This window comes from Cognataquiflexum nitidum (assembly GCF_022538055.1).
GTDB lineage: Bacteria > Bacteroidota > Bacteroidia > Cytophagales > Cyclobacteriaceae > Cognataquiflexum > Cognataquiflexum nitidum.
In genome coordinates, this window is record NZ_JAKZAM010000012.1 from 1 (window position 1) to 115,343 (window position 115,343).

Here is a 115,343-nt window from a genome sequence, read left to right on the forward strand (position 1 = left end):
TTCAAAAAAAACCTCCAAGTTTTGGTCAAATAACCTTTGAGGTCTACCCTACCGCAGCAAAAGGACCTCGAAGGTTTAATTAAAAAAGAGACCTTCGAGGTTCAAAAAAAACCACAAAGGTCTAGTCCATAAACCTTTGAGGTCTCGACTGCAGCGATTTCAGGACCTCGAAGGTTTTAAACGAATAAATTAAAATTACACTATTTCATGGAAAACCATTTATTCCAAAAGAAGGTCCATTGGTAGGTATTCTTCAACATTTATCTTATGCACTTTTTTGAATTCTTCTAAATCCCCGAACCAGCCTAAAACCTCATCTCTTCTAATTTTTGATGGTTTAGATGACATATAAGAATTATAGGATGAATATTGCCAATCAGAAGGTTCTCTTCTCAAGCCATGTTTAACAGGATTATGATGAATATATATAATCAGCCTAGTATAATATTCATTCGATTCAACTTTTTTCCTCTTAAATTTCCTTTGAAATAAGCCCCCATTCCTTGTGTATAGTTTATTGAAACTTTTTGTGTAAGCGTTCAAAAAATCACCAATTGATTTTACAATTTCTTCATCATTACAATTGTCTTTCACCCTAACCAAAAAATGAAAATGATTAGGAATTAAGCAATATGCCAATGTATCGAAATAAGGATTTAGGTATTTTTCATATTTGGTTAGAAAAAAGAAATAATTATCATTTTCTAGAAATAGCTTTTCTGCTCCGATTGCTCTGCTATAAAAATGATAAATATAGCCTGATTCAAAAGTGTCAACATTCATTTCAAAATTTACTAAAAACTAATGTATATTTCATTTTATGCTAAAAAATATTGTAGAAAGACCTTCGAGCTAGAAAAAAACCTCAAAGGTCTGGTCCAAAAACCTTTGAGGTCTTGACTGCAGCGATTTCAGGACCTCGAAGGTTTAAATAAAAAAAAAGACCTTCGATGTTTAAAAAAACCTCAAAGGTCTGGTCCAAAAACCTTTGAGGTCTCGAAAGCCACGATTTCAGGACCTCGAAGGTTTAATTAAAGAGAGAAACCTTCGAGGTTCAAAAAAAACCTCAAAGGTCTGGTCCAAAAACCTTTGAGGTCTACCCTACCGCAGCAAAAGGACTTCGAAGGTTTTTTTAATTTAATCATTATCTTTTTATTCCAAGAGAGATTTCATTCATAGACCTTCGAGGTTAAAAAAAACTTCAAAGGTCTGGTCCAAAAACCTTTGAGGTCTTGACTGCAGCGATTTCAGGACCTCGAAGGTTTAAATAAAAAAAAAGACCTTCGAGGTTCAAAAAAAACCTCAAATGTCTGGTCCAAAAACCTTTGAGGTCTCGAAAGCCACGATTTCAGGACCTCGAAGGTTTAATTAAGAAAGAGACCTTCGAGGTTCAAAAAACCTCAAAGGTCTTTAGAAAATCACACAATTACCTTGGTTGTTCCGCCGCCTTTGAGGGTGATGTCAACAGGTTTGTTGGTTTTCCAGCTTCCTCCGGTAAAATCCGGAACATCGATGGAGTTGGAACGGTGGGCTACCGACCATTCGCTCAAAGGCGAAACAGCTGACCAAAGCGCTGCATCGTACACGTCCTGATCCAAAGGAAGCCCATTCCTAAGGCAGTCAATCAGCCTCCAATCCATCATAAAGTCCATGCCTCCATGTCCTCCGATCTGCTTGGCCAATTCCCCTACCTTCTTGACGATTTCTGGAGTATATTTTTCTTCCAAAGCTTTCATTTCTTCGGCCTTCATCCAGCTGTGCCCCTGTGCGACTTTTGGCTCAGGATATTTTTGTGCGTAAGCTTTTGTCCCGCTGACTGTATGCAAACGGGAATAAGGTCTCGGTGAAGTCACGTCATGTTGGATCATGATGGAGCGTCCTTTTTGGGTTTTGATAATGGTGGTGTTCATATTTCCCCCAAATTTCTTTTCTGCAAAAGGGGCAAAGAAATCATCTGTTTCAGCCAATTCTTTGGCTTTGGCACCCATATGAAAATCTGCACTTGACAATGAGGTCAGGTAATTCATCTGATCGCCCCTGTTGATATCCATAATCTGACAGACAGGACCAAGACCGTGAGTCGCGTAAAGGTTTCCATCACGGTAATTTTCCTTCAGCCTCCACATATCCTGATAACCGCCATCGCTTGTTTTCATAAAATTCAGCCAAAGCAAATCATGGATATACGCTCCTTCGGTATGGATAATTTCACCAAAAAATCCATCTCTTTTCATATTGAGTGTCATCAATTCAAAAAAGTCATAGCAGCAGTTTTCCAATTGCATGCAATGTTTTTTGGTGCGCTCGGAAGTTTCGACGAGCTGCCAGCATTCCTCCAAAGTCCTTGCTGCAGGAACTTCTACGGCGGCATGCTTGCCCGCTTCCATGGCATAGACGGCCATAGGAGTATGCCATTCCCAAGGCGTAGCAATATAAATCAGGTCCAAATCCTGTCTGTCCACCATTTTCTTCCAGGCATATGCGGATCCGGAGTAACCTTCAGGATTGTGTTTGGTACTTTCAAGCTTCTTCTTCATTTTGTCCACCCTATCAGGCATCAGGTCACAAAGGGCTTTGATTTCTACACCTTCGATTTTGCTCAGACGGTCTACAGCGCCAGGTCCTCTTTGACCTAAACCAACAATCCCTATCCGGACTGTTGGAAGTTTTGGGGCTGCGTATCCCGACATATTGAAATGCTGGGAATGGGTTCGCAGGCTTTGAAAAAGCACTTGCTCGGGGGTTTCGGCTTGCGCAAAATTTGGCAAAGCCGAACCTACTAATCCGAGGCCTGCAAGCCTGAGGAAATCTCTGCGGTTATTGTTCATGCGGAAATGGGTTTTTGGTATTTATCTTTAAAAATTTGAATTTAAGGTTTATTCCTATTTGAAAAAGATCCTCGTGTAAAATTTGAAAAATAAAAAACATGGATATACGCTTCTTTGCCAGTAGCCCTATATTCTTCTTCATGGGGACAGAAGTCGGAAGACCGATGTACCGGATATTTCAGTCTGCAGACAAAAATTTAAATGGATATCCAATCTAATGGCATAATTGTGTACATACATAAAAAAAGCAACCCAAAAAAGGATTGCTTCAATTATGAACAAAACCAAAATATTATTTTTTGGCAGGGCAGGTTCTGAGTCCAAAAAGTGTATATAGCGGACAAAAACTTACAAGGCTGGTCAATAAGAAAACAGCTGCAACAACGACAAGTACAATACCCAAGGTGCCTGTCACAATTCCGCCAAAATATAAATATACCGCAATCAGGGCAATGATGGTACGGATGATTCTATCCGTGGTTCCCATGTTCTTTTTCATGATTTTTGTGTGTTTAGGAGTGAAACAATAAAACCAAACCAAAAATTATTGACAGGCAAATGGCACAAACAGCAATCAATTTTAAAGCGGTTTTCATCGGATTAAATTTAAATCAATCTCCACAATCAATCTTATGACTTTTGTCACAGAAAAAACTAACGTTACTTATTCTTTTCCAAAATCACTGAATTCAGAAAATAAAAAACCATTCCAATAAATAAAAAGGAAAACGGCAGCGCAAAAAGGATAAGCAACTGACTGACTGATTGAAGCAGGCTGTCTTTGCCCATCAAAATCACCACAATGGTAAACATGGCAATGCATACACCCCAAAACATCCTGTACCTTCTCATTGGCTCGGCCTTTCCGTCGTCTGTAAACATGCTCAACACAAAAATGGCGGAGTCCACAGAGGTAATCAGAAATGTGAAAATCAAAATCGTAGAAACAGTATTACTGATTGAGGAATAGGGAAAAAGAGAAAAGAAATTGAACAGGGCACTGTAAATGGAACCGAAGCTTTCGGCTGTGGTTTTGCCGCTTTCGATCAATCCAAAAGCATTGGAACCAAAAACTGTAAACCAAATGAAAGTACCCAAAGCCGGTACCATCAAGGTTCCGGTAATAAATTGACGGATGGTCCTTCCTTTAGAAATCCTCGCTATAAAAACCCCGGTAAAGGGTGCCCAAGCCAACCAGAATGCCCAATAGAAGAAGGTCCAATCTGTCAAAAAGGAATGCGAAACTTTTTGATCTCCGATGTTGAGACTCATGGGGACGAATTCCAACAAATAGATACCGAGTGACTTGAAAAACATCCCCACCACCATCCATTCGCTTCCTACTATCCATGTGAAAAGTAACAAAAGGGAAGCGAGACCAATATTGACATTGGATATAATTTTGATTCCGCGGTTTAGGCCCAATAAAGCGGAGTACGTAGCAACAACACAAATCAAAAGGACCAGCCAAATGGTAAGATTGGAAGGTAAATCTTCCAAGCCCATCCAATAAGCTGCCGCATCCAGCAATTGCCTGCTGCCCAATCCTACCGCAGCCACTACGCCCAAAAGCGTACAGATAATGGTCAGGATATCCATCATGGTGGCCCAAATGGTTTTTTGAAGGCGCTTTTCTAAAACTGAGGAACTGAGGATGGTACCATTTTTTTCATACAGGTTATAGGCAATCACCAATCCGAACAATCCATAAAATGCCCAAGGGGTAAGCCCCCAATGGAAAAAAGTGTATTGCAGCGCAAACTCACCCTGTGAAAGCACTGATTCCCGAGGAGGATGGGTATAATAGAAAACAGGTTCCTGGACCGCCCTCAAAAGCAATCCTGCACCCATTCCTGTGCTGTAAAGCATCGCGATCCAAGAAAACCAGGAATATTCGGGTTTTCCCATTCCCAATTTTCTGTTTCCAAAAGGAGAAAAAGCAATGGCCAACAATATCAAAACCGAACCCAAACCCACCATCAAATTGAACATCCCAAAAACCTCCAGGATTTGAAAAGTCCAAGTCCCAAGCTTTTCCCGGAAAGCATCAGGAAACCAAAAGGCCAAAATCAGGAATACAAACACAAAAATCCCTGACCCATAAAGGGTGTGCTTTTGGTTATTTGTCGGCTGGGTGAAAATATTCACGGCTTTTTCATTATAACCCAGATCTTAAATTGCTTTCGGTTGCATGCCGACCTGATCGGATTGCCCTAAAAAACTGAAACAAAACTATATACATCAAAACCGCAATCGGGGAGGCTATAATTACCCAACCGCCAACTGCCAAAACCAACCTACCCGAATACTGTGAAAAAACCTCCAAAATTCCATCGGCATAGGCATTTTGCAAGCTTTCCATATCCATTCCCAAAGTCTCAAACCCAAACAAAAATTCTCCAACCCTGGCAAAAGGAATAATAAGTAAGATTTGGGCCGGCGTCAAAACATAACTGACGGCAATCATAATGGGCATGTTAAGCCTCAATCTCAAAGCCAAAAATGCCAACACAAAAGTAGTGGTTCCGTAAATCGGGAAAACCCCGATCAGCCCAGCGATGGAAATACTCAAAGCCAGTTCCTTCGGCGTAAGCCCCTGTTTCAGTAGCCCTTTGAATTTTTGACCAAGATTTCTTAACCGCATGCCTATTTGATTTTGCTAGTTCTTGTTCAAAAATTATAGGTCTTATTCTGAAAAATAACTTCTCATCACCAATTGCGCCTTTTTGTTTTGTGGGGTAAAATCCGGGTTCCGTTCACGGGCTTGCGGATACCATTTCCAAAAATAGACGCCTGCCAACCAATCTTTTTTCCAAGCTGTCTGAAAGAAAGCCTCATAACAAAGCGCCTGAACTTCCTCCGAAAGCGGGATTTCCTTTCTTTCATTTGGCCAAACCCATGGCTCAATCGCCGCATCCTCTGTGTTGCAATAGCCGATTTCTGTGAAAATCACAGGCTTGCGATATTGCCTCACGGTCTTTTCTATTTCCTTGCTTTTCTTTTCCCAAGAAGAAATCAATTCATCGAGATCAGGATTCGTCTTGTCACTCAAGGGGAAATAAGCCTGTATGCCGATATAATCCAAGGCATCCCAAAATTCAATCTGTTGGTATTCTGTAAAATTCGCGGCATATACGAGTTCTCCCTTGTACACAGACCTGATTTCTTCAATGACTTTCCTCCAATCCTCCTCCCGTTCACTTGTCATCTCCAATTCTGTTCCGATGCACAAAATCGGAATCTGATCTTCTTCCGCAAATCGGGCAAAATAAAGGATGAAGGCGGTGTATTGCTCAAACCATTTTTCCCAGTTTGCTTCTGTCTTCATGCTGATGGTTCCCGGCCAACTTCCCCTCACCCAAAGGTGCGGCTTCAGGATACTTTCAATGCCCTTTTCCCTGCCAATGGAGGTGGTTGTATTCATCCCTTTGAGAGATTCTCCCCACCACATTTTATCAGAATGCTCCTCCCATTTGATTTCAGGAAGGTTTGGATCTGCCTGCCATCCAAATGGTGTCTGGGAAATATGACTCACACCAAAACTCCCCAATGTATCCAATTCCCATCCTTCGAGCGGATTCCTGCTTCCGACCCAACATACTCCCTTGTGTTTATCGGCGAAAACAATGCCGATATTTTCTTCGGCAGCCTGATTTTGATAAGTCCAGATGGCCAGACTCAGCAAAATCAACACAAGCAAGATCAGAGGTCTTTTCATTTTGCTATTGTTTGGTAAGGGGTAGTTCCACCACCACATTCTCTAAAATGATTTCAGAAAGTAATTCCAATTTACCTTCAATAAACAAGTTTTCCATGTCTTCCACAGGGGTGTTTTTATCCGCCGGTTGGTAATTTTCATAATCCTGAAGGACGATACCTCCAACATTGTGCTGTCTAATCGCCTTCCGGAATCTCACTCCTCCACCATCGGTATGGTAAGAATAAGCGAAGTAATCGATAAAGTTGGTTTCCTGATTGAACCAATAAATAAAGATGTCGTCAAAGTCCTCTCCTCCCCCATCTTCTGAAAAAGTCACTTTGACCTTATGGTATTTTTCCCCTTCCAATTCGCCCTCACCCAAATACGTTTTGAAGACTGCCTCATCGTTCAATCCATAAGGCAAAAACGTGAAGTAAGCCACGGAGTTGACCGAGTTGGTAAATGCTCTGACCCTATCTTCGGGAAGGGAAACTGCTTCGCCATTGACAGTTCGGACAAATCCGGAATTGTTCAAGACATCGCGGATGAGGCCGGTAGAATCTGTGAATTGCCTCAAATATTGAAATTTGGAGGGGTTTTTGGAGATTTCATAATACCGGTCCCTGAAATCAAAACTGATATTGCTTGTTTCAAATAGTTTTCCCCCATGGGCTTCAATGGATCGGTCTACATACTGTTGTGCTTCAGAAACTGGCTTACAGGATTGGAGAAAAGCCCACAAAACAAGTAGGAGCAGTGAGAGGTTTAATTTGATTTTCATAATTGCGTTATTTTCTTTTGTATTCTGAAAAAATTCAAAGCAGACTTATCTCGTGACTTATCCGTTTTTGAAATTTTTGAAATAAATCAGTTGGAGTTCTTTACAGTTCAATTGTTCTTTTTTGAACCAAATGGTGAGCAATCTTTCTGCTATAAAACCCAGGATTCGCTTTTGATATCCAGTATAATTCTCGAGGTCAATTCTTCTCTCAAATTCAAACATCATCCCGAACCACCAAGGCATGAATTTTTGGTATTGTTCACGCTTCAATATAAACATATTGTTGGCATACAGCCTTTTTCCTTTGAGTACGGATGCAAAAGCAGGCAAGTATTCCGGACATTTTTCTTCAATGATAGAACGAAGAATTTCCAGGTCATGGATATCATGGTAGCGCCTATAATGCTCCTCCACGGTATATCGCAACTTCCGCGCCTGCGGCAAAATGGCATCATACCGGCTGAGCAACTCATCCAACTGATCATGATTTAAGATTTTGGATTTGAAAAAGTCTACATCATCGGTGTAAATCAGTCCATATCTTTTGGCAGCCAAACCTATGGGGAAATAAAAAAAACGTTTGATCTTGTAGAAAAGTGGTTCGGGCTCAATAGTATAAAACCTCCGGTAATGACAAGTGCCCGTTACCGCTTGGTCAGTGTTTTTCCACACCCAATAGGCACCCGTCAATTCGCTGAAGAATGGATTTTTATCAGAAATATTCTCCCCGGAATCGTCCCCAAGCATATTTTCGGGTACTTTTTCAGGATTCAATGCATTGCCGCACATAAGCGGCCTGTAAAGGGAATCGTTTTTGAGAACCATCCCTTTTTTGTAATGCATGATGAATATTTTCGAATCAGAAAGTGCTGTCATTGGTTTAGGGCTTCAGAAATATTGAAAACACCAAAGCAAATTAGCTTAGTAAACCGGTTAAATTAAAACCTCACGGAAAAAATATTAACACTTGAGGCCTACAATTCTTTTTTCATCCTTTTCAGTTCCTTGATCAAGCCTTCTAAATCCCAATCCCTGTCACCGTATTTCAACATCATGACATCCCACTTGATCTTTGGTCTAAAAAAACACTTAAAAAACTTAGTATGGAAGATCGCCTTCTTTTTGATGACCGGATAGCCTGCCTTGATCAACCTGAAGTAGTGGGAATGACTTAAATTGGTGTCTTTTTTTATGTTATGCTCCACCGAGAATGACTTGCTGTCAATAAAACTCCCTACAGTTAATCCTTGGCTTTTAAAAAACTGCGTCAAACCAATCTCCCAAGTATTGATAACAGTTTGGCGGAGTTTTTTGAGATCTTTTTCTCTCAGCAGTTTTTCAAGTTCAATGGATTCAAAAAACTTGTTCAGAAGGTCAATGGCTTTTTTATTGAAGACCAAAAAATGGCTCTGAATATGGTGGTTGTCTGAATGCGTCGAAAACCAAGGTTTTTGGTAAGAATCAATCAATCCCCAAAAATCAAGATCCTGTTTTTCACCCCAAGTGAAAACAGGCTCTAAGGATTTGAATAAAATATTGGAATCATTGATACAGGCAATCTGAGTATAATTCTCCAAATTAACTGTCCCTATAGCTTTATGAAACATGCCAAGATCATATCCTTCATTTTGGACAAACATCAGCCTGACATTTGGGAAATTAACATTCTCAGTATCTTTGACCTGCCTTTCGTTAGAAATCAGAATCAGTTCGTCAAAATACCTTGAAAGCTCTTTTACAAATATTTCTACATACTTTGGAAAATGAGGTAGTTGACAGAAATGAATAAAAACACACAGTTTTTTATCGGTCACGGCCATATTATTTCCCGCTTTGAATCGTTAGAATTTGCTTGAATTGATATTTTGGGGGATTGTCACAGCTCTTAAAAAAATCCAATAATCCACATTCAGAAGTAAAGGATTTGGAAAATTTACTTTTCCAATCATCTAACAAAACACAAACGGCAAAACCCATGTCTACACTTTTTTGAATCTGAATTCAATGTTTTACTTCTACCAAGAAATGGTAAATATCACTGAAGTAATCTGAAAGAGTTTATTTTGGGTTATTTGATCAATTGGCCTGAATCATTCGGTGGTGATTGGGACCACAAATTTAAAATGTGGACTCGATTTCAAGATGTTTGATTAATTTTTAACCATAAACATCAAATTCCTCCATTTTTTTATAAAAACAAACCGCACAAATTAGGCCAATTTTTATTTAAAAAACTATTTGTTTTCTAAAAAAAAAGAAACCCAAAAACAGGGGCATCCTTAGGCGTGGTTTCTTTTTCCGGCTTCCCAAAAAAGTAAAAACTTTGAGCAAAAAAAGAGGAAACAGGCAATTCAACCCGTTTCCTCTCCAATATGAAGTCTTGACAGTTACATTCTATTTGACATAAAGCTGGTTAAACAACAATTTGAAGGTATTGTGTGCCTGTGCCCTGAAAGTGATCTCAGGCCCGAAAGCTACCAACTTGCCTTTTCCGATCGGTGCTTCAAAAGCCACCACGCCGTTTCTCAGGTAAGATTGTCCCCAAGCCCAACCAGACACCAAGGGTGATTCTGTTCCAAACCAGGCCAAAGGTTTGATACCTTTGATCAGTGCATCGGGGGCGAGGTTGAATACCGGGCTGTTGTTGAATACCATGTTGGCAGACTCTCCCATTCCCCAGTTTGCTGGAGCAGAGGAATCAAGATTAGCTTTCAGGATACTTCCTGGGATGTAGTATTTTTCACCTGTCAAGGGTCTTTCTCTTCCATCAGGAAGTTTTTCCAATAAGGCATTCGTCACAGGTAGCCCAAGGTCATAAGCAAGTGAAGTGCTCGCTCCTACTGCCACTACATTACCTCCTGCTTCCATGAATTTTTTCAGTTCAGGTACTGACTTGTCTTTGGTCAGGTTGCCAAGGAGTTTGTGGTATTGGATATCGATGTCTTCTGCTTTTGGCATGCCGCCCCAGCTTCTGATGGTACCCGGTGCGCCCGCGCCGATAAATAGGATGACATCATATTTGGCTTTCAGATCACCTTTGTCGATATCCTGAGGATAGATGACTTGGAAAGGAAAATGGTATTGCTCCATCATCCACCTTACCCAACCTGAAGGCATGGAACCACCATAATGGTCAAACAAGGCTATTCTAGCAGGTTTGATTTTGACTGCACCGGCTGGTTTCGAACTTGAGACAAGCTTTACCCCAAATTCTTTTGCGGCTTTTTCTAAAACAGCCTTACCTCCGGAAACATAGAAACTCCCTGCCGGCAATCCTGAAACAGTGGAAGTTGTCCTTGAAACTTCAGCTCCTGATTTCAACAAATCATTGACAGCAATAAAGGCATTATTTGCTCGGGAATCGATCAAGAATCCAGAACCGGAAGGCACTTTCATCGCAGGAAAACTTTGGATCTCACCATAAGCGATTCTCTCAAATGGTCCATCAAAACCCTCCATAATTCTGTCAAACTCCACGCCCATCTGGTAGGCTAGTGTCCATCCTGCGGCATCGTAAGGACGCTTTGGAGGACCTCCCGGAAATTCGAAATCGTTAGGGTGATCCTGGGGCTCAAACATGTCCAAGACGTGCGGACGGAATGCCTGAGCGGATTTCACTACATAAGAACCAGCAGGATATTTTTTGCCGTTCACGGTAAATTCCGCAGTGGCTTTGTGAACCAAAATACCGGATTTGATCAAGGCATTGATAAACCTGACCGCAGTCGGGAAATCTGCCTGATCGGCAGGAAGGATAAATCCTCTTGGATCGCGAAGGTCCATATCCTGAAAAACCGAATCGAAATACTGCTTTGGCAATCCGCTTCTCATGCCATAATAGGCCATTTCAGGATCATCTGCAGCTTTCTTTTCTTTGGCTTTATCATAGGCAGCCTGCACTGCCGCAGACCTCTTGGGATACTTGGTCCAATAATCCATGTTGCCACGGTCGATGCTGTTTTTACCCATCTTGTAGATGTTGTAAAGGATGGCGTCACCATTTCTGCTGGCAAAATCCAAAATTGCAAAGTTGAGCGAAACAGAGTAGTCTATTGATTTTTTGAAGTTCCAAGCTTGAGGCTCGATCGGAAATGGCGTTGCATGCGTCGGAATCAATCTATCCGGCACCAAAGGAATCTCGGAAGGTGTAGGCCCTCCTGTGATTTCTGTCAGGATACCGATCATGTTGTGGAAATAGGGCGTGGTACGTAGGCCACCGTTCCACCAAGAGGAAAACACTGATCCACCAAGACGAGTATAGCCGGGTCTTCCTTCCAGATTGAGCCTGTTGATCATCGCTGCACCTACTCCGTCCAAGCTCGTCATGATCAAAGGATCAAAGACGTGGTTGAATGGATCCCTGTAAGGCGGTCCTGCCACTACAGTTCCTGCAGGCGAGGTCTGATGGTGGTTGTAAATGATTTGGGGAAGCCACTCCACATATTGCTGTAGGGAAGTATTGGTGGTTTCCTTCATATTCATAATGAAAAAATCCCTGTTGTTGTCATGACCCACGTACTTTTGGTACATGTAAGGGCTGTTCATATTTCTCTTTTTGACATCCGTAGGTCCCATATACCAATCGGTAACAATCTCCTGTCCGTCAGGATTGACCTGCACCATCAGGATGATCAGGTCGTCAAGAAAGCGGAGGATTTCAGGATCATTGCTGCTGACCAATTCGTAGTATGTCGGGATCAACTGGTGCGAGCCTACTGTCTCTGTAGAGTGCAGTCCACCATCGATCCAAACCACCGGTTTTCCCTCCACGGATAGCTTTTTGGCTTCTTCCTCGGTGATTTCGGCCCTGGCTAGCAGTTGGGAAATCTCCTTATACCGGTCAAGTTTTTTGTGATTTTCGGGGGAGGTGATGATCATCATCGGCATTTGCCTTCCTTCCTCCGTCGGTCCGATTTCTACAAACTTGACCCGGTCTGAAAGGGCTGCCAGTTTTCTGAAATAAGCATCTGTAGCCGTATAAGTAGCTAACTTGTAGTCTTCCCCTATCTCAAAACCAAAATGTTCCTTCGGGCTGGGGATACTTTGGGAAAAGGCAGTGGTAAAGGTCATCAAACCTACTATTGCCCACAAGAAGTAGTATTTTCTCATAAATCTTTTTGTTAGGTATTTTTTTCAATTTAATACAGACCTTTTTCCCAAGCAAAAGCGGGATTGTAATCGGAAAGAAAAAGGTTTGATTGGTCATATTCCCGATCCAAATTAGTTAAATTTGATCATTCCATTTAATTGAAAATTGTGCGGACACATTTTCTGCCAAGTTGACCGCCAACAATCTCTATTTTGAAGACTGTTAACCAAAAAATAACCCCATGTACAAAATCATCATCTACCTCAACCTGATCCTAATCGGACTCCTTGGCTGGAAAATATCCGAAAAAGAAACTGTAATCGTATCTGACCAAATCACCATGTGCCACACCGGTCCCTCCGAGATGATCGCATTTCTTGACGACAGCAAGTTTGTGGCGTTCCATCCATCCCCTGTTCCTTTTGACTTTAATCCATCGGGTGAAATGGTCACTTTTCCGACTTCTGACGGAAATAAGGCTAACGGGTACCTTATCAAAGCAAAGAATCCGTCCAACAACTGGCTTTTTGTCTATCAGGAATGGTGGGGGCTCAATGACAATATCAAAGCCGAATCAGATAAATTTTACAATGACCTGGGAGGAAATGTCAACGTCATCGCCATCGACATGTATGATGGCAAGGTAACTTCCAATCCACAGGAAGCCGGCGGATTGATGCGGGGAACTGACGAAAAAAGACTGGTGGCTATCGTCCTTGGCGCCAGGGATTTTGCAGGCAAAGATGCTAAAATCGCCAATGTAGGCTGGTGCTTCGGAGGTGGATGGTCATTGAAGTCGGCCCTTTTATTAGGCAAGCAAAACGTGGGTTCTATCATCTACTACGGCATGCCGGTAAGGGATGTGGAGCAATTGAAAACCCTGAATTCTGATGTTTTGGGTCTATTTGCCACTGAAGAATACATCTCCAAAGCAGTCATTGAAGAATTTGCCGGTGCGATGGACAAAGCCGGAAAAGGCCTGGAGTACAAAATATTTGATGCAGTCCATGGCTTTTCCAATCCCTCCAATCCAAAATATGACAGCGAAGCTACCGCAGAAGCTTATGGCATGGCTTTGGGGTATTTGAAGGGGAAGTTTGAGAATTGAAAGATTGGGAGATTGGAAGGTTGGAAGATTGGAAGGTTGGAGGTTTGGAAGGTTGGAGGTTTGGAGGGTTGGAGGTTTGAGAATTGGAAGATTGGAGGTTTGGAGGATTGAGAATTGAAAGATTGGAAGATTGAAAAATTGGAAGGTTGGAAGGTTGGAGGTTTGGAGGATTGGAAGGTTGGAGGATTGGAAGGTTGGAAGGTTGGAAGGTTTGGAAGGCTGGAAGGTTGGAGGATTAGTGAAATAAGCCGAAAGTTGATTCCTTCAGATTTTGTAATTGCAAGCTGAATAAATCGCATAATTATTTGTTTTTCTACCGATTTGCAAAAACCATTTTTTTCCACTTCGGTTCGATGAACGGATATTTTGAGATCAATAAATCCCGGTAGTCGAGCCCGCCGAGGACATGCTGTTGGTAATCCTATACCGGTAAGATGATGGAAATACATAAAAAATTATCCGATTTAGATCACAAAAAAGTTGGTGGAAAAAGCAGCGGTAGGACTGTTTTTTCAGGCAACTCTTTTCCATTTTATTCCTTTTTTAATAGGTTTTTTCAGGGTAAAGCATGATATTTGACCACCTCATTTTTTCGACATTCGATCGCCAAATTCATAATCAGGAAGCAAAATTTAACCTGAAAATTTTTTAGACATACATTTTAAATACATAAAAAAGCATTTAAATACATTTATTTTGTTTTATAAATAATAAAGACCAAGTTTTGACCCATAATATACTCGCAAGTAAATTTTTAAATAACAAATGGGTTCAGATATTTCAAAATACAGCCTCGGGCTAGCAAGCCTGATATTATTGTGGATCGGCAAGTCCAAATCACTCATCGGCCTACTCGCCATACTTCTTATTATCAGTACAGAAAATACTTTTGGACAGGCGGTTTGGGAGAGTTCGGCAACGGCTGTTGGTTCTGGCACAGGCTCAGGATCAGTTACCAGACCAACCGGAACCACAACAGGTGATTTGCTTATAGCAGGATTTATGTTTGAATCTGGAACTGATGCCACCTTAAGCATACCAACTGGATGGACACTTATACGCCGAACCGACCAAAGTAGCAACGTGGGTATGGCAACCTATTTTAGAATAGCCACCTCAGGTGAACCTGCTTCCTATGCCTTTAGAGCGAGTGGCAAATGGGCTGTCGGGATTTCCAGGATTTCAGGTGCTAATCAAACTTCCCCTATCGCGGTTTCAAATGGTAATTCCTCTTCAAGTTCATCCACATCGGTGGTAGCACCAACCGTTACCACGACAGCAGCCAATCAATTGGTCCTTGCATTTTATACAAATAAAAAGAATGGTACTTACATACCGGATTCGGGTACCACTGAACGTTATGATGCCCCAAATACATCAGAAGGAATACCCTCAAATATGTTGGCAACTTATGTACAGGCGGCTGCCGGGACTACGGGAACAAAGACGGCTACCGCATCAGAATCAGAAACCTGGGTAGCTCAGCAGATTGTAGTTAATGAACCAATAATTGAAATATCCGAAACTATAACCACCGTAGGAAACGGAACCTACAATGTTCCTGCAGGTGTAACCTCCCTTAGGATTCAAGCTTGGGGTGGAGGTGGTAGAGGAGGGAGCGCCACCAGCAATGGTGGAATGGGAGGTGGTGGAGGTGGTGCTTATGCGTCATCGGTTTTAACGGTAACCCCTAGCTCATCAATACCTTATTTTGTAGGTTCTGGAGGTAGTGGTACAAATACAAACGGTGGGAGAACTACATTTGGACCGCCATCTGGACAAACAGCTAGTATTAGCAACAACGTACAAGCAGCTGGTGGAATTGGTGTTTTGAATAATACCTCCCAAGGAGGTGCAGGCGGAGGAGCTCAGAATAACCCAAGTGTAGGTCAAATTACCCAATTAGGTGGCTCCGGAGCTACAGGGGTATCAAGTGGTCCTAGTACAAGGGGAGGAGGAGGTGGTTCTTCTGCGGGAATTAATGCTTCTGGTGTGAATGGTAGCGGAGTAACTGGAGGTACAGCTCCAGAAGGTGGAGGAAATGGGGGAAGCGCCGGTGGAAGAGGTAGCAATGGTGGTGGTGGTTCTCCTCCGGGAGGAGGCGGTGCTGGTGCTTCCAGAAACGGTACAAATACTTTAGGTGGCAATGGCGGCAACGGACAAATCCGAATCAGCTACCAAGCCTCTTTGACAGTATCCAGTCCCAATGACATCAACGTAGGCACACGGGCGGAATATACGATCACCCGAAATGGCCCTACGACTGCAGCAGCTACGGTCAACCTTTCCAGCTCAGGAGCTACAGGAGGGCAATTCTTTGCAGCAGCATCAGGTGGAACAGCGATTACAAGTATTTCTATTCCTGTCGGAAGTACAAGTGTCACCGTTTATTTTACCGGAAATGCAGGTACGCATACGGTCAACTTTGCTTCTCCGGGATATCTGCCTGCTTCTGATGTATTGGTAATCAATCAGCCTGCATCAACGGTAACCATAAAGTCTGGAACATCCAACTCATTTACCTATACTGGTTCAGCCCAAGGTCCTGGAGTAAATGACTTTGACTTTACAGGTTCCCAAGGGACTAGGTCTGTTCTATATACTGGAGTGTCACCGACGAGTTACAATTCGGCTACCCCACCAACCAATGCAGGAACCTATCAGGTAGTAGCCTCTGTTGCGGCGGATGCCAATTTCGGCAGTGCCAATTCATCACCGTTTGCATTTGCGATCACCAGAGCAACAGTGACCATTACTCCTGATGCCGGTCAATCAAAATCTCTCGGTGGACCAGATCCGGTACTTACCTTTCAATCTTCAGGTTGGTTAGGCTCTGATAATGCCGCTTTATTACAAGGAGCACTGTCAAGGGCTGCCGGAGAAGCTGCCGGTTTTTATCCCATCACTTTAGGCAATCTAACCGAAACCAGCGGAAATTATCTGCTTGCACTGACTGCAGGAATCCAGTTTGAAATTAAGCCTGGATCTACGGTTACCATTAAATCCGGAACATCAAATTCTTACACCTTTACCGGCACAGCACAAGGCCCCGGAATAAATGATTTTACATTTACAGGATCTTCAGGTGCTCAAACTATCCTTTATTCTGGAACAGGTAGCACTGTTTACAATTCGGCTACCCCACCAACCAATGCAGGTACCTATCAGGTAGTAGCCTCTGTTGCAGCAGATACCAACTTCGGCAGTGCCAATTCATCACCTTTTACATTTACGATCACCAGAGTAACAGTGACCATTACTCCTAATGCCGGTCAATCAAAATTTATTGGCGGATCAGATCCGGTACTTACCTTTCAATCTTCAGGTTGGTTAGGCTCTGATAATGCCGCTTTATTACAAGGAGCACTGTCAAGGGCTGCCGGAGAAGCTGCCGGTTTTTATCCCATCACTTTAGGCAATCTAACCGAAACCAGCGGAAATTATCTGCTTGCACTGACTGCAGGAATCCAGTTTGAAATACGAATCGATCCATCAATGCCTGTCGTGCAAGGAACGGCAACATTTCAAAATAGTTTTGCTTCTAATTCCCATAGTGTCACTTTGCCAAGTAACATTCAAGCAGGAGATCTTTTGGTAATGGTCCTTAGGCCTGGTGCAACCCTTGCCGCAACAACACCAAATGGTTGGACACTATTATCAAGCAGAAGCAGTAATGGAGTATCGTATGTCTTTTTCAGGACCGCATCGGGATCTGAAGGCAGCACCCAGTCCATCTCCTTGAGTAATAATGGAAGTCTTGCAGCCATCACCTACCGCATCTCCAATTGGGAGGGTACACCTGAGGCAGCGGTTGCAGGATCCAATACCAACAACCCCCCTTCCATCACCACTTCATGGGATGCCAGTCCAACCTTGTTTATAGCGGCTATGACCAACCGAAGGACTGATAACGATGTCACCGGAGCGCCAAGCGGCTTTTCCAACCTTCTAACGATAGCTAATAGCTTGAGCACTAATAATGCCTTTGTGAGGGCTAGCACAGCCGTAAGGGAAGAGAATACCAAAACTATTGATCCGGCAGGATTTTCCACATCAGGAACTATAGACAACCCTCATTCCTTCACCATAGCCATCAAAGGCAAAAGGAAAGTCCTTACCGTTGTGGCCAATCCCCTATCCAAGGTTTACGGACAGCCCGATCCCGAGCTCACCTATACAGTTACTGGTTTCCAAGGCGCTGATAATGAAAGCATCCTGACAGGTTCACTCTCCAGAACATCCGGTCAAAATGTGGGAACCTATACCATTTCACAGGGAAATCTGGCTGCCGCTGATTATATCATTGAGTTTACAGGGGCGAATTTTTCAATTACTCCAAAAACCTTAAGCATTACTCCTGACTCAGGACAGTTTAAAATTGTAGGAGAATCCGATCCGGAATCATTGACATTCCAAACTTCAGGTTTTGAATTCTCAGACAACAATTCCTTACTGACCGGTAGCCTCTTGCGTGCAGCGGGGGAATCCCCGGGTTTTTACCCAATCACACAGGGAACGCTAAACGTGACCAGTGGAAATTATACCCTACAATTTACCAGTGGTATTCAGTTTGAAATCAGGTCAAATCCATCCCGATATATTGTCACAGCAAGTACCACTAATCCACGGGCAGGAACTGCAGTTGCTATCTCTGCCCAGTTGGCAGATGTGAATGGAAGCGCTATCCCCGAGGCGGGAAGAACAGTGACCTGGTCTGAACTAATAGGAACCTCAGGAACCTTCTCTTCAGCCACATCGGTCACCAACGCCCAAGGTATTGCCACGGTGCAATTTACCACTTCTTCTACCATAGGCATCAGCACCAAGATTACAGTCGCCGGTTCCGGTGGGCTATTTGGTACTTCTCCTGAAATCACCACTGTGGATGCCGTACCTACCCAATTGGTATTTGTGCAAGATCCCTCGGGCAGCAGCACTGTCGCGGGGGAGGCATTTGCAACCCAGCCCATCGTGCATATCCTGGATGAAGAAGGCAATTTGGCCTCATCTGCCAACAAGCAAATAACCCTAAGTCTATCCGAGGGTTCGGGTGAACTTCGTGGAAATATCAACCTGAATGCCGTCAATGGGGTAGCAACTTTTGCAGGATTGAATATTGATCTTGTAGGTTCGGATAAGATAATCCTAGCGGAGTCAGAAGGATTAGCCTCTGCTACTACTTCTGCCTTTACCATTACGCCTGCACCTGCATCCCTCTTTACCAAGTATGCCGGTGACCAACAAGCGGCACAGGTGGGTACAGCAGTGGGTATTGCCCCTGCGGTGCGTGTTCAGGATGTTTTTGGGAATCCGATTTCGGGTGTATCAGTCAGCTTTGCAGTGACATCAGGAGGAGGCAGCATTGAGCCGACTACTGCGGTACTTACCAACGAGGAAGGGATTGCATCATTGATATCTTGGACTTTAGGACCTTTGCCAGGTCAAAATACGCTGACAGCAAGCGCATCCGGTTTTTCTACATTGACATTTACGGCTTTGGGAAGTGAGAATCTGCAAATAAGCGATTTTCCAAACAATACCTGGACCGTTCCTCCGGGAGTGACCGAGATTACCGTAGAGGCATGGGGCGCCGGGGGTGGTGGTGGCGGAGTCAGAGAAGGAAGTAATAGAGTCGGTGCCGGTGGTGGTGGAGGTGCATATACCAAAAGTATATTGACAGTAACTCCAGGTCAAATACTAAATATTTCAATTGGGACAGGAGGTACAGCCGGTTCTTCTACTGTCGATGGTGGCAGTGGAGGAGATTCTCGTGTTTCCTTTAATTCTTCAGACCTAGTTAGAGCAAAAGGAGGAATTGGAGGACAAAGCCGGACATCTGGAAATAGTACTCCGAAGGGTGGAGCAGGAGGAAGAATCGATGAATCAATAGGCGATACGATAACCGCAGGAGGAAATGGCTTGAATGGTTCGGGTACTGGAGGTAGTACCGGTGCAGGTGGAAATGGAGCAAATGGAGGCGCGGGAGGTACTGCAAGATCAACCGCGGGTAATGGAAATCCCGGATCTGCTCCCGGTGGGGGCGGAGGAGGCGGTAGAGATAATGATAGTTCCGGTAGCCGTTCAGGCGGATCCGGAGGCTCGGGAAGACTCATCATCACTTATCCCCAACCTGTCAATCAATTCCGCGCAGCGACTTCCGGTAACTGGGAAGATGAAAATACTTGGGAGCAGCAGTTTTCCAATGGGCAGTTTGCAAAGATCAACTCCAAGCCGGCAGCAAATTCCAATGCGGTGATTTCTGCCGAAAACATCAAAGTAACGGTATCAGATGACCTTTCCGTCTCGGGTTCAATCACCGTGGTTTCAGATGGTGAGCTGGTATTGGCCTCTGGCAAAAACCTCACTTTGAATCCAGGTTCCACGCTAAGCATCGGTAATGAAGGCATCCTCACCCTTCCTTCTGACGGTCTGGTCTTGGGTGCAGGCAATTTGGCTATCAACAAAGGTTCCACCCTTGCCATTGCACATCCAGAAGGAATAAAAGCCCTCGGCACCCCCGGCGGAGCGATACAGAATACAGGCACACGTACCTTCAGTGCAGAAGCCGACTACATCTACAACGGCACCGTGCCACAGGTGATAGGAACTGGGCTTCCTGAGGTTGTCAATGACTTGGAGTTGGAAAATCCTACCACGGTCACCTTGGACAGGCCTCTGAGGGTGGCAGTAGATCTGGAGGTAAACACCGGTACCCTGGAACTTGATGAGACCCTTACCGTGGACTTGGATATGGAGCTTAATGGTTCCTCAAGTGTGCTTGTCAAGGAAGGAAAAACCCTACAAGCCGAACTTCTTTCTAATATCAGCACCAATAACAATTCAAAAATCATCCTTCAACCCGGAGCCAAATACTTTAACCTTGGCATCAGCGCACCCCGGCTGGAGGTTCGTCAAAACCTCACGGGCACACGTGGCTGGAGGATGATGGGCGCTCCTGTCAGGGAAACAACCTATCTGGATTTTCTTGGAGAAATAGAAAGCCAGGGATTTCCTGGCTCAATTCGACCAAACCTACAGCCCAATGTACTATGGTGGGATGAAACCGATGCAGGTACCACAGCACAAGGCTGGAGACAGCCGGCCAATATCAGCCAACAGGTAAGCTCGGGCAGAGGACATTATGTATTTGTCTTTGGCGGCGCAAAACTTCCCGGAGGAAGTTCAGAATCCTATTCGGATGTACTGCCATTGACCGTAGCGACCACAGGCCAAGAATTGAACCTGAACTCAGGGGGATTCAACTTTGGCATAACCTATACCCCAAGAATTGACCAACTGACTAATCAAAACAACAATTTCAATGAGGTTTCTACAACAGACGCTGGATTTAACCTTATCTCCAATCCTACTGCCAGCTACATAGATTTCCAAAAAGCTTCAGGTTGGCAAAAAACCAACATCGACCAGACCATCTATATATGGAATCAAAATAGGAACAACGGCAACGGAGGCTTTGAGCTCTTTCAAGGATCTGACCCTGCCAATCTTATTGCCCCCTTCCAGGCATTCTGGATAAAGGCAAATGCCCCAAATCCTATCCTGACCATGAACAACGAGGCCAAGTCTTTTGCGACAAGCTCGTTTTTTGGAAGAGTCATTGAGGAAAGTCCCAAAACCGAAGCCCTAAAAATCAAACTTAATGTTTCGAGTGCCAGGATGGAGGCTGAATCCATCCTGAGATTCAGTCCCGAAGGAAAAGATGAAAAAGACGAATGGGATGCCTACCAATTGGAATCATTGGGCAACAACTGGCTTCTGCTTTATTCCTATGGCTCTCCAAAAGAAAATACCCCATTGGCAATCAATCACCTGAGCCTGCCACAAGAGGCTGAAGAGAAATCAATCCCTCTCAATCTTGCTGCAGCATGGGAAGGAAAACCTTTTGGGGATGATTATTTGCTGACATGGGAACTGCCTGCAGCATGGCCATCCAATCAGAAGGTAGTCCTGATGGACCATATTTCAGAAAAAGCCATCGACATGGGCAAGATATCAGAGTACAGGTTCAATTTCAAAGCACCTACCTCCTCCAATACAAACCTGCGCATTGATGGCCAAGGAATGAAAAGCCCTCAGGCGGTGGTATTCTCCAGTCCTTTTGAATCCGGAAATCCAAATGCCCGGGTCAATCCTGAAAGCCCCAAGCGTCCATTTACGATCGTGATCGGATATCAGGGTACAGGCACAGAACCTGAATACAGGCCTGAAATGCCAAAATTATTTACGCCATATCCTAATCCATTCATAGACAGGACCCGAATCAAATTCTACCTGCCAATGACTGCAACAGCAGAAATCAAAATCTTCGATACCAATGGTATGACAGTGGGACAATTTGATGCTGCCGAGTATCTCGCAGGCGTGCACGAATTGGATTGGGCACCAGCCGGTAACAGATTGCCTGCAGGAATTTATGTCCTTCAGTTGATTACAGGTGAAAATGTACTTACCCAAAAACTCTTAAAGAAATAAGCCATGCGAAAAATAACCCTTTTGATTCTATTTATCCTGGGACCATTTGCCATCCTGCACAGTCAAGCACAATCAACCAATGTGACAATCAGAGCCACCGCCACAGTAATGGACAACCTTGAGATGATTTCGATAAGGAATCTAGACCTGATAAGTCCCCCGATCGTAGAACAAAGAATATCCGTGTCCCCTATTTCCTCAGGCTATGCGGGCTTGTTCAAAATCGTGGGAAGTTCGGGGACAAGGATAAAAATCAACTACCTGAGAACCGAAGTGCTGGAAGAACAAAATGAGGGAATTGGGAAAATCTACGCAGAATATTCCCTGAGTGCCGGTGACGAAGATAATCAGGCAATAAGCTTTTTGCTCACACCCGGGGAAGCGGTGGTCACGCTGAGTTCCAGTGGAGTCATTTTTGTATGGCTTGGAGCTGAGTTGGACGTCAGCGAGGCCACTCCGGGATTATACTTATCCGAATTTGTATTGGAATTCGAATACATCTAAAGTATGGGGATCCGCTTTTTTCGGTATCCGCCCCATAGCAGGTAAGCCAATATTGCACCGGCAGTAACGATCCTGCCACCGGAAGTAAGTCCGAAATACGGGATATTAGTTTGTTTTGCAAGGAATGATACCATATAATCATTTTACCGGTATCATCCTGGACATACAGTTCCGTTTTTTTTTGTAGTTGTCCCACTGGAAAATGCCGATAGGCGATCAGCCCGTTAAGAGGAAAAAACAGGACGGAATGTCCTCCCAGGGCGGGTATCCTCCTTGGAAAATATCTCCTAAAGCCTGGCGCGCAGCATCTCAGATAATCTTAGCTCAGAGAATCAAAAAAAATGACAAAATGGCCCATACGGGTCAATACAGGCTGATTTAATAGTCATTTTTTTGTCAGCATCAGGGAAAACGACAGCCAAAATCTGTTAAAAAATGAAAAAAACATCAAAAAAAGCATTTCATATACAAATAAATGCTGTTTCAAAATATTAATTTGTAGTTCAAATAAATAATAGATACTTTTGCATATCAAATTTTGTATTTCACATCATTTGAAAGCATCTCGCAAGTTAAAGCAGAAAGGAATCCATAAGGGGCTCCCTAAAAATTGAAAAGATGGTTATTGAAGAATGTTTTTGAAATGAAAACAGAAGATCAACAGTCAAAATCCATAAATCCAATGGAAAAGACAAAAAAGAACTTCAAAGAAGCATTTCATATACAAATTAATGCATTTTTAAAATATTAATTTGTAGTTCAAATAAATAAAAAATACTTTTGCATATCAAATTTTGTATTTCACATCATTTGAAAGCATCTCGCAAGTTAAAGCAAAAAGGAATCCATAAGGGGCTCCCTAAAAATTGAAAAGATGGTTATTGAAGAATGTTTTTGAAATGAAAACAGAAGATCAACAGTCAAAATCCATAAATCCAATGGAAAAGATAAAAAAGAACTTCAAAAAAGCATTTCATATACAAATAAATGCAGTTTCAAAATATTAATTTGTAGTTCAAATAAATAAAAAATACTTTTGCATATCAAATTTTGTATTTCACATCATTTTAAAACATCTCGCAAAGTATCAGAATTACCATCAGCTTTTCAAAGCTCTACTGCAAGTAAGCGACCGCAAAAAACCAAAATGCAGCAGCAATCAAAAGAACCGATCTCAAGAAGAGAACAAAAGATTGAAAAACCCATGACCACAGAAAAACAAAATATAGCCTCCATGATGAAAATAATGACACTGTGCATTATGATGGTCTGTGGTGCTATAGATAGGGCTTCTGCACAGAGAATCAGCTTCAGTACCTGGACAGGAAGCGAGGACATCATCCTGACTTCCATGAAAGGTGTCAATCCAAGGCTATCATTCAATGAAAAAAGGAAAGTTATCGTAGCAAGGTCTGAAAAAATTGACATCGGACTTCTCGAGGAGCAAGCCATGGTATTCAGAATCGACGCGCCGCTTGGATATGACCTGACGGTAGAATTGAACTCCCCGACGCATCTGTTCAAAGACGGAGACCCAAACAAAGGAGCAATCCCGGTATCGTTCAGAATGGCTTACAACAATCAGGAGGCTCAAAATGAATTTGTCGGAAAACAGAATGTGGTCGAAATCCCCGAAGGGTTCAACAACGTGACATTCCCTGTCAACAGAAGGCTTGGAAGTACACCTCCGGTTCCGATTACGCCTGACTTTGAAAATTACGTCAAACCAAAGGGTGCTGCTTACCTATACATCTATGGCTCTTTTGGCCCTGTGGGTGATGTGGCTGCAGGAGAATATACCGGGGAGGTTTTATTGAATGTTTATTTCGCAAATTATGACAACTAATATGAAATTATTCATTCTCCTCCTTGGACTGACATTTGGAAGCAGCCTGACATCGCAGGCCCAATTCCTGAACATCAGGATCGACATACCCGCAGGAATGGTATTTTCTAATGATCCCCGAGACAAAGTATTTGGCGGAATGGCAGGAAATACCGATCAAGGATCGATCCCTATCACATGGATAGCGATGGAGTCCATGGAAAACCTCAGTTTTCTGGTTTCGATAGAAAATCAGGATCCCGATCAGGGCTACTCACCCAAAGGATATTACATCAATCAGAGTGGTTGGGATTTGTCGGTAGCAAGGGAGCTTTTTCCCGGACCAAATCAGCTGACAATCGATAACCGGAATCTGCTGATCAGAAATATCAGTCCGAAGGTTTCCTTCCTTCACGCCTGGCTGGGGATTCCCAATCACAGGCCCCTTACAATCAAAATTGAATACCCTTAAAATAAATCACAATAAAAAAAAACAAACAAAACAAAAACAATTTAAAACAAACAAAACAATTTAAACAATTAAAAATTATGAAAAATCTAGTAAAAATCTCGTTCTTGGTTGCATTTTTCGCAGCAATCGGTTTCTCCGCAAATGCACAGACTTCATTCAGTACTATTGACGTTGGTGCTAAAGTTTTTGATCAGATCACTGTAGAAGGATTTAGAAATCTTAATTTTGGACAAGTTATGATTAACACTACAAAGAAGGTTGACATTGACGGAGATATCACAGCTCCTGCAGGTATATCCGAATCAGGTGTACAAGTCGGTGTATTCAAAGTGTTTGCCGGTGCAGGTTCAGATGTTACCCTAGACTTTGCAGGTATCTCTACATTATCTGATGGTACAAATACCATGGCCATCAGATTCAATGATGGGACTAATGATCTGGTAGGTTATGGACTTGACGCTGATGATGCTTCAGCTGCTGTAAGGTTTTCTAATTTTTCAGCTATTGTAGCAAACGGTCAAACTGCAAATTCATTCCCAACACACACAATTGACAACAAAAACGGAATATACGTTTACGTAGGTGCCGAAGTGACTGCAGGTGCAACTCAAGCTTCCGGAACTTATACAGGAACTGTAACCCTTACTGCTACTTATAACTAATTTACATCAACCCACCGGTGGCAGTTTTGCCACCGGTCTTTTTTTTTCAATACTCTCATGAAAAAAATATTCTACTCTCTCCTCCTGTCGTTTATTGCTTTTGGAGCATCAGCACAGGTATCGCTTGCCCCGACTACGGTATTTACGGATGCCAATGGCGTCGGAACTCTCTTTGTCTCTAATGGGTCAGAAACTCCCCAAGAGGTAAACATCAGCTTCATGTTTGGCTATCCTGCCACGGATTCATTGGGAAATGTGTCCATGGTCTATACGGACAGCATCAAAGAAGGTCAATACGGACTCACCGAAAGGGTCAGAACCTTCCCCAGGTCATTTATCCTCGCTCCGGGACAGCAGCAGACCGTAAGGCTGCAGGTAAAACCCGACAGGACCAAGGCAGCCGGGACCTATTTTACCCGTGTCAAAGTCCTTTCCAATGCACAGACAGCAGATGTAGGACAGACGAATAATGCTGAAATCGCCACACAGGTTACTTTCCAGTTTGAACAGGTCATCGCCATGTTTTACAAATCAGGGGCAGTATCGACAGGCTTGGATTTCAGCCAAATAGAAACCAAAACAGATTCTCTTTCTATTGTAGTAGAGTCAGAATTTAAAGTGACCGGCAACTCTCCTTATCTTGGAAGCTTCAATGCCGTGGTCAAAGATGCCTCAGGCAATATCATCAAAGAACAGCAACAGACATTGGCACTGTATTTTGAAGGCAAAAGGTCATTTAGAATTCCTTTGCCCGAGGATACCAAGCCGGGTAAATATACCTTAGAAGTACTATTCAAAACAGAAAGATCAGATATCCCTACCTCAGACCTTATACAGGCTGCCCCTACGAAAAAAACCTTCTCGGTGCAGGTACTTTGATTTTGATCAGAAATTAACCCTTTAAGTTTAATCACCCCCCATTTTAACTTAAATTCATTTTGAAAACCTTCACAACATATTTGTGGAAGATTTCAAAGCCTACCAAGCTTGTGTTATTGCTGGTATTTTTATTGGGTCTATCCAACCCGATCCAAGCCCAGCAAGAACCCGACGGAGAAGCTTTGCTTATTCTTTCCCATCCTTCGACCGGACAAGTATATTTGAACGCACTCTTTTTTGGAGACAAGGCCTATTTGCCTTTAGGTGAAGTATTGAGTTTGTTATATATCCCAAACGAACGTCTCAGCTCCGGCAAAGGGCTCAGCGGCGTTTTTCCAGACAAAAAAAATCCCTGGTCCATAGACCCAATTCAAAATAAAATCTTAATCAACGGTAAGGAAGAAACCTTACCCGCTGACAAATTCTACCTTGGTGATACAGACCTTTACATCCACCCGGAGTATTACCTCAGAATTTTTGGTCTCCAGTTTACGGTGAATATCCTTAATCTCTCGGCCTCCTTTACGGCACAATATCCACTACCTGTGGAGGAAAGGCAGAAAAGAGAGATGCTCAGAAAAAATCTTCAATCCAACAACAAGACGGATGAGTCTGTCCCCATGCTTTATGACAGGGAGAGAAAATTATTAAGTTTGGGAATAATGGACTATGTCCTAAATTTTGACAAGACAGATCAGGGAACAAATACTTCCTTTCAGCTGAGGACCGGTATGGAACTGCTCGGAGGGGATTTTGAAGGAGCGATTGCAGGCAACCAAAACGGAAAAAACATCGATATCGATTATTCAGGCCTGAGATGGCGGTATGTTTTGCCGGGTGCGATGAAGCCTGAAAAAAATGTATGGCTGACCACAATCACCGCAGGTCAGATCAATACCACTAGTCAGGTAAGCGGCATGGCCCTCACAGGAATATCGATCAGCAACAACCCTGTCGTGCCCCGTCAGGAACTTGATGTGTTTATCATTGATGGATACACGGAAGCAGATTCGGAGGTAGAGTTATTGATCGGAGGTCAGTTGGTAGATTTTTCAAGAGCGGATGAGGTAGGTTATTACCGATTCAATGCCCCGATCTCCTTTGGTACCACCCGCCTGACCATCAGGATTTATACTCCCAATGGAGAAGTCATTACTGAAGACCGTCAGTTTCAGATTCCTTTTACATTTCTTCCCAAGGGATTTGTCACCTACAACTTACAGACAGGATATGTAGCAAACGGCCTAGACAGTCTATCCACCTCCATGGCAACCCACGGAGATGTGGCTATAGGCTTATCCAATTCTGTGACTGTACGGGCGGGGATAGATTATGGAAGTCCATTTGGACAAAATAAGATGTACCAAGTATATGGTATATCGACCCGCATATTTCAACAATATTTATTCAATGTAGATGTATTGCCTGACAGGTATTACAGGGCCACGGGAAGCGTGTTTTATGCCAACAATGTCAATATCAGCACACAGGTCACAGAGTACGTCGGCAACAGCGAATTTACAAGAGAGAATCAGATCAGGGATGCCAACCTGAACGTGTTTTTACCATTCAAGCTTTTTGGAAGATTTACGGGAATCAGGGTTTCCGGAGAAAAAATATGGCTTGAAGGCGGCTTCAGATCCAATATTCAGGGAGATTTCAATACCCAGATAGGTCGGGTCAGTGCACGATTCAATTACCGGGGTGACATCGCCGGCACCTTCAATCTGAGCGAAAATGAATCTTGGAATACCAGAGGTCTACTCACCTCCTCACTCACCTATTCATTGCCGAGAAGCCCAAGTCTTCCGGTATTTGTGAGAGGGATGTTTTTTAGAGGGCAGATGAGGTATGATGTCAGTGGAAACAAACCTATCGCCTTGAACACCTTGTTTTCTCAGACTTTATTCAAGCATGGGCGATTTACTTTGGGATATGAAAGAGACTTGATAAACAAGCAGGGTCAGATGCAGGTCGGATTCCTGTATGATTTCAATGCAATCCGTACTTCTTCCCAGTTTAACAAACGGGGCAAATCCTATGCTGCAAGGCAAAGCTTCAGCGGTTCATTGGCTTATGATCCTGCAGCAAATATACCTTTACCTTCAAACAGGGATCAGATTGGAAGGTCAGGGATTTCAGTCAGGATGTTTGTCGACCAAAACAACAATGAAAAATATGATGAAGGGGAAGAAATAGTACCGGCAAAAGCGGTTCAGTTGGACCGGTCCGCAAACATGGTACTGGGTTCTGACGGAATACTGAGGATGTCGCAGATGCAAAGCTATTGGACATACAAGATGACCATTGACATCAGTTCCCTGCCGGACCCATCACTTGCCCCAAAGGTGACGAGCTTTAATCTCGTGGCAGAACCTAACAGATACAAGCAAATAGATGTCCCTTTATACCGCACAGGAACGATAGAGGGTATGGCAATCATAAACAAAAACGGAGAAAAACAGGGCATCGGAGGCTTGAGATTGCTTCTCAAAAAAGTAGGATCGAAAGATTTCCAGGAAACTATCCGGACTTTCTCTGATGGCGGATTTTATACCTTCTCCCTCCTACCGGGAAAATACACCTTGGAAATTGATCCTGCACAGCTGGATTTCTTGCAGGCAAAAATAGTCCAAGAGGTTCTCGAGTTTGAGATCAAGGCCCTTTCTGAGGGAGATTATGTAGAAGGTTTGAATTTTGAACTTAACCCGATATCAGAAGAACAGGAGGCTGATATAGTCGAAATCGTAAATACTGAATCCGAAGAATTGGAAGAAGCTGATATAGTTGAAATCGTAAATACTAAATCCGAAGAATTGGAAAATGTTGAAAATGAAGCTGCCACAGTGGAAGAAACACCAGAGGTTTACAGTGATTCTGAGCTCGGCTACTCCAAAATCAGCATAGTCATTGAAAAGGAAGAGGTACCGTATTATTATGTGATCGTGGCAAGTTCACCGGATAAAACTTTGGCAAGGATAGAGGCTCAAAAATTCATGGACAAAGGAAAAGCCGTATGGATAATCTTCCCAAAAGACGAAACCGAGAATTATAGGATCGCTGTAGGAAAGTATAAAGATTATAAATCTGCTGCCAAAGCCCTTGAAAAAGCCAAAATAGAATCGGAAGAAACCTCTTGGATTTTAAAGTATTAAAATGGTATTATCCAAAAAACCCGGTATAGGTAATCAGATTTGGACCTGATCCATCCTTTGCCTGCAGCCGCTAGAGGCTTTACCTGATCGTTGGGATTAACAGTTGGATAGCAATATAAAAAGATGGAATTACCCATCTTCACGATTGTCCCAATACATTTTTGTAGAAAGGCAATCATTTCAGAAATCAGGAATTATTTCCTGTAGGGGGTCATTGACAGTGGATGAGAGTACGCTGTCTTTGGCCTCTGCTTTTTTTGAAAAAATCAAAATCTTAAAAGATCGTTGTTGGTTTCAATAATTTTTGGTCAATCGGATGAGGCAGAAAAAAATCCGGAGGCATATCCCCGGATTAGAATAGTCTCTGTAAGCTACTTCAACTCCAATTGGTCTACTTTTCCTGTTCCGGGACCTCTCAATTCCTCAAATCTTTGCTTCAATTTCTCAAGCATTTCAGCTTCTGCCGAGGCAAGGTTGTTTTTTTGGCCAGGATCTGTCTTGAGGTTATAGAGTTGATATTGAAGGTCATTTCCCAGTTCTATATTGACGGATTGATTTACTGCAGGTCCTTGGTATGGGGGTATCATGATATAATCTCCACTGCGAAGTGCTGTCTTGGTGCTAGCCTCCAAAATCAAATCCTCTCTTCCTTGATCTGTCTCTCCCATCAATACTGACAGCATGTCCTTGCTGTCATCAGTGACAATGTCACTACCCATAAGATTGGACAGAGAAGCGAACAAGTCCAATTGTGACACCAAGGCTTCGGAAATCCCCGGTTTGATTTTGCCTTTCCAATAGGTCATAAAAGGAACCTTGGTTCCTGCCTCAAATAGACTGTACTTTCCACCTCTCAGGATTCCTGCGGGTCTATGGTTTCCAATTTTCTCGACGGCATCATCATAGTACCCATCATTCAGAACAGGGCCGTTGTCGCTTGAAAAAATCACCAGCGTATTTTCCAAAATCCCGGCTTCTTCCAAAGTCTTCAGCAATTCACCTACTGCCCAGTCTGCTTCCAAAATCACATCACCTCTAGGTCCCATGCCTGATTTCCCCACAAATCTTGGGTGCGGAGTTCTAGGCACATGTGGCTGCTGCATCGCAAAATAGAGGAAAAATGGATTTTCTATATTTTCCTTTTTTCGGATATAGTCCTGTGCTTTGACCAGAAAATGGTCGGCCATGTCTTCATCCACCCATTTGGCTTTTTCGCCTCCTTTCATAAAACCGATTCGGGGAATCTCATTGACAATGCTGTTGTTATGGCCATGGTGCCATTTCATTTTGATCAGTTCAGGATTATCCAAGCCTGTCGGTTCCCCTTCAAAGTTTTTGTCGTAATCCACCAAAATAGGATCATCAGCTTCCAAGCCGACCACAAGGCCATTTTCTATATAAACAGTCGGTACCCGATCCTGTGTCGCCGCCATGATATAAGCATAGTCAAAACCAACTTCATTGGGTCCAGGAGAAACGTGCTGATTCCAATCCACATTTCCCTCACCCAAACCCAAATGCCATTTGCCTACAATACCAGTATGATAACCTTTGGTTTTTAACATCTTGGGAAGGGTCATCTGATCCACTCCAATCAACAAGGGGGCAGTGCCGGGCAAGATCTTGGCATTTTCATTTCTCCAAGGATAGATACCTGTGAGCAAAGCATACCTGCTAGGCGTACAGGTGGCGGAAGTAGCATAGGCATTGGTAAATTTTAGCCCCTCATTGGCCAACCTGTCCATATTGGGAGTCTGCAATTCGGTGGCACCATAAGCACTCATATCCCCATATCCCAAATCATCCATGTAAATGATGACGATGTTGGGTAGCTTATTCTTCTCAGTTTGGCTGGTATTTTCATTTTTGCAGCCAAATAATAAGGCAAAAAGTATTGCTGCAAAAAGGCCACGGATTAGAGGTGATTTTACTTTTATGCTTTGGGTTTTCATTGGATTGTTGTTGGCAAATGGTTTGTTATACTTCGAAAGATGGGGAAATTTACATCATTTCAAAAAAACTCAATTGTTCCACCAACATTAAAACATTCCAAACCATTAAACTTTTTAACCCCTAAAGCCGCCTCTTATTAGGATTAAGATTGGAGTAGCTGATCAGCTCGTCATACCTCGATCCCATGTCCCTAAAGTAAATCAGGATCTCATACTCATTTTCTGTTTCGAAGTAGTTTCCTTCAAAAGGCGTCATATTCCATCCTTCGGCAGTTTTGTAGGCATATTGGTAGTCATACCATCCCTGCTTGAGCAGTAAAGTGGCCTCATAGTTTTTGGTAGATTTATTAAAAACCATTTTTGCACTGGGATCATTTCCCCACTTAGTCATTGATCCTATGATGTAGGGTGCTTCTTTTGCCTCTTCCGTCTGCAAGTTGAAGGTCACCAACATGTACTCACTTTCGAGTTCATAATTTCTCCGCTCGAGGTTCATGATACCGTATTGTCCATTGAGATCCAGGTATTCAGAATAAGCCCCCTGAGGCCTTGGTTTATCGATCCCCGCTTCAGCATAGACCACATCTTCTTCCATTTTGATGGCTTTGACATTCAAGCCCTTGGACCTAACAAATCTGAGATCTACAAACCTGAATTCATTTCCTGCCCAAAACACATTGCTGCCATCAAAAAGCTGGTATTCGATCATTTTGATATCCTCGCGGATCATTGTCGGGGTTTTCAATACTTTGGCATTATCCCAACGCTGATTTTGACGGATCATGACCTTCAGGTTGTTTTTAGGATCAAATAATTCCCTCGATTTATAATTGATATTGACATTGAGCTGTTGGACAGCGCGCCTGTTTTCCGTTTGACTGGGTGGCACAACTTTGGCTGCTACTGTCAAAACCCTCTGGTACACCATAAACCTTTTTGTCAGGACCACTTGCTTTTGGTCCCTTCCCCGATACACCATGATGGCATAATTACCGGATTTGGTGACTCTTGGCAGCTTGAAGTTATAATGCAGATAAGGAATCCGTGTATCAATAGAATAGCTAAAATCAAGAATATTGAACTCATTGAAATCCATCAGATACTCAGGCTCTTTGAGGTCAGAAGGTGTCCAATCAAAATTGCAATGGATGATTTTGGCCGAATACATATCAGGGTCATATGCCAAATCATCGAAAGTGAGGTTCATCGGGATTCCGGAATTGAGTTCTATAACCGGCGAATTCATTTGAGCTGCATAATCTGCAGAAGCAGGAAACAACCTCACTGATTGAATATTCTCCTCAAACACCTTGTCCTCAAATACCTTTTGGGCTAAAAGTAATTGGCTAAAAGTAAAAAAAACAATAAGGGAGGCTATCAGGGTTCGCATATTTTTATTTTTAAATTGGTGGTCTTAATTCAACCATTTGTATATGTTCAATTCATTCATATCAAGAACATGACATGTTCACTACTTCAGACTTCTGTCTTCCGTCCCGATCAAATCAGCATATTTGGCTACAGGCAAAGAACCGTTTATCCATTTAATTTTTGATCAATATAAAAAATTATGCCAAAGATGCCATTTCTTGTAAAGAACCGATTTCTTCCACCAATGTCTCCCAATTTTGATTGAGCTCTGACTCCTGGCTTTTGAGTTTTTGATAGGCCTGGCTGGTTTCCTCCATTTTTTTACTGTCTGAGAAAACGATCGGATCGGACATTTTCTTTTCCAATTCGGCTTTTTTGGTTTCGACCTGAAGGATTTTTTCCTCAATCAAGGCAAGCTCCTGTTCTTTCTTCTTGAGGTTTTTCTTTGCCTCATTTACTTCAGTGATACTCAATTCCATTTTTCGGGTATCCTGTTTTGGTTTGGAATCCTGTTTGGTGTCAGCAGGTAATGTGGCTTGTTGGGATTTCCAATACACATACTCGTCATAGGTTCCCGGATATTCTTTGATCTTGTTTTCTTCTATGTACCAGATTTTGTTGGCCACTCCACGGATAAAATGCCTGTCGTGGGAAACGGTGATGAAGGTTCCTTCATATTGCTCCATTGCCTGGATCAGGATATTGACAGACTGGATATCAAGGTGGTTGGTCGGTTCATCCAAAAGCAGGAAGTTGGCCTCGGAAATCATTGTTTTGGCCAACGCAACCCTGGATTTTTCTCCTCCCGAAAGGACTTTGATTTTTTTGAATACATCTTCATTGGTAAACAAAAAGCAACCCAACACATTCCTAAGTTCGGTTTCGGTCTTTTTGGAACCTGCCTGCACCATTTCCTGAAGGATTTCATTGTCGACATTCAATGCCTCCAACTGGTGCTGCGCATAAAACGACTTGATGACATTGTGTCCCTGTTCTCGCTTACCTTTGATCGGTTCGGTACCATCCACGATTCTCAAAAGCGTGGATTTACCTTTTCCATTGGCTCCGATCAGGGCGATCTTATCCCCTCTTTCGATCCTTGCGGTGGTGTCTTTCAAGATCACCAAGTCCCCATAGGCTTTGGATACATGGTCCAAAACCACCACATCCCTTCCTGACTTCTGCGAAAATTTGAATTTGAAATTCACGGAGATATTGTCATCTACCACTTCATTGACACGGTCTAGCCTGTCCAAGGCTTTGATCCTGGATTGGACCTGATTGGATTTGGTGGCTTTGGCACGGAAGCGTTCGATAAACCGCTCCGTCTGCTTGATCATCTGCTGCTGGTTTTCGTAGGCGTTTTGCTGGATTTCCATCCTTTCTTTCTTTTCCTCTTGGTAGAAAGAATAATTACCGGAATAGGAGGTCAGTGATCCATTTGACACCTCCACAGTGATATCAACACAATTGTCCAAAAAGTCCTGATCGTGGGAAACCACGACGACAGCCCCTTCATAATTTTTGAGGTAATTTTCTACCCATTGGATGGAGGGCAAATCCAAGTGGTTGGTAGGTTCATCGAGCATCAGCAAAGAAGGCTTTTCCAAGAGCAACTTGGCAAGCATCACCCTCATCCTCCATCCTCCGGAAAAAGTCTTCAGCGGTCTGCCAAGGTCTTTGGTATTGAATCCGATTCCTTCCAAGACCTCTTCTGCTTTGGCCTTGATGGTATAGCCTTCGTTGGCTTCAAACTGGTCCTGCAGCCTTGCCAACTTATTGATAATCTCATCAGAATGGTCCGTTTCCATCTGATGGAGCACATTTTCTATTTCTTGTTCGAGTTGGAGTGTCTCCTTAAAAGCCTCCAAGGCCACATCCAAAATACTGTCTTCTGATTGGTAAGAAAGCAAATCCTGGTTCAAAAAACCGATGGTACAATCCTTCGCTTTTTGGACTTCCCCTGAACTCGGCTGGATATCACCGTTGATGATTTTGAGCAAAGTCGACTTGCCGGTTCCATTCAGACCGACCAATCCGATTTTGTCTTTAGGTTTGATATGGAGAGCGGCGTTTTCGTAAAGCGCCCGGCCTCCGATAAAGTAAGAAAGATTATTAATTGATAACATGCTGCAAAAATAACCAAACTCCCGTTTATAAATGATTTCGTTGCAAATATTACTGAGAAAGTGTCTGGACTTTTAATTTTCGATAACTTAGATGTTGTAATCCAAAACCCTCCAAGGGTTTTTTAACCTTTGTCAGTTTTCTTAAGATAAACCAATCAATATAACCACTAGAGGTAAAAAAAGATACTCTAAAAGGTTAGCCTTAGGATTAATATCCATAAATATCCAATATCAATCAATATCAATCATCAATTGAATATCTATTCAATAAAACCAAAACCACCATGCGCCAAATAATTCTTCTCCTTTGCCTCTCCCTTATCAACCTATCCTGCAATGCCCAAAGCAACAAAAAAAGTGATATCCAACTGGAAAAAATAAAGCTTCCTGCCGGATTTAAGATCAGTGTTTGGGCTGAAGATGTCCCTGACGCGCGCTCACTTGCCATGAATGGGGACGGCAGCATCATTTTCGTCGGCAACCGACAGGGCAAAAATGTCTATGCCTTGGTAGACACCAATAAGGACGGAAAGGCCGATAAAAAATATACCCTTGCCGAAGGCTTGCGGATGCCAAATGGTGTTGCTTTCAAAGACGGCGACCTCTATGTGGCGGAAGTGAGTAGAATTTTGAGATTCAGGAATATTGAAAAAACGCTGGACAAGCCGGTTTTTGAAGTGGTCTATGACAAGTTTCCCGACAAAGCGCATCATGGATGGAAATTCATCGCTTTTGGTCCGGATGGTTTGCTTTATGTGCCCGTCGGCGCTCCATGCAATATCTGCGAACCTGAAGAGATCTTCGCCTCGATCACGCGTATTGATGTCAAATCCTCCAATATCCAACCTGAGATTTTTGCCAAAGGCATCAGAAATACCGTTGGTTTCGCTTGGCATCCGAGTTCCAAGGAAATCTGGTTTACCGACAATGGACGTGACATGATGGGGGACGATGTGCCTGACTGCGAACTCAACCACGCCCCCCAAAAGGGAATGCATTTCGGATATCCGTATTGGCATGCAGGTGATGTCAAAGATCCGGAGTTTGGAAGTAAAGGAAAAGACAAATCTGCTTATACAGCTCCCAAAGCGAAATTAGGAGCGCATACGGCTCCTTTGGGAATGAGATTCTATACCGGAAATCAGTTTCCTGAAGCCTACAAAAACAACATCATCCTTGCCAAACACGGATCTTGGAACAGAAGCAAAAAATCCGGGTATAACCTGACCCGGGTAATCCTCGATGCCAACCAAAATGTGGTGAAGCAGGAGGTTTTTGCTGAAGGATGGCTCGATGATGCGTCGCAGGATGTCTGGGGCAGGCCTGTGGATGTCCTTCAGATGCCGGATGGCAGTATGCTTGTTTCGGATGATATGGCAAATTGTATTTATAAGATTACTTATTCCGGGAAATAATCCCATCGATCAAAACAAAAACACCTCCGCGGTCAGTAGAGGTGTTTTTTTTATGATGTGAGTATTTTAATCTTTTAAAAGCTTTTCCAAAGTTATGAACTTTGGAAAAGTTGAAGACTTTAGAAAAGTTGAAGACTTTGGAAAAGTTGAAGACTTTGGAAAAGTTTACCGGATGAGGATAAGCACAAACCTGCAAGAGTTTGTACACCTGATGGTGAAAAAAATCCCAAAGTGCCTGACCGGTTCTATTTTTTTGCAACCTTTTGCCTGATACAAATATCAAATTAGAGAGGCCTCAATACTACTTAATCGAAGTTCCTCTGTTGTATTATAATCCTTCACTTTATTCCTGTAGGCTACCAATGAGAAAATTGATAACAACTTAGATCGGCTTGGGGAACGGAGATGAAAGGTTTTGGAGCGGGGAAATGCAAAAGCAGCTGCACTCCTTTTTCACTTCCCTCCTACTATAAAATTACCCCCGATGGCCGATCGCAATCGTGGACGAAGCTCAAATAGGATTATATCATTTTAATTCCTTTTCTAAATGCATTTTTGAAAATGAGGAAAACTAGGAATAATGAAGAAACAAGCCACATACTGTACTCTAATCAATTATATAATGTTTAAGACTGCCAATGACCTCAATCTCTTGGTCGTCACTCTCCACAGACGCGGCGATGAAGTGTTGTTTTGTTCCGATATCTTTCATCCTTACCAAAGAAAAGGGGCAGGTGGTGCATCGGATTCAAGATGACGCAACACCAACCATCATTACTTTACTGAATATTATAAAATGTTAAGGCTTCATTATGACAGGAGCATTTTTTTAAATCAAATAATTATAACCGCTTTATTGAACATAAGCGAAAAAATAATGGCCGAGGAACGATTAGCTGTAAAGTGAACAATGGACGAGTATCCACATCCGATACAGTCTCTTGAGACCCAAGGTGCAAAATTGAGGATAGGCATAAAAATCTAGTCATAACCTTCCCCTAACAAGATTCTATCAATTTTTGAATACAATAGATAAATAATATTAAGAATCATTCTAAATAATTTTTTTAAAATTAACCTCCACTATATATTTATAAAATAGAATTGATCTAATTAAAAATAAAACTTCAATCAATTAAAATTAAAAAACATTAAGTCCTGGCCTCTGATCATGTTTTTCTACAATATGGGTTTACTTGTAACTGACAGAAATTTTCAGAGGACCAGGCACCAATTCAAAATTTCTATCTATGAACAAATGCAAAACTGACTTATTGGCAGAAATCAGAGATTCAAATTTGGTCCGCTGCCGCAACTCCGGTAAGATAACCTGGTATTTCAAAAACATACTGGTTTCATTCGATCTCTCCGATTTTCGGAAATTCACTTCTTCGTTTTCTAAAATAGATTTTATGGAGACAAGTTGGACTACCGGAGAAGGAAAGAGGTTTGTCATTATTAATACATGCCATCCGGATATCAAAATAGTAATTAAGGAGTATGAATTCGGAATGTTGTTGGAATTATTTGAAAAGGCTTCCCATGAACTTGAAATCCTTCAGATACTTGGGAGGTAAAGCACTTCATTTTTTGGGAAGTTGGTGAATTCCTCTTCCCAAATTCACCAAATAATCATGGAATGTAACCAAAGATTGCTAGTTGAAACAGGAGCTTTTGCTTCAACGATGTGCACCACATGTGAAGTTGTGCATATTCATAATGGCATATATTGTTTTGGGTTCGCTCTCTCTGAAATGAAATCCTGGGGGAAACAGGTTTTGGAGATGGATTTCGAAAAATATTGTGTAGAGGAAAATCAGGTGAAATACCTGGTCATACCCTCATATATCCATAATTATGAATTTCATTTTTTTGAAGATGAGTTTTCCGAATTTCAGGACTTAATAGGACAGACATTATCACTTTTGGAAGTGTATGAAATCGCAGGGATATCCCTTTGATGGAATTCCCTGCGATCGATAAGTCAATGTTGTAGGCTTAAATCTCCTTCCCTTTGGACTAGAAACAGCCTGAAACGACCCTTTTGAAAACCACTTGAAATGATCAAAAAATTGTTTTCATAGAAAAAGATTTCCTGAAGTCTATTTCTTGCACAAAGGAGAGCAAGGCCACAAAAATCTCCAATTATACACTATTGGGAATGAAATGCCTTTTAATACAATCTAATCGGTGTATTTCGGTATTTATTTTATGGTTATCCGCTACTTTGCCAGTAACCCTATATCTTATACAATCCGGACGGATGCCGATAGCTACCGGGACGAAATCGGAAGACCGATGAAGCGTGAATTTAAGTCCAAAGCACAGAATTTAAATAAATATCAAATCTACCGGCATCATTGCGTTCATACATAATTTATTTTTGGGATTCGGAATAAATCGCATCTAAAAGGCTCCCTGAATCTTTGGTATCATTCCCAAGTTCCCAAAACATGATGCCTCCGAGTTTATTTTCTATTGCGAATCGGGTTTTTAGAGTTACAGAGACAGTATCGTCGTAAGAAACCATCAGGCTATCCATATTTTGGTACAGGTAAGGTGCTTTTGCTTTGTCATCCCAAAACCGTTGGAAACTACTATCAGATTCATACCTGTTGCGGATATGATGATATGCCAGCCAGCCTATATGGATGTCCCTGCTTCTTTGGTATAATCCCTGATTTGTAGGAGGAACACCTTTCCACACCCTTCCATAAAAAGCTGCCCCGATGATGATCTGTTCCGGTTTTACCCCTTCCTGAATCAGGAAACTGACTATCTTCTCTACCGAACGAGGGTCTTTGTCCGGACTTTCACCCACATCAAACAAGCTGTCCAAATGTACCTGAAAAGGTGTTCCTGTGATGTCATCATTGGATACATGCCCTAAGGGTGTGTGGTGACCTGTATAAATGGACTCCCCGGAAACTTGGTCATAGGTCATGACATTCATAAAGTCTGCATATTTCATTACTTCATGAACTTCGATAAAATCATAATACCGCTCCCATCCTGCCGAAGCAAAGGTCAAGATCTTAGGTTTATCAAAAGTATCGAGCATTTCCCTAAGTCCTTTCATCAATTGGGTAAAGTTGAGGGTATCTTCAGGCCTTGCTTTGGTTCCTGCGCCGGATATTCCCGGGTATTCCCAGTCGATATCGATCCCGTCGACTTGGTATTCTTCAATAAAATCTCTGGTACTTTGAATAAATTTCTCCCTGCTTTCAGCAGTCAAAGCCATATCCGAAAACCCATCAGCACCCCAACCTCCACAGGCTACCATCACCTTCAGGCTCGGATTCCTTTCTTTTTGCTTAACCAATGCTTCCAATTTTGGGCCAGAAATTTCCGGTTTTCCGAATTTCATTTCCCCGTCAATTACCACTGTAAATGAAAAAATAATATGTGTCAATTTTTCAACAGGAATCAGTTCGGTTTTGTAATCCTTTTCAGGCACATAGTATGCCATCACTGCCGGTTTTTTGTTTTTGGAAGCTTCTTCTTCTTCGATGGAACTGGATTCACATCCCAAAAGCAGTATAAAAACCAAACTGAAAGACAAAATTGAATTCGTTTTGAAAATCATAAGCAAAAATAGGTTGTTCGAATTTTTTAATAAACATTAAATAACTTTATGAAAAAAATCATAAAATTAAAAAAAAGCAAATATTTTTACTTTTAATATTATGTGTATCCGCTTTCTTGCACGTAGCCAAACAATAATTTGTCGGGGGAGCCATAAAACACCCAATGGACAGTGGGCTGTCGTCTGTGGGCGAGTCTCCGCATTCGATACATCTTCCTATAGTGCAACAATGCGGATACTCATAGTTAATATTTCTAATGAATATAAATGGATGCAAAATCTAGGGTTGTTATCTATCATATCTTGGAAAAACTTGAGATAAGATTTGGTTAGTTCTCCTTATGGGACTTATAAACAGGGATTTTACATTTAACTTCTTTGATTGGCTTTTATGGGATATTTAAAAAAAATAATTGTTTTTAATGCTCTTTTGGTCTGTTTTTCCTTTGGTTGTCAAAAACCCGAGCGATCCCCCTTTGATGTTTCTCCTGCGGAATCCATGGATCCAAAGCGCCTGACTGAACCCTATCCCAATATCAGCATTCCGGAAGGGGTAGATCTTGAATCAAGGATTTGGAAAGGGATAGACCTGAGCCCAAAACCACCAATCGTACCCGTCTCCGCCAATGAACAAAAGAATTCTTTTGTCCTAAAGCCGGGATACAAAATGGATCCTGTTTTATCTGAACCACAGATACGCGAACCTGCTGCCATCCAATTTGATGGAAATGGAAGGATGTATGTGCTAGAACTCAGGTCATATATGCAGGATTTGGATGCTACAGGAGAACTTTTGCCTACCTCACGCATCTCCCGTTGGGAAGATTTGGATGATGATGGAGTTTATGAAACCGGGACAGTTTTTTTAGACAGCTTGGTTTTTCCAAGGTATGTTGTGCCCTTTGGTCCAAACAGCATTTTATCCATGGAATCCAATGAAGACCATGTGTATAGATATACAGATACCAACTTAGATGGTATAGCGGATCAAAAAGAACTTTTTGCTTCCGGCTTAGGCAGGTCAGGAAATGTCGAACATCAGACCAGCTTTCTCACATGGGCATTGGACAATTGGATGTACAGTACATACAACAATAAGCGGATCAGATGGACACCCACGGGTGTGATACAGGAAGAAAGTGGAAACCCCTGGGGACAATGGGGAGTAACCCAAGACAATTATGGAAAGCTTTTTTTCCAGGATGGTGCCGGTGGGGTTCCACAAGGATTTCAATTCCCGATTGTCTATGGAAACTTTCAGGTGGAAGGAGCACTTAAAAAAGGATTTCGGGTTCCTTACAGTCTGGTCCGTCTGGAAGATTTTCAGCCCGGTATGCAAGAGGCAAAACCGGATGGTTCATTGTCAAATGTGACCGGGGCTGCCGGTAACGATGTATTTAGAGGAGACCGACTTCCTAAAGACCTTGTGGGGGATTACCTGTATGGTGAACCTGTAGGTAGGATCGTAAGAAGAGTAGAGACAGAAAATGTGGAAGGTCTGTCTTATTTACAAAACAAGTACGAAAAAGAAGGTTCAGAATTTATCCAATCTTCCGATCCTTTGTTTAGACCGGTAGATATGGCGACTGCCCCGGATGGCACGCTTTATATTGTGGACCTCTATCGGGGAATCATTCAGGAAGGTGAGTGGACACAAGAGGGCAGCTATCTCCGGACAAAAATCCAACAATATCAGATGGATGATATTATCGGTAATGGTCGGATTTGGAGACTTTCCTATGATGGAATGCCAAGGAATACCCAAAAACCAAGGATGTATGATGAATCGTCCAAGGAATTGATCCGTCATTTGGAGCATCCGAATGGTTGGTGGCGGGATATGGCCCAACAAACCATTATCCTCAATCAGGACAAATCCATTGTACCCGATCTTATCACTATGGCGGAAAGCTCTTCAAACGAACTGGCAAGAATCCATGCCCTTTGGACTTTGGAAGGACTTGGAGAATTGGAGTCTGATTTGGTCAAAAAATTTACAGAAGACCCAAATCCAAACATCAGGATCCAAGGGTTGAGGGCAGCAGAGACCTTATATAAGTACGGAAAAAAAAGCCTTTCAGAAGTCTACAGAAAATCTGTGATGGATAAAGATACGGATGTGATTATTCAGGCACTCCTTAGTGCCCATGTGCTGAAAATTGACAAAGTTGATATTCTGATCAAAGAAACCTTGAAAAAAAACAGCTCAAATGGTGTTCAGGTAGTCGGAAGTCAACTCTTGGAGAAAATGGAGGAAGCCAAAAAAGCATCGGAAACAAGATTTGAGAAAAATGAGTTGGCGCTTTTTGTCAAAGGAAAATCCATTTATAACAATTACTGTTCGACCTGCCATGGGCCAAAAGGTTTGGGATCGCCAGCCGGAGAAGGACGGTTGATCGCACCATCTTTTTCAGGTTCGCCGAGGATCTTAAACCATCCCGAATATGCCGTAAAGGTACTGTTACATGGTCTTTCCGGTCCAATTGATTCAAAAGAGTATGAGGGGGTGATGATTGCCATGGATTCCAATGATGATGCATACATTGCTTCCGTCCTTTCCTATATCCGCAATGACTTTGGAAACAGCGGGTCTTTCATTTCACCGGAATACGTTGCTAAAGTCAGAAAAGAGACGAAAAACAGAAATGCCGCCTACTCCTTTTATGAATTGATAGGAGAAATTCCAAAGCCCTTGACATTTCAGGATAATTGGATAACAAAGGCGAGTAGCACCGCTTTGTCAGGAGTAGGTTCAACAAAAGATCCATCCTATGCATTTTCATTTAAAGGATGGAAAACGGAAACCTCCCAAGAACCGGGAATGTGGTTTACTGTGCAGCTACCCACTCCACAGGCACTGACTGAAGTTCAATTTGACTCTGGAAAAGATGGATTTCCGATAAGCTATTCAGTATTCATTTCTTCTGATGGGAATTCCTGGACCAAAGTTGGTCAGGAAAAAGGAATCCAAGGCTTAAATACCTTCAACTGGAAACCCCAAGGAAAATCCGGTTATCTAAAAATAGAAGCAAATAGTAAAGGCGACCAACCCTGGTCTATGAAAAAGCTGACGCTATTTTCGAGATAACCGCCTTTACTGAAATTAAAAGAAAACTAATGGACATTACTTCAGCCATTCCGGCTTGGTGGTCACGATATTGGCTTCCAATTGATTGAGTAGGTTATAAATTCCAAAATTGGGGGTTCCTTTAAATTTTTGGTCAGGAAATTCAGTTTTTCATTTTCTACTACAAAAAATTTACTGTTTGTAAAAATTATCGCTTCATCAAAAGCTCATAAGGGATCTTAAAATGGGAATGAAGATTTTCGATTTGGGTTAAGCTGAGTTTCCTTTTTTTATTCATAATTTCCGAAACCCTACTTGCCGGGCCAAGGATTGGAATTAAGCTCTTGTGAGGTAATCCTTGTTCAGACAAATAATAAGTGATCACATCAATGGCATCCACGTTTTCATCATCAAGTTTGTACCCTTTTTCTTCTTCGTATTTCTCAATTATCAAGGATAAAACTTCCAAATAATCTTCATTTTCTTCCGAAACCCCGGAATCCATCAAATCTTTTATAACTTCCAAAGCCTCTTGATATTCCTTATCACTTTCTATGATTTTGAGTCTTGGTCTTTCTTGGATATACATTGTTTCTAGAATTTGAATATTAACTGCATCAATTTTGTCATATTCCATTTCCTTACATTTTCACCGATTCAAAAAAAATATATGAATTGATAGCTAAAAAAAATAATGCCGGCAAAATATCATAAAATCTATCCTTAACCCTCAGTCTGGCGATTACTCCAAAGAACATCAACAAAGCGAGACCTCCTGAGGATAACCACAAAAAAGGGTGAAACATCAATCCCGCAAATAAGCCCAAACCTCCTAAAATCTCTAAAATAGCCGTAAGTGTTCCGAATTTCTCCAAGCCAAAGCGAACAAATTCGCTTTTCATTGTTGGAGAAGAAAAATAAGAAATACCGTAAATTAAAAAAGAGATACTCGAGAAAACCACTAAACCATTTAATAAACTCATCAAGCAAATAAATTGAGGGAAACTGCCGCTATGAAAAGACAAAGAAGCAAAAGGAACAATGAGGGCATGCGTTTTTGCCAAGGATTATTCACTTTGAAGTGAAAATACTGTGCACTCACCATCAGAAAAGCCATCATTAGCGCAGGAATAAGGACCAAAGATGGATACCAAATACCTGCGACTAGTAGGGTTGCCAATGCTATTTTAGCAGAACCCACTGCCGAACGCATCAAAGTATTCAACCCATATTCCTTGAATTCCTTTTCGATGTTCTCGAAACGGAATACCCAAACGATTACTATGGAAATTGCAACTATAAGCTGCGCTGCTATTGATAAATTTGTCATCATCCTATTTTTAATTTCTTTGGTTAATTCTATCCCAGTTTTGAGCTGCTTCTCTTAAAGATAACCTTTTTACCTATTTAAATTCAGGTATGAATTTTCATTCGTTTGAGAGTTCCACCCAAACAGTGGCATTAAGAAAATAAGAGAAAGACAATTCCTACCTACTTTCGGGCTACTTTAACCATTCAGGTTTTGTTGTATTCACTTCCGCCCTTAGCTGATTGAGTAGGTTGTACAGACCAAAGTAGGTTCTATTGATATAAAGTCCGTGACGGGAACCTCGGGCCTGACGGGATTTTCGGAACATTTTGTCATTGGAAATTCTTTCTCCCAACAGGAAGATTTCATTGAAGAAATCATCGTCCGCGAAGTCAAACTTTTCTACATGAAACGGTTTCCCCAAGAGTGAAATCATTTCCGTAAATATTGCTTTGAAGAAGGACTTTTCAGTTTCTGTGTCTTTATCCGAAATAAATTCTAAATCATAGAAGATCTGGTCCAAATCTTTCTGATTGATCAACAGTTCTTTTTTGATCAAAGCGAAATAGCCTTGGTAAAAATCTTCTGGGATCACCTTCACACAGCCAAAATCAATGATGCCGAGTTGGTCACCTTCTTGGATGATAAAATTTCCCGGATGTGGATCCGCATGTACTTGCTTCAGGTTATGGACTTGGTGGTGATAGAAATCCCATAATGCCTGACCAATTTGATTTTTGGATTCTTGGGAAGGATTGGTGTCCATCCACTCTTTTATATGTTTTCCCGAGATCCAGTCCATGGTGATGATCCGCTCTGCACTCAGTTCATCGTAATAAATCGGGAACTTGAGATTTGGAATGTGTCCACATGCCTCGGATATCTCTCTGGACCGCTTTACTTCCAGTAAATAGTCTGTCTCTTCAATCAAACGCTCCTCAACCTCGCCCATATAGTGATCAAGCTCTATTTCATTCATGTTGAGCAGACGCAAGGCGAATGGCCGCACCAATTTCAAGTCAGAGCTTACAGAATCAGCCACTCCCGGATATTGGATTTTGATGGCTAATTTTTTGCCATTTTTGGTGGCCTGATGGACTTGGCCTATGGATGCGGCATTGACAGCAGATCTAGTAAAAGTATCGAACATCTGATCCGGCGATTTTCCAAAACTCTTCTGAAAAGTTTTTACAACCAAAGGAAAAGACAACGGTGGTGCAGAATATTGTGCCATGGTGAATTTGTCCTGATAAGCCCTTGGGAGAAGGTTTTTATCCATGGACATCATCTGTGCTATTTTCAAAGCAGAGCCCTTCATCTGACTCAGAGAATTGTAAATGTCAGTCGCATTGTTGGTATGAAGTTCCTCCTTGGTCATCGAAGGGTTGACGACCTTTTTGGCGTAATGCTTCATGTAATTGCCGCCGACTTTGGCACCTGTACTGATAAACTTCGCCGCACGCTGTACTTTGGATGTTGGGATACTCTGTTGCTCCTTCACTTTGCTTTCCATGGTGTTACTGATTACTTATTTTGGTACAAAAACTTGGCAAAATCGATGAAGGAATCAATGGCGCTTTTTCCCATAAGGTCAAAAGCAAGGTTGACGGATTTCTCGATAGCCGCGTCTGTTTTTTCGAATGAAGGAGAACTGTCTTTGATCCAAAACTGGAACACGAACCAAACCTGAAGCCAAAGCGCCTCATCATATCGGTCCGAAATGATCGGTCTGCTTGCGATTTCTTCCGTTTCTTTTCCTTCCAAAATGATCTCATTGGCAAAGTCCTTGAACTTGTGCCTGAAAGTTTTGACTTCAACAGGAAGTATATTCTTTATGCCTTTGTTGCCTCCGTACAGGGACAGCAGATAAGACCTGTTTTTCTTGAGTTCTTCCACCAAAGTGAATAAAAATCCGAGCAGTTTTTCACGGGCGCTGTATTCTTTGAATACTTCCTGAGATTCCAAGTTTCCGATGGTGTCGTCAAAAAGTTTTGCCCAAACGGCCGATTTGATGGATTCGAATGAAGTGAAGTAGGTATAGAATTCCTCTTCTTTCATCTTCAGTTCCTTGGCAAATTTGAATACCGAAGCGGGTTGCTTACCGTGTTCCAATACGTATTCGACGTATCCGGTTATGATTTTTGTCCTTTGATCTACCTTGGTAGTTTTCTTGGCGGGTGCTTTTTCCATGATTGGTATTGTTTACTGGAGACATAACCCAGAAAAGCGATATGAAGTTTAGAAAAGCAGCACAAATCCAACAGGATTGTAAAAAATTATTTTAGTTTTATGGGGTTGGGTTCAAGAGGAAAGGGGAAAGGGTTTTAAATTAGATGGCTTTCCTTAATTATTTGAGAAAGCAAATTGAAGACAAAGCGCTCATGAAAATCAGTTTTATAACAATTTTTCTAATTCACAGCTTCTTATCGTTCTCTCAAAATGAAGGATTGGATGCAGTTATTAATTGGAAATTCATCGATAAAGTAAAAATCTATGATAATCCGAAAGGCAAATTCATTGAAGCAATCCAAAACGACACTATTTCAGAAAATTTTATATCCCTTAAAATAATTGAAGTAAAAAAGGATTTTTTCAGAGTGCAAATAGGATTAGAAATGAGTGACGAAAAATTAAATGGTTGGATAAAATCTGGCGATTATGTGGGAGCGTACCATAAGAGTGAACGGTTTCCAATGGATTTGTTATTGTATTCTCATCCGAATAAAGAGGAAGAAAATAAAATTCTCCTGAAAAATTGGAATCCAGGATTTATCACAATTTTAGATTTTAAAAAGGAGTGGGTTCTTATAGTTGTTAATTACGAAGGAGTAAGAAAAAAAGGTTGGATTCACAAGGACAGCCTTTGCGCAAATAGCTATTCAACTTGTTCCTGACTAGAAGAATTGGTATCCTTTTTATTCTCTTTCTTTCGATAATAAAAAACAATTTCCTCATCTTTTGACAACGAAACCTGTTGATTTTCCAAGGACATTGTTGAGAAGGCAGAGATTTCCAAAAAACAAAAAAAAGACCTTCTGAATGATCACATTCAAAAGGTCTTTCGAAAATTAAAAGCTGAGAGAAATAATTTTAATTAAGGTTTCTAAATATGGAAACATTATGTATTTTTGTAATGTTTAACAAGTATTTAATGAGGTATTTCGAGACAAAATTTTTAGAAGAAGCAAACGAGTTCATTTCAGGATTGGATCTTAAGGCCATCAAAAAAATCTTCTACAATATTGACCTTGCTGAACAGACCAATGACCCAAAACTTTTAAAGAAACTTCAAAATGACATTTGGGAGTTTCGTACAAAATACGCAGGACTTCAAATTAGGCTTCTTGCCTTTTGGGATAAATCAAATAACAAAAAAACTTTGGTTGTTGCGACCCATGGTTTTATAAAAAAGGTTGACAAAGTGCCAAAAAGCGAAATCGACAGAGCAATTAGATTAAAGGATAATTATTTTCGAAACAAATAGAAAAATTAATCATATGGCAACCAAACAGATCAAGACATACTCGCTTGCCGAAATGAAGGACAAGTATATCGGTAAAGTAGGAACGGTTGACCGTGACGAATACGAATATGAACTTCGTATGGATGTTTTGGGGAAAATGATCAAAGCAGCTAGGCAAGAACGGAATTTAACACAAGAAGAACTTGGGAAGCTTATTGGCGTGCAAAAAGCCCAAATTTCCAAACTTGAAAGCAGTGCCAACAGTGCTACAATTGATACCATTTTGAAAGTGTTTAAAGCTTTGAAAGCAGAGATAAACTTTAACGTAAAACTTGAAGATAACTTTGTTAAACTCGCATGAAAGGATGGTAATCCAATTCGATATGTGCCTTTAGACTTACGACACTTTATAGATATTAAACAAAAATTCAAAAAAATCCCTTCGACTTCGCTCAGGGAACGGATTAAATAAAAAAACAGTGGGGGGAGAAGGGAAAGGGCTCCGCCCTTTCCCTTCTCCCCTTCTTCATTAAATCAATATTGGACCCTGAGCGAAGTCGAAGGATAGGTCCCTGAGCGAAGTCGAAGGATAGGTCCCTGAGCGAAGTCGAAGGATAGATCCCTGAGCGTAGTCGAAGGATAGGTCCCTGAGCGTAGTCGAAGGGCAAAAATCTAAAAGAAATTATTTCACCACTTTTTCCACCACCAGATTATGGTTGGTATAGATACAGACATCAGCAGCGATACCGAGGCTTTCCCTGACCATTTCTTCTGCAGTAAGTTGGGGCGCAAATTTCTTGAGGGCTCTGGCAGCAGATTGGGCATACATGCTTCCTGAACCGATAGAAGCGATCTCCATATCCGGTTCGATGACATCACCTGTTCCTGAGATAATCAAGATATCCACAGCATCCGCTACGATCATCATGGCTTCGAGCTTGCTGAGCATGCGGTCCGTCCTCCATTCTTTGGCGAGTTCGACGGCAGCTCTTTTCATGTTGTTGCCATAGGCACCCATCTTTTCCTCAAATTTCTCTAAGAGCGTAAAGGCATCAGCCGTAGAACCTGCAAATCCGGTCACGATTTTTCCGCCTTGTAATTTCCTGATTTTATTGACTGTGCTTTTGGCAATGGTATTACCCAAAGTGGCCTGACCATCTGCCCCGATGACTACTTCCCCGTTGTGTTTGATGGCGACTACGGTTGTTGATTTTATTTTTTCCATTATAAATTAGACAAGAGATATGAGACGTGAGACATGAGATTGAAGAGCGAAGGTGGCATCCCGACAACTTTTAAACCTTTTAACTTTTAAAACCTTCTAACCTCAACAACCATACAAAAGCAAAAAGTCCTGATAAAACAGGACTTTTTGACAGTATTTATTTTTTCTGTTAGATCAACATCCTGACGGGATCTTCGAGCAATCCTTTCAAGGTAAGCAGGAAGGCAGAACCGACAGCTCCGTCCACTACCCTATGGTCACAGGAAAGCGTCACTTTCATGATATTTCCGATCTGCATTTGACCGTTTTTCACGATCACAGTTTCTTTGATACCTCCGACTGCAAGGATACAGGCATCAGGTGGATTGATGATTGCTGTGAACTCATCGATTCCGAACATACCCAAGTTGGAAATGGTAAATGTGTTTCCTTCCCAATCTTTCGGTTGGAGTTCTTTGTTTTTGGCTTTCCCTCCCAATGTCTTGGCTTCTGTCGAGATCTGCGACAAAGACTTACTATCCGCAAACCTGATCACAGGAACCAAAAGTCCTTCTTCCACGGCCACAGCCATACCGATATGGATATGGTCGTTGTACCTTATTTTATCTCCAAGCCAAGAAGAATTTACTTTTGGATGTTGCTTCAATGCCATTGCTGAAGCCTTGATGACAAAATCATTGAAGGAAATTTTGACGGGTGAAACTTCGTTCATACTCTGTCTTGAGGCGATGGCCTTGTCCATGTTGATTTCCATGGTAAGGTAAAAATGCGGTGCACCAAACTTGCTTTCCGCCAACCTCTTGGCAATGACTTTCCTCATCTGGGAAACCTTCTCTTCCCTGAAAGATTCCTGACCCAATGCAGGGCCTGATGCTGCGGTGCTTTGAGAAGAGGTTGCAGTTGTAGCAACAGGTTTTACAGATGAAGGATCGAAGGATTCCACGTCTCTTTTGATGATTCTTCCACCTTCTCCACTTCCTTTCACCAAAGCGATGTCAATTCCTTTGTCAGATGCCATTTTTTTGGCCAATGGAGAGACGATAACCCTTCCATTTTCTGAAGAAGAACCTGAAACTGCCGGTGCGGCGGATTCAGCGGGTTTAGAGTCCGAAGGTTTTGATTCAGTAGATTTCGCTTCTGAAACAGCAGGTTTATCTTCTTTTATCTCTTCAGAAGCGGCGGTCTCAGTACCTCCTGATTTCGATTTGTGTGCTTTGAGCAATGTCTGGTAGTCAGCACCCTTTTCGCCGACGATGGCGATCACACCATCCACTTCAACCGAATTTCCTGCTTCTACGCCAATGTAAAGTAAAACTCCATCATCATAAGACTCGAGTTCCATGGTAGCTTTGTCTGTCTCCACTTCCCCAATGATATCACCGGACTTGATGGTATCACCTACCTTCTTTAGCCAGGTTGCAATCGTGCCCTCGGTCATGGTATCAGACATCTTAGGCATGGTCAATACAGTCGCATTGATACCTGAGACATCGATGGATTCCTTTGGAGCCTCTGCTTTTTGAGGTGCAGCTGCAGCTTTTTCTTCCTTGGGAGCTTCGGTTTTTTCTTCTTTTTTATCTTCTGATTTTGCAGCAGGAGCTCCGCCACCGGAGATATCCTTGAGCAAGGCATCAATGTTTTCACCTTTTTCTCCAATAATGGCAATTACCCCATTAACAGCCACAGCGTTTTTTTCCTCCACACCGACATACAGCAAAATACCTTCTTCATAAGATTCAAGCTCCATGGTTGCCTTATCGGTTTCCACTTCAGCAAGTATATCTCCGGGTTTTACTGCATCACCTACTTTTTTCAACCACGCTGCGATCACCCCTTCTTCCATGGTATCGCTCATTTTGGGCATTCGTATTATCTCGGCCATAAGTTGATTATATCCTAGTCAAATTTTAAGGAGTCCAAAAATAGTTCTTAAAATGTCTTAATTCAAATTTAATAGTAGTATTTTCAGGTTTGATAAGTTCAAAATTCATGATTTTGTTTCAAAATGCCTGTTGTTAAAAAAACAGATTACGAGTATCCAAAATGGCTTTTCAATGGTCATTTACAGACCATAATCCCAAGTTTGTTTAGGGACACACACGCCTTACCTTTTGAAAGAGAAAGGGTTACTACGGCCGACGGGGACTTCTTGGACCTTGATTGGCTAAGGAATTCATCTCAAAAACTTGTGATCATCAGCCATGGATTAGAAGGCAATAGCCGGCGGCCATACATGACAGGTATGGCCGGACATTTTTTTTCCAATGGCTACGATGTCCTGAATTGGAATTTTCGCGGATGCAGCGAAGAACTCAACAACAAACCGATATTCTACCATTCAGGAGCCACTTATGACTTGGATTATGTGGTGGGCCATGCTTCGCAAAATTATGAATCTGTCTATCTTATAGGATTTAGCCTGGGGGGCAACCTAACTTTGAAATACTTAGGAGAAAAGAGAGACAGAACTCCAAAAATTAAAAAAGCTGTGGCAATTTCTGTACCGCTCCACCTTGAATCCGCCTGCATTAAAATTTCTACGGGAGAAAACATCATGTATGCTAAGCGTTTTTTGAAAACCCTGAAAGAAAAAGTGGTCAGGAAGGCCATGAAATTTCCTGATGAAATTCCAACAGGAATCTTGAGGAAGATCAAAACACTACAGGATTTTGATGACCAATACACAGGCCCTTTACATGGATTCAAAGATGCCCATGATTATTATGAGCAGAATTCCTCCCTATACTTCTTAGAAAATATTCAAATCCCTTCTTTGATCCTGAATGCCCAGAATGATCCGTTTCTAAGTGACCGGTGCTTTCCCATATCTATAGGAAGAAAATTAGACCATGTATGGATGGATTTTCCAAAATATGGCGGCCATGTTGGCTTTAGTCCAAGAAAGAAGGCCGATATTTATTGGTCCGAAAAAAGGGCATTTGAATTTATCACATCAGATCAGTAATTTTCAGCAAAACCATTACCATGTGCGGCAGATATTCCCTCAGCAAAAGTAAAATTGAATTGGAAGAAAGATTTCAGGCAGAGATGTTGGCCGATTTCAAACCACGCTACAATGTAGCGCCTACCCAGCTTGTACCTGTCATCACCTCCGAAAGCCCCAAAGGATTTTCCTTTTTTTATTGGGGTATCACGCCCGATTTTGCCAAAAACAAACCTGTTTCCCAGAAATTTATCAATGCCAAAGCAGAAACCGTAAATGAGAAAATCTCTTTCAAATCGTCTTTTGAAAAGAGGAGATGTCTGATCCCTGCAGACGGTTTTTATGAATGGAAAAAACTGGGAAAGAAAACCAAAGTCCCGTATCGTTTCACCATGGCCAACAATGAAGCCTTCGCTTTTGCCGGTATTTGGGAAGAATATGAAAACGAAAAAGGGGAAATCAACCATACCTTTTTGATATTGACAACTGAACCCAACAGGCTTGTGGCTGAGGTTCATGACAGGATGCCCGTCATTCTGAAAAAAGAAGATGAGAAAAAGTGGCTTGACAAATACAGCACCGAATCAAACCTGATTCAGATGCTGACAACCTACTCAGCCGACGATATGTTGAGCTATACCGTATCTCCGCTTGTAAATCAGGTCCACAACGACAGTCCTGGAATAATCCGCAAAACATCCCCTATGGACCAATTTGGGAATTATACTTTATTTGGATAATGGAAAAAATTAAAATTATCGACCTGCATTTTCAAAACAAGAAAGATGCCATTGCCAGCTTTTTGGTAGAAACCTCTATTGGCCCTATTCTCATTGAAGCCGGTCCGGCTAGTACATTTGACCAACTCAGCCATGGCATCTCCAAGTGTGGTTATTCTCTTGAGGACATCAAGCATGTATTATTAACTCATATTCATTTTGACCATGCAGGGGCAGCATGGAAGCTTGCCGAAGCCGGATCAAAAATATACGTCCATCCCTTTGGGGCCCCACATCTGGCTTCACCGGAAAAGCTGTGGAATTCGGCTTCTCAGATTTATGGAGATGACATGGACAGACTCTGGGGAAAAATGAAACCCATCCCGGTAAGCCAAATAATCGAAGTCGGAGACGGGCAAGAACTTGAATTTGGCAGTACAAAAATAAAATCACTTCATACTCCCGGGCATGCAGTACACCATATCGCGTGGAAGATGGGGGAGATTATTTTCACAGGTGATGTGGCAGGAGTCAAAATAGACGGAGGACCCGTGATGCCTCCCTGCCCTCCACCGGACATCCACCTTGAGGCATGGAAAAAATCACTTGCGATCTTAAAGAGCCAAAAACCAAAGGAATTGTACCTCACTCATTTTGGAATCATTGATACGGTAGATTATCATTTGGATGGTCTTTCATACGTGTTGGACGATTGGGCTGATTGGATAAAACCCTATTTTGAGAAAAGTGTGGACCAAGCTGAAGTTGTTCCTCTTTTTATGGAGTATTCCAAATCGCAATTTTTGAGAGATGGATGTTCAAATGAACTGATCCAAATCTATGAATATGCCAACCCAAGCTGGATGTCAGTAGCAGGTCTTTATCGATATTGGAAGCTTAAAAATCAAGGCAAGTTAAATTAACCCTTTTTTTTAAATCATATACAAATATCGACTTACAGTGCCGTTTCAATTTTTGTTTTTTGGTATTCAAAAAGGAAATGGGATATTTGCAACAACCAATTAGGAACACAACAACAAGACCCAAAATACTTTTACGGCCATGTACAAATCCAAAATCACAGGAGTGGGACATTATGTTCCCGATAGAATCATCACCAATGAATATCTATCCACTATCATGGATACCAATGACGCCTGGATCGTGGAGCGCACCGGAATCCAAGAAAGAAGGTGGTTTACTCCCGGAAAAGATACTTTGGCCAGTATGTCTGTCAACGCCTCCAAGATGGCATTGGAAAGAGCAGGATTATCCAATAAAGATATAGACTTCATCATTTTTGCGACTATAACACCGGATTATTTCCTTCCCGGAGAAGGGGTATTGTTGCAAAGAGAACTTGGCATGCAGGGAATTGGAGCATTGGATATCAGAAATGCCTGTTCAGGATTTATTTATGCACTTTCGATAGCAGATCAGTTCATCAAAACCGGGATGTACAAAAACATCCTTGTGGTGGGCGGAGAAATCCAATCTTCGGCTTTGGATAAAAGTGACGAAGGAAGATCGAGTGCGGTCATATTTGCCGATGGGGCAGGCGCCGTGATTTTGAGTAGGTCTAATTCTGAAAAATCGGCAATCCTTTCTACCCACCTCCATGCTGACGGTGACCATGCCGAAGAGTTGTACTGCTCGTCTCCAAGCAGTTGTCAGGAAGTAAGGATATCCAAGGAAATGATAGAGAGAGGTGACTTTTTTCTTAAGATGAACGGAAACGCCGTATTCAAACATGCAGTGGTGAGGTTTGCAGAGGTAATTCAGGAAGCCTTAGAAGCCAATGGCAAGACCAAAGAAGATATTGACCTTCTTGTCCCCCATCAGGCCAACCTTAGAATCAGCAATTATATCCAACAAAAATTAGGTTTGCCTGACCACAAGGTGTTTAATAATATCATGTATTATGGAAATACGACAGCAGGTACTATTCCTATCGCTTTGAGTGAAGCCTTTGAACAAGGTAAATTGAAAGAGGGCGATTTGATTTGCCTCGCCGCGTTTGGAAGTGGTTTTACCTGGGCATCAGCACTATTGAATTGGTAATCCAATGGACGGTGTGAGCCTTGATTTACAACTCCTTCAGGACAAAGCCCTTTTTCAAAAATTAAAGGAACAATCTGATGTAGTGGAAAATCTTTTTGCTGCCCTCGCGAATGATTTTCCCCAATCAGAACTATCAAAATTCCATCCTGACTCAAAGGGGACTAAAGTCTCCAAAGGGCATAATCTGGAAAATGCACCTTACCAGGTTCTCGACTTGGTAAGGGAATTTGATTCAAAAAAAGGATTCAATATCCGGATTTTGAACTGGTGGGGCCAAGGGCTGTTTATTTTTGTATACATGGGATATCTTACCTATGAAAAAAAGTTTTTTTTTCCAGCAAATCTTTTAGAAAGCTATCAGGATTGTAAGCACTCTTCTCCTTGGGCCTATGGATCCATCATAAATGGCCAAACTGCCATTGAGGTCCAAAACAGCCAAAATCTTCCCAAAAACCAAGATTTTTTTCAGGTCTTCAAACAGATAGTACCTTCCTCGGAAATATCCGAAACCCACCTGATGTTAAAAAAAGAAATTAGGTTTATCCTAGATAATCCTTATTAATTCTTTCCTTATTTCATAAATAGCGCTAATTTAGAACCTCATTTGTAGGGATACCGTTATTCAACAAAAACAAGAAGCCAACCTATATGAAATATATTTTTGGAGTAATTTTCCTGATTATTTCTCTCAGCTTATCTGCCCAAGACAATCAGAATCTAGTTTCTCTTTTCAACTCAGATTCATCTTTGATCGGAACAGGTGTGTTGCGAAATGGTAAAATGGAAGGCCTTTGGAGATTTCAAAATACCAAGACAAAGAATCTTGTACAAACCATTACTTTTAGCCAAGGTATTAGAGAAGGTGTTACGGTCAGTTTTCATCCCAATTCTAACAAACATATAGAAGCTGAATATCGCTCGAACAGGTTGAATGGATTTTATAAAGAATATGATAGGACGGGTACGTTAAAAACTGAAATGGTATTCAGCGACAGCGTCACAGTGGGTCCCTATAGAGAATATTATGCTCGAGAAGGACAGCCTGCCTATGTAAATCCAAAACAAGTGAAAATAGAGGGTCAGTTTGTCAACGGCAAAAGACATGGCAAATGGGTTACATTCTACAATACAGGAGACCTAGCTGTCATCCAAACATATGAAAACGGAAAAGTAGAAGGACCACATATAGAATATACCCCTGAAGGAGACGTCATGCTTCAAGTCAATTATAAAAACGACGTCCCACATGGCCAATTTACGAGGTATTCTTTTGGTAGCATGGTCGAGGAAACAGGTGAATTTGTAAACGGAAGGCGGGTTGGAAAATGGCTGACATATTTTTCAGGCTCCAAAACCGTAGAATCTGAAAGGTTTTATGACGATTTGGGAAATAAGACGGGGGAATGGAAGTTTTATTACGAAAACAAAAGAACAGCAAGAATCGAAAAATATGAAAATGACCTTCCTGTAGGTACATGGGAGGAATTTTTCCCTAGCAGAGCGCTCTCCAAGAGAAAAAACTATGAATTGGGAATGCCGGCAGGCACTTATATAGAAAACCATCCCAATGGCAATGTATCCGTGCAGGGTCAATATTCAAATGGAGGAAAAGATGGACTTTGGAAGAGCTACTTTCCTGAGGGGACAATCTATTCTATAGGAGAATACAAAAACGATTTGAAAACAGGACTCTGGAAGTATTTCAATAAAATCGGAATTTTGATCGCTGAAGGTGAGTATACTTTAGGTTCTGAAAATGGACAATGGTTTTACTATTATGACGGTGGACAGCTAAAATCTGTAGGAAGTTATTTTCTTGGATTCGAAGATGGTACTTGGGGATTGTTTTATGACAATAAAAAATTGACCCAAGAGGAATATTGGAACAATGGCAGGTTGATCAATGTGGGCGATTACTATTCCTATGAGGGGGATAAAACTCTGGAAAAAGGATCACTTACGGACGGGAATGGTACAAGAATAACTTACTATACCACCGGCACAAAAGAATCTGAGGGGGCTTATGTCAATGGAAAACCTGAAGGCCTTTGGATATACTACCATGATACCGGAAAAAAAGCCTCTGAAGGACAAATGATAGACGGCAAAAAAGAAGGATCTTGGAGGTATTACAATATCAGTGGGCGACTCGAACAAGTCATCAACTACAAAGAGGATGAAATAGTAGTTGAAAATCAGGAATCCCTTCAGACCATGTTCAATTTTTGATTTCGGCAAAACACTTTTGAAGTTCTTACTGTTTTAAAAATAAAAACCATGTTTGGACTATTTAAGAAAAAATCAGAGTTGGAAAAACTCCAGGACAGTTATAAGGAAATGCTAGAGAAGGCACACAAAATATCTCATAGCAACAGAACTTTGGCAGACAAGATGTCAGCAGAGGCCGAAGAAATAGCAAAAAAAATTGATTTACTCAAAAAAAAGGGGTAAATCCAAAAGCCCGATAGGAGACTATCGGGCTTTTTTATGAATACCATTTTCAATTGTTTTTTCACTTTATTTTGGCACTTTTCTATAATCAGCAATTAGAATAAAAAATTGCTAAAACGATTTTTCTAAATATATTATTTTAATTTATAATTTAATATAAAACTTAATTCTTTACAATACCGTAAAACACGATAAGTAACTAAACCAAATGAATATGAAAAGGTCAACAATTTATCGGCTAAGTTTCCTGATCCTGTTTGGATTAGGAATGGTTTTCAGTCAAGAATCCAAAGCTTTCCCCAACCATGGCGTTTCCTTTCAGGTGTTTTACAATGAATTAAGCCCTTTTGGAGACTGGATTATGGATCCAGCTTATGGTTATGTCTGGGTTCCTTTTGTAGATCAAGGATTTCACCCTTACGCGACCAATGGATATTGGGAAATGACAAATTTTGGAAACACCTGGGTTTCAAACTACCAATGGGGATGGGCACCTTTCCACTATGGTCGCTGGTTCAGAAGCAATTACTATGGCTGGGCTTGGGTACCGGGATACGAATGGGGACCTGCATGGGTAAATTGGAGAACAGGCGGCGGGTACTACGGATGGGCACCCTTGGGCCCTGGAGTTCATGTCAATGTCTCCTTGCATATTCCATCCAACTATTGGGTATTTGTCCCCCAAAGGAGATTTAGATCAAGAAATTTCTTTAGGTATTGTGCTCCTACATACCATGTGCCGCATATCTACCAAAGAACTACTGTCATCAGCAACACCTATGTTTATAACAACAGCACCTATTATTCAGGACCTTCAAGGAGGGATATTGAACGATCCACAAGGACTGTTGTACCGGTATATCAAGTAAGTGATTCTTCTAAACCCGGAAGATCTGTGGTCCAAAATGACAGGCTGAGTGTTTACAGGCCGGAAGTAAGGCAGGTCAAAGAACGAGATGAAAATCCAAGACCTTCGAGGGTATTTACAGCAGAGGAGTATAGGGAAAAATCCATCATGGGCAGCAGGTCAGGAGCATCTTCCTCCCGAAGTATACAAAACCCAACCTCCCCTGAGTCAAATAGAGAGGTAACTCAGAATCGGGTAATCCAAAGAAATGACCAAAGAAACCCAAATGCTGACCGATATGGCAACTCAGCTCCATCAAGAAATAATCAGAGCGCCGGCAGAAGTAACTCGTATGAACAACCTCAGCCAAGAACTCAAAGTAGGCCCGAACAAGCTCCAAATTCTGTGACAAGATCAAGGAGTGCTGCCTCATCAAGTGTAAATGGAAATTCCAGGTCCTCTCAGGTTCCGCAATCTCAAAAACCTGATGTGTCAAGAACTATTGAGAATTCAAAAAGACAAGCAGAGTCAACAAGACAAGAGGTAAATCAAAGAAGTCAGGAAGTCATCAAAAGACAACCTACTCCAAGTCGACAAAGCCCACCTGCAGTAAATTCGAGACAGGAAACCAAGCCGGCCCGAAGTTCAGAACCCAATTCCAGTTCGGGAAATAGAGCAGCTTCATCATCACGGGGTGGTGGCAGAGGAGGAAACTAAACCCAGATAAAAAGAGGCCCTTAGGCCTCTTTTTATTTTCTTGAATAATCATCCTGCAATCGGACGATATCGTCTTCGTCCGAAGGATTATCAGGATCTGTATGCATCCAGATTTCTGCTACCAGACCCCAATTATTTTTTCCTATAAGTCTGTGTCTTTCTCCTTTATCCAACACTACCAATTCTCCGATTTTCATATCTGATGCTTCTACCTGTTCGTCAGTATTGCTCCTGACAATCCCTGAAGCTCCGGCAATCAGTTTCCATACTTCTTCTCTCCTAAAGTGATACTGCCAGGAAAGTCTTTTGTGGGGAGCTACGATGAGAAATTTTGGGCTTAGCTTTTGATCCATTTGCCTTGAGGTCAATTCAAGCTCAGGAAAAAACATATTTTTGAATTCAGCAATTTGACCTTCTGAAACAACAAAAAAACCTCCCCAAGGTCTGTTTAAGTCCTTTTGAATGATATTGAAACCCATTTCCTGTACCTTCCTTTCAAGCATTTCAAAAATTTCTTTCGGGCTTGAAGATGAACTAAAATTCAATTCTCTCATTTTTTTATCGCATTATACAGTAAAGTTGGAAGATTTGATTGTATTACAAAAATTTAATTTTTGAAAAGGACCTCCAATAAAGAAGGTTATAAAATAAAAAGTTCTATAACCTGCCATTATCATCTTACAATTTTGAATATAAATTACAGTAAAAGACCTATGATAATTGATTTTTTTTAGTAAGCCCTTTTGATATGCTTTAAAAAATCATTTAATTGGCTTTTCTTAACGCCAGATAATGAACCTAATAAACCCCAAAAAAAACCTTGAGAAAATTCAGGGAGTGGTAGAAACGAAAAGTTATACCAACAAGTTGAAGTTGATAAAAAACCTGTATACCAAAGGAAGCAACACTGCCGGTGAAATATGTATTGAAGTGGGTATTTCTCTTCCAACGGTCAATTCTTTACTGGGAGATCTGATGTCTTCAGGGGAAGTAATTAAAAATGGCAGGGCGGAATCGCAGGGAGGAAGAAAACCTGATCTTTACCAATTGGCAGGCGATGCATTTTACGTTCTTTCTGTTGACATCAATAAATTCAGAGTGAGGGTTGCTATATATAACAGTGCAAATGAAGCTGTCACTGAAGATGAAACCATAAAAATCACACTTAACAATGAAAAGGAAACTTTCGATCAGATTTGTGATTTCATTTTAACCCATAAAAACAAATCAGGAATTCCTGATGAGAAAATTATTGCGATAGGGATTTCTATGCCTGGACTGATAGATTCCATTCACGGCATCAACCATACCTACCTGAAGTTCGGAAAGAAAAGTCTTGTAGAAAATTTTGAAGCAAAGCTTGAAAGAAGGGTTTTTTTGGAAAATGATGCCCGGTCCATGACCTTAGCCGAATTTAAATTCGGTCAGAAAGACAATTACAGAAATGTACTTGGCATATTTATCGGTTGGGGAATTGGTCTTGGAATAATCATTGACGGAAAAATCTACCAAGGAGCCTCGGGATTTGCAGGGGAATTTAGCCACTCTCCTATTTTTGATTCAAGTGACATCACCTGTACATGTGGTAAAAAAGGTTGCCTAGAATCAGTGGCCTCGGGGACTGCGATTGTCAGGATGGCCAAAGAGGCCATTGCCACCGACAGTGATTCGATCCTGTCACGAATGGTTAGAGAAAACAACCATGAGATAGAACCCTTCCTGGTAGTGGATGCGGCCTTGGCAGGGGACCAAAGGGCGATTACCATACTTTCGGAAGTCGGTCTGGATTTAGGAAGAGGAATTTCAATTCTTATTCAGCTTCTCAATCCTGAAATGATCATCATTGGAGGATCTGTAGCAGAGGCAAAACAATATCTTATAACCCCTATCCAACAGGCTTTGAATATATACAGCATGGCCAAGGCAAGGGAAAATACCGAATTGGCATTATACAAGCTTGGCAAGGAAGTGGGCTTGCTTGGAGGTGTGGCTGTGGTCAATGAAAAGATCTTTGACGATGTACTTCAGTAAGGCCAAGTTGATTCAGGTTTCAATTTAAGTTGGACGAAGTATGGATTACCTGAAAAGTAATATGATAAAGGAGCGTTCAAATTCCGTTATACTTTTGTTGGTTGTGATTACCGGGGCAGGGCTGTTTTTTTTGTCAGGAACAGAAAAAAACAAAACCGGTGCTTTTGAACTCCTTCCTTCCAAAAAAACCGGAGTGACTTTTTCAAATACACTGAAAGAAGACCAGAAAAATAATATTCTCACCTACGAATATTTTTACAATGGTGGCGGGGTTGCTGTAGGAGACATCAACAATGACGGGCTTGAAGATATATTTTTCACCGGAAACATGACAGATAATGTCCTTTATCTCAATCAAGGTGATTTCAAATTCAAAGACATTTCCAAAACGGCAGGAGTAAAAGGTAAAAAATCCTGGACGACCGGCGTAACTATGGCTGATGTGAATGCCGACGGTTTGCTTGATATTTATGTCTGTTATTCAGGCAATGGAAATATTGATAGCCGGAGAAATGAATTGTACATCAACCAAGGAAATCAGATCTTCAAAGAGGAAGCAGCTTCATATGGACTTGACGATCCCTCAAATAGCACCCAAGCCGTATTTTTTGATTTTGACAAAGATGGAGATTTAGATATGTTCCTTTTGAATCATCACATTGAAGTCATCAATGAAATTGAATTTGACCAGGCAAGAGCTGTAAGACATCCATTTGCAGGGGATAAGTTGTACAGAAATGACGGTGGAAAGTTCACTGATATCAGCGAAGCGGCCGGGATCAAAGGCACAGCTTTGGGATTTGGGCTCGGGGTAGCGGCCTCTGATATCAATGGGGACGGATGGATCGATTTGTATATCAGCAACGATTATATCGAACCGGATTACCTTTATATCAATAATGGAGACGGCACATTTTCTGACCTGATGCCGGACATGCTGCAGCATATTTCTCACTTTTCTATGGGATCTGATATTTCCGATGTGAATAATGATGGGCTCATGGACATTTTTACCTTGGATATGCTTCCTGAGGACAACAAACGACAGAAACTGCTCTACGGTCCCGAAAATTATGAGCAATATGCCTTGATGGTCAACCGCGGATTCTACCATCAGCAGATGCGCAATATGCTGCATCTCAATCAAGGAAACGGATTATTCAGCGAAATCGGCCAACTTGCAGGTATTTCCAATACAGATTGGAGCTGGTCGGCTTTATTTTTTGATGCTACTAACTCGGGACATAAAGACCTCTTTATCAGCAATGGCTACTACAGAGATTATACAAACCGGGATTTTTTGAAATACAAGGGAGATTATTATTTCAAATCAGCAGTTGCCAAAGAAAAAGCGGATACACTCCACCTTGTTACAAGCATGAGTTCAACACCTGTTTCCAATTATATTTTTGAAAATAGAGGAAACCTGATTTTTGAGGACAAATCCAAAGATTGGGGAATGTACATTCCCAATTTCTCCAGTGGCTCAGCTTATGCCGATCTCAATAACGACGGTCAACTGGATCTTGTAGTAAACAATCAAAATCATGCTGCCTTTGTCTATGAAAACAAATACCGGGAATATAGTGGGAAAACGCAAAACTGGATTCAGGTCAATCTCAAAGGGCAAGCTCCAAACACTTTGGGAATCGGGGCCAAAGTAGCAGTTTACATTTCTGGGCAAGCTCAATATCTCGAACAAATGCCAACGCGAGGATTCCAATCTTCAGTTTCCCCAAGGTTACATTTTGGTTTGGGCCAAAGATCAAAAGTAGATTCTGTAATGGTAATATGGCCAAAAGGAAACATTCAGGTGGTAAAGAATATAGAAATCAACAGAATATTCGAAATACAAGAGACCAATTTATCAGAAACGCGCATTCCCAAAACAAAACAAAAAACTATTTTTCTACAGACCGAATCTCAGGTTCCTTTCATTCATTCAGAATATGGATTCAATGACTTCAAGAGACAGCCCTTGTTACTTGAGATGCCCTCATACGTGGGGCCAATCACGGCGGCAGCTGACCTCAATGGAGATGGAAAAGAGGAGATTTTTGTAGGTGGCACAAAAGGCTCTCCGGGAAAAGTATTTCAATTTTTAAACGACACCTGGCAACCCATGGATTCATTTAAATCAGAAAGTGAATTTACTGACGCAGATGCTGCCTTTTTTGATGCCAATGGGGATGGGTTTTTGGATTTGTATATCTGTAGTGGAGGATATCATGATTACTTATCTAATGAGGAATCCCTTCAGGACAGGCTATATATCAATGATGGACAGGGAAACCTGAATATAAGCACCATATCGCTTCCAAAAATGCTAACGAGTACTTCCACAGTATCAGTAACTGATTTTAATAATGATGGCAACTTAGATCTTTTTGTAGGTGGAAGAATTATTCCGGGCAAATACCCCCAAACTCCCCAAAGTTATGTTTTGATAAATGACGGAAAAGGTAAGTTTTTAAATCTTTCTAGCCAGTTTCTTCCTCAAGAGGGAAAAATCGGCATGGTTACCGATGCGGTGACCTTGGACCTGAATAAAGATGGATTTCAGGATCTAGTCATTGTGGGAGAATATATGCCTATCACAGTTTATATCAATGAAGGCGGAATTTATTTTACTGAAGTCACGAAGGAGTGGTTTGGGGAAGAAACTAAAGGCTGGTGGTCAAGTATAGCCACAGGAGACTTTGACAATGACGGAGACTTGGATTTGGTGGCAGGAAACTTCGGATTGAACTCGCAGGTAAAAACCAACATTTCCGAACCTCTAAAACTCTACTTTGGGGATTTTGACGACAACAGCTCCATCGATCCTATTTTGGTCAATTATGTTCAGGGAAATCCATTTCCTTTTCCTAGCAGGGACGAATTGTTGGATCAGGTTTATGGTTTCAGAAGTAAGTTTACCGATTATGCAAGCTATGCCAATGCGGGCATAGAGCAGGTATTGACCCGAGAGCAGTTAGAAAATGCTTCAAAATTGGAAGCTACTGAGTTGAGGAGTATGTACTTTGAAAACAGTGCCGGAAGATTCATTTCACACCAATTACCTATTGAAGCGCAGTTTGCCCCGGTACATGCCATCCACATTTTTGATTATGATCAGGATGGAAATCTTGATATGTTGCTTGCGGGAAATCAAACTTACACAAGATTGAGATTAGGTATGATGGATGCTAATTTGGGACAACTTTTCAGAGGAGATGGAAAAGGGAATTTCCGATTTATACCGCAGCAAGTTTCAGGTTTGTCGGTTTTGGGTGATGTCAAGTCTATTCTTCAACTTCCCAGCCAACCAAATCTCTTATATTTCGGTATAAATAACCGAGGGATTGTCACCTACCAAATGCAGGATTGAAATGAACAACGTGAAAAATAGATGGAAGGCAAATCAAATCGCTGTATTTATTTTGATTTTATGCGGAACTGCTTGGCCAGTGTATTCACAAAAAACTCACTCTCCCCCCACTGAGCTTTTTGCCGAAAATCTATTTCACATTACAGAGGTTATGGTCACAGATGTGGCCTCTCCACCTGCCGCTGCCAGATTTTATGCCTATTCCACTTTGGCGGCACACCTAGCTTGGGACCAGGCTAATGGACTTACCGGAATTGAAAATCTATTGACCAAAACAAACATTGAAAAATTTGAATTCATCAAAGAAACAGAAAGAAACCTTTCTCCGGAATTTGTGTCGGTATATGCGATGTTGGAAACAGGAAAAAACATCATGCCATCCGGGAAACTTTTAGAAGAAAAACAGAAAGCCCTGACAAGCCAATTCTTCAAGTCAAGATGGGTTTCCAAGAAAGAAATAGAAGGCAATATTGAATTTGCAAAAAAAGTATCTGCACAAGTCTTAAAATTGGCAAATAATGACGGTTACAAACAATTGAGCGCACTGACGAGATACAGTCCCAAGAAAAGTGAAGGACATTGGTATCCGACTCCCCCCGCCTATATGGCTGCAGTAGAACCCGAATGGAGAACAATCAGGACGTTTTTTCTTAAGGATCTGAAGTCCTTTAAGCCTTTGCCACCGGCAAAATTTGACCTCTCGGAAGGAAGTCCTTTTAAAAAGCAGCTGGATGAAGTTTATCAGGTAACCTCTTCACTTTCCGAAGAACAGCAATTGATCGCAAATTTTTGGGATTGCAATCCCTTTAAGGTAAGTTTTTCAGGGCATATGGCTATAGGATTAAAGAAGATTTCGCCCGGAGGACATTGGATTGGAATCACAGGAATTGCTGCCGAAAAAGCAAAACTTCCTTGGAGGGAAACAATCTTCATCCATACACTCGTGGCGCTTGGATTGCATGATGCATTTGTAAGTTGCTGGGAAGAAAAGTATGACTCAGACAGAATCAGACCGGAATCCGCCATCCAAAAACACATAAAATCCTCCTGGAGGCCTTTGTTGCAAACACCTCCCTTTCCCGAATACACCAGTGGCCACAGCGTCATTTCAAAAACCAGCGCAGTCATCCTGACAAGCTATTTCGGTGAAAACTTTGATTTTGTCGATACCTCGGAAGTCTATTTTGGATTGCCGGAAAGACCATTCCAATCCTTTTATCAGGCGGCTGATGAGGCTGCTATTTCAAGGCTTTACGGAGGAATCCATTTCCGAGACGCCATAGAGGAAGGTGTCAAGCAGGGTGATAAAATCGGACATTACATCGTAAAAAAAACCGATTTAAAACAAGTGGCAGGACGCTGAGAATTTTATTTGAAAGGTATTCCATCGAAGTCAACAGGAATGGAAAATGGATCTAATATGCTGTCCAATAGGACTGCTACTGCTAACCTGTCGAGTTGTATTGCGACCGAAGGCGTACCGGTAAGATTTTGATCTTTCCAAATCAGCATGAGGTCATTTTCATTTAATTCTGGCCTGACAAGCTTCAAAATCTCCATAAATCTTCCAAGTGTCAAAGGTTCTCCGGAAGCATCCCAATATTGAGCGTATTGGGAGTATAAAGGCCTGAGACCATTAACCAACTCGAATTCTGAAATTTCCCTGTGAGGATAAAACCATGTTTGGTTTGCCCATTTGAATGGAACACCAAATCCTTCAATTATACCTGTTGCACCTATTTTTTGGATTGACAAGAAGTGCGGATGCTCAGCATTAACATCTCTGAAAGGCATCAGGTATGCCTTTTTATCCAACAGGTTTTGTTGTATCTGCCTGATTTTTACCTCTTGCAAATTTTGCCCATTTAGGATGGCCGTTCCTGCTAAAGTCCCGGCGGCTTGTCCGATACCCAATACCACAGGTTGCAGCCTACTTGCTCCGTTGACGATATTGGATACACCGATACTTTTTTCAGCAACGATAAAATGGGTAGACCCTTTTGGGATAAGGCTTCCCATAGGGATATTGTAAGAAGGCACCCTGATTTTGATAAAATCAATTTCCGGAGCACTTGGATTCATCTTGTGGTGATGGTCGATGGTATAATCCCCTACTGCGATTCCTGTCCGAAAAATAGCTTTTTCCTGGCCATATGGATTTAGGACATAGGGTAATGTAAACATGGTTTCGGCTGAGATACGTCGTGATTCTCTATGATATGGGACAAAAGGAAGATGGTCTTTAGTCGGAAACTCATCATCGGCAATGCCCAGGTGCTTGTATCCAAGTTCGTTTTGGATGTAATAGATAAATCTCAAAGAATGTAATTTGGCTTCTTCAAGCGCCTTGTTTCTATCCTCTCTTGACATCTCAATGATGTTCATATACAGGTCATTGCCACAGTTGGGCCAGTTGATCATGTATTTTCCATTGGGAAGTTTGCCATAGTTGAGCATCTTTTGACAATCATTTTGGGGACTGTCATAGGATATGGGATCTGCATGGTTGCAGGCGCAGGCAAAAATCGCAGGGTCATACCCTTTTGGTTTGGGAATTGTCTTGTTCTTACCAATTCCATAATCCTTTAGTACCACCACATAGGTCAAGTCCTGTACGATGTCATTTGCTTTTTCCGGGGCAAAGACTTCTCCGAACCTATCCTGACTATCCATACCTACATAATAGCTATACCCAAGTGAGGCCATGACGTCACCTAATTCTGTAGCATCAATAAGCATTTTGGCCTTTAAGGTTTTAATTTTACCCTTTTCGAGGTAGTTTACTGTCCAATTTCCTGATTCAAAAACGGCACTCTGCCATTGCACTTCAAAAAAGACATTGAGATTTTCTTCTTCCTTTACCCATTCCTGAAAAATTTTATTTCCAACAGAAGGCTCAAAAAGGGTGTTGCTGACCCAGCCTGTACCTACGGCATTTGGTCCTCCATAATGCGCATATAACTTTTCTCTGAATTCTCCCCAAATTCCCGAAGGCAGATTATGGTTTCCATCAATGGCAGAAACACCGGCCGCGGTAATCATACCACCGAGCCAGGGAGTTTCTTCCAAAATAACAGTCTTGACACCCATTCTGGCAGCCTGAATACCAGCGGCGGTTCCACTTGCCCCTCCACCAATAATCAGCAACTGGGTATCTGCCTGTCCAAAAACCACATTATGAAAAAGAAAGAAGGTTGACAAAAGGAAGTTTGTAAGAATGGATTTCATGGTATTCTTGTTAAAATTGATTAAGTCTCAAGTTACAACACTTGATCCAAACCTAATAACACTTTTTGACCAAAAAACTGAGATGCCGCTCCAAAAAGAGCACTTTTATCTCCAAAATCACTGATAAAAACAGGTGTATATATTTGATTTTCTCTCAAAAGCAAAAGTACACCTTCCAAAAAATACCCATATGCCCTTGCTATACTTCCACCTATAACCATAGCATCCAACGGAACTTCTGCAGATCGCAAGATGATAAAGTCTGCCAGATTTCTAGAAAATTCATCAAAGGCAGGGAGGGCTTTTTGAAGCAAGTCCTGATTTTCAACAATTTCTTTTACTCCTTTGACCTGAATAGATAAATTGTCCCTACACCAATTGACAAACCAACCTGTACCCAAATAATCTTCGGCGATTCCATCTTTAAACCGGGAAGACCATAAGGCTGCATCATAAATCTGTCCGTTAAATCTCATTGATGATCCCAGTCCTGTGCCCAAGGTCATTCCCAAAATGTTTCCAAAACCTGATACTTTCCCGAATTTAGATTCACCCATCAAAAATGCTTTTGCATCATTCACAAAATGGATTTGTGAAGGGGAAATACCCATCCTTTTTGAAAGTTCTGTTTTCAAATCAACACCAAATAAATGGATGAATTTCCCCTGATCTTTTATTTGACAGATACCATTGATATAATCAAATGGTGCCGGCATAGCCAAAATAATGCAAGCAGCTGAGAAGTCTGTGGTCAATCCTTTGAAAACAGAAACCCACTCACTTAGAATAAAATCCTCTTGTTGGCTGGAATCCACAGTTTTCATTTGGATAGCTCCCACGGCAAATCCCTCTACCATCTCTGTAAAGACAGCAGCAGAAATATGTGAACCTCCTATGTCCGCAGAAATAATCAATCTGTTTGCCATCTTTATATCACACCAATTATATCAAATCAGTTTAGGAAATGTATCCTTTCTAAGTTGGGTAATTATCAAAAGAATAATGCTAAAAGGATTTACCAAAAATATCGAAATACTTTCATATTTCTATGGTAGAAAAAAGGTTTACTTTTTGGCATCCGAAGACTCCCTCACATGAAGTGTATTGGGCAAAATAATTCTAAAACCCTGCTTATCGGCAATCTGATCATCAAGCATCATCAGCATTCCCTCCATCAGTTTTTGAGAGATGACTTCAAGAGGCTGCTCAATTGCGGAAATATTAGGCTGAAAGAGTTTGAAAAAATAATGGTCATCAAAAGAGACAACCAACATGTCATTTGGTATCCGCTTTTTCAATGTATTTAGAGCTTGCAAACCTTCAAAGGCAAGGTAATTGGTAGCAAAAAAAAGTCCGTCAAGTTCTGAATTTTTCTGAAGGAAAAGCTGGATTTTATAACTTAAACCTTGGTCTACCGGGTTTTGGAATGGCAGCATCAAAATGTCCTTTGGAAATCCATGGACTTCCATTGCTTTAGTGTATCCTTTAAGTCTGTCATTCATTTGGATTTGATCAGATTCCACGGTAATAAATCCGATTTTATTGCAGCCATTATTTATCAAATGAGTGGTGGCCTCGAATGCACTCTTTTCATTTTCCACTATCACATAATTGCAATCAATAGAAGGAATCCACCTGTCAAACAACAGGACAGCAAAATCTTCATCGACGAGGTCCGTAATGGTGCTCTCCAGATTTGGAGTTGGGGTGATAATAAAACCGTCTACACTTCGGACTTTAAATGTTTCTATCAGCGCTTTGGCTTTTTCAGGATCGTTATTGGTACTACAATAGATAATTTTATAGCCATTCTTGTATGCTTTTTCTTCAATTTTTCTGGCAATGGAGGCAAAAAACTGGTTGGAGATATCCTCCACCATAAAGACTATCACCTTTGATTTACCTAGTCGGAGGCTTTGTGCCAAATGACTTGGCTTATACCCTACCTCTTTGATATATTCTTCAACTTTCTTAGTGAGATCCTCGCTGATTCTTTTTTCTTTAGCCTTACCGTTAAGAATAAAGGAAACAGTGGTAATGGATATTCCTAAGGACTTCGCAATATCTTTAATGGATATCTTTTTCTTTGCCATTTATATTTAATCCAAAAATTTTGATCAGGGTGACAATATGCCTCTTTTTGTTTATTTATCTCATCGTATTGAAGATTTTAAGGTAATTTAAGATTTTCAAAGACGGCATTTAACAAAGTATGTTCTTCAGTGTCTTCGCTGTATTCACAAAACATTGCCCCGGCCATTTTATGCTTTTTGATAAACATTGCTTTTTCAGCTATTGATTGGGCATCTTCAAATGTCACAAAAATCCTTTCTTTTTCATTCCAGAGATAAGGCGCTTTGGCATTTTCATCCCAGTGCCTTACATAAGAGGAATCCTTGATTAGATCCGAAATGGCGCTATAAGAATAGCTTTTTGCACCTTTGCCAAACTGAAAAAGTCCATTGTTTTCAGAATTGACATCCATCCAGCTTCTCCCATAGAAAGCCATTCCCATTACCAATTTTTCAAAGGGAACTCCCGCCGCTATATGTTCGATGACTGCATTTTCTGATGACCTTCCATTTGGGTCTGCCGTATGTAAATTGGCGTGGTGACCGGTAGTATCCTTGCTAGATTGGACGATATAATCATATGTCATGATATTGATAAAATCTAGGTACTTCTGTGCCTGACCCAAATCATTGACATCAAGGTATTCCTTAAATCCCCCAGAAGCGATGGTACTAAGGTAATGAGTATTGTCCAAGTTGCCGAGGCTGTCTAAAGCCTCCCTGACTGATTTTAACATCAGTACAAAGTTTTCTTTGTCCTCTGGCCTATATGGGTTATTGTCTCCCGGCAAAGCCGGATATTCCCAATCAAAATCCAATCCGTCAAGATCGTGGCGAATAAGGTAATCAATTGCCGAAGCGGTAAACAATTTTCGGGATTTTTGGGTAGGGACTGCATCCGAAAATCCTTTTGACCAAGTCCAACCTCCGATTGAAATCAATATTTTCAAATCAGGATTACGGCTTTTTAGTGAATTCAATTTAACGAGATTCTCTTTGTCTTCTTTTTCTCTACCTTCCCCTTCCACTACTTTACCGCCAATGACATTGGCAAAAGCATAATTGATATGAGTGAGTTTTATGGCATCAATTTTTGAAGTATCTACCCCATTCCATCCTGCGATATATCCAATGATTTTATACCGTGGGTTTAAGGTTTCTGTCAAAGAGACTGTCTGATTCTTTGAATCACAGGAAAAAACCCCAATAAAAAGAAAGAAAAAAATTGATCTTTTTATGTTGTCCATGACTTAATTGGTTTAAAGAAAAAAAGGTGCCCGGAGGCACCTTTTTAAAGTTTATTTTTACTGGAAAATCAATTTCCACCGTCCCACCAAGTCCTAGTAATCCAATTATCGCCACCCATGCGGGAAATTGCAGAGTTCATAGATTCTAGATTAGTTGTAGATTCTCCGGCAGGGTAAGGCTGTCTTCTTGGAATTTGTCCTGAACCAAAATTCCCCGGAAAGTTGACTGGTGTCAACACAGGGAAACCTGTTCGCTTCCAATTGTTCCAAGCTTCCAAGAAATTCACAAAAAGACTTGTTGTAGCCCAAATCTGTTCATTGATCATTTTAAGAGAAGCATTTGTAGCACTCAGATCTAGCGGATTAGCATTTAGATATGAAACTGCATCTGCATTAGATACTGTTTCACCACCAAATTTTCCAATAGAGGTAAAGGCAGCTGCTACACCGTTTCTATAGAAATCAGCAGGTGATCCTGAAGTGAATCCTCGGACAGCCGCATCAGCCAATAACAACTGAACCTCTGAATAAGTCAAAATGAAAACAGGTGCATTCCTTCTTCTATAAATTGCAGTTGGTCTTGAGTAGGCTCCAATGATAGCTACGTCAGCGCCAGAACCTGTTCCACCGGGGAAATCAGGATGGCCTGTAATGTCAAACTGACCACCCCTTAGGTCAAACCCATTTGGCAAACCAATTTGAACAGCAGGGTCATTGTTTCCTACTACTAAACCGTTCCTGTTTGCCGCTAGCCCAGGAGGGGGTACTTCAGCAACTATACTCAAACGTGGATCATTGGTAGCTTTCAAGTAATCGATCATAACTTTAGACCAACGCACCTCATAAATATCGTCAGGGACATTCAAAGCATTAGCACTAGTATTAGAATACCCATTCGCTTCATCAGAGGGTACTAGCGCATCGTCATCGGGTGAAGTAAAGACTCCACCTGCAACCGCTTTATTAATCCAAGACTGGCCTGCTGATGGGTTTGCATTGGTTAAACGCAAACCTAATTTTAGCATGAGTGAATATCCAAATCTTCTCCATTTGGCAATATCCCCCCTATACATGACATCATTTCTTATCGGATCACCTGAAGGACTTATTGAAATCAATGCTGCTTCAAGGTCAGTAAGCATTTTATTATAAACCTCTGCCTGATTATCATACTTAGGTTGAGAAATACCCTCCTGAGCCTTAAGTGCCTCTGAATAAGGAATATCACCATAAGTATCCGAAACAACCGACAAAGCACTAACTTTCATGATCTCACCAACAGCATTAAGATTAGTTAACCCTTTTTCTTGTGCCAATACTTGCAACTGATTCACTCTTGAACCAAGTTGAAATCCATTGTTCCAGTTACCTTCAATGTAACTAGGGGTACTTGAAGAAATCACATACTTATCTGCATTGGAATAGTAGTTGGCTCCTCCTGTTGAAGTAGAGGCTAGTGCCTGAATCCACATACTTTGAAATAAGATAGGACCCGAATAACCCGTAAGCAAATTACCATGCTGATAACTAATGGTAGGTAGAAGCAGATTTGGATCAAAAACCGAAGCACCAGGCCTGTTAGGATCCGTATTTAGCTCTTCAAATCTGTCATCACAGGATGTAACTATTAAAAAGCTACTGAGTAGAAATAAACTGATATATTTTTTCATAATTAATGCAATTTGAAGTTTAGGTTGAACCCAATAGAACGTGTCGATGGCAAAGCAGTACCTTCAATACCTAAGAAATTAATGTTAGATCCGAACTGAGACTCAGGATCTATATTTTCAGCTTTCCTCCACAAGATGGCTAAATTTCTTGCTACAATCGAAGCAGTCAAGCCTTTCAAAATTGGAACGGAACGGAAAATAGATTCTGAGAAGGTGTATCCTAGAGTAAGCTGACGAAGCTTAATAAAATCACCATCGACCACACTTGTACGAGTCACATTCTGAACTAGTGCTTGATAGTAATTCTCAGCAGGGGCAGTAAATTCACCTGTCGTCACGCCTCCTTCTCTTCCAACCAATGTATTTTTATGTAATCCACGGAAATGTGAATTAAACTCAGTCGCTGACAACACTTTATTTCCAAAGCTACCATCAATCAAGAAGGAGAAAGAGACTTTTTTATAAATGAATTCGTTGTTCCATCCTCCATAATGAGTAGGGAGTACTGAACCCCAATTTCTAAGTTCTCCTCGAACTGGAAGACCAGCTTGATTCACGACGATATTTCCTTGGGCATCATATTGGTAATCAAATGCTCTAATCTGAGGACCCGGAAGACCCGGCACATATGCTGTTACCGCATTACCAAGCGTAGACCTATTTTGACCTAGATTTATTGGAGTATTGTCTAAGTTTGTATTCAAAATTTCATTTGTCACGTTTGTGAAATTGAGCATAGATTTCCAAGTAAAGTTCTGTGTTTGGATAGGAGTTCCTGAAATCATCAACTCCAATCCTCTATTATTAACAGATCCCGTAGCTACAACAGCACTTGAGAAACCTGATGCAATACTTGTATTAGCAGGTAGAATCTCATTATTAGTTGTTTTGGTAAAATAAGCAACATCAAGGGTTAAACGGTTCTTGAAAAAAACAAGATCAAAACCAATTTCAAATTCATCTGTTGTAAATGGTTTTAAGAAAAGGTTTGGCAATGAAAGGGGTGATGCTCCTGCTGCAGTTCCATTGAAAGTATTTGCCGAACTGAAATAAAACTGAGTTTGATATGCATCAAATGGTTCACCACTTGTCACTGCGTAACTTGTCCTTAATTTACCGAATTCCAAAGCCGGAAGGTTCAAGAATTTATGAAACAAGAAAGCCCCAGTAATCGATGGCGAGAAAATGCTATTGTTATTAGTAGGCAAGGTACTGTACACATCATATCGCCCGGTCGTCGTCAAAGTCAAGAAGTCTTTATAGCCAAAACCCAATGAATAAAAAGCTGAAACAACTTCTCTTTCATTGAAAGCATACCCCCTGTTAAATACATCAACGTTAAAAGGAGAGTATAATCCGGGGATTACAAATCGAGAACCCCCGACATTGACCTGTTCAAATCTATTGTTACGGAAAGTCCCCCCTGCTAATCCATCAAAAACTATGTCGTTGGTTAAATTAATTTCCGTTCCAAAAATTGCATCAACATTTGTCTCTGATCTTGTTGATAATCCTCTTGAATTAAGGTTACCTCTTTGTTCTTGTGTATAAGCTAATCCGGTGGGATCAACGGAAAAGAAGTCATCATTTGAGACGTCATGTCCAACTCTAAACAAAGCGTAAGTTTTGGGAGCGAAGCTATAACGAGCTGATAATGCTGAAATAGATCTTTTTCTTCCCCTATCATTGATTCCTCTTGAAGTGATAAAGTAAGGATTAGTTACAAATATATCGTCACTAAAGACAACTTCTCTTCCAATATCGTTAAATCCTGGTGCAAAAATACTTGGATTAATATTTGGTGCCAGTAATAAAAAGTTGTTTGGATTTTTAGGTCCATCACTTAGAAATGGAATGTTGGTACTTTGTTGATCAATATAATTGACCATTGCCGAAATATTAAGCTTCTCAGTAATGTTTTGATCCACATTTAAATTGATACTTAATCTGTCCACACCACTGTTTGGAACAATTGCTTTTGACCTAACATCAGAAATAGACATTCTAAAAGCGCCATCCTTTCCAAGTCCTTTAGTAACTGCAAGTGTATTGGTCAAGTTAGTCCCTGTCCTGTAAAAATCCAGCCAATTTTCACTTGCTGGTTGATAAGGATATTGATTACCGTCAAAACCAATTACATTTCCACCCATTCTCTCTCCCCATGCAAAACGCCCGGTTGTTTGTGCGTCTGTGGCAGTTTGTGGTCGTCTACCACCGGTACCTTGACCATATTCATTTTGGAAGTTTGTGAAATCCATGGCCTGTTCCGTCATCACGTTTACATTATAGGTAAGTGACCAGTCAGATCCTTTTTTTGCTCCTTTGGTAGTAATCAAAATCACACCATTGGAAGCTCGTGCTCCGTATAATGCAGAAGCTGCCTGTCCCTTTAGAACAGTCATCGATTCAATATCATCCGGACTTAAATTACCAATTCCATCTCCATTATCACCTCCACCCCATTGGCCCGAAGAACCAAGCTGTGTATTATCCATAGGTATTCCATTGATTACAAACAATGGTGATCCCGTACCAGAGATACTTGGAAGACCTCGAAGAACGATATTTGCGGTACCCTGGGGACCACTATTTGTTCCTCTTACCACCAAACCTGCTACCTGACCTGTAAGTGAGTTGGCAATATTCGGTTCCCTGGCTAGATCCATTTGATCACCACCGACGGTGGTAATGGAATAACCAAGTCTTTCCTTTTCTTTAGGTAATCCAAGGGCAGTAACCACGACTTCACTTAATGCCGTCGCATCTTCGATTAAAGTTATATTTAACTCAGACCTGTTACCAATTACGATTTCTTGGGAATCGAAACCGATAAAAGAAAAAACCAATGTGGTAGTATTGGTCACCGAAATAGAAAACCTACCGTCCAAATCGGAGGTAGTACCTGTGCTTACTTGTTTGTCCAGGATATTCACTCCTGGAATTGGTTCTCCGGTAGAATCAACTACCCTACCGGTAAGAACTCGGCTTTGGCCATATGCCTCAATACCTGAGGCAAAAATCATGACCGTCGCTAACATTAATAGTACAACTCTGTTCATAGGGATTTTTTAAAGGTTACATTTTAATTGGTTTATGGAATTTGGATAATTGTCTGATTTCTTAAAGAAAATTTTTATTTCAATTAATTTTTACTCCTCATTAGAATGATTCTATATTTTTTAAGCAAATGGTAAAATATTATATGCTAAAATGGATTTAATTAAATATATGCTATTTGTAAATGTATCTAAAAAAAATTATTGTAAAAAACATTTAAATATTTTTTTTAATTAAGTCTCCTGACTTTTACGATTTATTATATTTAATAAATCGGTTTAGCAAATAAATTTATATATGCTTTACATAACAAAGCAGTTCAAACTCGTATTTTCTCTTTACGTTTTCTCTGTTTATATTATTTATTCCCCATTCAAATTCAAATGATTGCGTCTGAATATATTCATCACCTCCAATTTTTGATTTCTGCAAAAAGTTTGTTTTCCATACTTTATAAAAAAAAACTATAATTACCCGCTACTTTGCCATTTTCTCAAAAATTAGGGTTAAAGGTTCGAATAATCAGTCCACGGTCGACAGTTCACCACTACAATGTAACTTCAATCGGAGTTTTAAAATGGTTTGTGGCATTGAAGCGTACATAAAAAAATATGAGTATCAGCAATGTCGCACGTTGGGCTGTAGGAGATTGTATCGAATGCGGATACTCGTCCACAGACGACAGTCCACTGTCCACCGGGTATTTGATTGTTACTCCAACAAATTATTGTTTGGCTACGTGCAAGAAAACGGACACACTTATAAAAATAAAAGGCTTTTACTTTTAAAATATTTTAAAGATATCCGATTCACCAAAATAAAAAAAACCGCCAAAAGGCGGTTTCATTATTTGATTATTTGATAAATAACATCTCTCTGTATTTGACCAAAGGCCACAATTCATCATCGACAACCAATTCGAGTTTATCAACTGCATACCTGATTTTATCAAAATAAGCTTCTTTGACATCGTTACAATATCCTTTGGCTCTTTTGACGATATCATCCTCTTTGTTCAGTTGCTTTCTAGCTTCTGTCATAGCATGAACATACTTATTGATCGACTCAAGGTGTTTACTGATTTCTTTGATGGTTTCGATGGCAGCAGTATTGTCCAAGCCAAGTCCTGCCAATCCGTTTGCGTTTTCGATCAGTTTGTTTTGATACAGGATAGAAGTCGGGATTACATGGTTCAAAGCGAGATCACCCATAACCCTGGATTCGATCTGAACTTTCTTGATGTAATTTTCCAGCATGATTTCATGTCTTGCATGAAGTTCCTTTGGATTCAAGACATTGTGTTTTGCGAATAACTCAGCTACTTTCTTGTCATGGTAAATGTCCAATGCAGCAGGAGTGCTTTTTAAGTTGGACAATCCTCTTTTTTCAGCTTCCTTGGCCCACTCATCAGAATAACCGTCACCTTCAAATCTGATTTTTTTGCTGTCTTTGATGTATTTTCTCAATACATTGACAATTGCGATTTTCTTTTCTTTACCTGCATTGACTTCTTTGTCGATGTCTTTAAGAAGGTTTCTCAATGTCTCAGCAACGATCACGTTCAAGACTGTCATAGGTCCGGCGGAATTGGCACCTGAACCAACAGCCCTAAACTCAAATTTATTTCCCGTAAAGGCAAAAGGCGAAGTTCTGTTTCGGTCTGTGTTGTCCAATATGATTTCCGGAATCTTGGAGATACCGAGTTTCATGTACATGTTATCTCCTTTTTCGATTTTCACATTTCCGTTTTTCTCCAATTCATCCAATACAGATGATAAAGTCGAGCCAAGGAATACTGACATGATAGCAGGAGGTGCTTCATTTGCTCCCAATCTAAAATCATTGCTCGCAGAAGCGATACTGGATCTCAACAGATCTGCATGGTCATATACAGCCTTTACTGTGGCAACCACAAAAGTCAGGAATTGAAGGTTTTCTCTCGCAGAACTGCTTGGCTGGAAAAGGTTGACCCCAGTGTCAGTGATCAAAGACCAGTTATTGTGCTTTCCGCTACCATTTACACCAGCAAAAGGTTTTTCATGGAACAAAACTTTCAGGTTGTGCTTTTCAGCCACTTTGTCCATCAGATCCATCAAAAGCTGATTGTGATCGATAGCTTTGTTGATTTCTTCGAAAAGAGGAGCCACTTCAAATTGACCCGGAGCTACTTCATTGTGACGGGTAGATACAGGAATGCCTAATTTGTGGGCTTCAATCTCAAAATCCATCATGAAATCCTTCACTCTGGTAGGGATAGATCCGAAATAATGGTCTTCCAACTGTTGGCCTCTGGCAGGGTTATGTCCAAATACGGTACGTCCAGACATCACCAAATCAGGTCTTGTAGCAAATAGGGCTTTATCAATCACAAAATATTCCTGCTCCACACCCAAGGAAGGGCTCACTTTTCGGACGTTTCTGTCAAATAGTTGACATACCTCTATAGCTGCGGAATTGATAGCCTCCATGGATTTCAACAATGGTGTCTTATAATCCAACGCTTCTCCTGTAAAGGAGACAAATATGGTAGGAATACACAATGTCTTATCAAAAATAAAAATCGGTGAGGAAGGATCCCAAGCTGTATAACCCCTAGCCTCGAAAGTAGAACGGATTCCGCCATGTGGGAATGAGGACGCATCAGGTTCTTGTTGAACCAAAGCAGAACCTTTAAATTTTTCTAATCCTGCATGCGCATCAAAGAAAGAATCATGTTTTTCCGCAGTCGAACCAGTGAGAGGCTGAAACCAGTGGGTGTAGTGGGTAACTCCTTTGGATAGCGCCCATACTTTCACTGCAGATGCTATTTCTTCCGCAGTTGAGGGATCAATCTTGCTTCCCTTGTCTATTGCCTCCATTACCTTTTTGAATACGGATGGGGCCAAAGACTCTTTCATTTGTTTGGTACCGAAAACATTGCTTCCATAGTAGTCGGAAATCTTGCTCGAAGGCGGTGTTACAGTAACTTTTGACCTACCTTGGGCCATTAGTAGCGCTTTTTGTCTTAAAGTTGCCATTTTCTACAATAAGTGGTTTGATTATATACCCACAAAAATATGAAAATATATCAATTTCAAAGCAAAAGGGTCTCAAATGAGGTAGTATTTGTGAAAAATTACATTTTTTTTAATTAAATGGCTTAAATTATCGTTAATGTAGTTCAAAAAATCGCATTTTTATCTCAAAAAATAGAAAATTGAAAACTGAATGATAATAATTAAATTTGCAGCGGTTAAACAAAGAAGGTTGGCGTGAAAAAAGTTGCATTTTACACTTTAGGTTGTAAGTTAAATTATTCAGAAACTTCCACCATCAGCAGGATGTTTGAAGCAAAAGGCTATGAAAAGGTCGATTTCGACAATACGCCTGATATTTTTATCATCAATACCTGTTCTGTGACCGAAAACGCAGACAAGAAGTGTAAAAAAATCGTCCGTGAGGCGAAAAAGATCTCTCCCAATTCCTATGTGACCATTATTGGCTGCTATGCGCAGTTGAAACCACAGGAAATCTCGGAAATAGAAGGTGTAGATGCTGTTTTGGGCGCTGCAGAAAAATTCAGGTTGATTGATCTTTTGGATGGTTTTGCCAAAGAACAAGAAACCAAAGTCTTGGCTTCTGAAATCCAAGAGGCGAATATTTTTAACAATGCCTACTCCATGCATGACAGGACAAGGACATTTCTGAAAGTGCAGGATGGCTGTAATTATGGATGTGCTTTTTGCACTATCCCTTTGGCAAGGGGAAAAAGCCGGAGCGATACCATCGATAACATCCTGACTTCAGTAAGGGAAATTGCCGCCACAGAAGTAAAAGAAGTGGTTTTGACGGGAGTCAATATCGGGGATTTTGGTATTCAGGAAGGGAAAAGAAAAGAAAGGTTTGCAGACCTTGTGATGGCGATTGACGAGATTGAAGGAATAGAAAGGTTCCGGATTTCTTCCATTGAACCCAATTTGCTGACCAATGAGGTCATAGAATTTGTGTCGACTTCCAAAAGATTTGTCCCTCATTTTCATATTCCCCTGCAATCCGGCACCAATACTATTCTCCGAAGCATGGGAAGAAGGTACCTGAGGGAATTATATGAAGACAGGATTTCCAAAATCAAATCCCTGATGCCGCATTGCTGCATCGGCGTGGATGTGATTGTGGGATTTCCGGGTGAGACAGACGAACTGTTTCTAGAAACATATAATTTCCTGAACGAACTCGATATTTCTTATCTCCATGTTTTCACGTATTCCGAAAGGGCAAATACCCGTGCAGTAGAATTGGATGGGGTCGTCCCAATCAAAAAGAGAAATGAGCGTTCCAAAATGCTCAGGATTCTTTCAGAAAAGAAAAGGAGGAAGTTTTATCAGGAGAATCTAGGAAGAACCTTCACCGTCTTATTTGAAGAAGATGTGGAAGATGGTAAAATGCACGGCTTTACCGAAAATTATATCAGGGTAGCAGCCAAGTACGATCCGATTTTAATCAACGAACTGAAGACTGTCACCCTCAGCGAAATCAATGAAAAGGGGAATGTAGAAGCCGTCGAACCGGAGATGATGTACGAGAGGCATTGAAAGTTTTTTCCTAAATCTGGTAAAACACCACTTTAACCTATTTAATTTTTTAACCTTAAGTGTTGTAAGAAGCACCAAACACTACTAAATATCCCCACCTGGGTGTAGTCAAACGTCCGATGCTAGAACTGGGTGTAATTTGCAATTACACCTTTTTATCTTTTCCAATTTGTAATTGGATTCAACCATACACAAGAACAAAAGGTAATTCTTGGCAAAATGAATTACAAATCCATACAATAGAAAAGCGAGGTTAAAAACTACGCTTAGTACCTACGCTTCTTATACCAAGAACGGGTACTGAAATAAAAAATCCCCACCTGCTTCGACTGATTAAAGTGAACCTTCCTTTAGACTTTTGACAGCATAATCTACTGCGCGGGCCGTCAAAGCCATGTAGGTTATGGAGGGATTTTGGGTCCCGGTGGATGTCATACAGGCCCCGTCAGTGACAAATACGTTTTTACAGAGGTGCATTTGATTCCATCCATTAAGCAGGGAAGTCTCGGGATCTTTGCCCATCCTTACCCCTCCCATTTCATGGATATCGAGGCCCGGTGCCTGCATGGAATCTGAAGTTCTGATATTTTTACAACCTGCTTTTTCAAGCATTCCTGTTCCCTGTTCAAAAAAGTCCCTCAGTATTTTTTCATCATTCTCATCATACTCCACCTTGATCCTTAAAAGTGGAATTCCCCATTCATCTTTTTCTGTTTCACTAAGGCTGACGAAATTGGTTTCTTTGGGGATGGTTTCACCCTGCATCATCATAAAAACACCCCAGGGACCTGGAACTGAATTCTTCTCTTTGAATTCCTCACCAAATGGTACATTTCCTGCTCCGCCCCAACCGCCTCTTCCGGCGGTATAAAAAGTCATATACCCACGCAAAAAGTCCATTTCCTGTGACTTCACATTCCTAAAATTAGGCATCATTACTGCCGTAGGTCTTCTTCCAAAATAATAAGAATCCTCATGTCCTTCGTAGGAAGCAGATATGTTGCCCCTATAATTATGAAAAGCAACGTATTTGCCAAGTAAACCATTGTCATTACCCAACCCATTAGGAAATCTTGCCGATTTGCTATTGAGAAGGATCAGGTTGGAATTGAGAGCTGCGGCGTTCAAAAAGATGACTTTGGCAAAATACTCACTCACTTCTTTGGTATGCCTGTCCACAATCCTTACGCCAGTGACTTTTCCTTTCTGATCATCATAAATGATGGAATGCACCACAGAATCCGGCCTTAAAGTAAGATTTCCGGTGGCAGCAGCGGCGGGTAAAGTGGCTGAGTTGGAACTGAAATAGGCACCAAATGGGCATCCCCTGTAGCATTGATTACGGGCCATACACTGACCCCTCCCCTGATTGAGATGTTGCTCTTGGGGTTTGGTCAAATGGGCACATCGCCCGATCATGACATGTCGGTCCTTGAATTCGGCAACAATCCTATCCTTGATTTCCTTTTCTACACAGTTCATTTCCCAAGGGGGCAAAAATTCCCCATCAGGCAAAGTATCCACTCCGTCCTTATTGCCACTGATGCCGACAAATCGCTCCACATAGCTATACCAAGGATCAATATCATCGTACCTGATAGGCCAATCTACTGCAAAACCATCCCTGCCCGGACCTTCAAAATCATACTTGCTCCACCGCTGTGTCTGTCGTGCCCAAATCAGGGATTTGCCTCCAACCTGATAACCTCTGACCCAATCAAATGGCTTCTCTTGGATGTAGGGATGCTCGGTATCTTTTACAAAAAAATGTGCGGTGTCTTCTTTGTACGCGTAACATTTATTGACAACAGGATTTTCCAATTTATCAGCCAAAGGAATCTGATTGCGGTGAGGCATGTCCCAAGGTGCAGAAGTCATGGTAGGATAATCTTTCTTGTGCTCCACATTCCTTCCTCTTTCGAGCACAAGTGTTTTCAAGCCTTTCTCACAGAGTTCTTTTGCAGCCCATCCGCCACTAATCCCTGAGCCTATGACAATTGCATCAAACGTATTTTCCATACCAAATCAAAAATTATTCGTAACGGAGTGATTCTATGGGATCAAGTTTACTTGCTTTTCTGGCCGGAAAATAACCTGATGCCAATCCAACAAAAATACAAATTGCAAATGAAACAAAGATCCAAAGCCAAGGGATTAGAAATCCTCCCGGCCCGATAGCATTAGCGACGATATTTCCAATGCCAATACCGATAATTACTCCCAATATTCCTCCCAAAATACAGATTACAATAGCTTCTATCAGAAATTGTTGTCTGATTCTCAAAGGCGTAGCACCAAGCGCCTTTCTGATTCCAATTTCCCTTGTCCTCTCTGTGACAGATACCAACATGATATTCATCAATCCAATAGAGGCTCCAAGCAGGGTAATAAAACCTATCCCAAAGCCCCCAATCCGTAAATATCCCGCAACTTCCTCCAAACTCTCCCCTACCGATTGGCTTTTGACCAATTCGAATGAATCTTCTTGCCCTACTTTATCCTGACGGATCTTTCTCATCATCCCTGTTGCCTGACCCATTTCGTATTCAAGTTTTAGAGGATCTGAGCCACTTGCAGTAATTGAATACCTAAATCCACCTCTTGCATCAAGTTTACTGGCATTCTCCACAGGGATAAAAATAGCCCTATCTGCCCCAGAACCACCACCGACACTTCCCTGCTTCTCCAGAATCCCAACAACTGTATACCTTCTTCCAAAGACCGTTATGTAATCGTTTAGCGGATCTTCATTTTTTTCAAAGAGGGTTTCGACGATATCCAGTCCGATGACGCAGACGTTGTTACCATAGCGCACCTCGGTATTACTGAAGTTTCTCCCTTTCTCAATTTTCAAACCTTTGATGTTAAAATACATGTCATCACCACCTGTGACCCTGACATTAGGATTTGTTTTCTTAGATCCTCTTTTTACCTCGGCAGCGCCTGTAACAGATGTAAAAACTGTCGAAGGTCCTGTAGAATTGAATTCTTCCTGAAATTTCAGTGCTTCTTTGTACCTGACTATGGGATAATTTTTTTCTGCCACTCCCTGCTGAACACCTCTTCCACCAGAAAAACCTTTTGACCTGACATCAAAATTATTGGCTCCCAAACCCGAAAAACTATCCTCAATCTGGGCCTTTATTCCATCAATTGCAGTAAGCATTCCCACCAAGGACATAATCCCTATCGCAATGATAGTTCCTGTCAACACCGTCCTCAAAAGATTTACTTTGACAGACCTTAGGGCTTCTTTAATATTTTCGACCAGATTCATGATTTGTACGAATTAGAACAATTTCAATAATTATTTTTGAATTGCAGTTTTAATAATAAGCATATTGGTGAAAAAAACAGACGTAAACTGAAAATAATTTCTGTAAAAAATGTTTTCCTGAGCATGCTCACACACTAATGCATCCTATCACCCCTGATTTCGAGGTTCTTGATCACTTCAGCTTCATACTCCAACCATTCCTTCCAACGTATATTAACTTTTTCGGGATCCTGGTATTTTCTAGCCAATTCGATAAAATTGACATAATGTCCTGCCTCCGAAACCATCAATTCATAGTAAAATTTCTTAAGCTCTTCGTCTTTGATTTCTTTGGATAAAATCTTGAACCTCTCACAGCTTCTTGCTTCAATCAATGCGTTCATCAACAAATATTCCGTCAGCTGCATCACTTTACTTCCGCCTTTTCTTACAAACTGGCTGAGCTTGATTACGTATTCATCTTTTCTGGGTTTGTCAAAAGGAATTCCACGCTTCCGGAGTTGTTCCATCACCCTCTCAAAATGCCCCCATTCTTCGGCTACGACCGGAGTCAAAGTATCTACCAGATCACTAAATGCATGAAAATTTACAATTAGAGAAATACATGAAGAAGCTGCCTTTTGTTCACAATAAGCATGGTCTACCAGGATGTCCCCAATGTTCATCTCAGCAATATTTACCCACCTCGGGTCGGTGGGTAGCTGCAAGTGCAGCATTTTTTTTCTAGTATTTTCTTCCCAACTCATGGTCAATCAAATAAAGGCCAACTGATACCGATGTCCAATGTTCTTCTCAATCCCGTAAAATACGGTGTGACAAAATATCCCGGCTGGCTCATCATATTCATATTGATATGGTTCATTCTGAGCAATACTCTCGTCCGGTTGATTCTTGCATTTAGGAAAAAATCAACAACAGGATAGGCAAATACATTAAACACATTTTGTATATGGAACTGCTGCAAGGCGGGATTGTAGAAGTCAGCCAAATTATCGCTTCTATACCTTCCTTCCAACCCAATCTGAACGAATATATTCTCGTCAAACATGGGGCTTTCATAGAAAAGCCTAGAATTCACCAAGACTTCAGGAATCCTGAAGTTGTCCTTGCCATCACCGGTGATGAGGGTGTAATAACCTTCTCCTTCAAAAAATAACTTTTTGTTGAGATTGACTGAAAATTTCAAGCCAGGAATCACCATAAACGCCTCCCCTGTAGCCTGTGCCGCTTTTTGATCCTTATCAATAAAAACGTAATTATTGACCCTATTGAGTGTAACATTGGGCCTGAAAGTCAGACTTTTGAAATCTGCCTTCAACACACCTTGTATCTGATCCACTCCGATATTGTCAAAGTCGTTTTCCCATTTATGGTGGTTTCCACTATAAAACTGCTGCATAGCAGTAGGTTTGTAAAGCGCTTTGGTATAAGTCGCCTCCAAATATGGTGATACAAATGTGCCTTTAATTCTAAATGCTTCCGGCAACAAATACTCACCCTCAGCTTCAAACCTCCATTTTTCACTGATGTCTCCTCGGAGGGCACCCCCAATAAAAAACTCATTAAAAGCCTTAGGACCTTCAAAATTTGGGGAAACAACACGGCCGTTCCTGAATTTGACAAATGCATTATAGTATAAGGGACCGATATCCCCTTTGAAACCTACCTCATTTCTCCAATCTGTAAATTGATTCCTATTGTAGGTACTGTCCCTATTGATCAGTCTTTCAGGACTGAAAATATTGAAGAAAGCGGAATCGGAAGTAGTCAGGTCAGATTGAAAACTCACATCCTGTTTTCTCCTGTCAAATACATGATAAAGCTGCCAACCTTTGACCAGTTCATATTCATGGTAGAGGTGGTAATCTTGCCTTAAGTCTATTGCTTGGGATTCTCTTAACCATACTTTGGCATCTTCATAAGCGAAAAGCAAAGAAGTCGAGTCAATATCAGGAGAAATTATGCCTCCTTGTTCATTTACCAAATGCCGCATTCGGGAAAAACTTCCTAAAAGGAAATACTTTCCATTTTCAGATTTGTAGTTTGTGTGAAGGGCGTAGGCATTTTGCTCAGCCATATTATCATCCCTTGCATTGGGATTAAGGGTTTTTCTTGCCCGGATAGTCTTAAAATTAAAACCTATATTCCATCTTGGATTGACATTCCTTGCAAAAACAAGATCGAGCATGTTCCTATTGCCCCCTCCAAAAAAAGCATTCATTTGCGTATACGGCGATTTGGTATCAAAATACCTCATACTGTCCGGACCGTAGTAATATTGGTCATATGCCTCAAAACCTGAAGTAGTCCCGATTACGGACGGCAATTGATAAAATATTGGCTTTGCTGCACTTCCTACATTACCAAGGTCCTGATACATCCAACGAGACTTTGCCACAGGTTCAAAGTAATGGAAATTATAAAGAGAGGTATCTCCTTCTATCTTTCTGATCCTATTTCTTTTGACGTCCTTTTCTAAAAAATACAGACTTGTCTTGGGACCAAAAACCATCTTGGTACTGTCGTCTATCAACTTTTTTCGGCCTTGGGATTCATCTTTCTGCTCTTGGTTTCCTTCTTGGTTTTGTTGTGGTGGAAAACCTGTGGGATTTCCGGTCTGGGGAATCGTGGGTCTAATCTGTGCCTGGAGACTCAGATTCCAAAAACCGGAAAATAAAAAAAGAAACAGAATAAATTTAAATCTCACGGATATAGGCTTTGTCCTTGACAGTTTTGGTGATGCGCTCAATCAGGTATTGACCATCGGATTCCGCCAGATCAACTTTGATAGGCATGGCAAAAATCGGAATTTCCACCAAATATTCATGAAAAGCCCGATCTTTAAGTTTTACTGCATCTTTTTCTGTGGTTAAAACCATGGCTTTATCATGTTTTTTGACAGTTTCAAGAATTCTCCGGACATCAGCTATTGTATACCGATGATGGTCTGCAAAGGTTATGGTTTCCACTACTTCAAATCTTTGCCCCACTTCCTCTTTGAATAAACTGTCATTTGCAATCCCGGAAACAATGATGGCTTTCTTTTTGATTTTGGAATCTGAAGAAAGCAATGGCTCAGGATTTCCATATTTTATCCCCGCAAAAAGAACGGGGGCATCTGCATATTTTCTGATTTCATTTTCAAAAAGGGTTTTTTCATGCCCGGAAAGACTCTTTGGACATTTGGTCACGATAATAAGGTCAGCCCTATTTGCGCCTTTAGCACTTTCTCTTAAGGTGCCCATTGGCAAGACCTTATCATCGAAAAACGGGTTTTGAAAAGTGGTCAAAAGAACATTAAAATCGGCTTTGACATACCGATGCTGGTAAGCATCGTCGAGGATAATCAATTCTGTTTCAGGTCTGTGGTAAATTATCTGGGGAATCGCCATGATCCTTTCTTCTCCCACTGCTACAGTCACTTCATTTCCGAATTTGGAATAAATCTGAAATGGCTCATCCCCTAAATCCGCGGGGCCCAGATATGGTTCCGCCACCAAAAAACCTTTGGTTTTTCTCCCATATCCCCGACTCAATGTTGCGATGCGATAGTTGTTTTTCAAGGATTCTACCAAGAATTCCACCATAGGGGTTTTGCCCGAACCGCCGAGGTTAAGGTTGCCGACCACTACAGTAGGTATCAAAAATTGAGTACTTCTTTTTTTTCCACTGTCAAACATGCTGTTGCGGTACCGAGTAATGCCGTCGTACAACAGAGAGAAGGGATAAAGAAAAGGGTCATACCAGCGCATTGGCTATTTTTCCTTAATTTTGGACAAAGTAAAACAAAAAATATGGTTTACAAGATCAAGGATATCGTTTCTTACCTAGAGAAAATAGCTCCACCTCCCTATCAAGAATCCTACGACAACGCCCAACTGATCACCGGAAATCCCATGGATTCATTAAAAGGAGTCCTGTGTACACTCGATGCTACTGAGGAAGTGGTGGATGAGGCAATTTCGCTTGGTTGCAACCTGATAGTGGCTCATCATCCTATTGTATTTAGGGGACTCAAAAGCCTTACCGGCAAAAACTATGTTGAAAGGACAGTCATCAAAGCCGTAAAAAACGATATTGCCATCTATGCCATCCACACCAATCTTGACCATGTCTCTAACGGAGTAAACAAAAAAATCTGTGATGTCATTGGGCTGGCCAATCCACGTATCCTTCAACCCAAAAGTGACACACTATCTAAATTGGTGACTTTTGCTCCTCATGAAGCCTCAGAGAAGGTTTTGAAGGCCTTATTCGATGCAGGTGCGGGTAAAATCGGTGAATATTCAGGCTGTAGTTTTTTGTCAGAAGGTACAGGTACCTTTACTCCTTCTTCTCAAGCCAATCCACATAAAGGTATTCCTGAATCCCCTCACCGTGAACCTGAAATTAGGATTGAAGTCCTTTTGCAAAGCCATTTGGAAAAAAAAGTACTTCATGCCCTCAGGGAGTCACACCCCTACGAGGAAGTGGCTTATTATTTCCAAAAACTGGAGAATGAAAACCAAGAGATCGGTGCGGGCATGATAGCTGACCTAGAAGATGTCATGGAAGAAAAAGCATTCCTCGAAATGCTGAAGGAGAAGATGAATCTCGGGATGATGAAGCATACAGCGCTTACAGGAAAAAAAATCAGGAAGGTTGCAGTCTGTGGAGGGGCAGGGATATTTTTGCTCCCGGATGCCAAAAGGTCGGGTGCCGACATATTTATTACCTCAGACATCAAATACCACGAATTCTTTGATGCTGAAAATCAATTGATTATTTGTGACATCGGTCATTACGAAAGTGAAATTTATACAAAAGAATTACTCAGGGATGTATTGTCGCAAAAATTTACTAATATTGCACTCTATTTGACAAAAGTCATCACAAATCCCATAACTTATCTGTAGTAAATGGAAAGTACAGTTGCACAGAAGCTTGAAGCCTTACTAAACCTTCAGAAAATAGATTCCAGACTTGATTCGATTTTTAAAGTAAGAGGAGCACTCCCCGAAGAAGTCCAAGACCTTGAAGATGAAATAGCAGGATACGAAACCAGATTACAAAAATTCCACACGGATACTGTAGCCCTGGAGGATGATATCAAAAGATTCAAAGAGAATATCAAAGAATCTGAGAAACTCATCAAAAAGTATCAGGAACAACAAATGAACGTCAGAAACAACCGTGAGTATGACGCCATTACCAAGGAACTTGAATTGCAGGATTTGGAAATCCAGGTATCCAAAAAGAAAATTGGAGAGGCGCAAGCCAAAATTGAATTCAAAAACAATGAAGTGAATGAACTCCAGGAAATTTTGAAAGAGCGACAAAAAGACCTCAATAACAAAAAAGACGAATTGGGCACCATTGTTTCTGAAAGCGAAAACGATGAGACCAAATTAAAAAGTGAAAGAGAGAAAGCCCTCAAGAAGATTGAAGAGAGGCTTGTCAAATCTTACACCAAAATCCGCACCAATGCAAAGAATGGTCTAGCAGTGGTGATGGTAAAAAGAGGTGCATGTGGCGGTTGCTTTAACGTAGTGCCCCCACAAAGACAAGCTGATATCAGAGAGAAGAAAAAGATCATCGTTTGCGAACATTGCGGTAGAGTTTTTGCCGGTGTCGAAGATGAGATCGAAGAAGAAGGCTTGAAGAAAAAAAGAAGTAGAGTGTAAAATCATAAAAAAAGCCCGATTCATTCGGGCTTTTTTGTTTATACAAAATATTCGACTAAAGTATTTTTTTAGGTTGCAAAGAAGTCTAATTTTTTTTAGTTTGCGCTTATGAAAAAAGGATTTCTCATGGTCTTTCTTTGCTTTTTAACCTTTTCAGGTTTTTCAAAAAACCCTGAAGGAAAGACTTTTCTGCTGATTTTTGACAAAGCGGAATTGAAGGCCAATAGAACTTCTACAGATTTTATCGAGCTTAGCCTGATGCATCTTTTCTCTACTAAGGCTTACCGTGGCAATTCAGATGCCGCCATACTTGTAAAGATTCCTTACAATGGCATTGATAAAAAACAGCTAGGGGATTTATTTATAAGGGTCAATGACAAAAAAGTATCTCCATTGAGTGAAATTGCCTTACAAATCATTGATCTTGATGAAAGCAAAACAACTTATTCTACGCTGCTTTCATCCTATGAGGACAGAATGCTAAAAACCAAAAAAGCAAACAAGGCACTTAAAGCATCTCCGGCACCATAAGGTGTTCGGAGGAGTTGTATTTTTCGATTCTGAACAATCCCATTTCATTTTGATGCAAGAGATATAAGCCTAGGTTTTGATGTAGGAACACATCCATATACCTCAAATCATACCTCAAAAGCAAACTCAACAAAACCCGCATTGCCCTGCCGTGCATACAGACTAGAATCGTTTTTTCAGGCTGTGCAAGGATATGTTTGATCCCTTTTTCCAATCTCTTTGCCACGAGGTTGGGGCTTTCGCCTCCCTCAATGGCAAAATCCAAATTGCCTGCGGCCCATTTTTGGAGCATATCTGTATAATAGTGATTTTCCTCATGGGTCATCGGCACGCCCTCATACCTACCCCAAGAGATTTCATTGAGATATGGTACAGCCTCATGAGGCAAACCGAGATCAATAAAACCCTGTACAGATTGCTTGGTCCGCTGTAGACCGGTATAAAAAACTTTTTCAAAAGGAACGTTCTTGTAATATTCAAAAAAAGCACGGGCCTGCTTGTGCCCATTCCAATTCAAAGGAGCATCTATTCCACTCCCCTGAACTACTCCTTTGAGATTATAATCAGTTTGTCCGTGGCGGACAAGGTAGATTTTTTTAGTTAGCAAGATTACTTATTTTTGTTTCAGAGTCCAAAGAAAAAACTTTTATCCCGGATTACATGATATTTGAGCCAAACATTAGCCTTGAAATTCTCAACAGTTGGGGAGAAAATACAATGACAGATTTTTTAGAGATCAAATTCACCGAAATTGGGGAGGATCACCTTGAGGCCACGATGCCTGTATGCGCCAAAACCAAACAGCCACTTGGACTGTTACATGGAGGGGCTAATGTAGTATTGGCCGAAACCTTGGGAAGCGTGGCTGCCACACTAACCCTAGATCGTGGCAAACAATATTGCGTGGGGTTGGAAATCAATGCAAATCACCTCAAATCTGTAAAAGAAGGGATAGTAAGGGGTATAACCAAACCTATTCACCTCGGTAAAAAAACCCAGGTTTGGGAGGTGAAAATCTACACCGAGCAAGGCGAACTCAGCTGTATCAGTAGGATTACCATGGCCGTCATTGACAAAAGATAATATGGATATAATTTTCGATACCCATCTTAAAAATCTGGAGCAATACCTAGTCAGTCTCCTTTCCAAAAACATGGAAGAAGGCAACCAAATTGCAATTTGGAGAAAGCCAAAATCCTCATTTATTCAAATTCTTATTGATAAATCAGGGGCCGTAAAAAGGGTGTCCCCCAACCTTGAGGATTTACCTGCAGGATTTATTATACATCCTTTTGAAGATCAGGCTGACCAAAAAGCTTATTTTTTGGAAGCAGATTCTTACTTCAAAATTGACATTTCCCTTTCATTTGATGCACAAAAAGATAATTTGGAAGAGGTGGAATTTTCAAATCCTATTCCTGATTTAAAAAACAACATCAGAAAAATACTACACAGAATTGGTCCCTCAAATGAAAATTTCACAGAAACGTCAAAGGAAAGTTTCATGGCCCTTGTAGAAAAGGGTATTCAATCTGTCGAAATCGGTATACTTCACAAAATTGTACCTGCCAGAATCAAGAAAATAAAGTTAGGCTCTGAATTTGACCTTATCAAGTCATTTAACCAACTTGTACGTTCTTATCCAAATGCTTTTGTTAATTTTTTTCATATCCCTGAAGTGGGAACTTGGATAGGCGCATCCCCTGAAATTCTCATTCAGACCAAAGGGGATGAGTTTTATACCATGTCGCTTGCCGGGACTCAAAAAGCACAGGGAGAAAACCCTTTAAAATCTGCGGCATGGACTCAGAAAGAGATTGAAGAACAAGCATTAGTCAGCCGATACATAGTAGACTGCTTTAAAAAAATCAGGCTCAGAGAATATGATGAGCATGGCCCCAAAACCGTACTGGCAGGAAACCTGCTGCACCTACGATCGGATTTTAAAGTCAATATGAAATCCACAAATTTCCCCCAACTCGGCACGGTGATGCTCCAGCTACTGCACCCTACTTCGGCGGTATGCGGAATGCCAAGGACAGCTGCTTTGGATTTTTTACAGAAAAATGAGTCCTTTAAAAGGTCGTTTTATGCGGGATTTATCGGTCCTGTAAACGTGGAAGATGAAACCTCCATCTATGTCAATCTGCGGACAGCTAGGCTTGTGGATGGTTATGCGGTTTTATATGCTGGCGCAGGTATCACCGAAGATTCTGTTCCTGAAAAAGAATGGGAAGAAACAGAGATGAAATGCGACATTATAGCAAGACATTTGACTTGATAACTGTATTTCCTTGCCTTAGGTATAATTTCGAACATGTAATAAAATCTGCAGCTAAGCAGAAAATCCTATAAACAAATACATACATTGGTCCTTCAGCCCATTCTTGATTTAGCTTCCATCTGCTCACATAAGGGTGTCAAAAATGCCATTCTTTCCCCGGGTTCGAGATGTGCTCCGATTACATTGGCATTTGCAAGGCATCCTGATATAAAGACGAGGACGATCTCTGATGAAAGATCAGCAGCTTTCATCGCCCTTGGCATGGCACAACAGTTGGAGCAACCTGTCGTGCTGGTATGTACTTCCGGTTCGGCGGCTTATAATTACGCCCCCGCGATCGCTGAGGCTTACTTCCAACAGATTCCGCTTATTGTCATTACTGCGGACAGGCCACCGGAATGGATCGATCAGTGGGATGGTCAGACCATCAGGCAAACAGAAATTTATGGTAAGCATGTCAAAGGTTTTTTTCAATTCCCTGATGATTTTGGACATCCTGATAAGGTCTGGCATGCCAACAGAATTTTAAATGAAGCCATCAATCTCTCTATTCAATTTCCTGTAGGACCTGTGCATATCAATATTCCCTTACGGGAGCCTTTTTATCCGGAAAAAGAGGAATCTTTCGATTATTCGAAACCTGTCAGGATAATTGAGGCCCTAGATGCTGAACCGAAATTATCGGAAGAAAGTAAAGAGCGCTTGGCGGAAGCTTTGTCAGGATTCAAAAGGGTCATAATTGTACCGGGTCAGCAAAAACCTAACGCTGCCATTCTAAATGCTTTAGATGAATTGGCTAGAAAAGAAAAAGTCCTAATTGTGGCCGATACGATTTCAAACCTACAGTCGGAGGCTACAATCAACTTCCACGATCATTTTGTCGGAAATGGAAATCTGAATGAGGTTTTAAAACCAGATCTAATCCTGACTTTTGGCAAATCAATTATTTCAAAAAATTTGAAAACTTTTTTAAGAAACTCAAAACTGGAGCATTGGCATATTCAAGCAGGGGGCTACATACCTGACACATTTCAGGGATTGACAAAAACAATCCAATGTCAGGTTTTGGATTTATTGAACTTGATGAATGAAACTCTAAAATGCGATTCCAGCTTTGTTGCTTCCTGGAAAAAATTGGAATTAAAGGTTCGGGAAAATATTGACAATATATTGGGAAATGCGGAATTTGGAGAATATCAAGCCATTTTTACTTGCCTGAAAGCCATTCCTGCAAAATCCAAAATTCACCTAGCCAACAGCATGGCTGTGCGATATGTGAACTTTCTGGGAAAGAGAGAGCAGGAAATCTTTTGCAACAGAGGCACTAGCGGCATAGATGGCAGTAGTAGTACTGCTGTTGGATGTGCATTGACCACAGAGGATTTTGTCACCCTCATAACGGGAGACATGGCATTCTTTTATGACCGAAATGCGTTTTGGCACAATTACCCTATCTCAAATGTTCGGATAATTTTATTAAACAACCATGCAGGGGGTATTTTCAGACTGATCGAAGGGCCTGCAAAACAGCCGGAATTGGAGGAGTATTTTGAAACAAGTCAAAAATTGGATGGAAAAAGTCTTGCCAATGAGTTTGGGTTTGATTATCAGCTTGCTTTAGATGCCGAAAGCTTGAATATTGGTTTGCAGGATTTTTATTCCAAATCGACTGTTCCAAAAATCCTTGAAATACAATCCGAAAGCCCCAAAAATGCAGAAATCCTAAAATGGGTGAAATTCAAAATCAATGAGTTATTTTAAAAAAAAACCGGAAACAATTCCGGTTTTTTTGTTCTATCAAATTTCTAATTTTCTTGAAATACCCTTACATAGTCCACGACCATTTGTTGGGGAAAAACGGTTGTACTATTTGGATTTCCGGGCCAATTCCCTCCAACAGCCACATTTAGTAATAAGAAGAATGGTTTTCTGAATTCATCCAAAGCAGCAGGAGTTATGTCTATTTCATGATAAGGTACATTATCCAGGAGCCAAACAATCTTATCCCTATTCCAAATAATGGAAAATACATGGAAATCATCATTGAAAATGCCGGAATTCTTCCTTTTACTTCCTCCAAATTGCGCGTGGGAGCCATTGTTATCCCAATGAACAGTACCATGGACAGTATTGTCTCTTCCATCCGCATTTCCTCCGATCATTTCCATGATATCTATTTCGCCGCATGCGGGCCAATTGACCGTGGTAATATTTTCGCCAAGCATCCAAATCGCAGGCCAAATCCCCTGACCTTTTGGCAATGCTGCCCTTACATCAATTCTACCATATGTAAATGATTTTTTGCCTTGGGTTTTGAGTCTTGAAGATGTATAATTTCTTCCACCAAAACTTTCTTGCATGGCTTTGATGATAAGGTATCCATCTTTCACTTCGGTATTCTCTCTCCTGTAGAATTCGAGTTCATTGTTACCCCATCCACAGAGATTGGGACATCCATCTCCGATTTCAAATACCCAATCACCAGAGAGACTTGATCCTGAAAATTCATCGTTCCAAACAAGATTATATCCGGGATAAGTCAAAGGACTTTCAAAACCTGTACTTGGTATCCCGACACCCAATTCAGCACCCGTGATTTCGACATTTTGCGTGGCCGAAATAAAATCAATTTCTGTTGAATGCGCTTGCACCCGGATGGTATAAGTCCCTTCTCTATTATAATTATATACCACCGAAGTTCCTGTCACCCTTTCAGGGACTTGGTTTGGAAGGCCAAAACTCACTTTATAAAAGTTAGCATCGACCGCCTCAAAATCAATTTTCACAGTCCCTTTTCCGGTTTTTTCAACAGAAACCTGGAGATTGCTTGGAAGTAAGACCTGTTGGTCTACCTCCTCTTGCGAACAAGAAGCTGAAGCAAAGACTGCTAAAAACAGTAGGTATACTAATTTAACTTTTGCCATAACCAATATCATTTAATTCTCTGCAGGAATAAGAATAAAAGACCAGAATACACCTCCGTTGTTGGTAATATCTATTGTAATGGTCAATTCCTCCGTTTCCCCTTCTTTAACGTAATTTAGAACCTCATAAGTTACGGATTTATTTACAGTAGGCGGTCCTGAAGTATATTCCCCTCCATTGAATGCTTTTGGCAATACCAAGAAAGCTCCCGTTCCTGTTACCGTAATTTTGGACCTTGTGGACTCATTGCCTTCTGTGAATGAAAATGAATGGATTCCGGATTTCCAGGCTTCACCCGGTTTGCCTACCAAATTAGCTTCAGGCTGACATCCCTCTGTTTCGACTCCCATATAAAACTCCCCAAAAAAATCTCCCTTAGCATCATACTCAAAAACACCACCCTCATTGAAGATAAATTCATCATTGAAAAGACAGGCACGGACAGTGGACAGGTCATCTCCATTTGGATAAAACACATCACTTCCAGGGGATGGACCTACACCAAATGCCTTTGCGGCTGGTTTCAATTTCCAAGCTTTTTTACCATTCCCAATCAGGTCCTGCAATGTAAATATACCGTCATTAGGGCCTGGATCGGGATCTCCACCTCCATCACCGCCTTTGCTGTCAAATCCGGCACGGATCAACCTCATATACCAAGACAAGCCTGCATTGGCTTGGTCAATATACCTGAGAAACATTACATTTTCATTTATACTGAGAATTTGATATGTCCTGCTGCCTGCAAAGTACCCTAAAAATCCACCTGCTGAGATAGTAAGTTCAGGGAAACCATTTTCAGGTTCTACGATGGACCACGAAAGTCCTGCAGGACCATTAAAAGGTGCACGTAAATCACCAACTCCTGAATCAACAGCTCCCGGAAAATTAGGTCTTTGAGATGCATTGATATAAACATCACCATTGGTCCTCATATCAAATCCAAATCCGGCCAACTTGAAGGTGTATCTATCATCGTACATGCCACCTCCTCTTTTCTCATTAGCTCCGGCTTGGTACCATTCAGGGAAATAACCTGCCTGCACGGGATCCGGCCCCACTCCAAAATGTCCTGCAACTGCGGAATCCAACACCCATATTTTACCATCTACTGCTGATGCTCCGCCAGTAAGGAAATTATAAAGAGGCTTATCCAATAATACAGGATCAGTCTCTTCTATTACAACAGTTCTTGTGGAAGAAATATTCCCCCCTGCATTGAATATGGTGAGTTTTACGGTATAGGTACCTTTCAAAGGATAGGTGGCGGTGACTGTTTTACCGGTTCCGGTTGACCCATTTCCCAAATCCCAATTCATAATAAAGAACTCTGAATTGGCGGTAAAATTGATAATGTTATCGCTTTCAGCACTTGCTTCAAAAGTAAAGGCCGCATCTTCTTCTGTGGGTGGCAAGGCATCCAAAGAATACTCTTCAATACATGCCCCTAATATGATCAGAGGCAATAATAAAATGAGGTAATTTAAATATTTTTTCATGTTCGGTTAAGTTTTAGTATCCTGGGTTCTGTTTCCATTTGCCACCTGCTAAGTCAATCTCTACTTGTGGAATAGGAAACAATTCATGCTTTCCAACCACAAATCCCTGAATTTCCTGGGCTGCTTTTCCTGTCCTTACCAAGTCAAAAAACCTATACCCTTCTCCGGAAAGTTCCAACCTTCTTTCATTGAGTATATCTTCCAAAAGCTGTGCTCCTGAACTTGTGATCGCCGGCATATTTACCCTAGCCCTTACTTTATTCAGTTCAGCTCTTGCCCTTGCATTGTCTCCTGTTCTTTGAAAAGCCTCAGCAGCCATCAATAAAACATCCGCATACCTTATCACGCGGTAATTTAGAGGACTGGTGAGGTCATCATCCGGAAGACCTCTTTCATCAAGCCGTTTGATGTACTTATTGTTATAATATCCTGTGTGCCCGCCACCACCGATGGCATAGGTAATGTCATCAGAATTTGGCTGGGAGGCAATAAAAGCTTCAATATCCAATAAGGTAGCAGCCCTTCTGGGATCGTTGTCAGCAAAGGCATCGTATAAATCCTGAGTGGGAAGATTATAGCTATTCCCATCTCCATATAGCGGCCCGTTGTATTGCCTGATTCCATTAAATCCCACAGCGGCATTGCCCTCAAGGCAAACAAGACATCCATAGCTCCCACCTTCCAATCCTGTATATTGGATAGTAAAGACATCTTCATTGATGTTTTCATTGACTAAGAGAAACAACCTGCTATAATCGTTGAAAAGTCCGTAACCCGCCTGATTGGTTGTAATCAAATCCCCCAAAACCGTAGCGGCTTGAGTAAACTTTCCTTGATATAACAAAACCTTACCCATCAAGGCCATCGCTGCACCTTTGGTAATCCTTCCGATAGTTGGATTGGTCCATTGAAGGGTATTGATAGATACCTGAAGGTCCTTTTCAATCTGCTCGTAAACCTGTGCTTTTGGAGTACGATCTGTATTTGGAATTTCATTGATAGACAACCTTTTGTCTACAATCAGAGGTACGTCACCAAAAAAGCTCACCAACACTAAGTAGTAATAAGCTCTCAAAAATGAAGCTTCAGCCAAAATCTGATCCTTACCGTCAAAGTCAATTTTGTCCTTGTTTTCAAAAATGTAATTGGTTCTTGCTATGCCTGCATAATTGAAACGCATGATATCCCTTAGTTCAGCATTAACACCACCATGGGTCATCGTTTCGATTTCGTGCAGACCACGCGAGTCATTCACACTTTCCCCACCTGCAATGGAATTATCAGAGGCGATTTCTCCTATCCATTGGATAAGGTAAGAAGATTGCATCAAGTCATAGGCACCTGTCAAAGCCCTGTTGAAGTCCTCAGGAGTATTGAAGAAGTTCTCCGCATCCTGGGTATATTCAGGCGCTATGTCCAAAAGCTGGTCACATGAAAAAAACATGCTTATGCCTACCAAAATCAATATAAATTTCTTTTTCATGTCAATCAAAATTTAATGTTAATACCTCCCATGATTGTTTTGGCCTGAGGATAAATACCACCGTCAACTCCTGCAAAAAGAGGATTGCCAGAACCTACGTCGGGATCGAAACCCATGTAGCGGGTCAATGTCACAAGGTTATTTGCCGCAATATAAAATCTCAATGAGCTGAGGCCTATTTTACCTGTGATGTCAGCAGGAAGAGTATAACCCAACTGTACATTTCTCAGCCTTAAGTAAGACCCATCTTCTACATAAAAATCGGAAAAAACAGTATTCCTAGTAGCACCGGTGGTCAATCTAGGAACTTCATTTGAGGTTCCCGGTCCTGTCCATCTGTTGATATTATATGCCAACTGATTGGCAAAAGGCTGTTGCCTTTCGTAATTCCTGATGATTTCCTGGCCCAAGGCAGCGAATATATTTGCTGAAATATCAAAACCTTTGAAATCCAAACCGAAATTAAAGCCCATGATGACATCAGGAATCGGCGAACCTACAAATGTCCTGTCGGAATCATCCCCGAAGTTGATCTGACCATCACCGTTTTGATCAACAAATCTCAGGTCTCCGGGCTGTGCACCTTGCTGAACTACCGGACTAGAAGCGATTTCTTCTGCTGTCTGGAAGAGCCCATTAGTCTGATATCCGATAAAATATCCGATAGGAAAGCCTTTCTGAAATCTTGTGGCCACGTTGCCTCCTACGCTAAATCCTGCACCCGGAATGAAGTCAAATCCTTCAGGAACTTTGGTCACTTCATTGTGAAGAAATGTGACGTTATAATCCATCCTGAAATTGACTCCAGTCGGACGGCTTGACCCATATGCCATTTCCAATTCCAATCCTCTGTTTAATACGTCACCGGCATTGATGATCGGTGGTGCACCTCCAGGACCATATGATCCTATAAGTGAGGAAACTTCAGGTTGGAAAAGCAGGTCTCTTGTATTTTTGATAAAATAATTGGTCGTAAAATCAAAATTTCTGAGGAATGTAAAATCTAAACCGATGTTGGTCTGATAGGTGGTTTCCCACTTCAAGTCAGGATTGCTTGTCGTGCCGATAGCTGCACCGTTTTGCAATGAATTATTGAATACATAAGTAGCTTCTCCATTGAGTAGACCCCTGTATCTAAATAGTCCGATTTGGTCATTTCCCGAAATACCAAAGCTGGCCCTAAATTTCATAAAATCTATCACCTTTGAACTGAAGAAAGACTCCTCAGAAAGTACCCAAGCACCGGAAAATGAGGGGAAGTAGCCAAACCGGTTGTTTTCACCAAAATTGGTAGACCCATCTCTCCTAATGATAGCTGAGAAGATATACCGCTGCTCGTAGTCATACTCTCCTCTCAAAAAGACTGAAGTAAGCCTCTGCCTTCCTTGAAATGAACCTACATTGTTGAGGTATCCTCCCTGTGCTTGATTTGCCGAAATGTCGGCAAATTCCAAAGAGTTGTTTGGAATATTAAAACCAATACCATTAAGGCCCAGACTTCTGTTTCCAAGATAAGAAACACCTGCAGTGCTCCTAATCCTATGCACATTGTCAAAAGTCCGATTATAGTTTAGGAACGCCTCAAAGTTGTAATCCAAAAATGTATTTCTTGACTCAAACACATTAGCACCCCTTTCGACTGCAATGTTCCCGATGTTTACTATTACAGGATCGAGGTTTGCATTTGCAGCGGAGTTGGCAAACTTCCCTGTACCGTACCAAACTAAGGGATTGAAAGCTTTGAAGTCGACCATGGCAAAATTATATCCTGCCCTACCAACTAAAGTAAAATGGTCATCTATTTCATATGATATTTCTTCCTTGCCAACGAGTTTGTTAACCCAAGAGTCGTTATATGTATTCTGCAATTGTGCCAATGGATTGATGATGTCCGCGACATTGTCAAGGTAGGAAAACCTCCCGTTTGTAAAAACAGGCTCTGTAGGATAGGCATTCACTGTATTGTAAAGTACCGACCCGATTCCTCCCTGAGCAATTCCATTGCTGTATTCATGCGTATAAAGCAATACATTGGTAAGTTTTACCCTTGGAGCCAATTCAGTTATAAAGTTTAGTCTAGCATTATATCTTTGAAAATTGGCTTTTGGACCTCCCACTATACCTTGCTGGGAAAAATATGAACCTCCGATAGAGTAGGAAGATTTGGCAGAACCTCCGGTTACGGTCAGGTTATAATCTTGAATAGGTGCATTTTCAAAAATTTCGTTCTGCCAGTTGGTACCTTCTCCCAAACTAGTGTTGTTGAAAGGTATTGCTTGACCACCTGCTGCAAAAGCTTCATTCTTAAGAATTGCATATTCTCTCGCATTCAGAAGGTCAAGTTTCCTTGCTGTCTGCTGAACTCCATAAAAAGCGGAAAAATCCAATGAGGCTTTGGTGTTGACAGATCCTTTTTTGGTTTCAATCAGAACCACTCCATTGGCTGCCCTTACACCATAAATACCTGCTGTTCCATCTTTCAATACGTTTATGGATTCGATATCATCAGGATTGAGGGCATTAAGACCGGCTGCATCATAGATAACTCCATCCACCAAAATGAGAGGATTGTTGTTACCAAAAGTTCCAATTCCCCTTATCCTGATGTTGGAAGATCCACCCGGCGCGCCAGAGTTGGTAGAAATACTCACACCTGCCAATTGACCCTGCAGTGCCTGATCTACCCGAGGCATGTTCATTTTAGCAATTTCTTCTCCTTTTACAGAAGATACGGCCCCTGTGAGTTCCTTTTTGGTAGCTGTACCATAACCTACTACAATTACCTCATTTAGGGAACTGATTTCAAATGGCATAGTAACTTCGACCTGAAGACTGGAATTTACCTTTACCAATTGTGTTTTGAAGCCTATAAAGCTCAATTTGAGCTCATCGCCTTCTTTACCCTCTAAGGTAAAATTACCATCCATGTCTGATATGGTTCCGAGGAGAGTGCCTACTTTCAAAATATTGACTCCGGGGAGTGTTTCTCCTTTTTCATCAACGACTTTGCCTTTGATCATCCCTGTCTGTCCAATGGCACAAAAATGGATAATCATGGCAAAACTCAACCATAAAATTTTTTTCATAAACATACTTTGGATTTAATTGTCAACTATTCCAAATCACGTCATAATTAAAAGAGCTACAAAAAAATACACTACATCAATACTACATCAACACTACTTCACCTACTTCACAAAAACTCAACGGAATAAGAAAAAATGTAGAATTAAAGCCAATGAATTAAGGTTTGTGGTCTAAAGACCAACTCACCAAAGTAAAAAAAAATATACATCAAAGAGAAAATTCATATCTTGGAATTGACAATACCCAAAATATGAAATACGCTTTTCTAATATCAATCCTGAGCATGATTGCTTTGGATATTCATGGACAGATTCCCGGACTGCCGATTTCAAAATTTTATTCCAGCAAGGAGTATCAGGGAGGGATCCAGAACTTTGCCATTTCTCAAAGTGAATCAGGTTTAATTTATGTTGCCAATAATTTTGGTCTTTTGGAATATGATGGTACCACCTGGAGAAGATTCTCCCTTCCGAACAGTACGAAAATAAGAGATGTTTCCATAAATGAGAATGGGAATATCTATGTGGCCGGTCAGGGAGAATTTGGTTATTTCCAAACAGACGCACTGGGATTTCTGAAGTACCATTCTTTATTGAACTTACTGCCTGACGCCTACAAAAATCTAGAGGAAATTTGGAAAATATTTTTCCTTCACGACAAAATTATTTTCTGCACATTTCAAGAGGTATTTACTTTCTCCGACAGCCATGAGTTGATTTCTATAATCGAAAACAAACCGGAATTTGAGAGTTTTCACCTTTCCAATAACAGGGTTTTTGCCAATAAAATCCAAAACGGACTCCATATTCTCGAAAACGGAAAGTTTTATGCTGAGGACTTCGGCGATACTTTCAAAGAAAAACTGGTCACGGGAATAATTTCTCAGGGAAACAGCCAAAAGCTTGTTTTTACCCGAGACCATGGAATATATTCCTCCAGCCCGGCAGGTGTTGTCAAATGGGAAAATGAAGTTCCTTCAACCTCAAAAATAAACGAGGCTATCAGGCTCAAAAACGGAAACCTTGCAATAGGTACACAAAGCAACGGCCTATTTGTCCTCAATGATTCAGGAAACATTATCCTACATATGGACAAGGAAAATGGACTCCAAAACAATTCAGTCATTTCCCTTTTTGAAGACATTTCGGGAAACCTTTGGATAGGACATAATAATGGAATTACATTATTAGAACTTAGCCTTCCATTTAGGCTGATCGATCAGTATGCAGGACTACCTGGGACAGGATATAATGCCATAAACCATAAAGGATCCATTTATTACGGAACCAACAATGGCCTTTCTGTACAGAAATTTGAAAAGGAAAAACCACTTCCTATTGAAGCTATCTCTGGTTCCTCAGGACAAGTGTACCGTATAAGCGAAATCCAGGACAAATTACTGATGGCACATAATGACGGGGCATTTACAATCAAAGATTATAGAGCAATTCCTGCAGGTGGATTTGGTGGTGTCTGGAATTTCCAATCGTTGAAAGACCGTCCAGATCTCGTTATTGCGGGGAGTTACAATGGCTTGTTACTTTACGGGTTTGAAAGAGAGCAGCTGAAATTTTTGAGAAAGCTAAAAGGATTTGACGAATCCTCGCGGATCTTGGAGCAGGATATGGATGGTACCATATGGATGACTCATGGGTACAAAGGTGTATACCGACTTCGCCCTAATAAGGAATTGGATTCTCTCGATGTGAAGTATTATGGAACGGAATCCGGCTTACCGACAAGTCTCCTGATATCAGTTTGGAAAATCAACAACCGACTGATTTTCTCCACAGAATATGGGATTTATAGCTACAATGCCCAAGAGGATAAATTTGAAAAAGACCAGTTTTTTGCCAAATACTTTGATTACGATTTCTTGGCTACAAGCATGGTAGAAGATCCTTTGGGAAATATATTTTTTATAGGTGACAAAGAAGTCGGAGTTTTAGAGAAGCAGATCAATGGATCTTATGTCAAAAACCACCAAATCTTCAACAAGATCATCCCATTTCTAAACGATGACCTACAAAACATATCATTAATCAGATCCAACGAAGTGCTTTTCGCTGCCAATGACGGTTTCATTTGGTACAAATTGGAAAATAAAACACCCTCGACACCTTCATTTCCTGCTATCATCAGGGCAGTCTACCTTACCGGTCAATCGGATTCCCTGGTTTTTCACGGCAACTACCAGCCATTGGATACCGAATTTGCCGGAAAAGAGGAAAGTACCTACCCTGCCTTTGCCTATGATGCGGCCAATGTCAGGTTTGAATTCAGTAATCCCATCCCAAACAATGAAAACTCCACCCAATTTCAGTTTTGGCTGGAGGGGTTTGAAGAAGAATTTGGAGAATGGACCTATAAAAGAGACAAAGCCTACACCAACCTGCGTGAGGGAAAATACACCTTCCATGTCAGAAGCAAAAACATCTATGGACAAATTAGTGATGCCAACACCTATTCTTTTAAAGTCTCCCCTCCTTGGTATAGATCTGCATTGGCCTTCCTGATTTATTTCATGTTGTCAATGGCCACTGCTTACGCTATTTTCAGACTTGTCGAAAAAAGATACCACAAAAAAACCATAAGAATTACGGATTCCCAGAGGAAAGCCCTCATCCAAAAAGAAACTGCCCTTAAAAATTCACAAGAAGAAATAGAGAAGTTAAGGAATGAAAAACTTGAGTCTGAAATACAGGCCAAAGACAAAGAACTGGCTTCAGCAACAATGCATCTGATCAATAAAAATGGATTTATTGACCAAACAAAAACCCACCTTAACTCCATCATCAAGAAAAGTAAAAATCAGGAAGTCAAAAGCGAGATTGAAAAAGTCATCCTCAGCATTGATAAAAATATAGCCGGAGACAAGGATTGGGAGCAATTTGAAATCCACTTCGATCAGGTCCATGGAGATTTTATGACCCGTTTCAAAAAACAATACCCCGACCTCAGCCCGCAGGAAATCAAACTTAGCGCTTACCTGAGGATGAATCTATCTTCCAAAGAAATCGCCTACCTGATGAACATCTCTACCCGGGGCATTGAAATCGCAAGGTACCGACTCCGCAAAAAAATGCAGCTCGAAAGGACAGCTAACCTGCAGGAGTTTATATTAAAGTTTTGATTTGAGATTTGAGATTTGAGACAAAAAAAACCTGCTCCGGTTTTCAGAGCAGGGTTTTATTAAAGGGAATATTTATTAAGAATTGATCATTCTGAATTCTAAGGCCTGTTCTCCACACTTTAAATTTTGCTGATTTTATCAATATTATGGATGAAAACTAGGAAGAGGTTGCTGTTGACTGTCGTCCGTAGTCTGTTGACAACAATAACCAATAACCCAATAACCTATTCCCCACCTTTCACCCAAAAGCATGGATATCCAGTTTTTTTGGGCTCCGGCTTTTGCCTGTGATGGATTCATACGCTTTGTAAAGCAGGACGAGTTGCAGGATTTCGAAAATGGTGAAAACAAACAATCCGGGAATAGCCAAAATGATGCTCAAGAAAGCGATTCCTGAAATGATGCTTAATATCCCTGTGACCAAGGCAAAAGACCCGAATTCAGTTTGATACCTGATCAATCCCAAGCCAAAAACAATGTAAAGCGCCCCAAAAAGAATGGCTTTGGAGAACTGAATAGATTGCCATACTGAGGCATTATTGAATCCATAAATGTCTGCTGCCACACCAAAGCATGTTGCAATGATCAACAAAATACTTGCAGCTTTAACAATCATATTTGGTTTGATCAGACTCAACCTGTAAAATCCAAAAGTGAAAACCCCAAAAGTAAGCATAATACCGATCTTGATGGCGATATACCAAGGTGCCGCTTCCGGACTGATCTCCTCCCCCGCTTCCCAAAGTCCATAATCAAATACACCTTCCACAAAAGCCAATAGGAAATACACGATTCCTACAAAAAAGGCTGTTTTTAGAAACGCTGCTTTCCCGATTATTTCAGGACTGATGGCAGTATTTTCTTCAGTGGTATGTTGGATTTCTTTGAAATCATATCCCAATACCTCAAGAATACTTTTGATGGTATAAGTCCTCGGGGTCACTTCCCCGGCTTCGATACGCTGAATGGTGCGCACGTTGATATTGCATAGCTCCACAAGTTCTTCCTGTGTCAATCCTTTGGCCTTTCTCAGTTCGAGAATCTTTTGGCCCAATTCCGGTTGTTTCATGATAATAGGGTTTTGTTTTACCATGGCAAGTTGGATTGATTTTGACAAATATAAGCCGAAAAATGGGCGGATTAAACCCGACATTAACACGGCATTTGAGAATTAGACTTAAGATGTGAGATATGAGACGTGAGATGTGAGACGTGAGATTCTCTAAAATTTCGAATCAGATTAAATTCAACACTTTGACTAAAGTGACCTGAATTTCAGAAATTTCATCTTCATTTAAAATCCCGATTTTCTTAATCAGTCTTTGTTCTGATAAACTTTTGATTTTAAAACAATCGGCAAAAGACTCTTTTTCCAATCCGTTGCTTTGACTGGGTTTCAATTCTACCATCCACTCCTGTTTGGTTTTTAATGCATCGGTAAGTGGAACCACAATTTTAATAGGAAGTTTGCCTACTGAATCGTGATTCACAATGATCGCAGGACGGGTTTTTCTAATTTCTTGTCCAACCTGAGGCTCAAAATTAACAAGCCAAACTTCACCATATTTCATAAATCGAGGATTTCTAGGTCAATACTGCCCAATTCAATTTCCTCCTTGGAATAGAAATCTTTAATTCGCTCCTCTCCTGCCTGTTCTTCCATTTTTGCATAAATTTTCTCTTTGTTCCTTTTGACCTCTGCCAATTTTACCTGAAATATGGAAGTATTAGCAGGTCGGATCACAATTCCATCTCCATTGTCTTCGATGACCACATCAGTAAGGTTATATTTTTCTATCAGTGTTTTAGGCAAAATCACCCCACTGCTGTTTCCGATCTTTCTGACTTTTGTTTCCATGTACGATTATACGAAAATGTAATAACTTGTTATAACAATAATTGAAAAATTCTAAATTCATAGAATTGAAAATCTTTTCAATTGTCATTTATTATCAAATGAGAATGATATACTTAATTTGGTATTTTTACCTTTTCAAAACGGTATATTTTCCCTATATTTGAATTCTAAATTTCTTCCTTTATGGGTGTTACTTCAATTCCGAAATTCAGCAAATCGCATGTTCCTGCCATTGGCAACGACATCGACATCTTGTTTTTTATCAAAAATGAGGAAGTAGATCTGCAATACCTTAACTACCTAAAGGAGATTACTTCATTCAGCGATGAGGTGATAGCCCATTGGCTGGATGTCAGTGTCAAGACGCTGAGGAACTATCGCAAATCTGAATCTGACCTAAAAGAGAGCTTAAAAGAACATTTGGTTTTGCTTTTGTCCCTCTACCAACACGGAACAGATGTATTTGGAAATGCAGAAAACTTCGACAAATGGCTCGATACCAAGAATTACTTTTTTGACAACCAAGCTCCAAAGGATTATCTAAGCACTTCGTCCGGAATCAGGTTTACTGATGACAGGTTGACGGCCATGGAATATGGCGATAACGTGTAGATATGTTGGCTTATCGAATCAGCAAGGCAAAATATGCCGAAAAACTTGAAGCTTCGGGTGCAGCAAACAGATGGAATAAAGCCGGGCAATTTGTAATCTATGCTTCGGAAAGTAGGGCTTTGGCAAGTTTGGAATTGGTGGTTCACCGGTCAGCAATCATCCAATCCGAAACTTACAAGCTAATGGTAATAAAAATCCCAACTGAAAATCAGGAAATGGTCCGGGAAATACAGCTTTCCGACCTTCCACCGAATTGGAATACCCTACAATCCTACCCCCGCCTTCAGGAAATCGGAAGCGCTTGGTTTGAAAAAAACGAAAGTCTGATACTCAAAGTCCCTTCAGCACTGATCCCTCAAGAGCATAATTTTGTCATCAACACAAAGCATGATTCATTCTCCACCAATGTCAAACTTATTGGCTTGGAAGATTTTTATTGGGATGGGAGGTTGTTTTGACTATCAATAGTCAAGTAATACCAAAACATTTGATTCTAAATCCTCAGGCAGTTTTATCCTTTTTTCTACACCTATTTTCGAATCATTCAATTCATAAAACTTATTAATTTGGTCAGCAGAATGGTAGTACCACGCATGCTTGTCTGAATTTCCGCTAAAGAAAATTGTAGAAGGCAATGGCTTTAGGTTGTTCTTAACGGTCTTATAAAGAGTAGCCCTTTGATTTTCCAAATCCACCAAAAGGTAATGGGGCTTGTTTTCATAACTCAGCCCAAACAAAATCAATCCCTCCCCCAATTTTACTCCATCAGAAAGCTGTTTGTATCCTTCAAAGTCATTGTAAAACCTCAACCTTTCCACGGGATGTAAATCCTTCGATTGATTGAGGTCAATAAATTGAGTACCAAAATCTATTTTGAATGATTCATGTTTTTCTCCTGAAAAAAGATAGATAGAATCAAGGCCGGGATTGTAATGGACAAATTGTTCTTCATTTATTTTGACAAAAAAACTACCCGAAAAAGGTGATTCGGCTAACTTAGGGTTAAATGAAATCAAACCCTTTGGCTCTTTTCCACTATGAGATAAAAAAGACAATTGGAATGGAAAATCAGGGTTCTCGATCATGTGGTACAGAAAAATCCCATTCTGATTAATCAAAAAGGCAGATGCCGGATTAGAAATAGAAATTTCATCCAACAACTTAAGTTGAAAATCAAAAAGATAGATCTTCCTCTTGTTCCCGTCCAAAACATAGATTTTCTCTTCAAACACAGCAAAGTCATCGAAGTAACCCATAGCCAAAGGATCATCTCCGAAATCATCTTTACTTGCCATGAATTCACCTTGCCGGTTAAACACTTTGATGGATTTCAGCAAATCAAAATCAGTAAGGACAATCACTGAATCGGTAACAACCAATTTATCGATCTGTCCTATGAGTTGATTTTGATCAAAAAGGACAGTCTCAAGATTTGAAAAATAGGTCCCGAGTTGCAGGGCCTCTTCAAATTTGCTTAAAGAAATTAATCCTGAAGTTTTTTTATCGGGACTTTTGCAGGAAAAAGCCCCAATGAAAAGTGAAGTCAAGAATATGGTGGTTTTTAAATACCTACATTTCATAGCTTGAAGATTTTCCTAGAGAATATGTCACACGTAAAAATTAACTTAAAATTTCAACTAAAGAAAACTTAAAAATCAAAAAATTGGAAATAAAAATTTCATACTTTCTTCTTTACAATATCCCCAAAACATGCTTCAATGCCGGATTGCGATTTTCGGTTTTCCATACGGCAAAAAGTTCTGTATGCTGCGGAATCCCTTTGATTTCGATAAACTTCACTTTCAGATCATAACCTTCCTTTAGCGAACTCGGCACAATTGCCACACCAAGCCCCGCTTCTACCAACTTGAAAATGGTCAGCGCATGGACCGATTTGTGCGAAATCTTGGGTGTAAATCCCCTGTCCTCGCAGATACTCATGATTTTATCATAATAAATGCTGCTGTAATCACTTGAAAATAAGATGAACGGCTCTTCCTGAAGTTGGCCGACATGCTCAAAAGTAGCCGCATCAATCGGGTGGCTAAGCGGCAATACCAATGAAAAAGTATCCCGATGCACTGCCTTCATGCTGAGTCCATGCGGTACCCGCGCCAACCTGACAAAACCCAAATCGAGCTTGTCTTTTTCGAGCATTTCCACCTGAAGGTGGTTGCTCAACTCTTCCAGATTGGTCTGAATTCCGGGAAATTCCCTGCTCAGGCGAACCAACAAATCAGGAATGACCTGATGTGCTGCCGAACCCAAAAACCCGATCCGCAATTCCCCAACTTTTCCTGCCGCAATACTTTTGATCTGCTGGGTAGTGAGCTCCAGATGGTTGAAAATGAAATCAACCTCACTTTTTAGGAATTCTCCGGCGGCAGTCAGGGTCACAGATCTTTTAGTACGGTAAAAAAGCTCCACCTCCAAAATCTCCTCCATCTGCCTGATCTGCCTGCTGAGTCCCGGTTGGGAAATAAAGAGCCGCTCAGCTGCCTTTCTGAAGTTCAGTTCGTCGGCCACGGCTCGGAAATATTCCAAGTGTCTGAGTTCTAAATTCATATTATTTTCCGCAATGACCCAAAGTCGCAAAGGTTTTTAAATAGATATTCGTTCGCCAAAATTTGAATTACTGTCAATTGTACCCAATCAGTATTCCAACACTTTTCAATTTTGCATTCTAAATCAAAATCTAAAGAAATTTTTTAATAACTCAAAGTTATCAATTATTAACAATATTGGTATTAATAAGTATTGAAGATAATGGGTAATTTTGGATTATCCCACAAAGACACGGAGGCACAAAGAAAAAAATTAAAGCATCTCGCAAAGACGCAGAGACGCAAAGGAAAAGAGAAAGTAATCGAATTCCATAATATCTGTTGAAGGACTAAAAGCTTCCCTTTTTCATTTCGAACGTAGAGAGAAATCTTTTGAATGAATAAAAAACAGACCTCTCCTCCGTCGAGGTGACAAGGTTAAGTGAATAGCAATCTTCACGAAATCCCCCTCACTCTCGCGCCTCTGCGTCTTTGCGTGAGCTAAAAATCCCAGAATCAACCCACCATGAAAAATACCTTCCATTACGGCCAAGACCGACTCACTGCATCACTTGCACTCGCCATTTGCAGGGGCAACATCAAAGGCATCATTTCTACGGATAGCCGTGAAAAAATCAAAGCAAGCAGTCAGGCTGTCGAAAAAATAGTCAGCAAAGGCCAACCCGTTTATGGCATCAACACTGGCTTCGGGCCATTGTGCACGACGATGATCTCTCCGGAGCAAACCAAAAAACTCCAGGAAAACCTTCTGAAAAGCCATGCTGTCGGCCTCGGAGAACCCATCCCCATCGAAATCGCCAAACTGATGTTGGTGCTGAAAACCCATGCTTTGACACAGGGATTTTCTGGAATTCAGGAAAGTACTTTGGACAGAATCCTTTTTTTCATTGAAAACAACATTGTCCCTGTTGTGCCCAAACAAGGTTCTGTGGGTGCTTCCGGGGATTTAGCACCGCTTTCACACTTGTTTTTGCCTTTGATCGGATTAGGAAAAGTCCATTTCAAAGGTGAAATAATATCAACAGCCAAACTTTTTCAACAACTTGATTTGGAACCCATTCACCTTGGACCAAAAGAAGGGCTAGCCCTGATCAACGGCACACAATTCATTGCTGCTTTTGGAGTGATGGTGGTGGACAGATTTTACAATATCCTTGCCCATGCCGACATCACCGGGGCAATGATGTTGGAGGGATTGTTGGGTTCTACCAAGCCATTCAGTGCAGACCTCCACCAACTCCGCCCTTATGCCGGAAACCAACATGTCGCCCAATCGATCCTGAATCTGCTTCATGAGTCGGAAATTGTCCATTCCCATGCGGCCTGTGCGCGGGTTCAGGATCCATATTCTTTGCGCTGTATGCCGCAGGTTCACGGTGCTTCCCGCAATGCTTGGCTTCACCTGAAGCAAATGATCGAGACCGAGATCAATTCCGTCACGGACAATCCCGTCGTCTTTGACGAAAACCATACCATCAGTGGGGGGAATTTCCACGGCCAACCTATTGCCATGCCATTGGATTATGCCTGTTTGGCTGCTTCCGAAATCGGCAATATCTCCGACCGTAGGATTTACCTTTCTTTGGAAGGCGATACTCCGGGTGTTCCAAAACTGTTGTTGAAAGAAACAGGGTTGAATTCCGGGTTTATGATTCCCCAATACAGCACTGCGGCATTGGCGAGTGAAAACAAGGGGCTGTGTTTTCCCTCCTCGGCAGACAGCATTCCAACCTCTTTGGGACAGGAAGACCATGTAAGTATGGGCAGTATTGGGGCGAGAAAGGCATTGCAGGTGATTGAGAATGTGGAAAAAATCCTTGGAGTTGAACTTTTCTGCGCGGCACAGGCAGTGGACTTTCATGCTCCTTTGAAGTCCGGCAAAATCATGACCGCACTCTATGAACATGTCCGAACCAAAATCCACCATGTCACCGAAGATCAGATTATGTATGAAGACATGGAGATAGCGATTGACATCATCCGAAGCGGAGAATTGCTAACTTTAGCAAAGGAAGTGGCAGCAAGAGAAGGATTGGAATTGGAGACAAAGTGGTCGGAGGAGTTTGATTGCTTCTAGTTCAAGTCTTCAGACTTGGACTCAAACCCACATAGTTCAAGTCTTCAGACTTGGACTTCCCTTCGACCAAATAGTTCAAGCCTTCAGACTTGGACCAATCGGTAAAAGAAAGCTTTTCCAAAGTTCAAAACTTTGGAAAAGATCTCAGTTTAATTGAAAATTCCAAAAAGAAAAATGGTTGGCTTGGACCAAATAGTTCAAGTCTTCGGACTTGGACTTCCCTTCGACCAAATAGTTCAAGCCTTCAGACTTGGACCAATCGGTAAAAGAAAGCTTTTCCAAAGTTCAAAACTTTGGAAAAGATCTCAGTTTAATTGAAAATTCCAAAAAGAAAAATGGTTGGCTTGGACCAAATAGTTCAAGTCTTCAGACTTGGACTTCCCTTCGACCAAATAGTTCAAGCCTTCAGACTTGGACCAATCGGTAAAAGAAAGCTTTTCCAAAGTTCAAAACTTTGGAAAAGATCTCAGTTTAATTGAAAATTCCAAAAAGAAAAATGGTTGGCTTGGACCAAATAGTTCAAGTCTTCAGACTTGGACTTCCCTTCGACCAAATAGTTCAATTCTTCGGACTTGGACTTCGCTTCGACCAAATAGTTCAAGTCTTCAGACTTGGACCAATCGGTAAAAGAAAGCTTTTCCAAAGTTCAAAACTTTGGAAAAGATCTCAGTTTAATTGAAAATACCAAAAAGAAAAATGGTTGGCTTGGACCAAATAGTTCAAGTCTTCGGACTTGGACTTCCCTTCGACCAAATAGTTCAAGCCTTCAGACTTGGACCAATCGGTAAAAGAAAGCTTTTCCAAAGTTCAAAACTTTGGAAAAGATCTCAGTTTAATTGAAAATTCCAAAAAGAAAAATGGTTGGCTTGGACCAAATAGTTCAAGTCTTCGGACTTGGACTTCCCTTCGACCAAATAGTTCAATTCTTCGGACTTGGACTTAGGAATTGGACTTAGGAATTGGACTCTCTAATTCGCAGTCTAAGACTGCATTATAAGGGTCCAAGTCAGAGACTTGAACCACCGAGAACTAGTTCAAGTCTTCGGACTTGGACTTCCCATCGACAAACTAGTTCAAGTCTTCAGACTTGGACCAATCGGTAAAAGAAAGCTTTTCCATAGTTCAAAAATTTTGGAAAAGATCTCAGCTTAATTGAAAATTCCAAAAAGAAAAATGGTTGGCTTCGACCAAATAGTTCAAGCCTTCAGACTTGGACCAATCGGTAAAAGAAAGCTTTTCCAAAGTTCAAAACTTTGGAAAAGATCTCAGTTTAATTGAAAATACCAAAAAGAAAAATGGTTGGCTTGGACCAAATAGTTCAAGTCTTCGGACTTGGACTTCCCTTCGACCAAATAGTTCAATTCTTCGGACTTGGACTTAGGAATTGGACTTAGGAATTGGACTCTCTAATTCGCAGTCTAAGACTGCATTATAAGGGTCCAAGTCAGAGACTTGAACCACCGAGAACTAGTTCAAGTCTTCGGACTTGGACTTCCCCTCGACAAACTAGTTCAAGTCTTCGGACTTGGACCAATCGGTAAAAGAAAGCTTTTCCAAAGTTCAAAACTTTGGAAAAGATCTCAGTTTAATTGAAAATACCAAATATAAATATGGTTAATTCGGAACAATTAACCAGTTAACCAAATAAACAATTAACCAAAAAAATGCCCATCTACACCCTCATCGGCCCGATACGACAACTCCTGACCATGCGTGGATTGGAGGCAAAAGGCCCTTTGCAAGACAGCCAACTTGAAATCATTACCGAAGCCGGGATATTTTTGAAGGATGAAAAGATACATGAAATCGGGAGTTATTGGGAAATCTATCCGGAAGCCCAGTCCATCGGTGCCAAAATGGAAACCTTGCAAGGCGACTTTGTTGCGCTTCCCGGGTTTGTGGATTGCCATACACATATCTGTTTTGCCGGAAGCCGGGCAAAAGATTTCGCGATGCGCAATACCGGAAAATCCTACCTTGAAATCGCCAATTCGGGAGGTGGAATCTGGGATACCGTTACCCAAACGAGGAAAGCGGCCTTGGAACAATTGGTAAAACTTACTGTCAAAAGAGCCAACCGTCATCTCACCGATGGTGTCACCACCATTGAGGTCAAAAGTGGCTATAGCCTTTCTGTGGCTGAAGAAATCAAAATGCTCCAAGCCATCAAACAGGCAAATTCGGAAACTGCAGCAGACTTAGTACCCACTTGCCTTGCTGCCCATATCTGTCCAAAGGATTTTGAAGGTTCAGCAAAAGAATACCTGGAAACAATCAGCGAGGAATTATTTCCTATTTTGAAATCTGAAAACCTCAGCAACCGGATCGATGCCTTTATTGAAGATTCGGCTTTCAGCCCTCAGGATATCGCAGACTATTTCCAAAAAACCAAAGACTTTGGATTCGATATCACAGTCCATGCAGACCAATTCCATGTCGGCGGTTCAGCGGTGGCGGTGGCATATGGCGCCATTTCAGCAGATCATCTGGAAGCAAGTTCTGAAAAGGAAATTGCATTGATTGCCAATTCGGATACCGTTGCCGTGGCATTGCCAGGCGCATCGATCGGTTTGGGAATGGCTTTTACACCTGCCCGAAAACTCCTTGACTCCGGCGCTTCCTTAGCCATTGCCTCAGATTGGAATCCCGGTTCGGCACCGATGGGAGATTTGCTGATGCAGGCATCCATATTGGGAACATTCGAAAAACTCAGCAATGCGGAAGTCTTAGCCGGAATTACCTTCCGGGCCGCAGATGCAATTGGTTTGTCCGACAGGGGAAGTATTGCTGTGGGAAAATTGGCGGATATCCTTCTTTTCCAAACTTCAGATTACCGGGAAATAACTTACCATCAAGGGAGATTGAAGCCGAAGATGGTATTTAAAAGGGGAGTAAAAATTTAGATATTAATTGATATTGGATATTGATGGATATTCACCGCAAAGGTGAAGCATAATATCCAAAAATTGTATTAAAAACTATCTAAAGACCTTTCCTTGTCACTTCGACGAAAGGAGAAGTCTTTGATCCAAATTCTAGAAAAAGATTTCTCTCTGAGTTACCAATGACATATTTCGAGGGCGTCACCTTGAGTGAAGCGAAGGGTCTCACCAAAAAAAAAAAGATCCTTCAGCCGTTACACCCTACCAATGACATGAATATCTTGGACGTCACACTGAACGCAGTGAAGCGTCTCAGGTAAGGGGGATTCTTCACCTCCGCAAGCTCCGGTTCAGAATGACGAAACACCAACCGTCATTCCCTTTCTGAACATATTAAAATGTTAAGGACTCAGAGTGACAATTCCGAAAACCTGACAACAATTAGAACCATTACAACAATTACAACCACTACAACATTTACAACCAAATCAACCAATGATCTTCCAAGACCAAATCCTCCAAGGCATCCCCTCCACCCTTCCGGCAAGAAAATCACCTGATCCTAGTTTTAGCCATGCGCCAAAAAGAAAGGATATTTTAAGCCCTGAGGAGAAGAAACTGGCTTTGAGAAATGCGCTAAGGTACTTCCCAAAGGCCTGGCATGAGGAATTGGCAAAGGAATTTTTTGAAGAATTACAGCAATACGGGAGGATATACATGTACCGCTTTATGCCGGACTATGAGATGCGGGCAAGGACAATTTCTGATTATCCAGCTAAATGTCAACAAGCGGCAGCGATCATGTTGATGATCCAAAACAACCTCGACCCTGCTGTGGCCCAACATCCTCAGGAACTCATCACCTACGGAGGCAACGGTGCAGTTTTTCAAAATTGGGCGCAATACCTCCTTACCATGAAGTACCTCGCCGAGATGACTGAGGAACAAACTTTGCACATGTATTCCGGCCATCCGATGGGACTTTTTCCTTCCTCCAAAGATGCTCCGCGAATAGTCGTCACCAACGGCATGATGATACCAAACTACTCCAAACCGGATGATTGGGAGAAATACAATGCCCTCGGCGTGACACAATATGGACAGATGACTGCAGGTTCTTATATGTATATCGGTCCTCAGGGTATTGTCCACGGCACCACCATTACGGTGATGAATGCCTTCCGTAAAAAACTTGGCCCTGCCATAAATCCCAAAGGTAAAGTCTTCCTGACAGCGGGTTTGGGAGGCATGTCTGGTGCACAACCAAAAGCAGGAAATATTGCAGGATGCATCACGGTCTGTGCCGAAGTCAATCCGAAAGCTGCACATAAACGCCATGAACAAGGTTGGGTGGATGAATTGATAACTGACTTGGATAATCTGGTGCTCCGGGTGCGTCAGGCTCAGCAAAACGAGGAAGTGGTTTCAATCGCCTTCCTTGGCAATGTCGTGGATGTTTGGGAGAAATTT

At 41.2% G+C, this 115,343-nt stretch carries 86 protein-coding genes (1 of these 86 running past the window's edge); 40 read left to right on the forward strand and 46 right to left on the reverse strand.

What is annotated here, in order from left to right; all coding sequences use genetic code 11:
- Positions 1 to 219 precede the first annotated feature (219 nt).
- The 10 genes from MMU07_RS09780 to MMU07_RS09825 all read right to left on the reverse strand — a co-directional run bounded on the left by MMU07_RS09780 (position 220) and on the right by MMU07_RS09825 (position 12,418).
- Positions 220 to 783, reverse strand: a complete 564-nt coding sequence (locus tag MMU07_RS09780; protein WP_241125690.1) for a transposase — start codon at positions 781 to 783, stop codon at positions 220 to 222.
- 635 nt (positions 784 to 1,418) lie between these two features.
- A complete protein-coding gene (locus MMU07_RS09785; protein ID WP_241125691.1) occupies positions 1,419 to 2,828 on the reverse strand; it encodes a Gfo/Idh/MocA family protein in 1,410 nt (469 codons plus the stop codon).
- Between the two features lie 292 nt (positions 2,829 to 3,120).
- The gene (locus MMU07_RS09790) at positions 3,121 to 3,327 is read right to left on the reverse strand and encodes a YgaP family membrane protein (protein ID WP_241125692.1); all 207 of its coding nucleotides are present in this window, start codon (positions 3,325 to 3,327) and stop codon (positions 3,121 to 3,123) included.
- Positions 3,328 to 3,488: 161 nt separating this feature from the next.
- On the reverse strand, positions 3,489 to 4,976 hold the full coding sequence (locus MMU07_RS09795; protein ID WP_241125693.1) for a BCCT family transporter: 1,488 nt from the start codon (positions 4,974 to 4,976) through the stop codon (positions 3,489 to 3,491).
- A 10-nt stretch (positions 4,977 to 4,986) separates the two neighbouring features.
- On the reverse strand, positions 4,987 to 5,472 hold the full coding sequence (locus MMU07_RS09800; RefSeq protein ID WP_241125694.1) for a DUF2062 domain-containing protein: 486 nt from the start codon (positions 5,470 to 5,472) through the stop codon (positions 4,987 to 4,989).
- Between the two features lie 42 nt (positions 5,473 to 5,514).
- A complete protein-coding gene (locus MMU07_RS09805) occupies positions 5,515 to 6,546 on the reverse strand; it encodes a glycoside hydrolase family 113 (RefSeq protein ID WP_241125695.1) in 1,032 nt (343 codons plus the stop codon).
- Positions 6,547 to 6,550: 4 nt separating this feature from the next.
- Positions 6,551 to 7,309 carry a DUF6503 family protein gene (locus tag MMU07_RS09810; RefSeq protein WP_241125696.1) on the reverse strand — a complete coding sequence of 253 codons (759 nt, stop codon included), beginning with the start codon at positions 7,307 to 7,309 and terminating at the stop codon, positions 6,551 to 6,553.
- Between the two features lie 57 nt (positions 7,310 to 7,366).
- Positions 7,367 to 8,152, reverse strand: a complete 786-nt coding sequence (locus MMU07_RS09815; protein WP_241125697.1) for a DUF4422 domain-containing protein — start codon at positions 8,150 to 8,152, stop codon at positions 7,367 to 7,369.
- Between the two features lie 131 nt (positions 8,153 to 8,283).
- Positions 8,284 to 9,129, reverse strand: coding sequence for a rhamnan synthesis F family protein (locus MMU07_RS09820; protein WP_241125698.1), 846 nt, complete (start codon positions 9,127 to 9,129; stop codon positions 8,284 to 8,286).
- A 574-nt stretch (positions 9,130 to 9,703) separates the two neighbouring features.
- Complete coding sequence (locus MMU07_RS09825) at positions 9,704 to 12,418, reverse strand: M14 family metallopeptidase (RefSeq protein WP_241125699.1); 2,715 nt, start codon at positions 12,416 to 12,418, stop codon at positions 9,704 to 9,706.
- A gap of 221 nt (positions 12,419 to 12,639) precedes the next feature.
- Between MMU07_RS09825 and MMU07_RS09830 the strand changes: the two genes are divergently transcribed.
- The 3 genes from MMU07_RS09830 to MMU07_RS09840 all read left to right on the forward strand — a co-directional run bounded on the left by MMU07_RS09830 (position 12,640) and on the right by MMU07_RS09840 (position 22,503).
- Positions 12,640 to 13,506, forward strand: coding sequence for a dienelactone hydrolase family protein (locus MMU07_RS09830; RefSeq protein WP_241125700.1), 867 nt, complete (start codon positions 12,640 to 12,642; stop codon positions 13,504 to 13,506).
- A 765-nt stretch (positions 13,507 to 14,271) separates the two neighbouring features.
- A complete protein-coding gene (locus MMU07_RS09835; protein WP_241125701.1) occupies positions 14,272 to 21,999 on the forward strand; it encodes an MBG domain-containing protein in 7,728 nt (2,575 codons plus the stop codon).
- 3 nt (positions 22,000 to 22,002) lie between these two features.
- Positions 22,003 to 22,503, forward strand: a complete 501-nt coding sequence (locus MMU07_RS09840; RefSeq protein ID WP_241125702.1) for a hypothetical protein — start codon at positions 22,003 to 22,005, stop codon at positions 22,501 to 22,503.
- Here MMU07_RS09840 and MMU07_RS09845 read toward each other — a convergent pair.
- Positions 22,500 to 22,637, reverse strand: a complete 138-nt coding sequence (locus MMU07_RS09845; RefSeq protein ID WP_241125703.1) for a hypothetical protein — start codon at positions 22,635 to 22,637, stop codon at positions 22,500 to 22,502. The two genes, MMU07_RS09840 and MMU07_RS09845, sit on opposite strands and share 4 nt — an antisense overlap.
- Before the next feature lie 1,013 nt (positions 22,638 to 23,650).
- On the opposite strand from MMU07_RS09845, the gene MMU07_RS09850 reads away from it, so the two are divergent.
- From MMU07_RS09850 to MMU07_RS09870, 5 genes are all read left to right on the forward strand, one after another.
- Positions 23,651 to 24,349: a hypothetical protein gene (locus MMU07_RS09850; protein ID WP_241125704.1), complete on the forward strand. Its 699-nt coding sequence runs from the start codon at positions 23,651 to 23,653 to the stop codon at positions 24,347 to 24,349.
- Between the two features lies 1 nt (position 24,350).
- The gene (locus MMU07_RS09855) at positions 24,351 to 24,800 is read left to right on the forward strand and encodes a hypothetical protein (protein WP_241125705.1); all 450 of its coding nucleotides are present in this window, start codon (positions 24,351 to 24,353) and stop codon (positions 24,798 to 24,800) included.
- A gap of 77 nt (positions 24,801 to 24,877) precedes the next feature.
- On the forward strand, positions 24,878 to 25,462 hold the full coding sequence (locus MMU07_RS09860; protein ID WP_241125706.1) for a DUF4402 domain-containing protein: 585 nt from the start codon (positions 24,878 to 24,880) through the stop codon (positions 25,460 to 25,462).
- Positions 25,463 to 25,519: 57 nt separating this feature from the next.
- The gene (locus MMU07_RS09865) at positions 25,520 to 26,341 is read left to right on the forward strand and encodes a fimbrial biogenesis chaperone (protein ID WP_241125707.1); all 822 of its coding nucleotides are present in this window, start codon (positions 25,520 to 25,522) and stop codon (positions 26,339 to 26,341) included.
- Between the two features lie 80 nt (positions 26,342 to 26,421).
- Positions 26,422 to 29,496, forward strand: coding sequence for an SPOR domain-containing protein (locus MMU07_RS09870; RefSeq protein ID WP_241125708.1), 3,075 nt, complete (start codon positions 26,422 to 26,424; stop codon positions 29,494 to 29,496).
- 371 nt (positions 29,497 to 29,867) lie between these two features.
- On the opposite strand, the gene MMU07_RS09875 is transcribed toward MMU07_RS09870, so the two are convergent.
- From MMU07_RS09875 to MMU07_RS09885, 3 genes are all read right to left on the reverse strand, one after another.
- Positions 29,868 to 31,448: a sulfatase family protein gene (locus MMU07_RS09875; RefSeq protein ID WP_241125709.1), complete on the reverse strand. Its 1,581-nt coding sequence runs from the start codon at positions 31,446 to 31,448 to the stop codon at positions 29,868 to 29,870.
- Between the two features lie 121 nt (positions 31,449 to 31,569).
- Entirely contained in the window at positions 31,570 to 32,838 is a 1,269-nt protein-coding gene (locus tag MMU07_RS09880) for a type IX secretion system plug protein (protein WP_241125710.1), read from the reverse strand.
- Between the two features lie 178 nt (positions 32,839 to 33,016).
- Entirely contained in the window at positions 33,017 to 34,948 is a 1,932-nt protein-coding gene (locus tag MMU07_RS09885; RefSeq protein WP_241125711.1) for an ABC-F family ATP-binding cassette domain-containing protein, read from the reverse strand.
- Between the two features lie 284 nt (positions 34,949 to 35,232).
- Between MMU07_RS09885 and MMU07_RS09890 the strand changes: the two genes are divergently transcribed.
- The 4 genes from MMU07_RS09890 (at position 35,233) to MMU07_RS09900 (ending at position 38,324) form a co-directional block, all read left to right on the forward strand.
- Positions 35,233 to 36,363 carry a PQQ-dependent sugar dehydrogenase gene (locus MMU07_RS09890; protein ID WP_241125712.1) on the forward strand — a complete coding sequence of 377 codons (1,131 nt, stop codon included), beginning with the start codon at positions 35,233 to 35,235 and terminating at the stop codon, positions 36,361 to 36,363.
- 622 nt (positions 36,364 to 36,985) lie between these two features.
- Positions 36,986 to 37,120 carry a hypothetical protein gene (locus MMU07_RS21705; protein ID WP_255737327.1) on the forward strand — a complete coding sequence of 45 codons (135 nt, stop codon included), beginning with the start codon at positions 36,986 to 36,988 and terminating at the stop codon, positions 37,118 to 37,120.
- 493 nt (positions 37,121 to 37,613) lie between these two features.
- Positions 37,614 to 37,940, forward strand: coding sequence for a DUF6686 family protein (locus MMU07_RS09895; RefSeq protein WP_241125713.1), 327 nt, complete (start codon positions 37,614 to 37,616; stop codon positions 37,938 to 37,940).
- 207 nt (positions 37,941 to 38,147) lie between these two features.
- Positions 38,148 to 38,324, forward strand: a complete 177-nt coding sequence (locus MMU07_RS09900) for a hypothetical protein (RefSeq protein ID WP_241125714.1) — start codon at positions 38,148 to 38,150, stop codon at positions 38,322 to 38,324.
- 416 nt (positions 38,325 to 38,740) lie between these two features.
- Here MMU07_RS09900 and MMU07_RS09905 read toward each other — a convergent pair whose 3' ends face one another.
- Positions 38,741 to 39,925, reverse strand: a complete 1,185-nt coding sequence (locus MMU07_RS09905; RefSeq protein ID WP_241125715.1) for a glycoside hydrolase family 18 protein — start codon at positions 39,923 to 39,925, stop codon at positions 38,741 to 38,743.
- 415 nt (positions 39,926 to 40,340) lie between these two features.
- On the opposite strand from MMU07_RS09905, the gene MMU07_RS09910 reads away from it, so the two are divergent.
- Positions 40,341 to 43,037 carry a DUF7133 domain-containing protein gene (locus tag MMU07_RS09910; RefSeq protein ID WP_241125716.1) on the forward strand — a complete coding sequence of 899 codons (2,697 nt, stop codon included), beginning with the start codon at positions 40,341 to 40,343 and terminating at the stop codon, positions 43,035 to 43,037.
- A 187-nt stretch (positions 43,038 to 43,224) separates the two neighbouring features.
- Here the strand turns inward: MMU07_RS09910 and MMU07_RS09915 are convergent, their stop codons facing one another.
- From MMU07_RS09915 to MMU07_RS09935, 5 genes are all read right to left on the reverse strand, one after another.
- On the reverse strand, positions 43,225 to 43,653 hold the full coding sequence (locus MMU07_RS09915; protein ID WP_241125717.1) for a helix-turn-helix domain-containing protein: 429 nt from the start codon (positions 43,651 to 43,653) through the stop codon (positions 43,225 to 43,227).
- A 4-nt stretch (positions 43,654 to 43,657) separates the two neighbouring features.
- A complete protein-coding gene (locus MMU07_RS09920; RefSeq protein ID WP_241125718.1) occupies positions 43,658 to 43,999 on the reverse strand; it encodes a DoxX family protein in 342 nt (113 codons plus the stop codon).
- A complete protein-coding gene (locus tag MMU07_RS09925) occupies positions 43,999 to 44,349 on the reverse strand; it encodes a DoxX family protein (protein ID WP_241125719.1) in 351 nt (116 codons plus the stop codon). Before MMU07_RS09925 ends, MMU07_RS09920 begins: the two co-directional genes overlap by 1 nt.
- Before the next feature lie 169 nt (positions 44,350 to 44,518).
- On the reverse strand, positions 44,519 to 45,838 hold the full coding sequence (locus MMU07_RS09930; RefSeq protein WP_241125720.1) for an ABC1 kinase family protein: 1,320 nt from the start codon (positions 45,836 to 45,838) through the stop codon (positions 44,519 to 44,521).
- An 11-nt stretch (positions 45,839 to 45,849) separates the two neighbouring features.
- Positions 45,850 to 46,515: a TetR family transcriptional regulator C-terminal domain-containing protein gene (locus MMU07_RS09935; RefSeq protein WP_241125721.1), complete on the reverse strand. Its 666-nt coding sequence runs from the start codon at positions 46,513 to 46,515 to the stop codon at positions 45,850 to 45,852.
- 191 nt (positions 46,516 to 46,706) lie between these two features.
- Here MMU07_RS09935 and MMU07_RS09940 point away from each other — a divergent pair, with 191 nt between their 5' ends.
- The 3 genes from MMU07_RS09940 (at position 46,707) to MMU07_RS09950 (ending at position 48,149) form a co-directional block, all read left to right on the forward strand.
- On the forward strand, positions 46,707 to 47,219 hold the full coding sequence (locus tag MMU07_RS09940) for a hypothetical protein (protein WP_241125722.1): 513 nt from the start codon (positions 46,707 to 46,709) through the stop codon (positions 47,217 to 47,219).
- Positions 47,220 to 47,434: 215 nt separating this feature from the next.
- Entirely contained in the window at positions 47,435 to 47,809 is a 375-nt protein-coding gene (locus MMU07_RS09945) for a type II toxin-antitoxin system RelE/ParE family toxin (RefSeq protein WP_317047882.1), read from the forward strand.
- Between the two features lie 13 nt (positions 47,810 to 47,822).
- Positions 47,823 to 48,149, forward strand: a complete 327-nt coding sequence (locus MMU07_RS09950) for a helix-turn-helix domain-containing protein (protein ID WP_241125723.1) — start codon at positions 47,823 to 47,825, stop codon at positions 48,147 to 48,149.
- Between the two features lie 321 nt (positions 48,150 to 48,470).
- Here MMU07_RS09950 and hslV read toward each other — a convergent pair whose 3' ends face one another.
- On the reverse strand, positions 48,471 to 49,013 hold the full coding sequence (gene hslV / locus MMU07_RS09955; RefSeq protein WP_241125724.1) for an ATP-dependent protease subunit HslV: 543 nt from the start codon (positions 49,011 to 49,013) through the stop codon (positions 48,471 to 48,473).
- Between the two features lie 169 nt (positions 49,014 to 49,182).
- On the reverse strand, positions 49,183 to 50,895 hold the full coding sequence (locus MMU07_RS09960; protein WP_241125725.1) for a pyruvate dehydrogenase complex dihydrolipoamide acetyltransferase: 1,713 nt from the start codon (positions 50,893 to 50,895) through the stop codon (positions 49,183 to 49,185).
- A gap of 123 nt (positions 50,896 to 51,018) precedes the next feature.
- Here MMU07_RS09960 and MMU07_RS09965 point away from each other — a divergent pair, with 123 nt between their 5' ends.
- From MMU07_RS09965 to MMU07_RS10000, 8 genes are all read left to right on the forward strand, one after another.
- On the forward strand, positions 51,019 to 51,978 hold the full coding sequence (locus MMU07_RS09965) for a YheT family hydrolase (protein WP_241125726.1): 960 nt from the start codon (positions 51,019 to 51,021) through the stop codon (positions 51,976 to 51,978).
- Positions 51,979 to 51,998: 20 nt separating this feature from the next.
- Positions 51,999 to 52,697, forward strand: a complete 699-nt coding sequence (locus MMU07_RS09970; RefSeq protein WP_241125727.1) for an SOS response-associated peptidase — start codon at positions 51,999 to 52,001, stop codon at positions 52,695 to 52,697.
- Entirely contained in the window at positions 52,697 to 53,599 is a 903-nt protein-coding gene (locus MMU07_RS09975; RefSeq protein WP_241125728.1) for an MBL fold metallo-hydrolase, read from the forward strand. The genes MMU07_RS09970 and MMU07_RS09975 overlap by 1 nt, the downstream gene beginning before the upstream one ends.
- A gap of 139 nt (positions 53,600 to 53,738) precedes the next feature.
- Positions 53,739 to 54,737 (forward strand): 3-oxoacyl-ACP synthase III family protein, encoded by a 999-nt coding sequence (locus tag MMU07_RS09980; RefSeq protein ID WP_241125729.1) that lies wholly within the window; start codon positions 53,739 to 53,741, stop codon positions 54,735 to 54,737.
- 4 nt (positions 54,738 to 54,741) lie between these two features.
- Positions 54,742 to 55,299 (forward strand): hypothetical protein, encoded by a 558-nt coding sequence (locus tag MMU07_RS09985; RefSeq protein WP_241125730.1) that lies wholly within the window; start codon positions 54,742 to 54,744, stop codon positions 55,297 to 55,299.
- An 86-nt stretch (positions 55,300 to 55,385) separates the two neighbouring features.
- A complete protein-coding gene (locus MMU07_RS09990) occupies positions 55,386 to 56,966 on the forward strand; it encodes a toxin-antitoxin system YwqK family antitoxin (protein ID WP_241125731.1) in 1,581 nt (526 codons plus the stop codon).
- Between the two features lie 48 nt (positions 56,967 to 57,014).
- Positions 57,015 to 57,188: a Lacal_2735 family protein gene (locus MMU07_RS09995; protein ID WP_241125732.1), complete on the forward strand. Its 174-nt coding sequence runs from the start codon at positions 57,015 to 57,017 to the stop codon at positions 57,186 to 57,188.
- Between the two features lie 214 nt (positions 57,189 to 57,402).
- A complete protein-coding gene (locus MMU07_RS10000) occupies positions 57,403 to 58,752 on the forward strand; it encodes a DUF6600 domain-containing protein (protein ID WP_241125733.1) in 1,350 nt (449 codons plus the stop codon).
- Between the two features lie 32 nt (positions 58,753 to 58,784).
- Here MMU07_RS10000 and MMU07_RS10005 read toward each other — a convergent pair whose 3' ends face one another.
- Positions 58,785 to 59,255, reverse strand: a complete 471-nt coding sequence (locus MMU07_RS10005) for a cupin domain-containing protein (RefSeq protein ID WP_241125734.1) — start codon at positions 59,253 to 59,255, stop codon at positions 58,785 to 58,787.
- 289 nt (positions 59,256 to 59,544) lie between these two features.
- On the opposite strand from MMU07_RS10005, the gene MMU07_RS10010 reads away from it, so the two are divergent.
- The 3 genes from MMU07_RS10010 to MMU07_RS10020 are packed head-to-tail and all read left to right on the forward strand — an operon-like array spanning position 59,545 to position 65,516.
- The gene (locus MMU07_RS10010) at positions 59,545 to 60,783 is read left to right on the forward strand and encodes an ROK family protein (RefSeq protein WP_241125735.1); all 1,239 of its coding nucleotides are present in this window, start codon (positions 59,545 to 59,547) and stop codon (positions 60,781 to 60,783) included.
- Positions 60,784 to 60,823: 40 nt separating this feature from the next.
- Positions 60,824 to 64,153 (forward strand): VCBS repeat-containing protein, encoded by a 3,330-nt coding sequence (locus MMU07_RS10015; RefSeq protein WP_241125736.1) that lies wholly within the window; start codon positions 60,824 to 60,826, stop codon positions 64,151 to 64,153.
- A 1-nt stretch (position 64,154) separates the two neighbouring features.
- Positions 64,155 to 65,516, forward strand: a complete 1,362-nt coding sequence (locus MMU07_RS10020; RefSeq protein WP_241125737.1) for a vanadium-dependent haloperoxidase — start codon at positions 64,155 to 64,157, stop codon at positions 65,514 to 65,516.
- A gap of 5 nt (positions 65,517 to 65,521) precedes the next feature.
- On the opposite strand, the gene MMU07_RS10025 is transcribed toward MMU07_RS10020, so the two are convergent.
- From MMU07_RS10025 to MMU07_RS10055, 7 genes are all read right to left on the reverse strand, one after another.
- Positions 65,522 to 67,381, reverse strand: a complete 1,860-nt coding sequence (locus MMU07_RS10025; RefSeq protein WP_241125738.1) for an FAD-dependent oxidoreductase — start codon at positions 67,379 to 67,381, stop codon at positions 65,522 to 65,524.
- 32 nt (positions 67,382 to 67,413) lie between these two features.
- Positions 67,414 to 68,307 (reverse strand): ROK family protein, encoded by an 894-nt coding sequence (locus tag MMU07_RS10030; protein WP_241125739.1) that lies wholly within the window; start codon positions 68,305 to 68,307, stop codon positions 67,414 to 67,416.
- A 138-nt stretch (positions 68,308 to 68,445) separates the two neighbouring features.
- Entirely contained in the window at positions 68,446 to 69,474 is a 1,029-nt protein-coding gene (locus MMU07_RS10035) for a LacI family DNA-binding transcriptional regulator (protein ID WP_241125740.1), read from the reverse strand.
- Between the two features lie 77 nt (positions 69,475 to 69,551).
- The gene (locus MMU07_RS10040; RefSeq protein WP_241125741.1) at positions 69,552 to 70,700 is read right to left on the reverse strand and encodes a glycoside hydrolase family 18 protein; all 1,149 of its coding nucleotides are present in this window, start codon (positions 70,698 to 70,700) and stop codon (positions 69,552 to 69,554) included.
- 68 nt (positions 70,701 to 70,768) lie between these two features.
- Entirely contained in the window at positions 70,769 to 72,370 is a 1,602-nt protein-coding gene (locus MMU07_RS10045) for a SusD/RagB family nutrient-binding outer membrane lipoprotein (RefSeq protein ID WP_241125742.1), read from the reverse strand.
- Between the two features lie 2 nt (positions 72,371 to 72,372).
- Positions 72,373 to 75,429, reverse strand: a complete 3,057-nt coding sequence (locus MMU07_RS10050) for a SusC/RagA family TonB-linked outer membrane protein (protein ID WP_241125743.1) — start codon at positions 75,427 to 75,429, stop codon at positions 72,373 to 72,375.
- An 852-nt stretch (positions 75,430 to 76,281) separates the two neighbouring features.
- On the reverse strand, positions 76,282 to 78,444 hold the full coding sequence (locus tag MMU07_RS10055) for a glutamine synthetase III family protein (RefSeq protein WP_241125744.1): 2,163 nt from the start codon (positions 78,442 to 78,444) through the stop codon (positions 76,282 to 76,284).
- Between the two features lie 234 nt (positions 78,445 to 78,678).
- Between MMU07_RS10055 and mtaB the strand changes: the two genes are divergently transcribed.
- Positions 78,679 to 79,998 carry a tRNA (N(6)-L-threonylcarbamoyladenosine(37)-C(2))-methylthiotransferase MtaB gene (gene mtaB, locus MMU07_RS10060; protein WP_241125745.1) on the forward strand — a complete coding sequence of 440 codons (1,320 nt, stop codon included), beginning with the start codon at positions 78,679 to 78,681 and terminating at the stop codon, positions 79,996 to 79,998.
- Positions 79,999 to 80,331: 333 nt separating this feature from the next.
- On the opposite strand, the gene MMU07_RS10065 is transcribed toward mtaB, so the two are convergent.
- The 5 genes from MMU07_RS10065 to lpxK form a co-directional block, all read right to left on the reverse strand.
- Positions 80,332 to 82,017: a GMC oxidoreductase gene (locus tag MMU07_RS10065; protein WP_241125746.1), complete on the reverse strand. Its 1,686-nt coding sequence runs from the start codon at positions 82,015 to 82,017 to the stop codon at positions 80,332 to 80,334.
- Between the two features lie 13 nt (positions 82,018 to 82,030).
- Positions 82,031 to 83,275 carry an ABC transporter permease gene (locus MMU07_RS10070; RefSeq protein WP_241125747.1) on the reverse strand — a complete coding sequence of 415 codons (1,245 nt, stop codon included), beginning with the start codon at positions 83,273 to 83,275 and terminating at the stop codon, positions 82,031 to 82,033.
- A 134-nt stretch (positions 83,276 to 83,409) separates the two neighbouring features.
- Positions 83,410 to 84,021 (reverse strand): MiaE family protein, encoded by a 612-nt coding sequence (locus MMU07_RS10075; protein WP_241125748.1) that lies wholly within the window; start codon positions 84,019 to 84,021, stop codon positions 83,410 to 83,412.
- 2 nt (positions 84,022 to 84,023) lie between these two features.
- On the reverse strand, positions 84,024 to 85,982 hold the full coding sequence (locus tag MMU07_RS10080; RefSeq protein ID WP_241125749.1) for a putative porin: 1,959 nt from the start codon (positions 85,980 to 85,982) through the stop codon (positions 84,024 to 84,026).
- Entirely contained in the window at positions 85,972 to 87,027 is a 1,056-nt protein-coding gene (lpxK, locus tag MMU07_RS10085; protein ID WP_241125750.1) for a tetraacyldisaccharide 4'-kinase, read from the reverse strand. The genes MMU07_RS10080 and lpxK overlap by 11 nt, the downstream gene beginning before the upstream one ends.
- Positions 87,028 to 87,069: 42 nt before the next feature.
- On the opposite strand from lpxK, the gene MMU07_RS10090 reads away from it, so the two are divergent.
- From MMU07_RS10090 to MMU07_RS10100, 3 genes are all read left to right on the forward strand, one after another.
- Positions 87,070 to 88,170: a Nif3-like dinuclear metal center hexameric protein gene (locus MMU07_RS10090; RefSeq protein ID WP_241125751.1), complete on the forward strand. Its 1,101-nt coding sequence runs from the start codon at positions 87,070 to 87,072 to the stop codon at positions 88,168 to 88,170.
- A 3-nt stretch (positions 88,171 to 88,173) separates the two neighbouring features.
- Positions 88,174 to 88,938 carry a zinc ribbon domain-containing protein gene (locus MMU07_RS10095; RefSeq protein ID WP_241125752.1) on the forward strand — a complete coding sequence of 255 codons (765 nt, stop codon included), beginning with the start codon at positions 88,174 to 88,176 and terminating at the stop codon, positions 88,936 to 88,938.
- Positions 88,939 to 89,046: 108 nt separating this feature from the next.
- Positions 89,047 to 89,469, forward strand: coding sequence for a hypothetical protein (locus MMU07_RS10100; RefSeq protein ID WP_241125753.1), 423 nt, complete (start codon positions 89,047 to 89,049; stop codon positions 89,467 to 89,469).
- Here MMU07_RS10100 and MMU07_RS10105 read toward each other — a convergent pair.
- Entirely contained in the window at positions 89,447 to 90,076 is a 630-nt protein-coding gene (locus tag MMU07_RS10105) for a histidine phosphatase family protein (RefSeq protein WP_241125754.1), read from the reverse strand. The two genes, MMU07_RS10100 and MMU07_RS10105, sit on opposite strands and share 23 nt — an antisense overlap.
- Before the next feature lie 53 nt (positions 90,077 to 90,129).
- Between MMU07_RS10105 and MMU07_RS10110 the strand changes: the two genes are divergently transcribed.
- From MMU07_RS10110 to menD, 3 genes are all read left to right on the forward strand, one after another.
- Positions 90,130 to 90,552, forward strand: a complete 423-nt coding sequence (locus tag MMU07_RS10110) for a hotdog fold thioesterase (RefSeq protein WP_241125755.1) — start codon at positions 90,130 to 90,132, stop codon at positions 90,550 to 90,552.
- 1 nt (position 90,553) lies between these two features.
- Positions 90,554 to 91,750, forward strand: a complete 1,197-nt coding sequence (locus MMU07_RS10115; RefSeq protein WP_241125756.1) for a chorismate-binding protein — start codon at positions 90,554 to 90,556, stop codon at positions 91,748 to 91,750.
- An 87-nt stretch (positions 91,751 to 91,837) separates the two neighbouring features.
- The gene (gene menD / locus MMU07_RS10120; RefSeq protein WP_241125757.1) at positions 91,838 to 93,514 is read left to right on the forward strand and encodes a 2-succinyl-5-enolpyruvyl-6-hydroxy-3-cyclohexene-1-carboxylic-acid synthase; all 1,677 of its coding nucleotides are present in this window, start codon (positions 91,838 to 91,840) and stop codon (positions 93,512 to 93,514) included.
- Between the two features lie 44 nt (positions 93,515 to 93,558).
- Here menD and MMU07_RS10125 read toward each other — a convergent pair whose 3' ends face one another.
- The 4 genes from MMU07_RS10125 to MMU07_RS10140 are packed head-to-tail and all read right to left on the reverse strand — an operon-like array spanning position 93,559 to position 100,746.
- Complete coding sequence (locus MMU07_RS10125) at positions 93,559 to 94,677, reverse strand: glycoside hydrolase family 16 protein (protein ID WP_241125758.1); 1,119 nt, start codon at positions 94,675 to 94,677, stop codon at positions 93,559 to 93,561.
- A 12-nt stretch (positions 94,678 to 94,689) separates the two neighbouring features.
- A complete protein-coding gene (locus MMU07_RS10130) occupies positions 94,690 to 96,177 on the reverse strand; it encodes a PKD domain-containing protein (RefSeq protein ID WP_241125759.1) in 1,488 nt (495 codons plus the stop codon).
- A gap of 13 nt (positions 96,178 to 96,190) precedes the next feature.
- Positions 96,191 to 97,660 (reverse strand): RagB/SusD family nutrient uptake outer membrane protein, encoded by a 1,470-nt coding sequence (locus MMU07_RS10135; protein ID WP_241125760.1) that lies wholly within the window; start codon positions 97,658 to 97,660, stop codon positions 96,191 to 96,193.
- A gap of 5 nt (positions 97,661 to 97,665) precedes the next feature.
- A complete protein-coding gene (locus MMU07_RS10140) occupies positions 97,666 to 100,746 on the reverse strand; it encodes a SusC/RagA family TonB-linked outer membrane protein (RefSeq protein ID WP_241125761.1) in 3,081 nt (1,026 codons plus the stop codon).
- 251 nt (positions 100,747 to 100,997) lie between these two features.
- Between MMU07_RS10140 and MMU07_RS10145 the strand changes: the two genes are divergently transcribed.
- Positions 100,998 to 103,880: a triple tyrosine motif-containing protein gene (locus tag MMU07_RS10145; protein WP_241125762.1), complete on the forward strand. Its 2,883-nt coding sequence runs from the start codon at positions 100,998 to 101,000 to the stop codon at positions 103,878 to 103,880.
- A gap of 238 nt (positions 103,881 to 104,118) precedes the next feature.
- Here MMU07_RS10145 and MMU07_RS10150 read toward each other — a convergent pair whose 3' ends face one another.
- The 3 genes from MMU07_RS10150 to MMU07_RS10160 form a co-directional block, all read right to left on the reverse strand.
- Positions 104,119 to 104,949: a helix-turn-helix domain-containing protein gene (locus MMU07_RS10150; RefSeq protein WP_241125763.1), complete on the reverse strand. Its 831-nt coding sequence runs from the start codon at positions 104,947 to 104,949 to the stop codon at positions 104,119 to 104,121.
- Positions 104,950 to 105,115: 166 nt separating this feature from the next.
- Positions 105,116 to 105,451, reverse strand: a complete 336-nt coding sequence (locus MMU07_RS10155) for a type II toxin-antitoxin system PemK/MazF family toxin (RefSeq protein ID WP_241125764.1) — start codon at positions 105,449 to 105,451, stop codon at positions 105,116 to 105,118.
- On the reverse strand, positions 105,448 to 105,738 hold the full coding sequence (locus MMU07_RS10160) for an AbrB/MazE/SpoVT family DNA-binding domain-containing protein (protein ID WP_241125765.1): 291 nt from the start codon (positions 105,736 to 105,738) through the stop codon (positions 105,448 to 105,450). Before MMU07_RS10160 ends, MMU07_RS10155 begins: the two co-directional genes overlap by 4 nt.
- A 183-nt stretch (positions 105,739 to 105,921) precedes the next feature.
- On the opposite strand from MMU07_RS10160, the gene MMU07_RS10165 reads away from it, so the two are divergent.
- Entirely contained in the window at positions 105,922 to 106,350 is a 429-nt protein-coding gene (locus tag MMU07_RS10165) for an antitoxin Xre/MbcA/ParS toxin-binding domain-containing protein (RefSeq protein WP_241125766.1), read from the forward strand.
- Positions 106,351 to 106,352: 2 nt separating this feature from the next.
- Entirely contained in the window at positions 106,353 to 106,808 is a 456-nt protein-coding gene (locus MMU07_RS10170; RefSeq protein ID WP_241125767.1) for an RES family NAD+ phosphorylase, read from the forward strand.
- Positions 106,809 to 106,811: 3 nt separating this feature from the next.
- Here the strand turns inward: MMU07_RS10170 and MMU07_RS10175 are convergent, their stop codons facing one another.
- Together MMU07_RS10175 and MMU07_RS10180 are read right to left on the reverse strand one after the other, a co-directional pair.
- Complete coding sequence (locus MMU07_RS10175) at positions 106,812 to 107,930, reverse strand: 6-bladed beta-propeller (protein WP_241125768.1); 1,119 nt, start codon at positions 107,928 to 107,930, stop codon at positions 106,812 to 106,814.
- A 112-nt stretch (positions 107,931 to 108,042) separates the two neighbouring features.
- Positions 108,043 to 108,915, reverse strand: coding sequence for a LysR family transcriptional regulator (locus MMU07_RS10180; protein WP_241125769.1), 873 nt, complete (start codon positions 108,913 to 108,915; stop codon positions 108,043 to 108,045).
- Between the two features lie 504 nt (positions 108,916 to 109,419).
- Between MMU07_RS10180 and hutH the strand changes: the two genes are divergently transcribed.
- Complete coding sequence (gene hutH, locus MMU07_RS10185; RefSeq protein WP_241125770.1) at positions 109,420 to 110,991, forward strand: histidine ammonia-lyase; 1,572 nt, start codon at positions 109,420 to 109,422, stop codon at positions 110,989 to 110,991.
- Positions 110,992 to 111,457: 466 nt separating this feature from the next.
- Here the strand turns inward: hutH and MMU07_RS10190 are convergent, their stop codons facing one another.
- Complete coding sequence (locus tag MMU07_RS10190; RefSeq protein WP_241125771.1) at positions 111,458 to 111,634, reverse strand: hypothetical protein; 177 nt, start codon at positions 111,632 to 111,634, stop codon at positions 111,458 to 111,460.
- Positions 111,635 to 112,655: 1,021 nt separating this feature from the next.
- Between MMU07_RS10190 and hutI the strand changes: the two genes are divergently transcribed.
- Both hutI and MMU07_RS10200 read left to right on the forward strand, forming a co-directional pair.
- Complete coding sequence (gene hutI, locus MMU07_RS10195) at positions 112,656 to 113,894, forward strand: imidazolonepropionase (RefSeq protein WP_241125772.1); 1,239 nt, start codon at positions 112,656 to 112,658, stop codon at positions 113,892 to 113,894.
- A gap of 474 nt (positions 113,895 to 114,368) precedes the next feature.
- On the forward strand, positions 114,369 to 115,343 hold the 5' end (the start) of the coding sequence (locus tag MMU07_RS10200; protein WP_241125773.1) for a urocanate hydratase. The gene runs 1,035 nt beyond the window's last position; 975 of the gene's 2,010 nt are visible here — the first part of the coding sequence; it begins with the start codon at positions 114,369 to 114,371; its stop codon lies beyond the right edge, outside the window.

Coding starts and splice junctions, on each gene's coding strand:
- MMU07_RS10010 (WP_241125735.1), top strand. CDS start 59,545: ATGAACCTAATAAACCCCAAAAAAAACCTTGAGAAAATTCAGGGAGTG.
- MMU07_RS09990 (WP_241125731.1), top strand. CDS start 55,386: ATGAAATATATTTTTGGAGTAATTTTCCTGATTATTTCTCTCAGCTTA.
- MMU07_RS09810 (WP_241125696.1), bottom strand. CDS start 7,309: ATGAAAATCAAATTAAACCTCTCACTGCTCCTACTTGTTTTGTGGGCT.
- MMU07_RS10070 (WP_241125747.1), bottom strand. CDS start 83,275: ATGAATCTGGTCGAAAATATTAAAGAAGCCCTAAGGTCTGTCAAAGTA.
- MMU07_RS10180 (WP_241125769.1), bottom strand. CDS start 108,915: ATGAATTTAGAACTCAGACACTTGGAATATTTCCGAGCCGTGGCCGAC.
- MMU07_RS09845 (WP_241125703.1), bottom strand. CDS start 22,637: ATGGTATCATTCCTTGCAAAACAAACTAATATCCCGTATTTCGGACTT.
- MMU07_RS10005 (WP_241125734.1), bottom strand. CDS start 59,255: ATGCTTGAAAGGAAGGTACAGGAAATGGGTTTCAATATCATTCAAAAG.
- MMU07_RS21705 (WP_255737327.1), top strand. CDS start 36,986: ATGTTTAAGACTGCCAATGACCTCAATCTCTTGGTCGTCACTCTCCAC.
- MMU07_RS10150 (WP_241125763.1), bottom strand. CDS start 104,949: ATGAAACAACCGGAATTGGGCCAAAAGATTCTCGAACTGAGAAAGGCC.
- MMU07_RS09960 (WP_241125725.1), bottom strand. CDS start 50,895: ATGGCCGAGATAATACGAATGCCCAAAATGAGCGATACCATGGAAGAA.
- MMU07_RS10165 (WP_241125766.1), top strand. CDS start 105,922: ATGGGTGTTACTTCAATTCCGAAATTCAGCAAATCGCATGTTCCTGCC.
- MMU07_RS09935 (WP_241125721.1), bottom strand. CDS start 46,515: ATGGAAAAAGCACCCGCCAAGAAAACTACCAAGGTAGATCAAAGGACA.
- MMU07_RS10075 (WP_241125748.1), bottom strand. CDS start 84,021: ATGAGTTGGGAAGAAAATACTAGAAAAAAAATGCTGCACTTGCAGCTA.
- MMU07_RS09790 (WP_241125692.1), bottom strand. CDS start 3,327: ATGAAAAAGAACATGGGAACCACGGATAGAATCATCCGTACCATCATT.
- MMU07_RS10055 (WP_241125744.1), bottom strand. CDS start 78,444: ATGGCAACTTTAAGACAAAAAGCGCTACTAATGGCCCAAGGTAGGTCA.
- MMU07_RS09925 (WP_241125719.1), bottom strand. CDS start 44,349: ATGATGACAAATTTATCAATAGCAGCGCAGCTTATAGTTGCAATTTCC.
- MMU07_RS09815 (WP_241125697.1), bottom strand. CDS start 8,152: ATGCATTACAAAAAAGGGATGGTTCTCAAAAACGATTCCCTTTACAGG.
- MMU07_RS10040 (WP_241125741.1), bottom strand. CDS start 70,700: ATGGACAACATAAAAAGATCAATTTTTTTCTTTCTTTTTATTGGGGTT.
- MMU07_RS09850 (WP_241125704.1), top strand. CDS start 23,651: ATGCAGCAGCAATCAAAAGAACCGATCTCAAGAAGAGAACAAAAGATT.
- MMU07_RS09895 (WP_241125713.1), top strand. CDS start 37,614: ATGAACAAATGCAAAACTGACTTATTGGCAGAAATCAGAGATTCAAAT.
- hutI (WP_241125772.1), top strand. CDS start 112,656: ATGCCCATCTACACCCTCATCGGCCCGATACGACAACTCCTGACCATG.
- MMU07_RS09915 (WP_241125717.1), bottom strand. CDS start 43,653: ATGGAATATGACAAAATTGATGCAGTTAATATTCAAATTCTAGAAACA.
- MMU07_RS09940 (WP_241125722.1), top strand. CDS start 46,707: ATGAAAATCAGTTTTATAACAATTTTTCTAATTCACAGCTTCTTATCG.
- MMU07_RS09785 (WP_241125691.1), bottom strand. CDS start 2,828: ATGAACAATAACCGCAGAGATTTCCTCAGGCTTGCAGGCCTCGGATTA.
- MMU07_RS09965 (WP_241125726.1), top strand. CDS start 51,019: ATGCCTGTTGTTAAAAAAACAGATTACGAGTATCCAAAATGGCTTTTC.
- MMU07_RS09995 (WP_241125732.1), top strand. CDS start 57,015: ATGTTTGGACTATTTAAGAAAAAATCAGAGTTGGAAAAACTCCAGGAC.
- MMU07_RS10030 (WP_241125739.1), bottom strand. CDS start 68,307: ATGGCAAACAGATTGATTATTTCTGCGGACATAGGAGGTTCACATATT.
- MMU07_RS09820 (WP_241125698.1), bottom strand. CDS start 9,129: ATGGCCGTGACCGATAAAAAACTGTGTGTTTTTATTCATTTCTGTCAA.
- MMU07_RS10100 (WP_241125753.1), top strand. CDS start 89,047: ATGAAAAAAGGATTTCTCATGGTCTTTCTTTGCTTTTTAACCTTTTCA.
- MMU07_RS10095 (WP_241125752.1), top strand. CDS start 88,174: ATGGAAAGTACAGTTGCACAGAAGCTTGAAGCCTTACTAAACCTTCAG.
- MMU07_RS10090 (WP_241125751.1), top strand. CDS start 87,070: ATGGTTTACAAGATCAAGGATATCGTTTCTTACCTAGAGAAAATAGCT.
- MMU07_RS10155 (WP_241125764.1), bottom strand. CDS start 105,451: ATGAAATATGGTGAAGTTTGGCTTGTTAATTTTGAGCCTCAGGTTGGA.
- MMU07_RS10145 (WP_241125762.1), top strand. CDS start 100,998: ATGAAATACGCTTTTCTAATATCAATCCTGAGCATGATTGCTTTGGAT.
- hslV (WP_241125724.1), bottom strand. CDS start 49,013: ATGGAAAAAATAAAATCAACAACCGTAGTCGCCATCAAACACAACGGG.
- MMU07_RS09825 (WP_241125699.1), bottom strand. CDS start 12,418: ATGAGAAAATACTACTTCTTGTGGGCAATAGTAGGTTTGATGACCTTT.
- MMU07_RS10065 (WP_241125746.1), bottom strand. CDS start 82,017: ATGGAAAATACGTTTGATGCAATTGTCATAGGCTCAGGGATTAGTGGC.
- MMU07_RS10035 (WP_241125740.1), bottom strand. CDS start 69,474: ATGGCAAAGAAAAAGATATCCATTAAAGATATTGCGAAGTCCTTAGGA.
- MMU07_RS09930 (WP_241125720.1), bottom strand. CDS start 45,838: ATGGAAAGCAAAGTGAAGGAGCAACAGAGTATCCCAACATCCAAAGTA.
- MMU07_RS10135 (WP_241125760.1), bottom strand. CDS start 97,660: ATGAAAAAGAAATTTATATTGATTTTGGTAGGCATAAGCATGTTTTTT.
- MMU07_RS09855 (WP_241125705.1), top strand. CDS start 24,351: ATGAAATTATTCATTCTCCTCCTTGGACTGACATTTGGAAGCAGCCTG.
- MMU07_RS10160 (WP_241125765.1), bottom strand. CDS start 105,738: ATGGAAACAAAAGTCAGAAAGATCGGAAACAGCAGTGGGGTGATTTTG.
- MMU07_RS09885 (WP_241125711.1), bottom strand. CDS start 34,948: ATGTTATCAATTAATAATCTTTCTTACTTTATCGGAGGCCGGGCGCTT.
- MMU07_RS10000 (WP_241125733.1), top strand. CDS start 57,403: ATGAAAAGGTCAACAATTTATCGGCTAAGTTTCCTGATCCTGTTTGGA.
- MMU07_RS09880 (WP_241125710.1), bottom strand. CDS start 32,838: ATGCGAACCCTGATAGCCTCCCTTATTGTTTTTTTTACTTTTAGCCAA.
- MMU07_RS09800 (WP_241125694.1), bottom strand. CDS start 5,472: ATGCGGTTAAGAAATCTTGGTCAAAAATTCAAAGGGCTACTGAAACAG.
- MMU07_RS09830 (WP_241125700.1), top strand. CDS start 12,640: ATGTACAAAATCATCATCTACCTCAACCTGATCCTAATCGGACTCCTT.
- MMU07_RS10130 (WP_241125759.1), bottom strand. CDS start 96,177: ATGAAAAAATATTTAAATTACCTCATTTTATTATTGCCTCTGATCATA.
- MMU07_RS09980 (WP_241125729.1), top strand. CDS start 53,739: ATGTACAAATCCAAAATCACAGGAGTGGGACATTATGTTCCCGATAGA.
- MMU07_RS09945 (WP_317047882.1), top strand. CDS start 47,435: ATGGAAACATTATGTATTTTTGTAATGTTTAACAAGTATTTAATGAGG.
- lpxK (WP_241125750.1), bottom strand. CDS start 87,027: ATGCGCTGGTATGACCCTTTTCTTTATCCCTTCTCTCTGTTGTACGAC.
- MMU07_RS09970 (WP_241125727.1), top strand. CDS start 51,999: ATGTGCGGCAGATATTCCCTCAGCAAAAGTAAAATTGAATTGGAAGAA.
- MMU07_RS09920 (WP_241125718.1), bottom strand. CDS start 43,999: ATGAGTTTATTAAATGGTTTAGTGGTTTTCTCGAGTATCTCTTTTTTA.
- MMU07_RS10115 (WP_241125756.1), top strand. CDS start 90,554: ATGGATATAATTTTCGATACCCATCTTAAAAATCTGGAGCAATACCTA.
- MMU07_RS10015 (WP_241125736.1), top strand. CDS start 60,824: ATGGATTACCTGAAAAGTAATATGATAAAGGAGCGTTCAAATTCCGTT.
- MMU07_RS09950 (WP_241125723.1), top strand. CDS start 47,823: ATGGCAACCAAACAGATCAAGACATACTCGCTTGCCGAAATGAAGGAC.
- MMU07_RS09985 (WP_241125730.1), top strand. CDS start 54,742: ATGGACGGTGTGAGCCTTGATTTACAACTCCTTCAGGACAAAGCCCTT.
- MMU07_RS09910 (WP_241125716.1), top strand. CDS start 40,341: ATGGGATATTTAAAAAAAATAATTGTTTTTAATGCTCTTTTGGTCTGT.
- MMU07_RS09975 (WP_241125728.1), top strand. CDS start 52,697: ATGGAAAAAATTAAAATTATCGACCTGCATTTTCAAAACAAGAAAGAT.
- MMU07_RS10140 (WP_241125761.1), bottom strand. CDS start 100,746: ATGAAAAAAATTTTATGGTTGAGTTTTGCCATGATTATCCATTTTTGT.
- MMU07_RS10045 (WP_241125742.1), bottom strand. CDS start 72,370: ATGAAAAAATATATCAGTTTATTTCTACTCAGTAGCTTTTTAATAGTT.
- MMU07_RS09780 (WP_241125690.1), bottom strand. CDS start 783: ATGAATGTTGACACTTTTGAATCAGGCTATATTTATCATTTTTATAGC.
- MMU07_RS10125 (WP_241125758.1), bottom strand. CDS start 94,677: ATGGCAAAAGTTAAATTAGTATACCTACTGTTTTTAGCAGTCTTTGCT.
- MMU07_RS10110 (WP_241125755.1), top strand. CDS start 90,130: ATGATATTTGAGCCAAACATTAGCCTTGAAATTCTCAACAGTTGGGGA.
- MMU07_RS09890 (WP_241125712.1), top strand. CDS start 35,233: ATGCGCCAAATAATTCTTCTCCTTTGCCTCTCCCTTATCAACCTATCC.
- MMU07_RS10020 (WP_241125737.1), top strand. CDS start 64,155: ATGAACAACGTGAAAAATAGATGGAAGGCAAATCAAATCGCTGTATTT.
- MMU07_RS09840 (WP_241125702.1), top strand. CDS start 22,003: ATGCGAAAAATAACCCTTTTGATTCTATTTATCCTGGGACCATTTGCC.
- MMU07_RS10025 (WP_241125738.1), bottom strand. CDS start 67,381: ATGAAATCCATTCTTACAAACTTCCTTTTGTCAACCTTCTTTCTTTTT.
- MMU07_RS09835 (WP_241125701.1), top strand. CDS start 14,272: ATGGGTTCAGATATTTCAAAATACAGCCTCGGGCTAGCAAGCCTGATA.
- MMU07_RS09860 (WP_241125706.1), top strand. CDS start 24,878: ATGAAAAATCTAGTAAAAATCTCGTTCTTGGTTGCATTTTTCGCAGCA.
- MMU07_RS10050 (WP_241125743.1), bottom strand. CDS start 75,429: ATGAACAGAGTTGTACTATTAATGTTAGCGACGGTCATGATTTTTGCC.
- MMU07_RS09865 (WP_241125707.1), top strand. CDS start 25,520: ATGAAAAAAATATTCTACTCTCTCCTCCTGTCGTTTATTGCTTTTGGA.
- MMU07_RS10175 (WP_241125768.1), bottom strand. CDS start 107,930: ATGAAATGTAGGTATTTAAAAACCACCATATTCTTGACTTCACTTTTC.
- MMU07_RS09805 (WP_241125695.1), bottom strand. CDS start 6,546: ATGAAAAGACCTCTGATCTTGCTTGTGTTGATTTTGCTGAGTCTGGCC.
- MMU07_RS09900 (WP_241125714.1), top strand. CDS start 38,148: ATGGATTTCGAAAAATATTGTGTAGAGGAAAATCAGGTGAAATACCTG.
- MMU07_RS09875 (WP_241125709.1), bottom strand. CDS start 31,448: ATGAAAACCCAAAGCATAAAAGTAAAATCACCTCTAATCCGTGGCCTT.
- MMU07_RS10170 (WP_241125767.1), top strand. CDS start 106,353: ATGTTGGCTTATCGAATCAGCAAGGCAAAATATGCCGAAAAACTTGAA.
- hutH (WP_241125770.1), top strand. CDS start 109,420: ATGAAAAATACCTTCCATTACGGCCAAGACCGACTCACTGCATCACTT.